We start from the raw sequence: 115,343 nt of genomic DNA, 5'->3' as shown, positions 1-115,343 counted from the left end.
TGGTAGAAATTTTCTCGAAAAATTTCTCATTAAACAAATGATTTTAAATCAATTACAGATTGATAGAAATCGACTTACCGATCAAACCCTCGACACCAATAATCTATCCATCGCGCATTTAGAAAAATCATTTGAAACGACTTTACTCGTGCCCCATCTTGGCGAAATTAAATTATACGGTACCTTAGACCGACTCGAAAGAGCTGGTAATCACTTTCACAATATCGATTACAAAACCGGATCGGCACCCAGTAACAAACATTTTGATCTCGAAAATATTGACTTTTTTGACAAGAAAAAGCGAATAAACGCCGGCAAGCCCCTTCAACTACTATGCTATCTGTTGATGGTAGCGGATTCTTTAGGTAAAAATGAAAGTTCCTATTCAGCCGCCCTTCATTTTATTAAATACAAAAAAGAGCAAGAGAAATTTTTGTTTAAAACAAAAACCAACAACTGGTATTCTTTTGACAATTTTGATAACTTTACCTTTAAAGCAGAAGATTTAGAGACCTACAGAAACATAGTCATTCGTTTGATTGAAGAAATGCTCGATATTCATACCATTGAAAATCAATATCTAAGCGAAATTAAAGAACTTAATAATTGATTTTAATTATCAAAATATAAGTTCAATTGAAATATATGATATTTTAAACCCGTTATTTTTGCACGAAAAAGAGAAAAAATGGCCGTAATTGTAACTAATGATCAGACATTCAAACAACTGATTTCAGAAAACGAAAAAGTAGTCGTCAAATACTATGCTGACTGGTGTGGCGCATGCAAGATGTTTGCCCCAAAATATCGCCGTGTAAGCGACGAGGAGCAGTACAAAGACATTGTATTCTTAGATGTAAATGCTGAAGAAAACCCCGATGCTCGCCATGCAGCCGGAGTAGATAATTTGCCTTTTTTAGCTATTTTTAAAAATGGACAGCTCATTGAGGGCAGTGCCTCTGGTAAAGAAGAATACTTGAGAAAACTCCTTGAAAAACTCCAACAGGCATGAAAATACCCGCCATTAAAAAGCTTTTACCTGTAGATATTGAAGCCCTTCGCAAAGCAGAGCAAGACCTCTATGAAGAGCGCACGCCTGAAGTTGCCATCGAAGGTGAAGACGAGGGCGAACAGCTCACCCACGTACTGGCCGCCATTTGGATCAAAGAGCAAATTCAGGCCGGAATGAGTGAAACCGAAGCCATAAGGGCCTATACGCAGCGCGTACGCAACTCCATCACATAACGCCAATGCCCGTGGTAAGGCACAGGTTTGGCGAGTTTTTGCCGCCGGGTGTTCGATGGATCTTTATGGGTACCTTTAATCCAGAAGCATCGTGCAACCCGGCGCACTTTTATTATAGCCGACCTCAGAACCACTTTTGGCGGCTATTACCGGAAGTTTTTGGAATGCCCTCGCTGAAAAATGCCTCGTATAAGGAAAAAATAGCCTTTTCGAGGCATAAGAAGGTTGGTTTTATCGATCTCATTCGCTCCGTTGAAGTACCTATCGGAAGCGAATGCACCTACGAAGATGCTTTTATCGACAACAAAGTGGCGGAATGGAACGATGTTTTTTCGCTACTTTCGAATATTAAAACAGTTGAACAAGTCTTATTTACACGTAAGAGTTTCAAGGACATACCAAACATCCGAAAGCGAATCGAAGAAGTTCATTCTTTTTGTGTTCAATCAGACATAAAATTTTCATTATTACCCACGCCAGCGAGAATTTATTCGGATAAAAAACTAAATATCTGGCAAAAAAATATATTAATGTAGCATCAAGAGAGTGAAAAAGTAATATTTTACACAGACTTTTGCATTACTTTAGCTACTCTATCAAGTCTTTTTTGCTAAATATAAATATAATATTTCGTAAAGTCTTTCAAATGCTATTTTCTGCGATGAATAAACTTTCTAAACTATATAAGTGTTTCTGAATGTGTAATTTAAAAATCATCGATAAACTTGAAAAGGAAGGGCTTTTTTCTAAATATAAGTTTGAACATATAAGTACATAAACTTTGTAAAATTAACAGAAAAAAATATTTGATCATTACCATTTCATCTGTTTTTTAAGTATGTATAAAAACCAAAAAAATAGATGATTTTCCAAAGAGATTTTCTACAGAATTCGAGAGAATCGAGTGGGGGATTTGTCTATAGATCACTGATAAACTTTCTCCTAAAAAGCCCTAAATAAATTGATCCGTAAAGATTATTCGGCTTTTTTCAATTCTACCGGTGGCCGGCATGACTCTCCTTCGCACAAATACAAGCGATCGACCTCAAGCGAAAAACGATTTTTTAAAACGTCAACCTCTGATGGATTTTGAGCGGAAATAACCATGCCGTCAGGTAGAAATTTTTGTCTGTACTCCAATGCTTTGGTATGTGCTGAAGGGCCCGTGATTACGTACATTTTCCATTCTGATGCGTGCATAAGGTACACATACCACCAGTGGTAGTATGCCTCCGGATGCTCAGTAGCACGCTGTTGCATTGCATTGAGCATAGCCAGCGACCGTTCGGTGTAGTCATGCTTGCCAAGTATATGACCCAGGAGCATCAGGTTTTCAGCCATAACTGCATTAGACGAAGGAATTACATTGTCCTCCGTTTCGACTGCTCTTTGAAAAAGCAAATTGTCATGTGCAGGAGTATTTGTAAAGAGTATTTTATCTCGCGTGTCATGAACTTCAAAAACTCGATCTAAACTTTTTTGAGCCCTTGTAAGGTATATTTCATCGCCGGTAGCCGCAAAAAGTCGAATGGAGGCTCTAATGATTTGAGACAAGTCATCGAGCAAGCAGCGCGATAGATATTGTCCATTTTTATAATAGTGAGCTTTATGATCGATGATTTTGTGGATAAAATTGGCCAAACGAATGGCTTTCTCAAGCCAATGTGTTTTACCGGTAGCTTCAAACACGGTAACCAAGGCACTTACAAGCATGAGATTCCATGAGGCAATTACTTTATCGTCTATACCCGGACGGGGTTTTTTAGCTCTTGTGCCTTTAGCCCTTTTCAAAAATTTGTCGAGGTTTAGTTTGGCTTCGTCCAAGCTCAAGTGATGCTTTTCAGCATACGATTCAAGCGGTTCTTTCTGATGCAACACATATTGTCCTTCCCACTGTTCGCCGGGATGCAGGGCATATACATCGCGCAGAAAATCAGCCGGTAAGCCTTCGAGCATCTTTTCTATTTCGCGCGTTGTAAAGGTGTAGGTTTTTCCTTCTTCACCCTCAGCGTCGGCATCGAGTGCCGCGTAATAACCACCATCGTTGCTTTTCATCTCGGCTTCAAGCCAATCAAATGTTTTTTGAAGGACATCTAAATAGGATTGATCGCCCGATTGTTTGAAGGCTTCGGCATAGAGCTCGATGAGCAGTGCGTTGTCGTAAAGCATTTTCTCAAAGTGCGGGATTTTCCACTCCGCATCGGTCGAATAGCGGTAAAAGCCGCCGACCGTTTGGTCAAAAATGCCTCGCCGAGCCATTTGTTGCAAAGTAAGATGCACAAATTCAACGGCTTTTTTATGCTCTACCCAAACGCCTAACCGAAGTATATCGAGCAACTGCGTGGGCATCATAAACTTCGGTGCACGTGAGGGGCCACCCGTTTCAAAATCGCGATGCTGCAGATATTTATCGAGTGCCTTTTTAATTTCAGAACGCTCGGGCTTATGAAACCCTTTAAAATCGGGTGTAGTGTGAAGAATACTAATTCCATGGCTGAGCTTATTGGCATAATCGTACAGCTGATTTGGATTATTCTTTTGTAATTCAGCTATTTGCTCTAGTGCGCTCATCCAACTTTTCTTGGGCAAATACGTCACACCCCATATGGGCCTCCCGTCAGGCAAGGCTACGATGTTTAGTGGCCAGCCTCCGCGGCCGGTCATCAGCTGCAGGGCGTCCATGTAAATTTGATCCACATCTGGATGCTCTTCGCGATCTACTTTTATAGAGATGTAGTATGTATTCATCAGGCGAGCTACCTCTCGGTCTTCAAAGCACTCGCGTTCCATTACATGACACCAGTGGCAGGCTGAGTAGCCTATACTGATCACCAATAATTTGTTGTGCCTTTTAGCTGCTTGAAAGGCTTCTTCTCCCCAAGGATACCAATCTACTGGATTGTGTGCATGCTGTAGTAAATAGGGGCTTGCTGCATTTATAAGGCGATTCATCATTTCTTGTATTTTCACGGCAAGGTAGCTTCATTAAACAATCCTACTGCAATAAGAGTGTGGTTTTCAATAATAGAAAAAAGTAATCGACTTTTTCACACTAATGCTAAAATGTAACACAATTCATCACAATCAGGGTAGGTTTTGGATTAAAAACTGAATATTTTTAAAAGCAATGAAAGTTTTTTAAAAAATTTCTGAAAACCTATTATTACTCATCAAGGATATCCATTTTCGTAACCATAATCAGAAAATGGTATTCAAGCGGCCTAATTTTTTGATGATCGTTCGTTTCTGAATTTTAAAAAAAAACGCAAGAGATTCTACGAATGACTTGCTGTATTCAATTCAAATTTTTGGCACTAACTTGTAGAGTATGCCATTAGATTCATCAGAAAAATAAATCCAGCCATCAGTGGATTCTACTACGTTGCGAATTCGCCCTTCACCCTGAAAATACCGCCATTCAGAGCTGAGCGTTGAACCTTGGAAGGATGTTTTGTTTAAATGCTGGCCAGCGAGAGCCCCGATTAAAAGATGACCTGACCACCCCGGATATCGGTTGGACGTTATAAAAGCCATTCCACACGGTGCTATGCTTGGTGTCCAGTAGTGAATTGGTTGCTCAGTACCCGGATAGCTGGGATCGGCAATTTTGCCTCCTCCATATTGTTGTCCATAAGTAGCAAGAGGCCACCCGTAATTCAATCCTTTTTTAATCACATTAATTTCATCACCTCCTTGCGGACCATGTTCATGTGCCCAAAGTTCACCAGTGATAGGGTTAATGGCCATTCCTTGTATGTTGCGATGACCATTTGTCCAGATTTCTGGCAAAAAGTCGGGATTAGTAACAAATGGATTATCGGAAGGCACACTGCCATCCTCTTGTAACCTTAAGATACAACCCATGTGATTTTTTGTGTTTTGTGACTGTTGCATATTACCACGGTCACCAAGACCCAGGTAAAAATGCCCCTTGCCGTCGAAAATCAATCTGCTGCCGAAATGCACTCCTGAGTTGCTTAGCATTTCAGCCACAAAAATTTCCTGAAAGTTTTTAAAAGACTTGTTTTCATAGATGGCTCTGCCCACTGCGGTAGTATAAAGCCCGCTGACCTGTTTTGTGTATGTGAAATATACTAATTTGTTTTGATTAAAAAATGGATGCAGACGTATATCCATTAAACCTCCTTGACCATAAACGACAGCATTTGGAACCTTGAAAAGCACCTCTTTTGAACCAGTATACACATTTCCTAGTATCACATCGCCACTTTTTTCAGCTATAAGCACCAAACTGTCGTTTATAAAGACCATTCCCCATGGGATATTCAGCCCCGTAATCACAGGGATTTTTTGCACCTCAAACGAGGGAATAGTGTCATTGTTAGGTTGTTTTTCCGAACTTATTTTTTCACAACCGAAAGAGGATACTGTAATAGAGATAAAGTATAAAAAGAATATTCTCATCACTCTTAAACAAAAGTAATACTCTTTTTTGTTTTTTCGAAATCTTGCTAAAGTGTATTAAATACACTTTCTTTGTGGCAAAGACTTGATTTAATGAAAAATACAATACTTATTGCCATTCTTTTTGGTACATCCTCTCTTTACGGACAGTTACGCACAGTAACCTTTCGCGTGGATATGAGCCAACAAACAGTATCTACTGCTGGCGTACACGTAGCAGGAAGTTTTCAAAATTGGAATCCTGCGACCTCTCAAATGACAGCTGTTGGCAATGGGGTGTACTCTTTTAGTGCACAAATAGCTCAAGGAACTGCCATTCAATACAAATTCATCAACGGAAACACGTGGGCAGGGGAGGAGCAGGTGCCATCAGCATGCGGAGTATCAAATGGATTTGGAGGATTCAATCGATCGCTTACAGTTACACAAGACACAGTGTTGCCTGTTGTTTGTTTTAGCTCCTGTACAACCTGCCAACCCTTGCCACCAACCAAGCTTGTGACCTTTCAGGTGAATATGTCGAATGTTGCCAACGTAAGTCAAATGGGAGTTCATATAGCAGGTAGCTTTCAAGGTTGGAATCCAGCCTCCACACCTATGATCAAAAGCGGAAGCATTTGGAGTTACACCGTGGCATTACCTGTAGGACAGACAGTACAATTCAAATTCATCAATGGAAATGCGTGGGGGCAAGATGAAACTGTACCAGCTGCTTGCGGTATGGGAAATCCAGTGAACCGATTCCTCACCGTGCCAAACAGCGATACGGTACTTCCTGCAGTTTGTTTCGGTACATGCAATACAAATTGCCCAGTAATCCCACCAACGCCCAAAAAAGCAGTGACTTTTCGCGTTGATATGAGCCAACAATCGGTAAGTTCTAATGGGGTACATGTAGCAGGAAATTTTCAAGGTTGGAATCCTGCCGGTTCGACCATGACTTTAGATACCGCTTCTGGTTTGTACGTGCGCTTAGATTCAGCCAGCATAGGAGATACAGTGTTTTACAAGTTCATAAACGGAAATGCTTGGGGACAGGACGAAACAGTACCTGCAGCCTGTGGATTAGGTATACCCTCGCCTAATCGTTGGTTTGTGATGCCTAATACCGATACCATTCTTCCAGTCGTATGTTTTGGCATGTGTGGGCCATGTCCGGTGCCTCAGCCGCGAAATGTCACCTTTAGAGTGGATATGAAAAATCAAACCATCTCACCCAATGGAGTTTATCTGGCCGGTAGTTTTAACAATTGGTCACCAAAGGCTACGCCAATGACAGCTAACGGTACTATTTATTCAGCCACTGTAGTAATTAATTCAGGTACGACAGTTCAGTATAAGTTTTTGAACGATTCTACTTTCACAGGTGCTGAGGCTGTGCCACCAGCCTGTGGTGTAAGCGATGGTTTTGGTGGCTACAACAGAGTCTTTAATGTCACAAACGATACAATACTTTCGGCTGTTTGCTTTTCGATGTGCGATACCTGTCCGGCACAGTTGCCTACTTCTAAGGTTACCATTTCAGTGCTCACCCAAGGAATTCAGGTATCGCCACAAGGTATGTACGTAGCCGGTACTTTCAACGGTTGGAATTTTACACAACACCAAATGAACCTAGTGAGCCCAAACAAGTACAGCATCACCTTAGATCTGCCAAAGGGCGAACAAGTTTTGTATCGATTTTCGACCACAAATAGCCCTGCCGGTCAAGAGCTTATCACCGGCTCTTGTGGATTTCTAGGTTCAAGAAATCTGACTGTTCCAACGGCAGACACCACACTGCCCGATGTGTGTTTTAATCGATGCGACTTGGTATGTACCTCCTTTTCTATTGACGAAACTGCCTATTCTTCTTTGAAGGCTGCCTATCGCAATAGAGTTCTTAGCATTTCAGGATTACCTGTAGGTGGTGTACCATCCAAACTAAAAATAATAGATGTATCAGGCAAATTGATTTATTCTGTTGATTTTCATTCTACCGGTACTTTCACCTCTCCCTTAGAGTTAATATCAGGAGTTTATTTTATTGTCTTACAAATAGATGGACAAATTAAAATCCTTAAACTTCCAGTGGCTTTTTATTGATTTTTAAAACAATATTCAAGAAAAACGGGGAGCAGTCGGTTCTCCGTTTTTTATGTATAAAAAAACATTAAATCCAATAATAAAACGCCAGTGTTAATAACTCAATTCACTTTACATACAGCGATATGACGATAGTTTTTAAACTTGAAAGTTGAGAAAAAAGGGCAAATCGATTCATTTAAATGTCTGAAAATCAAATTAAATATACCGAAGAGAACATCAAAACCCTCGAATGGAAGGAGCACATTCGCCTGCGGCCGGGTATGTATATCGGTAAGCTAGGTGATGGAAGCTCACCTGACGACGGGATCTACATCTTGCTAAAAGAAATCATCGATAACTCCATCGACGAATTTGTGATGGGAGCCGGCAAAACGATCGAAGTTACCATAAACGACCGCACAGTGACGGTGCGCGACTATGGCCGTGGCATTCCATTAGGCAAGACTGTGGATGTTGTAAGTAAGATTAACACCGGAGCTAAATACGACAGCCAAGCCTTTAAAAAATCCGTCGGTCTGAATGGCGTGGGTGCTAAAGCCGTGAATGCGCTTTCGTCGTTCTTTAAAGTGCAAAGCATTCGCGATGGAAAAACCAAGTGGGCTGAATTTGAGCGAGGTAACCTCAAATTTGAATCTCAAATCGAAGATACTACCCTCAGGCGAGGTACTCGCATCATTTTTACCCCAGATGATACCATTTTCAAAAACTTCAAGTTTGTAGATGAGTACGTTGAGCGCATGATGTGGAATTACGCCTACCTGAATGCCGGCCTCACCATCATCTACAACGGACAAACCATCCGAAGCGAAAACGGACTGAAAGACTTACTAACCCATACTATCGACTCGCCTATCTTACACGAAATCATTCACCTGAAAGGCGATGATATTGAAATAGCCATCACGCACAGCGAGCGTTCACAGTCAGAGATTTATCACTCTTTTGTTAATGGACAGCACACCACACAGGGGGGCACACACCAAGCTGCCCTTCGCGAAGCGATGATTAAAACCATTCGGGAGTTTTACAACAAAAATTTCGACACGGCCGATATCCGCCAATCGGTTATTGCCGCCATTTCGCTCAAAGTAATTGAGCCAGTCTTCGAATCTCAGACGAAAACCAAGCTCGGATCTACCGAAATGGGTCCCGGTATGCCAAGTATCAGAGCTTATGTGAACGACTTCGTTAAAAAAGAACTTGACAACTACTTGCACAGAAACCCGGAAGTGGCTGATGCCATCTTGCGAAAAATCGTTGCGGCTGAAAAAGAGCGCAAAGAACTGGCCGGTATCCAAAAATTAGCCCGCGAGCGCGCTAAAAAAGTCAGTTTGCACAACAAAAAGTTGCGCGATTGCCGCATTCACCTCACCGATGTAAAGGATGAGCGCTGCTTCGAATCCACCCTATTTATCACTGAGGGCGACTCAGCCTCCGGCAGCATTACCAAAGCGCGCGATGTAAATACTCAAGCTGTATTTTCCCTGAAAGGAAAACCTCTTAATTGTTATGGCCTCACCAAAAAAGTGGTGTACGAAAACGAAGAATTTAACTTACTTCAAGCCGCCCTCGATATCGAAGAGTCTATCGAAAACCTTCGCTACAACCGCGTAGTGATTGCCACCGATGCCGATGTAGATGGCATGCACATCCGTTTGCTGCTCATTACCTTCTTTTTGCAATTCTTCCCTGAGCTGGTTCGCGAAAATCACCTCTACATTTTGCAAACACCTCTTTTTAGAGTGCGAAACAGAAAAGAAACCATCTATTGCTACAGCGAAGAAGAAAAATTTGAAGCCCTTCGAAAGCTCGGCAACAAAGCTGAAATCACTCGATTTAAGGGTCTGGGTGAAATTAGTCCCGATGAATTCCGCCATTTTATAGGCAAAGACATCCGGCTAGAGCCGGTTCTTATTGGCAAAGACCAAACCATCGACGAAATTCTTGAGTTCTACATGGGCAAGAATACCCCAGCTCGACAAGAGTTTATTATTGGAAATCTAAAAATTGAAAAGGGCGAAAATCCTCTTGATTTGAACGACCATCAGTCCGTAGAACTCATCGAAGAACAGCTATGAAGCCATATCCGCGCATTGTGTACATGGGCACACCCTATTTTGCCGTGCCCGGTTTGAAGAAGTTAATCGAAAACAATTACAATGTGGTAACCGTAGTTACTACGCCCGACAAACCGGCCGGACGAGGCCTTAAAATGCAATCGAGTCCGGTAAAACAAGCGGCCATCGAATTAGGAATACCCGTTTTAGAGCCTTTTAGCTTAAAATCAGACGATTTTTTTGAAGCACTGAAATCGTATAATCCTGATATTCAAATAGTAGTAGCCTTTAAAAAGTTACCCGATCGCGTATGGCAACTACCACCGCTTGGCACATTTAATCTTCACGCTTCTTTACTACCGCAATACAGGGGGGCGGCACCGATCAACTGGGCCATCATCAACGGTGAACAGGAAACCGGCCTTACCACTTTTTTTATCAACGACAAAATTGACGAGGGAAACCTTTTACTCCAAACCAAAATACCCATCACACCTGACATGACGGCAGGCGAATTACACGATGCCATGCTTGAGCCCGGCGCTGAATTGATTCTCAAAACTTTAGAAGGAATTCTGAACAATTCCATTGTTCCAAAAAAACAAGAAATTCATGAAAATCTTAAAACAGCACCTAAGATTTTTAAGGAGAACTGCTTGATTGACTGGACAAAAGGAGTTTTAGAGGTTCATAATTTTATAAGAGGTCTGAGCCCAAATCCTGGAGCATACACAGTCTTAGAAATTCAAAATAAACCGATCATTTTAAAAATATTAAGAACAAAAATTCTCGGAAACTCCATTAAAATTCCTCCTAAAACACTACATGTCGAAAATAAAAAACAACTCATCGTAGGATGCGCAGACGGGGCTCTGAGCATTGAAAAACTTATGCCCGAAGGTAAAAAAGAAATGACAGCAAGTGAATTTTTAAATGGTGTATTGAATAAAACAAATCTGATAAAGATTAACAGTTAAACGTTAAAAATTTACCTCAATTTTTTTTCTTAATCTCTTGCATAATTTCATCTATCAGTTACTTTTGTCGTTGTAAAGAAAAAATTAACATAAAATTTACTCTCATGAACAAAACAGAATTCATCGATGCAGTAGCATCTAAGGCTGGAATGAGCAAGGTCAGCGCCAAAGCTGCAGTTGATGCTTTCATCAGTACTGTAAATGAGGCACTTAAGAATGGTGACAAAGTGATCCTCACTGGTTTTGGAACCTTTTCAGTGGCTGAAAGATCAGCGCGCGAAGGAAGAAATCCCTCAAATGGTCAGACCATTAGCATTCCTGCTAAGAAAGTTGCCAAGTTCAAGCCGGGAAAAGAGCTTGCTGATAGCATTGCATAACAATACTTACATCAGCAACTCTACTCTGAAAAGATTACGCCGGCCTACACGTGGCCGGTTTTTTATTCATCTTTTATACCCAGTCGCTCCATGATCTCTGGATTGATAAAGAGATAGGAGTGAAATTTCAAATCTTTTGAACTGAACAAGTAAACGTCATCTACACAAATTGGCAAATAACCAGTATCTTCTAAATCTTTGATGCAAAAACACTTGTCTTTTGTATTCCAAAGGATTACTCCTTTGCGCTCTATACCAGTATCAATGCGATACTCTACAATGTCGAGTTCGTACAGATGCTGGTTGTTTCGATCTTTTAACCCCGAATATTCATCAATTTGCTTGTAATACAGCTGATGGCCTGACCACCATAAGCCATTGCGCGAATAAAATTCATACGATTCGCTCATTACGCGCTTGTAGCCTACGATTTTATCATCAATTCTGAGCCGATAACGCTTTTCTCCGAACATGCAACTTTAACGGAAATTCAACTAAAATGTTTTTCATCAAAACTTAATAGCACAATGAATCACGCCACTAGGCGAGGGTGTTAGTAGAAAAGATTGATTAGAGCGCCTAATATGAAGATGAAGTTTTGGGATGAAGTAACCAATCGACCATCCCAAGGCAGCCCCTGTTATTACATCAGTCAGATGATGAACCCCGGAGTAATATCTCAAAAATCCAGAGGTAATCGCAGCGGCATATGTGCTATACATTAAAAAAGTAGCCAAGGAATTCTGCTGTTTATATACTTCCTGGCATGCGTGTACAAACCCTGCAGCTGCGAAAGCCATAGCCGTATGTCCCGAAGGAAAGGAATTTAAACTCTCGATGCCTCTATATCTTGAAATGTCGTATGCATTAGTGAACATTTCAGGTCTTGGTCTTCGCGTGAGAGTTTTCAGCGTTTGAACTACCAATAGGGTAGTGGAGTAGGTCTCAATGCCCATGACTGCCATTGTCGATAGTTGAGAGAATGATTTCGAATAAGGCGCTAACAAAACGGGTAAAGCAATAGTACTTAACATCGCGTAGTGGCTTGCGCGCTCAGTTGTGGTATTAAATGTTCGGAAAGTAATTCGATCGAGATAAAACAATCGTTCGCGGTCGAGTTGCAAAATTTCAGCGTCTGTGGGTACATTTAGATGAGCTTTTAAAGCTGTATTTGCTCCAATTAATGCAATATTTCCAGCTACAATTGAGACATCTATAGAATATGTCAGTCGAAAAGGAAAGTTTGAGGGTTGAGCGCAAACTGTAACAGTCAGCAAAAAGATCAACAAAACATAGAAGTTAAAACCTCTCATTTTCAAGCTGTTTAGCTGCCTCATCGAGTTTTTGGTACCATTCCTTCCCGTATTTTCTGATAATGGCACTTTTTAAGAAGACGTACACAGGCACTTTCAGTTGAGCACCTAATTCACAAGCCGGGCTACAAATTTCCCAGCGATGATAGTTCACCGCTTCAAATGTTTTGTATTTCGTAATTCGAATGGGGTATAAGTGACAAGAAATAGGCTTTTGGAAGGTAGTTGCCCCTGCTTTCCAAGCCAATTCAATACCGCACTTAGCTATTCCGTCAGCATCAAAAACGACGTAAGCGCACTCTTTACCTTCAACCAGAGGAGTAACTGGATCACCATCGCGCGGATCTTTCAACCAGGTGCCTTGCTCTTCAATAGCTCGTATGCCCTCAGGCCTCAAAAATGGCTTTATGTTTTCAAATTCTTTCTCGAGAATCCGAGTTTCTTCTTCCTCTAAAGGTGCGCCCGCATCGCCATGTACACAACAAGCACCTTTACAGCGCGCCAAATTGCACACAAATTCTTTGGCCATTACATCTTCGGCCACTACAGCGCCATCGATTTCTACCGCAAACACAAGCAAAAAATTGAGGTACAAAGTAACTATATAACTCTTCAGAAAAAAATTCCATCTTACCACTGTATAACTGGATTAAAACCAAAAAGACCTATTTACATCTTACTTTTGACGCAAATCAAAGCCTCAATAATCTACCTGCTCAAATGTGTGCTCATCACCACCACACCTTCACCATTGATATTCATACACATATATTACCCGAACATTTACCAGACTTCAAGAAAAAATTTGGCTACGGAGGTTTCATCTTTCTCGAGCATCACGCTCCATGCCGAGCCCGCATGATGCAAGATGGCCGATTCTTCCGCGAAATAGAAGACAACTGCTGGGATGCAAATACTCGCCTTCGCGAATGTGGTGTGCATCATGTAGATGTACAAGTACTGAGCACAGTACCAGTCATGTTTAGCTATTGGGCAAAGCCAGAGCACACCCTGTATATTTCCAAGTTCTTAAATGACCACATAGCCGAAGTGGTACATCGATATCCCAAGCGATTTATAGGGCTTGGAACCGTTCCGCTGCAAGATACAGAATTAGCAATCAGTGAATTAGAACGCTGTAAATCCATTGGTTTAGCTGGAGTTGAAATTGGCACACACGTAAACGATCTCAACCTCGATGCTCCACAGTTGTTTCCCTTCTTCGAGGCGTGTCAAGACCTTGGGATGGCAGTCTTTGTGCACCCTTGGGATATGATGGGCAAAGAAAAAATGCCTAAGTATTGGCTCCCTTGGCTTGTAGGTATGCCCGCCGAAAGTTCCTTGGCCATTTGTTCCTTGATTTTTGGAGGAGTCTTTGAGCGACTGCCGAATTTAAGGGTAGCTGTAGCACATGGCGGAGGGTCATTTGCTGCCACTTTTGGCAGAATCGCCCATGGATTTGATGTAAGACCCGATCTATGTGCCATCGACAATCCGTATCATCCAAGTAGATATCTAGGCAGATTTTGGGTAGATAGCCTCGTGCACGACATCAATATGCTCGATTTTATTATACGCATGTTTGGCGCTGATCGAGTGGCACTTGGCACAGATTATCCCTTTCCTCTAGGTGAGTTAACCCCAGGAGAATTAATCCATCAATACACTGATGACGAGGAACTAAAAGCAAAGTTGCTACATGGCGCAGCCCTTCAGTGGCTCAACATAGATAAATCACTCTTTTTGGCTGATTAAAAGCGTATCAAAATTTGATTCTTCTCAACTGCATCGCCTTGTTTCACTAAGATAGCAGACACTGTGCCCTCTGCTGAGGCTTTAATCACGTTTTCCATTTTCATAGCCTCAAGAGCGAGTAGGGGAGTACCTTTTGTAACTGCTTGTCCTTCAACGACCAAAATACGAGTAACAAGACCTGGCATAGGAGCTTTCAGCTCGCTGACTTTTGACGACGCGCCACCGCCGAGTCCCATCTGCTTCATGACGAGCTCCTGGTCGCTAGTTATATCAAATTCTACATCCTTACCATTGATTATAATTCTGGCTGATCCACTTTCAGGTATCTGAAAAGGTTTTAATACTTTGTACTTACGACCTTTGTAGTGCAGAATGTACTCATTTTCAGCTACTGATTTCAGCTCTATTTCATAAAGCTCACCATTTATTTCGCCTTTTAATCGGTTGTTTTTTCCCGGCTTTACGTCAAAAACCTGATCTGCGTATTTTATTTGCATAATCTGTAGAAATCAACAGCCAAAAGTAAACACAATATCCGTGATTCGATTTCTCTTTTTAGCTTTTTTAGTCTTTGTTGTAAATGGCAATTTAAGATTACAACAAATTGAAAATCAAAATATTGAAGTTAATATAAGTTTGGATTTCAACAATAATTCAGTTAAAATTTCCTACTTACTCTCTCCACCACCGGGCAATTACACTGCAGAATATTCAATAGAAACACCAACACAATCTATAAATAACTTTAAAAAATACCTTTTAAAACCACTGGACGAAACAGCATATCAATACGATGGAAAAAAACTCACTTTTAAACACACTGATAAGAAATTTTTAAAATATTACTTCGATGTAGAAATTCCACTGTCCTATCTACAGGATCATCTGATAGTAACAGATAGTAAAAATACATTAATATTTCATTTTAATGAACAAACTTTCAAGAAAATTATTCCCAAACCTCATGATAAAAATTACTTAATTTCTTTGTCTATATGCAGTGCAGTAAATTTTAAGGTTAATGGCTTAAAATTTTACAGCTTTGTCGATAAAAAATCGAATACTATGTGTATTTTTAAAACAAATTTATCTCCAGATGATATACAAAAAATAAATGTGGTATTTGAAAGACCAATCATTATAGCTTCTACCAGCGAGAATCAAGCGAAAAAACCAACACCTACTCCTGCTTCTTCAGCTGTTAGAAACCAACGTGTAGAACCGGATCTTCATCCTGAGGATACCAATAATCAACAGCAGACTATTGCAGCTAATCCATCACAACCTTCGATGAGTAGTGAAACAAAAATCACATCGAATACCTTTCAGCAACCTTCAAGTAAATTTCAGCCTTGTTATACGTTTTTAGCAGAAAATCACATTAAATGTCAATTTGATTCAACACTATATCCCGGTATTTATTATTTACCAAAAAATCCCTATTATTACCTAATGCCTCAAAAAATTTCAAATGAACAAAAGTGTATTCAAGCAGCCTTGATGCAATGTGATAACAGTACTGAAATTTTAGATGTTCTTAATGCCTTTGAAATAGTAAAAGAAATAATTGAAACATCAAATCAAAGCATTCATGCATTAAAGCTCCGAAATGTTGTTGATAATTATACAAAAAACAGTAATTATACAAACGATATTCGACTTTATTACATCCTACTATTCTACAATGTTTATTTCTATAATGGATTTGATGTTTTAAAAAATGTACTTGATGAATACAGTAAAATTTATGCTCAGAAAAAGATACACGAAATACTTCAAAGGAAAAAAATTCATACAGATATAAATCACCTTGTAATTAACAAAACTAATATGAAGAAACTTTATATATCCTACGAGATTAAATTTTCATCGAAATCAAATGTCATAAAGATTCAAATGAATGATGAAAACCTCATTGTTAAAAAAGGTACATTTCTCCAATGGATAGCTTATAACAAAGACCAAAAAATAGATACAATTATTACACCTACCACAGGTGAAAAAATCATGAATTTCGATATAACGACATCCTCAGAAATTCTCTTTTTGTATCCGCAATGGGAAGAATATCTAATGATCCCTACACACGAAATAAGGCCTGAATACCAGGCACTGCTCGAGCTCAATTATGGATATACTCCTTTAAATCGATACAGAGCCTTTCGCACCATGATTGCGACTGGCAATCCCAACCTACTCGCCACGGCAGTATCGCTTGCACTCGATGATTCTCTTCCGGAAATCCGAAACTTTGGATTTGAACGCCTCGACGAAGTACCCGATTATCAAATCCGAAAAGTAAATGACGGTATTTTAAAAGGAATTGCTCTAACCGACGCCTTTACACGGCCCATTGCCTATCGCAATGCCGAACGCTTCCAACTGCCGGTAAAAAGACCTGCTATCAGCAATCAAAAAGATCAAGATTTGTACTCAGATCTCTTGGTCATGAAGCAATTCGAAGGTCTCAAGGCCACAGAAATGGCATTGGAAAGTTTTATTGAGGGCAACACGGACCCTGGACTTATTTGGTTTTTAGCTGAAACAGGTGAAAGAGAAATTCTCGACCTCCTGCTTACCTTCGTGAGAGGCATACCATTTGATGAGGCTTTTAAAAGAATAAGTATTGTTTATCAGGCGCTTATATTTAACTTTAAACAAGAATCAAATCGTTTGGATTTAATGAATAAAGAATACATCTCACAGAAATTGTTCAATGCCGGTATGAAGGCGACAGAAGTTGAAATGTTGTGGAAAAATCTTGAAATTAACATCCAACTTTTTAAAGCATCTTTCACCAATTAAACGATGAACTTTTTGGTTTTTTGTAAATTGTTTAAATGTTTGTAATTCAAATATGGATCTTCTGGTTCGAATTAGCCAATTTTTATTAAGCCTCTCCATACTAATTATTTTGCATGAGTTAGGACACTTTATTCCAGCAAAGCTTTTTAAAACCCGTGTCGAAAAGTTTTATCTCTTTTTCAATCCTTGGTTTTCACTTTTTAAGAAAAAAATCGGAGAGACGGAATACGGCATAGGCTGGCTTCCGTTGGGCGGATATGTGAAAATTTCTGGAATGATCGATGAAAGTATGGACACCGAACAGATGAAACAACCGCCACAGCCCTACGAATTTCGCTCAAAACCAGCTTGGCAAAGGTTGATTATCATGGTAGGCGGTGTTACCGTGAATGTGCTATTAGCCATAGTCATCTACATGGGTATGCTAATGTACTACGGCGAAGAATACATCCCCACCCAAAATGTAAAATACGGAATCGTAACCGATAGCATTGGTACTGCCTTAGGATTTAAAAACGGAGATAAAATTCTATCCGTCAATGGAAAATATCCCGAGCGCTTTCATCAGATTCCTCTAGAAATTCTTCTTTCAGGCGGAGGATATGTGGAAGTAGAGCGCAGTGGAAAGCCTGTGCGAATCACTATCACAGAAGAAAAAATTTCAGACATTATAAAATCCAAAAGCACCCTCTTTGGCCTCCGATTTCCGTATTACGTCGGTGGATTTGTGGAAGACAGTGAAGCGAAAAAAGCCGGGCTACAAGAAGGTGATCAATTAGTGGGAATAAATGACCTACAACTGCAGTTTTTTGATCAGTATCTGGAGGAAATTCCCAAGCACAAAGGCGACACTGTAATCTTGCGAGTAAACAGAGCGAGCAACATTCTCTCCATCCCGGTCTATGTACCTGAGAGTGGAAAAATTGGCGTCTTTGCTCAGAATCCCTCGCAGTTTTTTGAAACCAAAGTGATTAAATATGGCTTTTTAGAAAGTATCGGTGCGGCCTTCTCGAAGGCTGCAACTATGCTAAGCGATTACATCCGCCAGTTTAAGATCATATTCAATCCCAAAACAGAAGCATACAAAGAAGTCGGCGGATTTATCATGATCGCCAAGCAGTTTGATACGACATGGAATTGGGAAAAGTTTTGGTCGTTCACTGCCTTTCTATCCATTATGCTGGCCTTTTTAAATATTCTGCCCATACCAGCACTCGACGGTGGCCATGTGGTATTTCTGCTCTGGGAAATTCTCACTGGCAAACCCGCTTCGCAAAAGGTTTTAGAATATGCTCAACTTGCAGGATTTTTCATACTTTTAGGACTTTTAATATTGGCTAATTCAAACGATATTATTAAACTCTTTTAGTTCCCAAATATCAATATATGCTTTGATTAAAATCATATCATACTATGAAAGAAGACTTTTTATTTGCCTTGTTTGCAAGTAGTGTGATGAAGGATAAAGAGCAGTTCATTAAAGAAAATTTCACAAAACTAATTCCCGAAGGTTCTCAAGTGCTTTTACAATATTTTATTACTTCTGGTGATTTAAAAATTTTTAAAGTAGGAGATGAAATTCTCAGAAGAGGTGAATCATCAGATAAATTTTACTGGTTGATCGAAGGTGGTGTAAAAAGCTACAGAAATGGAGAATTAATTCTTCATAAAAATGGCGACTTTTTAGGTATTTCTGCCGCCATACAAGATTTGCCAATATTGTATGATTATTCTTGTATTTCAGAAATTGCGATATTACTGGAATTATCAACTCAAAAATTAAAAGAGCTTCTAGTTAGTCAGCCACAAGCCGTTTTCCCAATAATGCAGGTAATTTTTAAGAAAGCAGAACTCACTGAACAGAATGGCGTTAAAATAATGCAAGCCGACTCTGAAGGTAGATTACTTCAAGTGCTTAAATATTTGATTACAAAATATGGTTTGAATGAAGACAACAGCATTCCTGTGGAATTAAACAGTGATGATCTTGCACTGCTCAGCGGTTCGTCGCGTACCTCTACGTACCGTTGGCTGAAAAACTTTGAAGAAAAGGGAATTATTAAAAGAAACGGAAACAAAATAAAACTTTTAAATCAAAAATTTTTTCAAAAAATGTTGATTTAAAAATCTCTTCGAATAATTATACATCTTTTTGGGGAATTTTGAATGAGAGGTGAAATACCTTTGCAGGTATGTTTTCTAGCGATTCATCTCATTACCTCAAAAGAGGGGTATCAGCCAGTAAATCCGATGTACACGAAGCTATTAAAAACGTAGATAAAGGCCTTTTTCCAAAAGCATTTTGTAAAATCATTCCTGATCTGCTTACTGGCGATTCAAATTATTGTCTTGCAATGCATGCAGACGGAGCCGGCACCAAATCATCGCTGGCCTATGCCTACTGGCGAGAAACAGGTGATCTAAATGTTTGGAAAGGGATCGCAATTGACGCCCTGGTGATGAACATCGACGACTTGCTCTGTATTGGATCCACTGGTCCGTATTTGATAAGCAGCACGATTGGCAGAAATAAACATCTGATACCGGGCGAAGTCATTAAAACCCTCATTGAGGCTAACATAGAGTTTTGTCAATTGTTGAGTGATTTCGGTATTGAAGCAGTTCTGACAGGAGGTGAAACAGCTGATGTCGGTGATCTGGTGCGAACCATAATAGTAGATTCTACTGTAATCACCCGTTTAAAACGCTCTGAAGTAATCGATAACTCCAATATTCAAATTGGTGATGTAATTGTAGGTCTTGCATCTTATGGAAAAACGAGTTATGAAACCATTTATAACTCAGGAATCGGTAGCAACGGCCTTACTGCTGCTCGTCACGATCTGTTTTCAAAAGAAATAGCATCTAAATATCCCGAAACATATGATTCCGGTTTAGACCCCTCAGTGGTATATACCGGACCCTACACACTTACGACGCCACTGCCTGGAACACCTTTAGATATGGGCAAAGCCATACTGAGCCCAACTCGCACCTATGCACCTGTGGTACAGCAAATATTAAAAGAATTGCGCAAAAGCATTCACGGCATGATACACTGCAGTGGAGGTGGACAAACCAAAGTATTGCATTTTGTAGAAAATGTGCACATCGTAAAAGACAATCTCCTCGAACTACCGCCTTTATTTGCAGAGCTACAGCGCGCATCCGGAACCCCTTGGCGCGAAATGTACACCATATATAATATGGGACATCGCATGGAAATCTACTGCGACCCTCAGGTAGCTGACAGAATTATCGAAATTTGCAAAGATTTTCAACTCGAAGCCCAGGTCATAGGTAGAGTAGAGGCCCCAGTTGAAGGTAAAAAGTTGACCATCAAAAGCAATTTCGGGATTTTTGAATATTAATTGCTAAAAGAAATGGATTCGCTGATTGAAAAAATTGAAGCGCTTGAACTAAAGTTTCAAGATGTTGCCGATCAAATAGTACAACCACACATTATAGCCGATCAAAAAAAATACGTTGCACTCAATCGAGAGTACAAAGAGCTGGAAGCCATTGTGGAAAAGGGCAAACAATTCAAAAATCTCTACAATTCTATTCAGGAGGCAAAGGAAATTCTAAAAACAGAGAAAGACCCCGAACTGCGCGAAATCGCACTGGCTGAAATAGAAGAGGGGGAACCTCGTCTTGAACAGCTGCGCGAAGAGATTCGACTACTTCTTTTGCCTAAAGATCCGGAGGACGCTCGCGGATGTACGATGGAAATTCGCGCCGGTACCGGTGGTGACGAGGCCGCCATTTTTGCTGGCGATCTGTTTCGTATGTATTCAAAGTATTGCGAAAAACGTGGCTGGAAGGTAGAAGTACTCGATTACAACGAAGGCACATCAGGAGGGTATAAAGAAATCATCTTCAAAGTAAATGGAGAAGGTGCGTATGGCGTATTAAAATATGAATCAGGAGTGCACCGAGTTCAACGCGTACCACAAACTGAAACGCAAGGCCGTATACATACCTCTGCAGCTACTGTGGCAGTACTGCCAGAAGCCGATGAAATTTCCTTCGAGCTCAATCCGGCAGACGTAGAAATGCAAACAGCCCGTTCAGGGGGTGCAGGAGGTCAGAACGTTAACAAGGTCGAAACCAAAGTGATGCTTACCCATAGGCCTACAGGTATAGTAGTTACCTGCCAGGTAGAGCGGTCGCAACACGCCAACCGCGAGCGTGCTATGCAGATGCTTCGCGACAAGCTCTTCGAAATCGAATACACCAAGCGAATGGAAGAAGTAGCCTCAAAGCGCAAAACAATGGTAAGTACTGGCGACCGATCGGCTAAAATTAGAACATACAATTATCCCCAAAGCCGGGTGACAGATCATCGAATTGGTCTCACAGTATATAATCTAGATGAAATCATGAACGGTGATCTGTTCAAATTTTCTGAAGAACTCGAATTGGCTGAAAATGCTGAGCGTTTGAAAGAAAGTGCTGAAGTATAACTTTATTGGTTATGTTTTCCAAAGAGTCACTCGACAACCTGATCCTGTCAAAGCGCACAGTACTGTGTGTGGGCCTCGATACAGATCCTGCAAAAATTCCGGCCCACATTACAGGAACGACAAAGCAAAAAGTGATGGAATTCAACACATCCATCATAAAAGCAACTCACAAATACTGCGTCGCCTACAAAATCAACGTAGCCTTTTATGAAGCCTTGGGTATGGAGGGTTGGCAAATTTTATTTCATACTGCAGAATACATTAAGTCCCATTATCCTCAGCACTTTCTGATAGCTGACGCTAAGCGTGGTGATATTGGTAACACAGCTGAACGCTACGCGAAAGCCTTTTATGACGAAATGCCTTTCGATGCAATTACACTCTCGCCCTACATGGGCATTGACACCGTGGCTCCCTTTATCCGACGCGGAAAATTTGCCATTGTGCTTGCTCTTACATCCAATACCGGTGCATCTGATTTTCAATTACAACCAATGGACGATGGCAAACCTTTATATCAAAAGGTAATTGAAAAATTTTCTGAAAAGTTTGGTCGAGATGAAATAATGTTTGTAACCGGTGCCACGCACAGCCCGATGCTTAAATCAGTAAGAAGCTTGGTGCCTGATTATTACCTATTGATACCCGGTGTGGGAGCACAAGGAGCTGACTATCTTACTACACTTAGTAACGCTTTGAATGCCTCGGGAGCCGGAGTCTTAATCAATTCAAGCCGCGAAATTTTATATGCCTCTTCTAACGATGACTTTGAAGAAGCCGCTGCAGCCGCTGCCTCCAAATATGAATTTTAAATTAGTTTCAGTTATTAATTATTGTTTTTACTTTTAAACTGTATCTATTTAAATAACAATACTTTAAATAAGCAGCTTAAAAATAGAATCATATATCACAAATTTTAGATGTAGCTACATTTCTTTGTGTTTAAAAAAAATTGTTTTTAAACAGAGAGATTTCCGTTTGAAAGTGAGAAATTTAACATAATCGTGTAAAAAAGAATTTATATACATTATTTGGAAACTTTGTAATTAAAAATATCTTTGTGGGGTAAATAATAAAAGTCATGATTACATACACACTCGGCTGGTTTTTATTTTTGATTGTTTTTTTAATGGGCTTTGGAATGCTCATTTTCCTTTCTTTGTTCATCGGATACTGGCTGACGCTCGTTTCTATTGAACAAATCAATCCGAAGCTCGCTCACAAGATCATCGGCCACAAAGAAAAAGAATAATCCTACATCGACATATTCAAATTAAGAAGAGGCCTACGTGCCTCTTTTTTGTTATATACTTATTGATTTAAATTTCAGTTTTTGTGATACCATTATTGGCTCTTAAGAGATATTCGAAACAGACGTTATCTATTAAATTCATTGTATCGAAAAATCAGCAAGAAGTTGACCGCATTCTACATGTCTTACTACATGAAATGGGATATAGATTTGTAACTGGTAATAAATGGGAAATCGCTGGACCATCAGCCTTTGGTCTATACCGTCTTAAGTGGATTCCTGAGAGGTATATGGATATAAATTTTTTCAAGAAAAGTGAAAATCAAACTGAAGTAGAACTTATCGTTTCGTATTACTCATTTAGGCGAAGATTTAAATGGAAAATAGACTCCATATTGATGAATGAATTACATATCATTAAAGATGTCTCGACACATAGCAAAGTAGATTCTAATATTCGTGATGAAGTATTTATTAGAAGTCTTGACGCCAGCAAAAACACTCACAACTATATCTTACTTTTTATTATCGTTATAACCTCCGCTTTACTCGTTGTTTTACTATTGAGCATACCCGGAAATATAAAGTGGATTTTTATTGGAATATTTTTATTTATTCAAGTTTTTTTGTTGTATTGGTTTCGCGCTCAAAATAAGGTATGAAATAAACAAAGAGAGTAAATGAAACCCAAAGATCTTCTAAGCGATTTTATTGAATACCTAAAACTGGAAAAAGGCTTATCACAGAATACTGAAAAGTCTTATAATACTGATATTCAAAAGTTTTTAGCATGGGCTGAAAAGGCAGATAAAGATGTTTTAACCATTACATTAAACGATTTAGAAACCTTCATTCGAGAATCTACTACAGGTTTAAAATCGCGTTCAATAGCTCGTCAAATATCTGCCATCCGACAATTCTACAAGTTCTTACAAATCGAAGAATACCTTCAAGAAAATCCAGCCGAATTACTCGAACTTCCTAAGCTGGAAAAATATCTGCCTAATGTATTGAGTATTGATGAAATCAATCAAATTATTGAGGCTATAGATGTTTCTACCGATGAGGGATTTAGAAATAAAGTAATCATAGAAGTACTCTATGCCACTGGCATACGAGTAAGCGAATTAGTATCGCTAAAATTAAGCGATATATATTATGAAGAACAAATGATAAAAGTGACAGGAAAAGGCAACAAACAACGCTTTGTTCCAATCCATCATAACGCTTTACATCTATTAAACATTTACATTAAAGAAATACGAAGCAAAGTCATACATGATAAAAAGAGTAAAAATTACGTTTTTTTAAATAGGAGAGGTGCACCTCTCACTCGTGTTATGGTATTCACTTTTATAAAAAAATACGCGAAAGATGCCGGTATTAAAAAGAAAATTTCACCCCACACCTTTCGACATAGTTTTGCTACTCATTTAGTAGAAGCAGGAGCTGATCTTAGAGCTGTTCAAGATTTACTTGGGCACGAGAGCATATTGACGACAGAAATATACACACATTTGAGTCAAAAACATCTGAGAGATATGATCAATATCTACCATCCCAGGTCACATAAAAAAGTTACTTTTCCCAAAAAAGACATTTAAATAATCAGATTTTTGACAGTATTTTTGTCAAAAAGTATTTTACATGGAGATTCTTGCCGCTAATATTCGCCTTTTGCGCAAGCGCAGACGGTTATCGCAAGAAGAATTGGCCTCAGCCGTTGGAATTACTCGATCTGCAATTAATTCCTATGAAAATAAATTGGCAGATCCACCTCTTCCGGTCTTAGTGCGATTGGCTGAATTTTTTAAAGTCAGCATTGACCGATTGGTACGACAAGACTTGTCTAAACTGCGCGAATCAGAGCTTTGTGAAATTGAGCGCGGAATTGATCTGGATGTATTAGGCCGAAGGCTTCGCATCTTGACCACCGCAATAGATACAAACAGCGATACCCTCACCGAATTAGTTCCTGAAAAGGCAAAAGCGGGCTATACAACTGGATACTCTGACCCTGAGTTTATCAAAGAACTGCCTATAATTCAGCTTCCCTTCTTGTCAAAAAACCGAAAATTTAGAGCTTTTACCATTTCAGGCGACAGTATGCCACCTGTAGGCAATGGAGATATTGTAATCGGCGAGTATGTCGATGATTGGCTGAATATGAAATCGAACCTTCCTTACGTACTTGTGACGAGAAATGAGGGAATTGTTTTCAAAATCGTGAAAAATCTACTGAATGAATCGGGCAATTTCCTTTTGATTTCTACTAATGTAGCTTACAGTCCCTATTACATTTTGGCTGAGGAAGTACTTGAAATCTGGAAGTTTCGCTATTTTATCAGTTCAGAATTAGCTACTACTGAACCCTCCAAAGAGGCTATTGCTAAATCGCTCAGAACAATACAAGAGGACTTGTCGAGCATCAAGCGACATTTACATGTTCCCTGATTTTCAAAATATTTCCGGTTTGAAATTAAAACTATTGGAAGCTGTGGCAGTTTGCTGCAGCTTGTTGTACACCTGGCTATTGGCTGATGGCAATATGGCCTGCTGGTGGTTTGCCATAGTAGGGTCAATAATTTACGTATTTATCACTTTTTCAATGGGTTTAATAGCCGAGGCAGTGCTTCATTTCTTTTATTTGCTCATGGCTTTTTATGGACTGTTTAATCGCGGCAGTTGGGTAGAGGAGGGGGTACACTCTTCGCTATCAGCTGCTACACATGCATTATCTATAGCCCTTTTGGGAATACTTACCTGGATTTCAGGTAACTTGCTCCATAAAATAAAAGGTGCAGCAGTCACTTACCTTGATTCCTTTACTACCTTGTTTAGCTTTTGGGCTACCTGGTTGATGGTAAATTTTTATCCGGAAAATTGGTTATATTGGATCGGTATAGATGCAGCTTCAGTGGTCTTGTACCTCAGTAGAAGGTTGTATTTGTCTGCCTTACTCTTTTTCTTCTACACCTTGCTAGCTATCAGAGGCTGGCTGCTCTGGACCTAGGATTATTTTAATTTTTTCTTCTTTAAAGTTTCTTCTATTCCACTCAGCATGTCGTTTACTGAGTTTTCCCAGCTGTGGCTGTGGGCAAAGGCTATTCTGCGTGCTTTTAGATCATTATCGTCTTTTTCTAAAAGGGCCTTTTCGATCAACGTTAAATATTCCTCAGCCGTAGTAGCTAAGTGCACATAGCCATCAAAAGCCTCCATCGCCTCGGTGCGTGTAGCCACAGTAGGTTTACCCATTGCGAGGTACTCGTCGATTTTGCGCGGATAGTTGCCGATGGTCATTGGATTGATTTCTTGTGGGTTAATGGCCACATCGAAGAAGTATAAATACCTGGGCAGTTCTTCTGGCTTTCGCGGACCGAGGAAGTGAACATTTGGCATCTGATGTAGAGGCGAGGCTTTAAAGTGCTCATCTTCAGGACCTACAAATACAAATTGCCAATTAGGTCGATCTTTAGCGATTTTTTCCAAGAGAGCAAGGTCGAGTCTCAGCTTGAGCAGTGCGCCTATATAGCCGATGATCGGTCTCTGAATGTGCTGCATTTCGACAGGCTTTTCGTACGATTTCTCCGGGTCAAAGAGGTCGAGTTCACAGCCTTGACCGATGTAGTAGCTGTTTGGATTGTACTTGGCGCAGTAATTTTTCAGATAAATGCTATTAGCAGCGGCCATATCGCTCTTTGCAATAAGAAGGGGCTCTATGCGCGTGCCGTGCTTTTTGAAGTAATCGATTGAAATCAGATTGTCGCGTGAGTAATAAATGCTAAAAACAGGATTCAAAAGTTCTTTCATGTAAAAACTGCGAAACATATCGCTGTCATTAAAGAGGATAAAGTCTTTGAATCCAACGTGTTTCAGAGCAAATTGTACTTCTTTGGCCTGTCGGCGGTTATTTATCTTGTTAAAGAAGTCAAACAATGCTCCATCGGGCAGCCAATTGATGCTTTCGAGTACGACCCGAGGCGTAAACGTAATGAGTCGATTATTAATGTTTTCAAAAGGTTTGATCTTCCCCTTCAGCACGCTTTTGCGATACTCGATGTGCTTGCGGTCGTTCGGAGAGTTTCTCAGTATTGTAAATCTGTCTAAAGGAATATTTACATACAGAACATTAAAGTTTTTACTCAATTCGAGCGCAATGTTTTTGCAATTACTGCCAATAGGAGTATCCCATGGCTGCTGACCGAAAATCACAAAATTTTGTGAGGGTAGGCGAAGAGACATTTTTACAAAAGAATTAATTCATCACAAACATATTTATCAATAGCTAAAGCTAATTATGACTTTCATGAGTTTTTTTAGCTTAATAAAGTGAAAATCTTTATTGAATAACATTTTCAAGCTCCTCGGTATAATTTGCTTTTAAGAATTCTTGATTTTTATCATTTTTTAAATGCAGAATATCAGAGAATTTTAACAAAAAATTTCAAGGTTATGATACTCGGCATTTCCTATCCCATTCCTCAATCGTTAGTAAAGTTGTATTACCGATGTGAGCCTCTTGAAAATTTTGTATTCAAGTATCCTGAGATACAACATCTTTGTGCTTTTCACAATGTGAAAGAACTTTATTTGATCGGATCAGCTGCAAGAGGACAGTTTAAAGAAGGTGATGACTTGGATTTTTTAATTGACTTCTTGACAGATGAACATCTAGAGCGCAATGAAAAATTCGTTTCTTTTAAAACAAGTCTTATGGAAATTTTAAATCAAGATATCGATCTATACGATGTAAAATATTTAACAGAAGACTTGATCAAAAAAGGAGATACTACAAGTATATTGTTGTACCAAAAGAATTAATAGTCAAAAAAATAATTTTCTGGGAATCCGAGTAAAAAAACACTTCTCCTTCCTCTCGTAAATGCAGTATAGAGCCAGCGCAAATACTCTAGTTCTATTGATTGTTCTGAAGGTAAAAAAGGCTTTTCTACGAATACAGTATCCCACTGGCCGCCCTGAGCTTTGTGTACTGTAATTGCGTACGAAAATTTTACTTGAATTGCGTTGGCATAATCATTTTCTGATACTATTTTTTTGTAATATTTACGAGCTGAATCTGCGTATTTTTCTTCTGAAATGTTTTTTAGTAAGAGTGCATATTCCTCGTAACTCATAGAGGCTGACTCGCTGTATAAAGTATGTAAAAGCAAAATGGCATCAAAAGGCGGTTGGTCATCGATATCAGGCATGCGAGCGCGCACTTTTGCAAATCGAAATCCGTACTTTTCTTCAATTTTATAAACTCTCAATATTTCAAGAATGTCGCCATTAGCCAAAAACCCGGCAGGTGAATTTTCATCTAACCAAAAATAATTGTTTTTTACTACCATAAGTCGGTCGCCGGCATCTAACTCTGACTCTTTGAAAAGTATTCTCTGCCTAATCTGCGCGTTATACATATTCGCCCGCTTGTTTGAGCGAACGAGAATTACGCTGTTATCCAAGTTTTTTGCACTAAAGGCATCAGATAAATATTCGAAAATCTCAGCCTTATCTTTTAGATCTCTGAAATCTATTCCACGATGGAATGGGGGTAAGTATAGCGTTTCGGAATTCATGGAATCCCTCAATCTTGTAGCATTAAGCAAAATTTTCGAGCTGTCTTTTTGACGCACTACTTCGTTGAGTTGGGCTGAATAGGTGTTTACAAAAAAGTAGTTTTTCAGCAGTTCTTCGTTTAGAGCCGGGCTTTCAGATTGTTTTACGGGTGGTAACTGTGCATGGTCGCCAATCAAAATCAATTTATTGCGCTGTCCGGTAAAGACGTATTCAATGAGATCTTCGAGCAGACTTATTTCCGAATCTTCTGATTGCAAACCAAGCATGGAAGCTTCGTCTATTAAATATAAAGTATCGTTGTTTTGATTGATTTTCAGTCTGAATATGAATTTCCCTGACTTAGACGAAGTGTAATAAATGTGCCTATGGATGGTAGAGGCAGGTAAGGATGCATATTGACTCATTACTTTAGCAGCTCTACCGGTAGGTGCCAACAGAAAAAATCGAATTCGCTTCGGAAGGCACTTAACTAGGGCCGTAATCAGAGAGGTCTTACCAGTACCAGCTGAGCCTCTTAATATGAATATCTGCGCATTTGAATCTGAAAGGAAATCAATAAGTTTTTGAGCAGCAACTTTTTGGTCGAGTGTTGGTTCATTATTGAGTACTTTAAAAATATTGTCAATATTAATCATAGTTTAACAGAGCCTCCCTTGCCAGAATTTGATTTTTTGAATTTTGGTGTAGCTTTGTGCAAAGTTTTTCAAAAAGCTATTATGAATCCAAAAGTAAAATTCGCAGTAAACCTCCTTCTGGTAATAGGTTCTGTATTTTTTGCCTACAAGATTTATGCTTCCATTCGCAAACCCATTGAATTTAATGAAATTAGAAAAAAGAGATACGAAAAAATAATTGATAGACTCAATTTGTTGCGCGATTTGCAAATCGAATACCGAAAAGTTAACGGTTCTTATGCAAACGATTTCGATGCCCTTCTCGCTTTTGCTGATACTGGCAAAATCGCTATCGAAGAGCGCAAGGATTCCTCTTTTATGAGATACGACAAAGTTTATCAAACCGATGTAGTCGTAGATACAGTTATTATTCGTGTTTTAGGATACCGCAGCGTTCGCGAAGCTCTATTAGATGGAAAAGGTATTAAAGATGTGAACGAATTGCGTTATATTCCATTTACCGATAGAAAAGAATTCAAAATAGCTGCTTCCTCTGTCGAAAGAAATGGGATAGTGCTTCCTACATTTGAGGTATCAGCCGCTGATACCGTTATTTTTGAAGATCTGAAAGAAGAGTATGGACAATTTATTTCAAAAGAAAAAGCTCTGATACTTGGCAGTCTTACTGAGCCTATAGTAAGTGGAAACTGGTAATATAAACTTAACTTAAACATGTAAAAAGTCGTTGGAAATAGCATCAGGTTTACAGATTCTTCAAGAAACAGATTCTTTAAAAGTCCAGGAGCTTTTTTCAACACATCCAGCATTGCAAATGTCCATCAGAATAAAACCTGATGGCATTTCTTTTTTAACGGTATCACATTCGCAGCGAAAAGTTCTTTATTATAGAAATTTCGCCGTTGACAATACTCCTGTAAAGATAAAATTGCTCGAAAAAGCTATTTTAAACGAACAGCCTTATTTGCTATATGCAGAGGCAATAAAATGGTCGTTTTATGCAGAGCAATTCACAATAGTTCCTGAAAGTTTGTATGATGCTAAACTGAATTATTACTATCTGAATTACACATGTGATGTAAAAGAAAATGAACTAATTGCAGCTGTATATTCAGATGTAGTTAAGGCATATTTTGTCTTTGGAATCGACAATCAATTGAATGAATTTATTACTAAATACAGCCCTACAAGATTTAAGCTGGCAAACGTAACGGTAGCTGATAGACTTTTGAGAATGCAAGAAATTACAGGACTAGGGGTATATGTAGATCTGTTAAAAGATGGATTTTTTATACTGATTGGCAATAAAGGAAGATTGATGCTTTACAATTTTTTTAAAAAGGAAACTCCAGAAGATGTTGCCTATCACGTCCTATTTTGTATGGAACAATTTGGATTGAATCCAGAAAAAATTCCAGTGTATTTAAGTGGATACGTTTCTGAAGGAGATCCAAATCACAAAATACTGTCGAAATTCATCAAAAACTGTGAATTTTCAGCATTGCCAAAAGGTGTGGATTTTCATCCACTAGCCGGTGACAAAAGTTTACATCATATAGCCTTTACCCAAATTATTGAACTTCTATGATATGCGAATCATCAGCGGAAAATTTAAATCAAAACGCATCATTGCTCCTGCACATCTGCCGGTAAGACCTACTACAGATATGGCAAAGGAATCGCTCTTCAATATTTTGGCTAATCACTTTTATTTTGAAGACGTTAAAGCCCTTGATTTATTTTCTGGAACAGGAAATATTACGTATGAATTGGCCTCCAGAGGGTGTAACGATATTACATCCGTAGATATCAATGGCCTATGTACAAAATTCATTTATGAAACGACACAAAAACTGGGATTTAAAAACGTAAAAGTAGTTCATCAAAATGCCTTAGAATTTTTGTCAAAAGCTTATCAAAAATATGATTTGATTTTTGCCGATCCGCCTTTTGAGTTTGAACATTATGAAGAAATCATTGAAAAAGTTTTTAATCGAAACCTGTTGACAAACGATGGCATGTTAATAATTGAGCATTCTGAACGCAAAGACTTTGTGAATTCTCCCTATTTTTACGACCATCGCAAATACGGAAGTGTTCATTTCTCATTTTTTAAATCTGACGAAGTAGAAGACGATGATGAAAAGAAAGCAAGTAATTATTTTATGGTTGATAATCAATTTTTTATCGGCTAATTATACAAATGCTCAAGAGCGAGTAAACACATCGAAGTTTCGTCGCATTGAAGAGTGGAATACGCCCAATGCGTATCGAACTGCTTCTGGTGCTCCTGGATTTAAGTATTTCCAACAGAGGGCTGATTACAAAATTTCCATCGTTTTAGACGACAAAACACAATCAATCGCGGGCGAAGAAGAAATCACGTATCACAACCTTTCACCTGATGTCCTAACGCACTTGTGGATACAACTCGACCAAAACATAAGCCGCGAAAACAGCACAGCCCGCCTCATCTCGAAAATGCGCATGAAAGACACCATCAGCGTAGAAGAAATGTCGTATTATTTCCCTGATTTTAAAGGTGGCTTCACCATTTCAGAAGTGGTGGACAAATCAGGCAGCAATGAAAAGTACTTCGTGAACGGCACCATGATGCGCCTTGATTTAAAAAGACCTTTAAAACCAGGGAAAAAGTACACATTCAAAATCAAATGGTCTTATTCGATCAACGATCGTTTGAAATACGGAGGCCGCTCAGGCTACGAATACTTTCCAGCTGATGACAATTATCTGTACACCATTGCTCAATTCTTTCCCCGAATGGCTGTGTACAACGACGACCGCGGTTGGCAAACGCAACAATTCCTCGGTCAGGGAGAGTTTACATTGCCGTTTGGTGATTTCGATGTGCGCATTACTGTTCCGGCCGACTTTGTGGTGGGTGCCACAGGTGAACTGCAAAATGCTTCTCAAGTACTTACAAAAGAGCAACTTAAGCGATTTAGTGAGGCCAAGCGCACTTTTGATAAACCTGTGTTTATTGTAACACCTAAAGAAGCTTTAGAAAACGAGAAATCGCGCTCTACAAGTACTAAAACCTGGCACTTCAGAGCTAAGAATGTGCGCGACTTTGCCTTTGCGGCCAGCCGCAAGTTTATCTGGGACGCGATGGCGGTAAAGTTGGGCTCGACTACTCCGCTGGCCATGTCATTTTATCCTAAAGAAGGAAATCCGCTTTGGGAAGAATATTCAACTCGAGTGGTGGCTCACACACTAAAGGTTTATTCGAAGTACACTTTCGACTACCCCTATCCTGTGGCCATATCGGTACACACCGATCGCATTGGAATGGAATATCCGATGATTTGCTTCAATGGTGGTCGGCCGAGACCTGACGGCACGTACAGTAAAGCCACCAAATACGGCATGATCAGCGTGATCATTCACGAAGTTGGGCACAATTGGTTCCCGATGATCGTAAACAGCGATGAGCGCCAATGGACTTGGATGGACGAAGGACTTAATACGTATTTGCAATATCTTGCAGAACAAGAGTGGGAAGAAAATTACCCATCAAGGCGAGGCGCTGCGCGCAACATAGTGGATTACATGAAAAGCGACCCATCGACCTTAGTGCCCATCATGACGCAGTCAGAGTCGATTCTTCAATTCGGAAACAACGCCTACGGAAAACCTGCTACTGGCCTTAATATACTGCGTGAGACCATCCTGGGAAGAGAACTCTTTGACCATGCTTTTCGCCAATACGCAAACCGCTGGAAATTCAAACACCCGACACCTGAAGATTTCTTCCGCACCATTGAAGATGCTGTAGGTCAAGATCTTGCCTGGTTTTGGAGAGGATGGTTTTACACTACTGATGCTTGCGACCAAAACTTAAAATCGGTCAAGCTTTACGTACCACAGATCGTGCACAGAAAAGAAAATGCGTTTGAAAAAATTGAATCCTTTGAAAATCTGCCTGATGAAGTTAAAAATCGATTGAGCCAAAACGAAAAAGACTTGATGCAGACGCCTTACTTTCTTGAGATATCGGTAGAAAACAAGGGTGGTCTCATCATGCCTGTAATTGTAAAATTTACCTTCGAAGACAACACCTCTCATATCGTTAGACTACCAGCTGAAGTTTGGCTAAAAAATGAGAAAGAATTTTCCAAAGTTTTTCCACTTGACAAAAAACCTGTACATGTAATATTAGATCCTGATCTTGAAACAGCTGATATCGATATATCAAACAATCAGGTAGATATTTCCCGTTCGAATACCTTCTATATTTTTACCTTTAAAAATCAGGCTCAGTGAAAAGCAATAAAATTTTCTTCAGTGTACTTTCACTCGCGCTGATTGGATGTACTGTAAAACAAAAAACAACCTCTCACACTGACGAGCTGCGCTTCGAATGGACTGAGCAAGCGACAGCTAAAACACCGACTAAACCATTAGATAAAACGCTAAACGAAACCCCTGAGCCAGCTCCCATAAAAATCTCCGCTCGGCAATTTGAAAATGCTGACGACAAGGCAAAAGCGATTACGGATTTCACATTGCAATGGGAAGGTACGCCTCATCGAATCGGTGGTATGAGTCGCGAGGGTATCGACTGCAGTGGTTTTACGGTTCTGATGTACAAAGAGTTGTTTGATCACAAATTCACCTCCCGTCGTTCAGCAGATCTGTTTACTGAGGTCGATCCCGTGCCTAGAAAAGACCTTAAACCTGGCGACCTCGTATTTTTCAAAATTTACGGACGTCGAATCGATCACGTAGGCGTTTACATAGGCGATGGCGTTTTTGCTCATGCTTCTGTGCGAAAGGGCGTAATTTTTTCGCGACTAACCGAGCCGTATTACGACCAACGCTTTTATATGGGAGGCAGGGTAAAACAACCATCGAAAAACGAAAGCTCCTCAATCCAGTAATGCCATGAATTTTTTTAAAAAAATCTTTGGAAAAGAAGAGAAACAAACCCTCGATAGAGGACTTGAAAAAACCCGAAACTCCTTTCTCCATAACCTAGGCAAGGCCATCGCTGGTCGCTCTACTATAGACGATGAAGTTTTAGATGAGCTTGAAGAAATACTTTTAACAGCTGATGTAGGAGTACAAACTACTTTAAAGATTATAGAGCGCATTCAAAACCGCGTAGCAAAAGACAAATATCTGGGGGCGAATGAATTAAATCGTATCTTACAAGAGGAAATTGCAGGCTTATTGGCTGAGAAAGAAGATGCTCAGCAGAGTGAAATACCCGAAGGCATTAAGCCTTATGTAATTCTTGTAGTAGGTGTAAATGGAGTAGGTAAAACCACAACCATAGGAAAATTAGCTTCTCGATACAAAAAAATGGGCAAGGAAGTAGTGCTTGGTGCCGGCGACACCTTTAGAGCTGCTGCTGTCGATCAACTCGTTACTTGGGGCGAAAGAGCTGGTGTGCCTGTGATCAAGCAACAGATGGGCAGCGACCCAGCTTCAGTGGCATACGATACCGTGCAATCAGCCATTTCAAGAGGGGCCGATGTGGCCATCATCGATACAGCCGGACGACTGCACAACAAAACGCATCTGATGAACGAGCTGGCCAAAATTCGGCGAGTCATTCAAAAACTCATTCCTGAGGCTCCGCACGAAGTTATGCTCGTGATTGATGCTTCCACTGGTCAAAATGCCTTTGAGCAAGCAAAACAATTCAGCCAAGCCACACAAGTCACTTCATTAATTGTCACTAAATTAGACGGAACTGCGAAAGGAGGTGTTGTAATAGGCGTAAGCGATCAACTCAATATTCCCGTGCGATACATAGGAGTAGGGGAGGGCATTGATCACCTTCAGCCTTTTGATAAAATGGCTTTCGTAGAGAGCTTTTTTGGAAAGTGAAATCAAGACGCACCCAATGAATCCATCGGTGCTGATATGTGTGCTCAATTGGGGCTACGGACATGCAGCCAGATGTACCATCATAGCACGGCAATTACTCAGCAGCGGCCATAAGATTTACCTGGCCTCCGATGGCGACGCCCTAAAATTTTTACAAAAACACCTCCCAGAGTGCACGTTCATTCCTTTGCCTGAGTACAAAATACGCTATTCAAAATCAGGTAAATGGTTGATTCTTAAAATGATCTTCACGTTTTTAAAAATGATTCCCACTTTCGTGAAAGAGTGGATGGTCATTCAAAGAGCAGTTGAGCGATATAAGCCCGATGTATTAATCTCAGATACGAGACCCTATTGCCACAGTTCAAAAGTTCCAACTATTTATATTACCAATCAGGTCGAAATCAGGCCCTTTACACTCGGATTCATTCATCGCTTACAAATAAAAAGGTTTGACCAAGTGTGGATACCCGCCATAGAAGGCGACCCTATTGGCGGATTTACCACAAAAGTTTTTGGAAATCTGAAAAAAAAGACGCATTACATCGGATATATACCAAATTATCAGGATTTTACGATTGAAAAAAAAGTCAAAAAGTACTACATAGCTGCCATACTTAGCGGTCCAGAACCCGCCCGAACAAAAATGGAAAGTCTTGTAATACAAGCTTTTAAAAAAATTGACAAACCCACCGTGCTCGTTAGGGGAGTGGCTGGGGGTAGCTCAATGCCTTACTATGAGTCACATACGTTGATATTCGACTTTTTACCATTGGAAGGTGTGGCCGAAATGCTCTCTGAGTCTGAAATCTATGTAGGCAGAAGTGGCTTTAGTGGCATTAGCATGATGGTAGGGCTTGATATAAAAGCAATAGTAGTTCCTACAAATGGCCAACCTGAACAAGAGGCAAATGCGCATCACATGGCGCTAAATCGCTTGGCAATAGCACAGGAGGAAGAAAATTTTAACTTAGCTAAAGCTTTACAAGAATTAAAAAACATTCACGCTCTCAACTTCATAAAAAACAAACGTTTAGAAATTTCAGAACTTTTAAAAACTTTAGTGCCATCAAAAAGATCATAGCTATAGACGCCGGACTGAAACGCTGTGGTATAGCAGAGACCGATGTACTGCAAATGATTGCCTCACCGCGGGAAACGGTAGAAACAAGTCAAATAGAAAAATTTCTAGAAAAATTCCTTCAACAAGAACCAGTGGAAGCCGTCGTTTTAGGCTATCCAGCCAAATCTGACGGAAACGTCAACGAAGATGTGGAGGGAATTTATCAAAAAATTATACGTTTTATTCAGAGAAAATTTCCATCTGTGGCCATACATCGCATCGATGAACGCTTTACTTCGAAGTTGGCCCAAAGAGCTCTTGTTGAGTCTGGAATGAAAAAGAAAGACCGTCAAAAAAAAGAAATTCTCGATCAAGTAAGTGCAGCCATAATTCTACAGGATTTTTTAGAAACGAGAAGGTAAATCAGAAAATTTGCGCAATGTCCATCCTTTTAGGGTATTGTTTCCAGGACGAGTTTAGGACATAAAGCATCGAAATTAAGGATGTCAAAAAACTTTATTTAACATAATATAAATTATGTTTTAAATTTATTTTTCTAAAAATGTTGGTCGTATCACTGCGTAGCCGTTATTTGTAAACTGATTTTGAATACTTTTTTATTATGAAAACTGGTAAGGTTAAATTTTACAATGAGACAAAAGGTTATGGTTTCATTGTTGCCGACGATCAATCAGGCGAAATCTTTGTTCACGCCACCGGACTGAATGAAAAAATCAGTCAAGACGACCGCGTGCAATACGAAGTTGAATCCAATCGTCGGGGTCCGCAGGCTGTCAATGTAACAAAAATCTCCCAATAGATCTGATTTTCTGTTCATTGAGGTTACAAAAGCCGCCTTTTAAGAAAGGCGGTTTTTTTATTTTTGGAATGTAATTTGATTTAGGTCACACATATTTATGATATTTGGTACTAATCAAAATAAACGTTGTTTGCCATGAAAGAAAATTTTCAATCTATTGATAAAGATCTAATTACAAATCTAAAATTTCCAAAATCAGATGTTTTGACTGACGATGTACAAAAGAAATTAAGAAAATTGAACCTTGAAAAAGCACTGATGCTTGGCAATACAGAAAAAACAAAATTCAATATTTATTTCGAAGATGAATCTAACAAGTTTAAAGTAGAGACCACCATTTGGGGGTTAACGGAAGAAAGAGTCATTTTAAAAAAAGGCGTTACTCTGCCGATTAGACGCATACACCATCTCGATTAATTATTTTTTATACAACAGTCGAATATCTTTTTGTCAATTCGTTTTCTTAAAGCAATGTGTTAGGAGCCGTTGGTCTATTTTCGCCTAAAATAATTGCAAATGACGGCTCCCGGTGACAAAAAGCTCTTTCTGCTTGACGCTTACGCCTTAATATTCAGATCTTATTTTGCTTTTGCAAAAAATCCTCGTGTTACGAGCACTGGGATGGATACATCGGCCATTTTTGGCTTTATCACTACTCTGCTCGATTTAATTCAATCTGAAAAGCCATCGCACTTAGCCGTAGTATTCGATACTGATGCGCCTACTCAACGCCACATCGATTTTACAGAATACAAGGCTCATCGCGATGAAACGCCAGAAGCGATAAAAATTGCTGTTCCATATATTAAAAGGATTTTGGAAGCCATGCACATTCCCGTTTTGGGCGTAGATGGTTACGAGGCCGACGATGTGATCGGTACACTGGCTCAGAAAGCTGAAAAAGAGGGTTATACCGTCTACATGGTGACGCCTGACAAAGATTTTGGGCAGCTTGTAACAGATAATATTTTGATTTACAGACCCGGACGAATGGGCAATCCGAATGAAGTTTGGGGTGTAAAAGAAGTGTGTGAAAAATTTGATATTGAACGCGTAGAGCAGGTTATTGACATGCTTGGCATGATGGGCGATGCCGTGGATAACATACCAGGCATACCTGGCGTTGGCGAAAAAACGGCCGCCAAACTGCTCAAAGAATACGGAACTCTCGAAAATGTGCTCGAAAATGCTTCATCCATCAAAGGAAAGCTCGGTGAGAAAATCGCTGCTGCCAAAGAGCAAGCCTTGCTGAGCAAGCGATTGGCTACCATTTTGACGGATGCTCCCATAGAATTCGACGAAAAGCGCTTTCAGCTAGATCCACCAGATTTGAATGCGGTGGAAGAAGTGTTCAAAGAGCTGGAATTCAGAACCTTGACAAGGAGATTTAAAGAGCTCTATGGTGTTAAATCTGCTGATGATATGCCAGGCAGCAACTCCCCCACTTCGTCTAGTGAACCCATACAGCTCAATCTCTTTGATCAGATCGATGCCACAGCATCTAACCCCCTCGGGCGAAAAACTATTCGCGATACTGATCATTTATACACGCTGATTTCAGACATTCAAGGATTTAAACAGCTTTTAAAAGTACTTGAAAACCACGCAGAAATCTGCATCGACACCGAAACTACTTCGCTCGATGTGCTCGACGCTCAGCTCATTGGCATTGCGATCAGCTATAGAGCTCACACAGGTTACTATATTCAACTTCCAGAAAAAGAAGATGAAATAAAAAACTGGCTAACCTTATTTGAGCCTTTATTTGGAGATACTTCAAAAACCTGGATCGCTCAGAATTGGAAATACGATTATGCCGTATTAAAAAAGTACGGTATTCATTTGCCTGTTAAGGTTTTTGACACTATGCTGGCGCATTATGTTATCAATCCGGATGCACGGCACAACATGGATGTTCTCTCAGAAAATTATCTCAATTATGCACCCATTTCAATTGAGTCACTCATCGGAAAAAAAGGTGCCGGACAGGGAAATATGAAGGATGTGGACATTCATCTTGTAGCCGAATATTCAGCCGAAGATGCCGATATCACTTTTCAGTTGGCTCAGGTGTTTAAACCCATGTTAACTGAGCGAGGTGGGGAAAAAGTTTTTTACAATGTTGAAGTACCGCTGGTGCCTGTATTGGCCGATATGGAAATGATTGGGGTCAAAATTGATATAACCAACCTAAAAAATCAAAGCAAAGACATTGAGGAAGAAATCGGGCAAATCGAAAATGAAATAACCTCATTGGCCGGCGAAAAATTTAACATTGCTTCGCCCAAACAGTTAGGTGAAATTCTTTTTGAAAAACTAAAAGTAGGAGGCTCAAAACCAAAAAAAACCAAAACCGGCCAATATGCCACGGGTGAAGATGTCCTTCAATCACTTGCTAAAGAGCACCCGATTGTGCCTCTCATCTTAGAGTACCGCCAACTGACGAAACTAAAAAACACCTATATCGACACACTCCCCCAAATGATTCACCCAAAAACGGGTCGAATACACACAAGCTTTAACCAAGCTGTAGCTGCTACCGGGCGACTGAGCAGTAACAATCCCAACCTGCAGAACATTCCCATACGCACCGAGCGCGGTCGAAAAATCAGAGAAGCCTTTATAGCAGAAGATGGGTATAAAATTCTATCGGCCGACTACTCACAGATCGAACTACGCATCATTGCGGCTATCAGTGGAGATGAAGCAATGATTCAAGCTTTTCGAAATGGCGAAGACATTCACGCTGCTACAGCAGCCAAAGTATTCGGCGTTCCTCTCGAAAAAGTGACAAAAGAGATGCGTTCGAATGCAAAAACAGTTAACTTCGGAATCATTTATGGCGTTAGTGCATTTGGACTTAGCCAACAAAGTACGTTGACAAGGCAGGAGGCTTCTGCAGTGATAGAGGCTTATTTTAAAACTTACCCCGGTATCAAAGCATACATGGAAAATCAAGTAAAAAAGGCACGAGAAACAGGCTATGTAGAAACCATACTCGGCCGACGCCGGTATTTGCCAGATATCGAGAGCCGCAATCAGGTAGTGCGCGGTCAGGCAGAACGCATTGCCATAAACGCGCCCATACAGGGCAGTGCTGCAGATATTATAAAGCTTGCCATGATCGATATCCACCGCTTCCTTGTAGAAAAGGCTTACAAAACACGCATGCTACTGCAAGTGCACGACGAATTGGTGTTTGAGATTCACCAGGATGAGCTCCATCTGCGCGAAGAGATCAAACGCCGTATGGAAAACGCCTGGCATTTTGCAGTGCCATTAGTAGCAGATACAGGTATAGGCGATAATTGGCTTCAAGCACATTAACCAAATTCCCATGAAAATACACCGAATTTTAATCAGTGTGCTCCTGGCTTTAGGGGCAATGACTTCTTATGCTCAAAGAGCTACCAGAGTTACAGTTTCAGGATTCGTCTCCGAAAAGCGCTCGGCTGAGCGCATGGTAGGCGTAAATGTGTATGTGCCAAAACTTAAAATTGGAACCATAACAAACAACTACGGGTACTACTCGCTGAGCTTACCTCGCGGTAAGCATACGCTTGTCTTCTCTATGCTAGGTTTTGCAACACAGCAATTTGAAATTGACCTTAAGCGAGATACCATCATCAACGTTGAAATTCAAGAAGAAATTGCTGAGCTTGAGGAGGTAGTTATAATAGCAGATAAAAAGCAAGCTGAAAATGTTCAGATGAGTTCCATCGATCTGCCTCTTAAGACCGTTAAGAAGATTCCAATGCTCTTTGGAGAAACGGATTTGCTCCGCGCCATTCAATATTTGCCTGGAGTTCAAAGCGGAAACGAAGGCTTTACAGGTATTTATGTACGCGGTGGCAGCCCTGATCAAAACCTTATTTTACTCGATGGTGTACCAGTGTACAATGCATCACACCTTTTTGGGTTTTTCTCTGTTTTTAACAGCGATGCCATAAAGAGTGTGCAGCTCTACAAAGGGGGATTTCCAGCCCGATTTGCCGGAAGACTCAGTTCGGTTATCGACATTACGATGAAAGAGGGCAACATGCGGAAATTTGGCGGTGAGGGTTCAGTAGGCCTTATTGCTTCTCGACTTACTGTTGAAGGGCCAATCATCAAAGACAAAGCTTCATTCATCTTCAGTGGGCGTCGTACCTATCTCGATGTACTTTCTCAACCCTTGATTTCAGTTCAAACCGATGATGCAACTGGTGGCTATTACTTCGGTGATTTTAATGGGAAGATCAACTATGTAATTAATTCAAAAAATCGGCTCTATTTGAGCTATTATGGGGGTATCGACAAGTTTTTTTTCCGGGATAGATCCAATTTCGGAACACATACTGAAACGGTGGAAGGCGGTCTGCAATGGGGCAACAATACCGGTTCACTACGCTGGAATCACCTATTTAACAACAAAATGTTTGTAAACACCACTTTTAACTACACTCGATACAGATTCACTACTTACCTCTCTCAAACGCACAGTACAGATCCCTCACAAAACCTATTGGCTCGATTTTTTTCTTACATCCAGGATTTTTCTCTTCGCTCTGATTGGGAGTATGCCCTGAATCCTAACCACTATCTGCGCTTTGGTGTGAGCAGCATTTTGCACGATTTCAGACCTGGTGCCTTACAAGTAAAAGACAATCAGGCCAATATTGACAGTTTGGTAGACTTTTCGAAACGCATTCAATCTGTAGAAAATGGTTTGTATGTAGAAGACGAAATTTCATTAAATAACCGAACAAAAGTCAACATAGGGCTTCATTATGCCCAAAATTTTGTAAAAGGGGTCACCTATCAAGGCCTCCAACCCCGCCTCAGCGGCCGGTACATGCTCAGCGACAAAACGTCTTTAAAAGCATCGTATGTACTAATGCAGCAGTTCATCCATTTGCTCAGCAATACTGGTATAGGACTACCTACTGACCTTTGGGTACCGGCCACCGATAAAGTAAAACCTCAAATCGCTCATCAAGGCGCAGTGGGAGCAACTTACAGCATGAACAGTACGTACGAATTTTCGGCAGAGGCTTATTACAAACACATGAGCAATCTGATCGAATATAAAAACGGAGCCAGCTACTACTCTACCGTCGATTGGCAATCGCAAGTACATACCGGCGGACGTGGTTGGAGTTACGGACTTGAACTTTTTGCTGAAAAAAAGCTGGGAAATACCACCGGCTGGATAGGCTACACCTTAAGCTGGAGCTGGCGACAATTTAAGGAGCTGAATAACGGACTCCCCTACCCTTTTCGATTTGATCGCCGTCACGATATCTCTATCGTGTTAAACCACAAATTCAGCGAACGTTTTGACATTGGCTTTACCTGGGTATATGGCACCGGCATCGCTACCAACATTCCAATGGGCCAATTTGCTACTTTGCCCATAGATTTTTGGAGTGGCTACAGCCCGGTGTACATCAATCCCGATCAACTGACGGCAGTCTTCTATTTCGGACCTCGCAACAGCTTCCGTATGCCAGCCTATCATAGAGCTGACATAGGTTTTAATTTTCATAAAAAATTGACTATCGGAATCGAGCGCACCTGGAACATAAGCCTCTACAACCTCTACAGTCGCAGGAATCCATTCTTCATCTACATCGATTATTACAACAACAATAATCCCGACAGAGGTGTGTACAAATTGGTCAGCCTTTTCCCGATTATACCTTCTGTTAGTTACAACCTAAAATTTTAAAATGCCATGAAAAAAAATTTGATTGCAATACTGGCTTTGACCACTCTATTCAGTTGCGAAACTATCATCGATTTAGATATTGATTTCGATGAAACACAAATGGCCGTGAATGCCGTTTTCTGCGATCAGCGTGTACCAGGAGACAGCTCTGTGATTGTGTGGGTAAGCGATGTGCTGCACCCTCTGTCTAAACGCAGAATTAACAAATACCTTACCGACGGGACAACTGTGGCCTTGTTTGAAAATGGACAATTTGTAGAAAATCTTCAAAAAGTAGAACAAATTCGCATTGATTTTGACTGGGTTACGGGAAGGACAGATACTCTACTTTCAGGGTACTTTAAATCGACAAGACCTCTGATACCGGGAAATACGTACAAAGTGGTAGCAAATCATCCTGGCAAAAAGGAAGTTTCGCATACCTACACACATGTTCCTAGAGTAATTCCGACTTCTGTAAAACTGACCAATCCTTCAACCGGAGAAGTAACCATAACCTTTAACAATCCTGAAGGCATTCAGACATATCTCATATCCATCACAGCCAAAAGCCAAAATCCGGCCACCTGGGAGTGGGTTGAGTTCTCTTGTCTCGATCCAAACTTTCAGGCCTACTCGTTTTCAGGTTTCGATCCATTTGAACCAGATTCTTCAGGCTTTTACACCCGATTTGGATTTTATGTCGACAACTCTTCTCAAGCCATTCAAAACCAAACGATTAAACTTAATATCAGAAACTTTGATTCCTCCTTGCTTCAAAAAATTCAGATCGAATTTGGAGTTGTCTCTGAAAGTTTTCCACGCTATGTGGCTTCCTATTTCGCCTACTACTTTTCTGAAGATTCCTTCTTCTCCACACCAGAGCCTATTTTTGGCAATTCCTCAAATGGAATAGGAGTTTCCATAGGATTAAGTACCGGCAAATTCAATATTCAACCTTAAAATGAATCGTGTAGAAGACATTTATAAAGCCTACCTTCAGTGCGATAGCGTGAGCTTCGACAGCCGGAAGCTTTCCGGAAAGTCGCTTTTTGTGGCCCTAAAGGGCACAAAAACAGATGGAAACGCTTTTGTCAAACAAGCCTTAGATACCGGCGCTCTTTATGCTATTGCTGACGATCCAACTCTTGAGGGCACCGACCGTGTCTTTGTAGTAGATGATGCTCTTACCGCACTACAAGATTTAGCTCGCCATCACCGTCGCCAACTTACTATTCCGGTCATCGGCCTTACAGGTAGTAACGGCAAGACTACTTCCAAGGAACTCTTCCGTTCCGTGTTTGCCACACGTTATAATGCGTATGCCACTCGTGGCAATTACAACAACCACATTGGCGTGCCGGTATCGGTGCTTGAAATCAAGCCTGATCATCAGATCGCCGTGATTGAAATGGGCGCGAATCACCAAAAGGAAATCGAATTTCTTTGTACTATTTCAATGCCCGATTACGTCTATATCACTAACTACGGATTGGCACATCTAGAAGGTTTTGGAGGTGTAGAAGGCATCATCAAAGGCAAGAGTGAAATCTACGAATATGCCCGACAAAACGGTAAAACCGCCCTTGTAAACATTGACGACGCCAAGCAAGTCGAAAAATCGGTCGGCATTAGTCGCATCATCACCTTTGGCACCAGCGACAGGGCTGATTATCAAATCACACTCAACGCGACAAAGCCTTTTGTATCTGTTAAATTCCGCGACCACATCATAGAGAGCCGTCTAAGCGGTGGATACAACTTTAGCAATATTGCAGCGGCCATAGCTCTCGGAGCACACTTTGGGCTATCGATTGATGAAATCGCTCAAGGCATTGCTGCATATACACCTGACAACAACCGCTCTCAACTCGTGAATACCAGAAAGGCCCGCATCATCTGCGATGCCTACAACGCAAACCCCAGCAGTATGGAGGGAGCAGTTAGCAATCTGGCAGAGTTTGATGGGGTGCGTGTCGCCATACTTGGCGATATGTACGAACTTGGCGATTACACCGACGAAGCACACCAATACATCGCCGATCTCTGTGAAAAACTCAGAATAGAAGAAGTGTATCTAATAGGCGAATATTTTGGAAGGGTAAAAACTGATAAGTGGAAAAAATTGTCTACTACTGAAGAAGCCGTTGAGTTTTTTAAATCCTACGATCCCAATGATAAAACCATTTTGGTAAAAGCTTCGCGATCAATGGCTTTGGAGCGATTGTATCCTATTTTAGGAATTGAAGCATAAACTGATTTTTAGGGATAAAACAAAAGCCGAAAATGAATTTTTAAAATTTTCGGCTTTATGTTATACTTTCATCAAGTAAGCAGCCTCACAAGAGGCAATTCCAGTTTTCTAAACTGTACCTTTGCACGTTAACTTGTATGAACATTACAGTAGAACTCGACGGCCGTCGCCTTGACCTGGCCAATATGCTCGAAATCAGCCTGCCAATCGATTTTTCGATGTCAAAAGAAAGGGCCTGGTACATCGGTCCACCACGTCGCGAACCAGTGCGACTCGGCGACTGGGTAGGCTCTACACGTGAAGGCGGCAGCGTCAACTTTTACAACCTCACCATCAACCCCCACGCCCACGGCACCCATATCGAAACAGCCGGTCATATCGACCACACATATACTGTTTCTCCGTCAGTAGGCCTCTTATTTTTCAAAGCCTTTTTGTATACTGCCTCTGCTGGCGAATCCGGCGCTCTCTCCTTCTCAGAGCTATGGCCTTCCATACCCTCTGATGTACAGGCCATTGTCATTCGCACTTTGCCAAATACCCACGATAAAGCTCACAAGAGCTATTCAAACACACATCCGCCGTACATTATGGCTGCCGATGCCGAGCGATTGGCCAGGAAGGGTATTTTCATTCTGCTCATCGACCTCCCCTCCGTAGACCCGGAGAGAGACAATGGAGCCCTCGCTGCCCATCGCAGCTTTTGGGAGCACCAATTGCCCCATAGCCCAAAGCCCGCTCTTATCGGCGAATTTCTCTACATTCCCCATACTGTGCCCGATGGGCCATACGCCCTACATATTCAGCATCCGGCTATGAACACCGATGCAGTGCCGGCGCGTATATTCCTCATTCCCTATTTGTAAAATGTTGTTTGAAAAATGGTATTACTAAACGTTGTAAAAAAGAAAAAACAAGACATACACATTCATGTCCTTCCCAATGGGCTTACTATAGTACATCGATACACAAAGTCGCCTATTGCATATTGTGGACTGCTCATTAAAGCAGGCACACGCGATGAACTGCCACACGAAGGAGGCCTGGCACACTTTACAGAGCACATGCTCTTCAAAGGTACAACACGTCATACAGCTCGCTACATCCTCTCAAAGCTCGACGACAGAGGTGGTGAACTGAATGCATACACCTCTCGAGAAAATACAATCCTTCATGCAACCTGTTTTCGCCAACACGCCAGGGAAGCCATTGAATTGCTTTTTGAAATTGCATTTGAATCCACCTTTCCCGAACGCGAAATCCGAAAAGAAGCTGAGGTCATTCGCGACGAAATTTTGTCGTACAAAGACTCTCCTTCTGATGCCTTGCTCGATGAATTCGATGAGTTGCTCACGGGGGGTCATCCTATCGGGAGAAACATTCTTGGAACCCTTGAAAGTGTGAGTTCTTTCCGGCGTGAACATTTTATTGGTTTTACCTCTGAGCTTTACCGTCCCGAGCGTATTCTGCTCTTTTTCAGCGGACAGATCAAACCAGAATCCATCGCACAATGGGCTGAATCCATCACAGCTGGATATCAGCCAAAAGGCCCTGCTCGCGAACGCAGCGAGGCGCCTACCTTCCACCATTTTAACATCGTTCGTCAGCATCTCAATCATCAGTGCAATGCAGCTTTGGGCATATTGACTCCTGGTGTACACCATGCTGACTACCCTACCCTTGCATTATTAAATCACATGCTTGGCGGACCGGGGTTGAACAACATATTGATCCTCAACATCCGTGAAAAATTTGGCCTCACTTATGAGCTAGAATCCTTCTTCAATGTGTACTCTGATTGCGGGTTTTTAGGAATCTACTTCGGCACCGATAAGGAGTCGCTGAAAAAAGTGCTGAAACTCATTCATCAAGAGTTACAAAAACTCATCGATACCCCACTGACCGAGCGTCGACTCATGAAGGCCAAAGTGCAATTTATGGGTCATTACCTCATACAGCAGGAACATGCCCTCAATCAAATAATTAATGCAGCCCGCTCCTGGGAGCTCTTCCAAAAAATTGAAGACACTTCCCAAATCTGGGAAAAAATCAGCGGCATCACCCCTCACCATATCCAGGAAATAGTTAGCAAATACCTCAATCCTGACGGTCTATCCACGCTTATCTTTGAATCGGTATGAATCCGAACCTCAATCCCGATAAAAATCGCCTCGCACCTGAAGAAATTGAAATCGAGCGAAAACTTCGCCCGGCCACATTTGACGATTTTGCCGGCCAGGAATCTGTGGTCGAAAACCTCAAAGTCTTCGTTGCTGCTGCCAATCAGCGTGGGGAAGCACTCGATCACGTCCTGCTGCACGGCCCTCCGGGCTTAGGTAAAACCACCCTGGCCAATATCATCGCCAATGAATTGAAAGTCAATATAAAAGTTACTTCTGGCCCGGTACTCGACAAGCCTGGCGACCTGGCCGGACTGCTCACCGGACTCGAAGAGCGCGATGTACTCTTCATCGACGAGATTCACCGCCTCTCCCCCGTTGTCGAAGAGTATCTCTATTCGGCTATGGAAGACTTCAAAATCGACATCATGATCGACTCCGGACCGGCAGCCCGCAGCATTCAGATTCAGATTCATCCCTTTACCCTTATTGGTGCTACTACCCGCAGCGGCCTGCTCACCAGTCCGCTTCGCGCCCGCTTCGGTATCAATGCCCGCTTGCAGTACTACACCACCGAGCTACTCTCGTCCATCGTCGAGCGGAGCGCACACATTCTCGGTGTGCCCATCCATCCCGATGCCGCCGTCGAAATCGCACGTCGCTCCCGTGGCACACCCCGCATCGCCAATGCCCTCTTGCGACGCGTACGCGACTTTGCCCAGATCAAAGGCGACGGCACCATCACCCTCGACATCACCCGCTTTGCCCTCACCGCTCTCCAGGTCGATGAAAATGGCCTCGACGAAATGGACAATCGCATTCTTACCGCCATTGTCGAGAAGTTCAACGGCGGGCCCGTCGGCATCAATACCCTAGCCACTGCTGTGGGCGAGCAGGCCGGCACCATCGAAGAAGTCTATGAGCCCTACCTCATTCAAGAAGGTTTCATTGCTCGTACGAGCCGAGGTCGCGTGGCTATGGATAAGGCCTACCGGCATCTGGGAAAGAAGCCTCCTGGCAGTAGCCTCCCCCTACTCTTCGATATCGAAGACTGAATAAGAAAAATTTTTCTTTTTTCTTTTTTTGGGCGTGCCCCCGGCAAAACGCTGATAGCGCTTTCGCCGGGGTCGGGCTACTTTGGGGTCCGCTTCGCTCCCGTGCTTCGGCTCAGCATCGCTTCGCCTTCGCACCGCGCTGCTGCGCGCCCGCCGTATCCCTCACGCGGCAGCAGCTTTCAGCCGCTAAAAATTTTACTACTGCTGAAACCCCTACTAAGTCAATAAATAGTCAACGTTATTTTGGCATCAACATTGACTAAAGTTTATCTTTTACCTTTAATTCTTAACCTACTTAATTACCGATACAGCCGTATCTCTCCTCTTCGAACGGGCATGGGATTGCCGTGGCGGTCAGTGTGGCGGATTACATACAAGTAAACCCCGTCGGGCACCGGACGACCCCGGTGTGTGCCATCCCAACACTGGCTCACGTCGTCGCTCTGGTACACCAATTCTCCCCAGCGGCTGAAGATCTGTATCTGATAGCTGCTCAGATTGTCGCCCACTACCTGAAAGCAGTCATTACGCCCGTCGCCGTTGGGTGTGAAAGCATTCGGTATGTACAGGGTGGTGAAGGCCTGCTCCTTGTCCCAGCAGAAACGGGTATATAGCGTAAAGGTATCGGTGTGGGCAAAGCACTCGTTGTACGTATAGGCCGTGTAGGTACCAGGCTCTTGTACCGTGATGGCATAGGCCGTATCGCCGGTGCTCCACACCGTAGTGATGCCCGGCATGCCGGCGGGTACTTGCACGGCCAACTGTGCTGACAGCCCCTCGCAGATGGTATCGGGGTGCGGCAAGGCTGTAGTGACAAAGTCGCTGATAAAGCCGACATGGATGGTGTCACTCCAGGCTGTAAACTCCCCGTCGATGGTCACCCGCACCCAGTAGCTGCCCGGCTGGGTGACGGTGATGGTAGGGGTGGTATCGCCTGTGCTCCACAGATAGCTGCGGGTCTCGTTTTCTAAGGCGTAGAGGCTGTCGATTACCGTAGGAGTGAGCACTAAAGAGTCGCCGTCGCACAGCACCGTATCAGCCGGTAGATGCACGCTGAAGACCGTATCGCTGCATCGGAAAAAATGTACGTCGTCGATGTAAAATATGGAAGCGAAACTTATTGGTATTTGATTTATTCCACATCGAATCAATACTAAAGCACCTGTAGAATCAACAATGGAACTGAAGTTATCATTTATGTTCGGCTCTAACCAACCTAAATAGAGCATAGTATAGTTACCGTTTGTTATGGTCGTTTTAAAGGAAATCTTCTTCCATTCTGCAGACTGATTTATGGAAGCCGAATCGTTGATCAACACTACATGGCCAATCGAGGGGAGATCAGCATTGGTGTAATTGACATTGGGGCCAAAGGGCTGATACAACGAATCCTCTTTCAAAAAGATGCCAATACTTTTAAATCGAAAGGTATTTCTGCTGTCGGCACGAGCATAAAAAAAACCGCAATAATCACCTGTTTTGACTGTGTCTTTTAATTTATTACCAATTAAATCAACCCATATGTCTTTATGAAGTGTGGTGCAAATTCCACTAGCTGTAACCGGATAAAAATTTTGGAGAACAAAAAATGCAAGATGGGTAATTCCGCCTCTTGACTGTGGTATAGGTATATTGTTGGAAGTATGTAATAACAAATTTGGATAGGTAGTATTATGTACATAAGTTTTGCCATTGCGCATGACGGTTGAATAATAAGATCTTCCATGATGTCTAAAATCATTATTAAGATACCAATTATTAACCCACGAACCACTATGAGATTGTTTTAAGGACAATCTAATATAAGGACAATCATATGAGTAGTTGCACGGTTGACTCCACTCTTCAAAAGAAGGATTCTGTATCAGATTTTGTGCATTTGCACAACCATAAATGCTTAACAATAGAAGTAGAACATACTTTCTCATCAGCATTGATTTTTGAAAGCCGGATAAAGGATTTCACTCGGCTTTTTTTATTTATTGTTTTACAACTTTATACACATTTTGATGGCCACCTTGATGCACAGAAAGCATATAAATACCTGCCGGCAACTCATGCAGGTCAAGTGTAACCTGTTCGCTTAAGCTCATCTGATTTTTTTGAATCACTAACTGACCGTGTAGAGTGTATAAGACTATATCTACCAGGTGAAGACCATTGCCTTGAATATTCAGTAGGTCTGTAAAAGGATTTGGATAAAGCTGTATTTCAGGCGTAGGTATTTCTGCAGCATCAAGCGGGCGATACGCTGGGGCTGAAATGCAGGAGTATATTGTAGCTGTATTAATTGAATTTATAATATTGGGATTTGGACTTGGATCATAATCAATCCCTTGACTAATGTTCCAATAATAATTTGGAACTGGACTTGGGTTTGATAAAAACCCATTTATTTTATTCTGCACTATATTGTTTATCCACCTATTGTTGGCCGTTTGGCCGGGGGAGCCGATGTTTATCTGGTGGAAGTAGTTAGTTTTTGCTTGATGGTCATACGGCTTTGTTTTCATGGCCTATAAGACTTTTACCTTAGCCAGTATGCAGTGAGCTGGTGAGCTGATGCCGGAGTAGTAGTTGTTTTCATAATGATGGGAGTTTTACATTCAGCTAGTCAAATCTAAACGAAATTTTAAAATGGCAAAATTTTTTTAACAGTTTCTGTGAAAAATTTCAGGGTAAGTAGGTGTAAATGTGTGCAAAATGTGTTTTTCTAAAGCTTTTTTATACTGACTCCCCGGCCCCACTACCGACGAAAGCTCAGGGGAGATTTGTTGGGATCTGTGGATCTATTTCCATTGGATTTATTTGGGGGGGGGAGTTATTGCCTGCAGGACTCGCTAATGGGTGTTGAAGGGGTGTGGGTTTTGGATAGGTTTAATGTTTACGACTATGTGAATGCGCTGCCGCACGGGCGTTCCTTTTTGTCTTGACACAAAAAGGAACCAAAAAGGTCAAGCCTGAAATCCTTTTCGCCACGACAGCTACGGCCGGTATTCTTTGCAGCGAAGCCGGAATGTCGGCCGGCTGACGTGTGTGTACCTCATAGCCAGTGTTTCTGGCAGCCTCGCCGGCTTCTTCCCTTGCCCCACAGCGGGGAATGCCTGCCTTGTGTCGTAGGGCGAAAATGTTTTAAGGGCTTTTTTCTACTTACCACCTCCATCTGCCTACCGACGAAAGCTCAGTGGAGATTTGTCGGGATCTGCGGCTCTATTTCCATTGGATTTATTAGGGGGGAATTATTGCCTGCAGGACTCACTAATGGGTGTTAAAGGGGTGTGGGTTTTCGTTAGGTTTATCGTTTTGGACTATGTGAATGCGCTGCCGCGCGGGCGTTCCTTTTTGTCTTGACACAAAAAGGAACCAAAAAGGTCAAGCCTGAAATCCTTTTCGCCACGACAGCTACGGCCGGCATTCTTTGCAGCGAAGCCGGAATGTCGGCCGGCAGACGTATGTGTACCTGATAGCTAGTGTTTATGGCGGCCTCGCCGGCTTCTTTCTTTGCCCCACAGCGGGGAATGCCTGCCTTGTGTCGCAGGGCGAAAATGTTTTAAGGGCTTTTTTCTACTTACCACCTCCATCTGCCTACCGACGAAAGCTCAGGGGAGATTTGTCGGGATCTGCGGCTCTATTTCCATTGGATTTATTAGGGGGGAATTATTGCCTGCAGGACTCGCTAATGGGTGTTGAAGGGGTGTGGGTTTTCGTTAGGTTTATCGTTTTGGACTATATGAATGCGCTGCCGCGCGGGCGTTCCTTTTTGTCTTGACACAAAAAGGAACCAAAAAGGTCAAGCCTGAAATCCTTTTCGCCACGACAGCTACGGCCGGCATTCTTTGCAGCGAAGCCGGAATGTCGGCCGGCAGACGTATGTGTACCTGATAGTTGGTGTTTATGGCGGCCTCGCCGGCTTCTTCCCTTGCCCCACAGCAGGGAATGCCTGCCTTGTGTCGTAGGGCGAAAATGTTTTAAGGGCTTTTTTCTACTTACCACCTCCATCTGCCTACCGACGAAAGCTCAGAGGAGATTTGTCGGGATCTGTGGATCTCTGTTGCCTTTGGCAACAAAGAGGGATTTGGGGTGAGTAAAAATTTATCGGCAAAAATTCGCAGCATAATCTGCACAAATCAGTCTTTCAATAACTGGTTTTAGTAAAAGTAATTAAAAGCGGCCGAAGGCTGCTGCCGCGTGAGGTGCCTGGAGGGTGACGGCGAAGCCGGCAGTGCGTAGCGCAGCGTAGCACCGAGCGAAGAGCGAGCCAGGAAGGGACCGACCCCGGCAAGGTGCTTGCGAGCACCTTCGCCGGGGGCACGCCCAAACTCAAAAAATAAAAAAATTCTAAAGCTACATTTCGGAGCTTTTGTTAAAGGTTTTCGTCTATATTTGCGGCCATGATGCAGCGCGTACACATCCATCTTCATCATCACCACGCTTCCCACCACCGGGCAAGCCGAGGATGTGTAGTGCATCATCCCTATCAGTAAGCACGATAATATCCGTATAATTTTCAGGGCTTGCCAACCGGTAAGCCCTTTTTGTTTTTAAATCCCTTGAAAAGTATGACCAAATTGAAAATTGCTCTACAGAAATCGGGTCGCCTGAGCGACAAGTCGGCTGAGCTCCTTCGAGAAGCCGGCATTCACTTCCCAAACGACGGCAGCAAGCTGCGTACGGAGGCATCGAACTTTCCGCTGGAAATCTACCTGCTGCGCGACGACGACATTCCGCAGTACGTGGCCGATGGAGTGGCCGATGTGGGTATTGTGGGCCTGAATGTGGTGGCTGAAAAGGATAAAAATCTCAAAGTGGCCGAACGGCTGGGCTTTGGTAAGTGTCGCCTGTCGATCGCAGTACCTAAAAATGAGCCTTTTAGTGGCATTGCCGATCTAAATGGTAAGCGCATTGCTACCAGCTATTCGCGCATTGTGAGCCGCTACCTGAAAGAGCAGGGAATTTCGGCCGAAATTCACGAAATCAGCGGCTCAGTAGAGATTGCACCGGGTATTGGATTGGCGGATGCCATTTGCGACCTTGTTAGCACCGGCAGCACATTGCTTACCAATGGCCTTCGCGAAGTAGTCACAGTGATGCACTCTGAGGCCGTACTGGTAGCTCGACCTGACCTAAGCCGTGAAAAGGCTGAATTGCTCGACAAGCTGGTCTTCCGCCTACAAGCTGTGCGCAAGGCGCGAAACCACAAATACATCTTGCTCAATGCACCCAACGAACGCATACCCGAAATTGCCCGGGTGCTGCCGGGCATGAAAAGCCCTACCATACTGCCTTTGGCTACCGAAGGCTGGAGCTCGCTGCACTCGGTAGTGGAAGAAGACACCTTCTGGGAAGTGATCGAGCAGCTCAAAGCCCTTGGCGCTCAAGGTATATTGGTGGTTCCGATTGAAAAGATGATTGTGTAACCTACATGAATTTCAGCTTAATGATGAAGATTTACCGAAATCCCGAATTCAGTCAGTGGTCAGAATTGTTGCACCGGCCGGCAGCCGATACCCGAGCCTTGGAATCGGCAGTGCTGCCCATACTCGAAGCTGTAAAGCTGCGGGGAGATGCTGCTTTGAGAGAATATACTGCCCGGTTTGACGGAGTGGCGCTCACGGATTTCAGCGTGTCAGAATCCGAATTTCAAGCCGCTGAAGAATCCTGCCCTAAAGACCTCAAAAAGGCCATTCGGCTGGCTCAGAAAAACATCGAAACCTTTCATCGTTCGCAAATTGAAAAACACGAAGAAGTCGAAACCCTGCCCGGTGTGCGCTGTTGGCGTCGGTCGGTACCCATTGAGCGGGTAGGCTTGTATGTGCCGGGTGGTTCGGCTCCACTCTACTCTACACTCCTGATGCTCGGGGTGCCGGCGCGCATCGCTGGTTGTAGCGAAATTGTGGTCTGTACCCCTCCGCAGCCAGATGGCACGGTACATCCGGCCATTCTATTTACCGCCAAAACACTGGGACTTAGCAAAGTATTTAAGGTGGGTGGCGCTCAAGCCATCGCTGCCATGGCCTATGGCACAGAGAGCATACCGGCCGTGTACAAAATCTTCGGCCCTGGCAATGCGTATGTGACCGCAGCCAAGCAGCTTGTGGCGCGTGACGGAGTGGCCATCGATCTGCCGGCAGGCCCATCAGAAGTAGCTGTGATCTGCGATGCTACCGCACAGCCAGCCTTTGTGGCGGCCGATCTGCTCTCTCAGGCTGAGCACGGCACCGATTCACAGGTATTGCTTATCACCTGGGACGAAAACACCCTAAAGGCCGTGATGCGCGAAGTCGAGCGTCAGCTCACTGACTTGCCAAGACGTGATATAGCACAGAAAGCCCTTGAAAACAGCAAGGCTATCCTTGTCAACACTCCTGATGAAGCTTTACAACTCTCCAACGCCTATGCTCCGGAGCACCTCATTATTGCCTGTGCCGATGCCAGAGCGCTGGCGCAGCGCGTCACCAATGCCGGCTCCGTCTTCATAGGTCACTACTCGTGCGAAAGCGCCGGCGACTATGCCTCGGGCACCAATCACACCCTGCCTACCGGGGGCTATGCCCGTGCATACAGCGGGGTATCGCTCGACAGTTTTGTGAAGAAAATCACCTTTCAACACCTGTCGCCCGATGGCCTTCGCCGGCTCGGCCCGGTCATCGAAACCATGGCCGAAGCCGAAAACCTGTCTGCACACCGTAGAGCTGTATCCATTCGCCTGAATTACCTGAAAACCAACACCATCGACCGATGACTTTCGACCTCGATGCTCTTTTGCGGCCCAACATCCGCCAACTAAAGCCCTATACCTCCGCTCGCGACGAGTTTCAAGGCAGAGCGCGTATATACCTCGATGCCAACGAAAATCCCTTCGACGACTCCCCCTTTCACCGCTATCCCGATCCCCATCATACTGATTTAAGACAAAAAATTTCTTCGCTCATTGACCTGCCAGCGGATCATATCTTTCTCGGCAGTGGCAGCGACGAAGCCATCGACCTGCTCATCCGAGCCTTCTGCACACCGGGTGAGCACTCCATCCTGACCTGTCCGCCCACCTATGGCATGTACGAAGTGCAAGCCAACATTCACGATGTTGGCATACAGCAGGTCTTACTCACCCCTGAATTTCAGCTCGATGAGCCGGCCATTCTTCAGGCATTGCGGCCCTTCACACGCATCATCTTCCTTTGCTCGCCTAACAATCCTACGGGTAATCTGCTAAGCCGAACTTCCATCAAACGACTGCTCGAGGCCTTTCACGGAATTGTAGTAGTCGACGAAGCCTATGTTGACTTTGCCGACCAGCCCGGACTCACCGACTTGCTCACCACCCAGCCCAATCTGGTCCTCCTGCGCACTTTCTCCAAAGCCTGGGGACTTGCCGGACTGCGCGTCGGGATGGCGTTGGCCAATCCATCAATCATCAACGTGCTTTATCGCATCAAGTTGCCCTACAACCTCAGCCAGGCCGCCCAGTCATACCTCTACACTGCCCTCGACAGTCACAAGGCCATAAATCAGCGCATTAACCTCATCCGCACCGAGCGTCGTCGCGTAGCCCAACAGCTCAGCAGCTTGCCGAACGTGCTACAAGTTTACCCCTCCGACGCCAACTTCCTGCTCGTGCGCTTCATCGACCCCCAGTCCACCTATCGCCACTTGCTCAGCAACGGCATCGTAGTGCGCGATCGCAGCCGCCAGCCCCTCTGCGAAGGGTGCCTTCGCATCACCATTGGCACCCCTGCCGAAAACGACCAACTCCTCCAAGCCCTTGCCGAAATATGAATGAGCGCAGTAATTTTTTGAATGTTGATTTGGGCTTGTCCAGACAAGGGTTAGAAGAGAGCTTTCATTTGGGCGTGTCCTTCGCAGCATGCCCTTTCGGGCAGCTGCTCAGGCCGGGCTATCCGCTCATATTCGCCTTGCGGGTGGGGGCGGCACCACCGACTTGGCTTATCCTAGCGGCAGTAGCCGACTTCATCTGGGCATGTCCAGACATATCAGCTCCAGCTGATATCGTCTGGGCTGCGTTGTCTGCCCTTCGGGCCAGCCAGCCTCGCCCAGGTGCCGCAATTCCCCACCCGCTGCGGCTCATATCCGCTTCTATCCCTCACGCGAAAAGATGTGCCGGCCTTGCCACATCATTGAAATGTTCAAACACATATTCCACCCATTGACCTAACCGTAAAATTTTAGAAAACATGACCACACCTCATAGCATCACTCCCTTAACGAGCCATACCAAAAAGAAACTGCTCTTCATCGACCGCGACGGCACCCTTATACACGAGCCCCCCGAAACCTATCAGGTCGATAGCATCGATAAGCTCTCCTTTTTGCCTGGCGTATTCGAATACCTCGGCAAAATCGCCCGACAGCTCGACTACGACCTCGTGATGGTCACCAATCAAGACGGCCTTGGCACACCCGGCTATCCGGAAGAAGTTTTCTGGCCCATTCAAGAGCTCATCCTCCGTCTGCTGGCCGGCGAAGGCATTGCCTTTCGCGAAGTGTGCATCGACCGCTCATTTGCCCACGAGGGCAAGCCCACCCGCAAGCCCGGCACTGGCATGCTCACTCACTATATGCAGGGCGATTACGACCTCGCCAATTCATGGGTAATTGGCGACCGTGCTGCCGATGTATTGCTGGCGCGCAATCTCGGTAGCCGAAGCATCTACCTCACCTCTCCCCTACACGCCTTGCCGCCCGATGTGGTACCTGACCACATCGTCGCCCATTGGCGCGAAGTGTATCAATTCCTCTTCCGACTGAACCGCACAGTAAGCCACCGACGCACCACAAGCGAAACAGACGTTGAGATTCGCCTTCAACTCGATGGAAGCGGACAATCTGATATTCACACAGGTCTAGGCTTCTTTGACCACATGCTTGAGCAGCTGGCGCGTCATGGCAGTCTCGACCTCTACCTGCGCGCCAATGGCGACTTGCACATCGACGAGCATCACACCATAGAAGATGTCGCTATCGCCATGGGCGAAGCTTTCTCAATGGCTTTGGCCGATAAACGCGGAATAGAGCGCTACGGCTATGCCTTGCCGATGGACGATTGTCAGGCTTTTGTTACTGTAGATTTCGGCGGACGCCCTTGGCTGGTGTGGGAAGCTACCTTTACTCGAGAAAAGATCGGCGATATGCCTACCGAAATGTTTTCACACTTCTTCAAGTCCTTTGCAGATGCTGCCCGCGCCAACGTGCACATACAAGCTCAGGGCACCAACGAACACCATAAAATTGAAGCCATTTTCAAAGCTTTTGCCCGTGCCGTGCGAATGGCGATTCGTCGCGACCCAGACCACCTCATCCTGCCTACTACTAAAGGAATTCTGTAACCCCCTGCCTTTTATGAAAGTAGCCATCGTAAAATACAACGCCGGCAATACCCACTCCGTAGCCATCGCCCTTAGGCGACTGGGAGTTGAAGTACTGATTACTGATGAGGCTAGTCTGATTCGCTCAGCTCATCGCGTCATTTTTCCCGGTGTGGGAGAAGCCTCCTCGGCTATGGCATACTTGCGAGAGCGTGGACTCGACGAAGTATTGAAGACCCTCACACAGCCCGTACTTGGCATTTGTCTCGGCCTTCAGCTGCTCTGCACCTACTCAGATGAGGGCGACACCAATTGCCTTGGCATTTTTCCGGCACAAGTTAAGCGCTTCAACGGTGTACTAAAGGTTCCCCACATCGGTTGGAACACTCTACAAGCCGAGCAGTCGTCGCCTTTATTTCAAGACGTGCCATCTAACAGCTATGTCTATTACGTGCACTCGTATTATGCTGAGGTGTGTCCATTCACCATTGGCACGACGGAATATGGGCAAGACTTTTCGGCCGCATTGGCACGCGACAACTTTTTTGCCCTCCAGTTTCATCCCGAAAAATCAGGTCCCATCGGCCAGGCTATTTTATACAACTTTTTGAATATCAAATATTGAAAACTCATGCACACCGAATTTGAAATCATACCAGCCATCGATCTCATCGGCGGCAAGTGTGTCAGACTCACGCAAGGAGATTTTTCTTCCGCAAAGGAATATTCAGCAAATCCGCTGGAGGTAGCTCTTCGATTTCAGGATGCTGGATTGCGCAGGCTTCATATGGTAGATCTCGATGGTGCTCGCATGGGTGCAGTTGCTCATCTGAACGTTTTGGAAGCTATCGCAACCCACACAGACTTGGTCATCGACTATGGCGGTGGCATTTCGTCGCTTGAGACCCTTCAATCTGTCTTCAACGCCGGCGCGCGCTATGTATCCATTGGTTCCATGGCTGTTCGCCGACCCGATGTAATGGAAAAATGGATCCAAAATGTAGGAGCTGAACGCTTCTTCCTAGGCGCAGATGTGGTGCATGGATTCCTTGCTATTGGCGGATGGAAGGAGGTATCCGAAGTGCATATTCAAGAATTTATCAGCCATTGGACATCGAAATCCATACACTACTTCTTCAGTACCGATGTGGGACGCGACGGTATGCTCAGCGGTCCTTCCATTGAGCTGTACAAAACGCTGCTATCTAATCATCCGGGTATTCGATTGGTGGCCAGCGGTGGCGTGCGTTCTGTAAGAGATTTAGAGACACTCAAGGCCTTAGGCTGTTCGGGTGCCATCATTGGCAAGGCCTTGTACGAAGGCCATCTTTCGCTCAAAGATTAAAAAAGATTCCTTGCATAACTCCATCAAAAAATGCTCGCAAAACGCATCATACCCTGCCTCGACATCAAAGATGGCCGCACCGTAAAAGGCACCAACTTTGTCAACCTCCGGGATGCCGGTGATCCGGTACAGTTAGCAGCCCTGTACGCCCGGCAAGGGGCAGACGAACTCGTTTTTCTCGACATTACAGCTACAGTTGAAGGGCGAAAGACCCTTATCGCCCTCGTGACACACATAGCTGAAGTGCTCGATATTCCCTTTACAGTGGGGGGTGGCGTAAGGACGGTAGCTGACGTGGAGGCACTGCTTTCTGCCGGCGCCGACAAAGTTTCAATCAACAGTGCTGCTGTACGCCGACCCGAATTGATCGACGCATTGGCCAAAAATTTCGGAAGTCAATGCGTGGTTCTGGCCATTGATGCGCGTCGTGTGGGCGAAAAGTGGTGCGTTCATCTCGACGGTGGCCGCACACCTACCAGCCATTCTGCCCTGGATTGGGCTAAAGAAGCCGTAGATCGCGGGGCCGGCGAGATTTTGCTTACCTCTATGAACCACGACGGCACTCGATCCGGATTCGCCTTAGAACTAACGGCATCTATTTCTCAGGCTGTTCCAGTGCCCGTAATCGCCAGCGGTGGCGCCGGCCGCAAAGAACACTTTGCCGATGTATTTACACTTGGTAAGGCGGATGCTGCTCTGGCTGCCGGCATCTTTCACTTTGGCGAACTCTCGATTCCTGAACTCAAACAGTTTTTGCTCACTAGAAACATACCAGTACGACAGATATGAGAAATCCCGAATTCACAAAAAATCCCGACGGACTCTTGCCTTGCATTGTTCAGCACTTCAAAACCCGCCAGGTGCTGATGCTGGGATATATGAACCGCAATGCTTACGAAAAAACCCTTACCGAAGGTCTGGTAACCTTCTACTCACGCTCGAAACAGCGCTTGTGGACAAAAGGTGAATCCAGCGGCAACTATTTGACAGTAAAAGAAGTTCTCATCGATTGCGATGGTGATACAATCCTAATCGTCGCACAACCATCCGGGCCGGTATGCCATACCGGCAGCGATACTTGTTTTGGTGAAGAAGTTCTGACGAATTCAGGATTTCTCACCGAACTGGAATCAATTATAACTCACAGAAAAAATACACCAGCCGAAGGCTCGTACACCGCCAGCTTATTTCAAAAAGGCATCAATGCCATAGCGCAAAAAGTAGGCGAAGAAGCCGTCGAACTCATCATCGAAGCCAAAGACACTGACGACCAAAAATTTCTGAACGAAGCCGCCGACCTGCTCTTTCATTATCTGGTCTTACTGCAGGCTAAAGGTTTTACATTGATGGATGTGGAGAAATTGTTGGAAGCAAGACACGGAAAATAAAAACTTTTGAATCTAAAATGGACAACGTTTTTTAGGCATTGATAATGACAAAGCTTTAACCATTTACTTTTAACCCTTAATCAATAATATAGCCCGCAGAACTCAGATAGATGTAAAAAGAGGTTTGGGATGAATTCTTACTACCTTTTGAAAATCTAAATTTTTAACTCATAAAACCTTTTGTATCAGGTGCTTTTGAAGTGGGCTAATCATTGCATCATATGACCAAAAACTCTTTATCCCGCAAAACCGTATTAAATATATTTGCATGTTTTGTATTATTTAAACTCGTTCTAAAAAATGAATAAATTTTTAAGACTGCTGTTGCTCTTGCCAACACTCGCATTTGGTCAAGAAAACTATGTACACAAATGTGGCACAAACTACATGTTTGGACAAATGCTGTTGCAAAATCCGGCCTTAAAAGCTGAAATTGAGAAGTCTGATCGCGAACTCGCCCAAGGAGCCATCGAATACGGAAAACAAGTTGGGCGCACTCAAAACAACGTTTTTATCATTCCCGTCGTCTTCCACGTAATTTATGACGATGCGGTCAGCAATATCTCTCGCGAACAGATCATGGATGCGATTCGCGTGCTGAACGAAGACTTCAGACGTCGAAATGCTGATACAGGCAATACACGACAAATATTTAAAGATAGGGCAGCTGATATTGAAATCGAATTTCGCCTTGCCAGCATCGACCCCTTTGGCAACTGTACCGATGGTATCAACCGCATTTTTAGCACCCTTACAAACAATGCCAACGACAATGTGAAAAACCTTAGCATGTGGAGTAACCGACGGTATTTAAACATCTGGGTAGTAAAAAACATCCAACTACCCAATCAACCTTCACAAGGCACCGTACTCGGATACGCCTACCGACCATTTCCTAACCAACAGGGTATTTCTGACGGCATTGTGATACGCCATGATCGGGTAGGCACCATTGGTACATCTAATTCCATGGGTCGCACACTCACCCATGAAGTTGGTCACTTCCTAGGCCTTAAACACCCCTTCGACGGAGGCTGCAATACCGGCGACGACATCGCCGATACGCCTCCAGTAGCCAATGAGAGCTTTGGTTGCAACTTCCAAAAAAACTCATGTTCGAACGATGTACCCGATCTACCAGACATGATCGAAAACTACATGGACTACGCCAACGACAACTGTATGAATATTTTTACCACAGGCCAGAGAAACTACATGCGCAATGTGCTCCAATCTTTTGCTCATCGCGCTGAATTGGTAAGTCAAACCAATCTACAGCGCGTCGGCCTTGTCAATAATACCCAATGCCCTCCCGTTGCTCTTGGATTTGCAAATCGTCGCGTAGCATGCGTAGGCGATACTTTGCAGTTTATGGACATCAGTTTCGGTGGCCCTGCCAACACAAGGTCATGGACCTTTACAGGTGGTACCCCTGCGACATCTACCGAAGCCAACCCGAAAATCATTTTCACACAACCAGGCCTTCACAAGGTAGAGTTGACCTTAACCAACCCTGCTGGTTCAAGCACCTTTAAAAATTACACCTATATTTCGATTCGGCCTAAGCCTGCAAACTTCGGCAATTTCTTAAAAGAAGATTTCTCCATCACCTGGCTTCCTAGCTTCAATTGGTTTGTCGAAGACATACACAATGTTGGCAGTAGTTGGACAACAGTAATGAACGCCGGTTACAACGATAGTCGATCAGCCAGGGTTCTAAATTTTGATTCACTGTCAGGTACTGTGCACAACTTAATTTCTCCAACGGTTGACGTGCGATTTTCCACTAGTCTGTCTATGCGGTTCCGTTACGCATATGCCCGTCGTCAACTCTCAAATACCGATGCACTTCGCTTTTACATATCCCTTAATTGTGGCAGAACATGGATTCTGCGAAGAGCCGTACTTGGCGCTCAGCTCGTAACCGCGCCCGACATGCCTACAGGCAGCTTTGTTCCAGCCAACAATTCGGAATGGAAGGAAGTAACGGTGCCTTTGGGCATTTATGCCAATAATCCAAACGACATCATGTTTAAGTGGGAATTTACCTCAGGAGGTGGTAACAACATTTATCTGGACGATATCAATTTAGACGTTACCATTGGCACCGATGAGTTTTCAGATACTGATGAAATTACACTTTATCCAAATCCTGCAAAAAGAGGCTCCATTGTGCTTTTCCAATCGCCGGTTCAGTTAGGCGAATACGTGAGGTTGATTTCATTGACAGGCCAAACGGTAGCTGAATTCCAAAATCTTAAAAATCAAACGGTTCAAGAAATTCGCTTACCAGAGCACATTCAATCAGGTGTTTATCTGTTAGTTACTGGTTCAGGAATTTCTAAAAAACTTGTAGTACAGTGATCTCAGCTAAAATCATCACCATTGGTGATGAGCTTCTCATCGGTCAAGTAATCGATACCAACTCTGCTTGGCTTGCAGAGAAACTCAACGAACTCGGAGTAGAAGTAAAACAACGTACGGCGGTAGGCGACGACAGAGAAATGATTTTTCATGCGCTTGATACCCTACTGCCCGATACCCGCCTGGTCATATTAACCGGGGGATTGGGACCTACACGCGACGACATCACCAAGAAAACTCTGGCCGAATATTTCGGAATGGAACTCACCTTTCATGAAGAAACGCTTAGGCACATTACTGAAATTTTTAATCGTCTTGGTAGAGAAGTCAACGAATTAAACGCCTCTCAAGCCTGGTTGCCCTCGGGATGCATTCCACTTAAAAACTGGTATGGAACAGCTCCCGGAATGCAGTTTGAACGCAATGGCGTTCATTACTTCTCGCTACCTGGAGTGCCTTACGAAATGAAAGCCCTCTTCGAGAACTACATCCGTCCTTTTGTAGCTGAGAAATTACTTCCCGATACACAGATTTTGCACGCTGTATTTCACACCCAAGGCATTCCTGAAAGCATTTTGGCAAAGCGCATTGAAGCATGGGAGCTGCAATTGCCTCCCCAAATTAAGCTCGCTTATTTGCCCTCTGCCGGCGCCGTACGTCTTCGGCTAACGGCTCGGGGTTCGAAAAATGAGCCCCTCGAAGAACTTTTAAAAGCTGAAGGTGAAAAACTCAAACAGCTTTTAGGCGTCGATTTGTATGCTGAGGGCGATGAGCCTCTCGAAAAAGTGATAGGCCAACTACTTAAATCATCAGGTAAAACACTTGCTTTAGCTGAAAGCTGCACTGGAGGTTATATCGCCCACCTTATTACAAGTGTTCCCGGAAGTTCGGCTTACTTCATGGGTGGAATTGTGTCTTACGACTATGTAGCTAAAGAAGTAACCCTTGGTGTGCATCACAGCGACATCCTTCAGTATGGAGCTGTGAGCAGTCAGGTCGTACTTCAAATGGCTGAAGGTGCCAAAAGAGTTTTTGGTACTGACTACGCGCTTAGCGCTTCAGGTATTGCCGGACCAGATGGGGGCACAGATGAGAAACCCGTAGGCACCGTGTGGATTGGAATCAGCACGCCCCACCAAACACGAGCTTATCTCTATCGCTTTGGAAACGACCGCATGCGAAACATTCGCAAAACAGCCCTTGCTGCGCTTGATCTGCTGCGAAGGGCACTCACAGGCGCAAGTCTTGACGACATTAAATCGCCTGACTTAAAAGAAATTGTCGTTCAAAACGCCACTCATCAAAACGCATAAAACGAAAAACCGGATTGCATAAGCTTATAAGGGCTAATTGCAATCCGGTCATTTCACTTAGAAGGGTGATTAAATCGCCTTTTCTATTCTACCCATCACGGTGAACTCATCAAAATCAAGATGTTCACCTTCATTTAATTCAACAAACTCAATAGCATCGGCCAAAGTTTCGCCTTTTATGTAGTCGCTCATTGCATCCACAGCCTCTCTGAGCGAATCATGGGGCTGTAGATAGAGTCGAATGCGGTCGGTCACTTGCAGGCCGCTGTCTTTGCGAAGGTTTTGAACGCGGTTTACTAAGTCGCGGGCCAGACCTTCGCGGTATAATTCGGGTGTAATGGTAATATCGAGCGCCACCGTGAGTCCGCGCTCCACCGCTACCAGCCAGCCGGGAATGTCGTCGGTGTAAATTTCAACTTCATCAGCTGCAATCTCCACATCACCAGAGCTTAAAGGAAGTGTGATTTTGCCGTGCTGTTCCAGTGTGTTTATTTGGTCGGCTGTAAAGTTCGAAATCACATGCGCAGCTTCTTTCATCGCCTTGCCGAGTCGGGCACCGAGTTTTTTGTAATCGGGACGAGCGCGTTTTACGATCTGACCGGTGTCTTCGCGAAGGATTTCGATTTCCTTCACATTCACTTCGGCTTTGATCACATCTGCCACTCGTGCGATGCGTTCGGCCAATTCGGGCTGTAGGGCGGGTATCATGATTTTTTGAAGGGGCTGTCGTACGCGAATTTTCTGTCGCTTGCGCAGCGAGAGCACCATGCTGCACACCTGTTGGGCCAAATGAGTTTGCTCTTCGAGTTCCGGCAAAATCAGCTTTTCATTTGCTGTAGGCCAAGGAGCTAAGTGTACTGAATCGTAAGATTCTAATTTGGTTACGCCATTCAGGTCGCGATATAGGCGCTCGGCAAAGAAGGGCGAAATGGGCGCCATTAATTTGGCCACGGTAATCAGGCATTCGTACAGCGTCTGATAAGCTGCCACTTTATCAGGGCCGTATTCCCCTTTCCAAAAACGGCGACGCGACAGGCGTACATACCAGTTGCTCAGGTCTTCGGTTACAAAGTATTGGATTGCTCTGCCCGCTAGTGTTGGCTCGTAATCGTCCATCCATGCAGAGCATTTTTGAATCAAGGTGTGCAATTCCGACAAAATCCAGCGATCGAGCTCTGTGCGCTCTTCCATAGGCACCGGCGGTTCCGCATGGCGGAAGCCATCTACATTGGCATAAAGAGCAAAGAAGCTATAGGTGTTGTAAAGGGTTCCAAAAAATTTGCGCTGTACCTCGATGAGTCCTTCAAAATCAAACTTCAGATTGTCCCACGGCTGGGCGTTGGTGATCATATACCACCGCAGGGCGTCGGAACCATACTTTTCGATGGTATCAAAGGGGTCCACGGCATTGCCCAAGCGCTTCGACATCTTCTGACCGTTTTTGTCGAGCACCAAACCGTTGGAAATCACCGTTTTGTACGCAATGGAATTGAAAACCAGTGTGCTGATGGCGTGCAGGGTGTAAAACCATCCGCGGGTCTGATCCACTCCTTCGGCGATAAAATCAGCCGGATAGGGCAATTTGCTCAAATCCTCACCCGTAGCAAAGGGAAAGTGATACTGCGCAAAGGGCATGGCACCTGAATCAAACCACACATCGATGAGGTCGCTTTCGCGGTACATAGGTTTGCCTGCCGAAGATGCCAGTACAATTCGGTCGATATAGGGTTTGTGCAGGTCAAACTTTTCATAATTCTCACGACTGGTGTCACCCGGAACAAAATCTTTCAAAGGATTTTCACTCATTATTCCAAGCGCCACTGATCGTTCAATTTCTGTTTTTAATTCAGCCAATGAACCTATGCACTTTTCCTCGCTGCCATCCTCAGTGCGCCAGATGGGCAAAGGAATCCCCCAGAAACGCGAACGGCTTAGGTTCCAGTCGTTGATGTTTTCGAGCCAATTGCCAAAGCGGCCGGTACCGGTAGCTTCGGGCTTCCATCGGATACGGCGGTTGTTTTCTACCAGCTGGTCTTTGACAGCCGTCACACGTATAAACCAGCTGTCCAGAGGATAATAGAGCACAGGTTTGTCCGTGCGCCAGCAGTGGGGATAGCTGTGCTCGTATTTCTCGATTTTGAATGCTTTGCCTTCCATTTTGAGTTTCAAGGCAATTCGCTCATCTACTGACAAGTAGTGTTTCAGGTCGGCTATAATGGGTCTGAGCAATTCTCTCTGGCGCTCGTATTCTTTCTGTAGTTCTTCTTCAGTGTAATATTCCGCTTTTACATACTCACCTGCGAGACCAAATTGTGGATCGTGCACGTGCTTGGTAAAACGTCCCTGCAAATCCACTAAGGGCGTTGGGTGGCCTTCATCATCTAAAACTAGCATGGGAGGTACACCCCATTGCTTGGCCACGCGGGCATCATCGGCACCAAAAGTTGGAGCTGTATGCACCACTCCTGTACCGTCTTCAGTCGTCACAAAGTCGCCGGTGATAACTAGGAAAGCCTTATCTGCATCCTGATACGGCAGGGCATAAGGCAATAACTGATGATAGCGAAGGCCTTGTAAAGCTGAGCCTTTGCACGTGGCAGTGATTCGATAAGGAATTTTTGCCTTGGCATCGCCGGTGTAGGCATCTAACTCCCCTGGATTGAGTACTTCGGTAAATTGTTTTCCGAAGTTCAAGGCAATCAGTTCTTTGGCGAGTATTATACGCTGACGCTGGCGAGTGTAAGGATTAAAAGTTTCCACCAAAGCATATTCAATCTCAGGACCTACGGTGAGGGCAGTATTTGATGGCAGGGTCCAGGGAGTTGTCGTCCAGGCAAGAATGCCATCGCCATCTTTCAAAGGCAATCCAAATGCGGCCTCAAATCGCTTTTTGGTATGTTCATCGTCAGTGCGAAGGGCAAAAACGGCAACCACCGAAGTGTCCTTCACATCGCGATAGCAGCCGGGCTGATTCAGCTCGTGTGATGAAAGTCCTGTTCCCGCTTTGGGCGAATAGGGCTGTATGGTGTAGCCTTTGTATAAAAGTCCTTTCTCATAAATTTTCTTGAGCAGCCACCACACAGATTCGATATAGGTATTTTCGTAGGTGATGTAAGGGTTTTTTAAATCTACCCAATAGCCCACCAGTTCGGTCAGTTCATTCCATGCGTCAGTGTATTTCATCACTTCGCGACGGCAGGCAGCATTGTATTCTTCTACCGAAATTTTTTTTCCAATGTCTTCTTTAGTGATGCCCAGAGTTTTTTCCACACTTAGCTCGATGGGCAGGCCGTGCGTATCCCAACCGGCTTTGCGGATTACTTTGTAGCCGCGTTGGGTTTTATAGCGGCAGAAGAGGTCTTTGATGGTGCGGGCCATTACGTGGTGAATACCCGGCATACCGTTAGCACTCGGCGGACCTTCGTAAAAGACAAATTCCTGCGAGCCCTCGCGCTCTTCCACACTTCGTTCAAAAGCTCTGATATGCTTCCAGTAAGCGATGATTTCCTTGTGTACCTCGGGCAAGTTCAGCTGCCCGTATTCTCTGAATTTTTCTGACATTTTTCTGTTCTATCCGACAAAAACGGCTGCGAAAATACCAATGAATAGCCGAAGCATCAGGAGATGCTGATATGGATTTTAAAAAACAATTGCAAATTATAGAACCGTTCCTTCTGAAGTTGAATTCCTTACGATGACGAATTTTATTGTAACATAAAGAATCCTTATACCTCAGTTTTAAAAACCTTAAGCTCAATGGTTACTAGCTGAAGAGGTGAGGAAATTATCAAGCTCATATTGAGCTACAAAAGTTTTTTATGCACTCTTACCGAACAATATTGATTGTACCGTATTCCTGTTTTCGGTAGCGATTACCGCCGATTTCGTATTCGTAGATGATTCGGTAGGGATAATTGCCCTGAGGAAGTTTTTCGCCTCGGAATGTGCCATCCCATTCGAAGTCGGCCGTAAAAGTCTGAAAGACTAATTCACCCCAGCGGTTAAAGATCATCATTTCGAAATACGTGATAAATTCACTCACAGCTACTTTAAATCGGTCATTTCGGCGGTCATCGTTGGGCGAGAAGGCATTGGGAACAAAGATCACTGGAAAGCAATTGTTTGTGATCAGAATGCTATCGGTGTAGATACAGCCCAAAGCATCGCGTACGGTCACTTTGTACAGCCCTCTTTCTGATACAGTTATAGTAGGGGTGGTATCACCTGTATTCCATTCATACGACTGAAAGAAGCCCGGATTCAGGGTTATTGACTGGCCTTCGCATAGATTCGTGTCGCGTGGCAATAAGTCGCCTGCCGGGGGCAGACTGGAGATGATAAAGAGGATGGTGCTGTCGCAGCCCTGTGATGATACCAGCTCCACGGTGTAAGTCCCGGGTTGATTTACTTGCTGGCCATCGGGCAGGGTGATTGTTTGCCCTTCGCACAGTGAGGCCGTTAGTACTACATTGTGAGTCGGAAATACTGTAATGGTATCATAAGAGGTAATTTGGCAATTCGAGGTAAGCTGGAGGGTATATTGAATAGCATGTTTGCCGGGTCCAGCGACTGAAGGGTAAAATTGATTGTTGGAAACACCCGGACCACTGTATGTTCCTCCGGAAGGGAAGGCATTGTTTAGCGCAAAGGAAGAATCATTCTGACAACTTGTGGGGAAGGGCGTCCAGGTAATTGCTGTGGAAGGCACATCGTAGTAAGTAGCCGTATCGGTTGTGACGTTGCAACCGTTGTGTTGTACCACAGCATAGTAATCTCCTGCTTGTGTCACCGGCAAAATTGGCTGGTTATTTCCTGATACAGGTGTACCGTTGTAGTACCAAACTACATTTCCTCCAACATAGTTTGAGATGGTAATGGTATCTGAATCACCTGTGCATAGCGTATCTATATTTTGATTAAGTGTAAGAATTCCATTGGTCAGTACTGTGATAGTGTCGCAGTAATGGATAGAAGCATAAGCCGGATTCTGAATGCGAACACGAATTAAATATTTGCCCATAGGTAGCGAAGGGGGAATCTGACAAGACAGTACAGGGCTCCCGGTGGTAAAATTGGCAATCTGACCAACAGTAGTAGCATTAGCAAAGGAATAAGTAGTATCGGACAGCTCAGCAAATACGGTGGTAGGCGTACCTACACCGCCTCCTGTAAAGGCTACAGTAAAAATTTCAGACGGACAAAGATTTACCTTGCTGACAGCCCGGATTTCAGCATGCAGCGGTGTAGCAAAAAATTTACCCAGAATACCGCTAAATACCCCCTGACTGTTTCCGTAGAATCCGAAAATACCCAGATTAGTGTGGATACCTTGTGTTGTACCACCTATGTAAACGGCGTTGTTAAAACCAAATACAACGGAGGCCACCTGCTGCTCTACTTGGGGGCCTCCATAGTAACTCACCCATGTGCGAGCACCGGTAGTGGTAAATCGACCTACAATCAAATCGCTTGAACCACTGCGTGTAGTTGAATATGCACCGAGGGTAGCCAAATTCATATCGACGGTATGTCCACCGAAGAATACATTGCCGGCAAGGTCTGTTGCAAGACTTAATATGCGCGTGGCACTCGTGCCACCGTAGTAAGTGCCCCAGTTACGCGTAACTCCGTTAGTATCAAACTGAACAATAAATCCACTAAAAGTAGTGGTGATGGAAGGATATGTAGGCAAAAAACTTCCCGGTGTGGCTATGCCTGATGTACTTGCCGTGACACCTCCCAGATATAGCAAATTGTTTCTTACAGCTATGGAATTTATCTGATCTGCATCATTCCCACCGTAATACGAAGAATATATTCTCTGTCCATTTGGAGTAAATTTAGCAAAAAAACCGTCTGTATTTCCGTTATAGAAGGTCTGATAAGCCCCTGGCGAGGCTATATTGGCTGAAGACTGCGTACGTCCACCTATGTAAAAATTGCCTGAGGCATCAAATTCGGCGGAAGAGATTTCATCCAATAGTGTACCTCCGAAATAAGAACCATACAGACGTGTACCACTGCTGTCAAACATGGCGAAAAAGCCGTCATTGATTGTTATATTGGAATGGGTTGGTTTAAAACTTCCGGGTGTGGCTATGTTGTTGTTTGAAAGAGTGCTACCAAATAAAAGCACACGTGTACCAGTAAAATTTACAGCAACGCCCACTCCTGATTCTAATGCTGTACCTCCATAATAAGTGCTCCAAATACGAAGACCGTCTGCATTGAACTTAACCAAATAGCCATCTGTAACACCTGACAGGGCACTTTGATGGGCCCCGGCAGTGGAAATGCCATTGGTGGAAGTTGTGCTGCCGGCGATGTAAATATTGTTTAGGGGATCTGTAGCCACACTCGAAGCGCCATCATTGCCATTGCCTCCATAGTAGGTAGCCCAAAGTCTACGGCCACATCGGTCAAATTTTACCAAAAATGCGTCATTAGGACCTCCGCCATAAGTAGCCTGATGTGAGCCGGGAGTAGCAATATCTGTTGATGAACTGGTAGAGCCCACGGCGAGCACATTTCTCAGCGAGTCAATCGTAATAGCAAATAGATTATCAGATAGCGGGCCTCTGTAATAAGTACTCCACACAATCTGCGGATCGATTCGCAGGGACTGCTGTGACTGAGCAAACAACTTTTCATTTCTACCCAAAGACAGCCGCACAGCCCTTCCTTGTTTTACAAATCTGCAAGCCAGCTTACTTCCGTCAGGCATTACGATATACGGAGTTTCGTCGGTGATGTAAAGAAATGGAGACTTAGCTGTGTAAATACCGTCTTGATTGATACTAACACTCAGATCGCTGCTGAATTCCATTTGAATCTTTGAGACATCGGCTCCCGGTTGTACCAAAAATTCGTAGCGCAAGCCCGCCTCGCCGGCAAACATCTCGAGGTCTATTCCCGGGTACAGACCACAGACCCGCACTTTTCTCACACTGTACACAGGCCGGCCATCGTCATGTACGGTATAATGTCGTTCGAAGTACTCTCCATTCCCTTCGTCTTCGATTGTTGCATTGGGATTAGCACCTCGAAAGGTCATCGATGAGGTCATCTTTTGCCCCACGGTATCGCTGGCATAGTACCACTTCCACTGCCTGGCTGTGATTGCCATTAAAGCCCCATTCCCGCGAACGAAATAGGTCGTTTCAGGTTGTTTTTCACCTCTTTTATATTGACCTTCATCTCTTAAAATAAAAAACTCACTCTGAAAAAGATTTTCTTGACCTTTTAAAAAATTGGAACAAATAACAAAAAAGAAAGCTGGGAGGATCAGAGATCGAAATGCATTCGAAAACGACCTGATATTCATATTATTAGATTGTAAAAATGACGTATACAAAGGTATTGTAAACAAGTTCTGGTATCATTTTAAATGTGAAAAAAATAAAAAAATCGAACGAAAGCTATCCAATGCAATTTTTGTGTATGTACTACTACTCAAAATTGATTTTAGCCGACTGAAAACGCCTTCATCCATCCTTGGTTATCAGTGAGGGCAAATGAGCTCTGTTCTCCCGTTTTTAGATTTTTAAGTGTAAATGATCGCTTGCTTCGTTCGTCTTCACCAATTATCGCCACAAAGGGAATAGCCGTTTTATTCGCATACTCTAGCGACTTTTTAAGCTTTGTAGCAATTGGATAGAGCTCTGTTGAAATTTCTGCCTTTCGAAAAGCATAGGCTACTTCGGCTGCAAAGGGCATATCCTCTTCCGAAAGCCCTGTGACCATCACACAAGCTTTGGAAACCTGAGCAAATCCTGTTAGTCCCCTTTCTTCTAATGCCAAAAGAATGCGATCCAAGCCAAAGGAAATACCTACGCCGGGAATTCCCTCCACACCAAAGATTCCGGTTAGGTTGTCGTAACGACCACCTCCACCAATAGAACCTACGGCTACCCCTTCAGCCACCACTTCAAAAATGCACCCTGTGTAATAATCAAGACCTCTTGCCAAAGTTGGGTCAAAGAGTAATGGAGCATCTGGATTAAGACTTTTTACCTTTTCTAATACAAAACGCACTTCTTCAAGCCCTTCATTTTCTGCTCCTAAGTGTTTTTCCACCTTTAGCAGATCAACCTTTTCATCAAAAATCCAGCTACTGAGGGAACCAATACCGCTGGCGTCAAATCCCGCTTTAAGCCATTCATCTACTACCGACTGTCGGCCAATTTTGTCGAGTTTATCGAGTATTGTGATGAAAATTCCAAACTTCTCCCCTGCTCCGGCTTTTAGGGCTACAGAGTTCAGCAACTTTCGACTATTGAGTCGAATGCGCACAGGCAACTTCAACTTTTCAAAAACCTCCGCATAAATCAGAGCTAATTCAACCTCTTGCCAAAGGCTTGTGCTGCCTACCACGTCAGCATCGCACTGATAAAATTCTCGGTATCTACCCTTCTGCGGACGATCAGCCCTCCAAACGGGCTGTATCTGGTAGCGCTTAAAGGGCAGCGCAATAGCATGCCTGTTCATTGCCACAAACCTCGCAAAGGGCACAGTGAGGTCGTAACGGAGAGCTTTTTCACAAATCAACCCTGCCAATGTGTTGCTCTCAGCCGTCTGCCAAACGTCAGCTGGAACTTCTTTTTTAAAATCTCCCGAATTTAAGATTCTGAAAATCAATCGATCACCTTCATCACCATACTTTCCGGTCAAGGTATCAAGTCGCTCCATTGCCGGGGTTTCCAAAGGCTGAAAAGCATATTTCTCGAAAACTTCTTTTATAACGGAAATTACATAACTGCGCTTATACATCATGTCAGGGCTCAGATCTCTGGTGCCCTGTACTAATGCCGGCTTCACTTTACTCATTCAGCTACTTTTTCGGCTTTATATCCTTTGTTTTGAAGAATTTCGATGGCTTTATCCGCATGTTCAGAATCAACTGTCAATATTTTTGGATTGGTGTTGAGATCGACGCTCCAATTTTCTGCGCCAAATTCCTTTGTCAAATCTTCCGCTACTTTATCCACACAGCCTTGGCACTTCAAGGTGGTTTTATATTGCACTTTCATAGATTTAAATCTTTTACAGTTTGCGAAAGTATAAAGGATGTACATACAGCTTTGTAAAAGGTAATGTAAAAAAAATAAGTACACTAAAGTTAAATTCTGATTTTCAATTGCTTATTCACTTTTGAGCATCAAGAAACTCACTTTCCAAAAACGATTATGCTTGCAACTTCCTAAGTTTGCACAAAAATGAGAATGCCAATAGTTGCCCCTTCCTTACTTTCTGCTGATTTTACAAGATTGGCCGATGAAGCCAAGATGCTCAACACGTCTGAAGCTGATTGGTTTCATCTCGATGTAATGGATGGGATTTTCGTTCCCAATCTCACTTTTGGAATGCCGATCATATCACAATTGCGCAAACTTTCCACCAAAACTTTTGATGTGCATTTAATGATTGTTCAGCCAGAGCGCTATATTGAGGAGTTTAAAAAAGCAGGAGCTGACATTCTTACAGTACACTACGAGGCCTCAACACACCTTCATCGCACACTTCATGCAATAAGACAAGCCGGAATGAAAGCTGGTGTAGCGCTGAATCCGCACACACCCGTTCAGTTACTTGAAGATGTAATAGAGGATATTGATCTGGTCTGCCTGATGAGTGTAAATCCCGGTTTTGGCGGACAAAAATTTATAGAAAATACATACAAAAAAGTTCTGAAATTGGTAGATATGAGAAATGATTCTCAAACAAACTTTCTGATAGAAATCGATGGAGGTGTAAATCAACTGAATGCCGCCAAGCTTACAGATGCCGGAGCTGATGTGCTGGTGGCTGGTAATTTTATATTTTCATCAAACAATCCAATTGAAACTATTAAAAGTTTGAAATATTGCCGATGAGTTTTGAAAAGCCCCTTTTCTTATGGATGCTTTTATTGGTTTCGATACCCATTATAATCCATTTATTTCGCTTCAGAAAGTATAAAAAAATTGTTTTTACTCAAACGTTTTTTTTAGAACAGACACAAGCTCAACAAAAGAGGATTAAAAACTTAAAGCATTTATTGATTCTTGCCTCAAGAATCATAGGTTTATCAGCATTGGTACTGGGATTTTCACTGCCCTATTTCAGTGAAAATTCACTTAAAGATTCACGAAATAAAGATGTTGAAAATATTTTGATTTACGTAGATAATCATCCAGGCTTCTTCTTAAAAAACGATGACAAGAGTAGATTACTTTATTTGCGAAATTCTTTAAGGAGTACAATTAACAATTTAAGATCTTTTAAAAAGTTGACTATTCTGACGAATAACAACGCAACAGAAACTTTTTATCGAAAAGAAGAGGCCCTGAGATATGTTGATCAGTTAGAGCCATTTCCTCTCATCCCCTCATGGAAAGATATTGCTAATAGTATTGAAAAAACGATAAAAAATGAACAAATACCTCCAGCTATATTTCTCTTAAGTGATTATTTGAAGCGAGGTGATAATTTAAACGAATTGTCTCAATTATGCATTCCAATTAAGTTGGATGGTATGGACACAAAAAATTTAGAAATTATTGATTCTGTCTGGTCAGTTCCGGGAACAGATATAATCGAAGCTGCGATTGACCAGCCTGCTTCGTACATATTAGGAAACAGCAAAAAGGTATTATTTACCCTCTCACCAGAGAAGGAGAACTCAAAAAGGCTTTCGTTCTCATTCCCTAAATCGGAAGAAAATACTTTCGGATTTCTAGAGTCAGAATCACATCAAAATTCCATCTTTCGATTTTATTTCACACATCCTCTCCAAAAGCCTAAAAAAATACTTGTAATTGCAGAAAATAAAGGTTTATCAGAGGCTCTTAAAACCAAATTTACCACTGCTCATACTGCTGAAGTTACTTTCAAAACTATTGGGGAAATAAAATCAGAAATTCTAAAAGAATTTCAATTAGTTGTTTTATTAAACATAAAAGAAATTCCGGATCCGTTAGCTGCTTCACTTCAAATCTTTTTGAAAGAAAACGGACGATTACTTTTATGTCCAAATGATGAAGTAGATGTTCCTTCATACAATAGATTTTTACAGCGATTTGATGCTTACATACAACCCTATGAAAAAAATTTTATACAAGCTGATAAGTTGAATTACAACGATTTACTTTTCTTTAATGTATTTGTACAAGAAATTGACTTGCCCGACTTACCCTTTCTTAATAAATATTTTTTACTAAAAGGTACTAGTATTAGCCCAATTCTCTACACATTAGATGGAACAACACTATTAGGAAAAATTACCTCAAATGGTGAATTTTACATATTCACTGGTTCTATAGGTCCAGAAAATTCAAATGTGATTTATCACACAATTTTCAATCCTTTGATATACAACTTTATCCATCGAAATACACATCAAAGTTCAATGTATTATATTGCTGGAAGTGATTACTCTTTTCAATACACTATTTCTGAGTCAAACAGAGACGAGCCTATAAAAATACTTTCTCCATCAGGCAAAGAAATTATACCATACCAAAAACGTAAAGGTAACGAAATTCAATTGTTTTTTGGAAGAGACGTAATTGAAAATGGCATGTACAGTGTACAATATCTCAATAAGGAATTAGATAAATTAGCCTTTAATTTTGATCTTAGAAAACTGAAGAATGAATGCTACAGCGATATAGAAATAGACAACATATTCGCAAATAAATCATGGGTAAAAATGTCGATATCAGAAGATTTTTTAACTTCATCAAAAATAGACTTATTTCGTTCTGATCTTTGGTATTTCTTTGCTCTTACGGCATTGTTATTTTTTATAGGAGAGTTGTTATTAATTCGATTTTTAAAATGAAAAAAATACTTGAAAAAGCTATTACTTCAGTTCGCAATTTTATACCTGGTCATCCTCTGTATAAAAAACAGTGTGACATCTTAATTAATAGAAATGAAATAAAAATTTTGCCTTCAGGAAGTAAAATTGACGAAAACATTCAGAAAATTAAAGGAAGTCATCTTACTTTATTACCAGGATTAATAGAACTTCATTCAGAAATCAATCAACCCGGACGCGAAGACCGAGAAGACATCCTTCAAACACTCCATTTAGCTGTTCTTGGAGGATTTACACATCTGGCGGGAATGCCATCTTCACAACCTGTAGTTGACAGCAGACAGCTCGTCGAATTTCAGCAAAAAATAGCAGCTCAAGCCGTAAACAATCTTCTCTCAATAGGTGCCATTTCCAAAAATTTAGAAGGTAAGGAACTAGCTGAAATGTTTGACATGAAATCAGCTAGTGCACTGGCCTTTTCAGACTACAAAAACCGCATCAGAAATACCAAACTTCTGCTACTTGCCATGCAATACGCTCGTCAGTTGAATACATCGCTCATGCTCACACCTGGCGACAGCGATTTGCTACGATATGGCATGGTTCACGAAGGCGTAGTTTCTACAAGACTTGGATTGAAAGGATTGCCTACCATCGCCGAGTCAATCGGACTAAAAAGAGACCTCGATTTGGTGCGCTACACTGGTTGTCGTGTACATTTTCAATCCATATCTACTAAAGAAAGCATTCACCTAATTCGCCAAGCAAAATCTGAGGGATTACCCGTAACAGCTGATGTCAACTTTTATCATTTGCTTTTGACAGATGAATCGCTCGAAAATTTTGATTCGAATTACAAAACTGATCCTCCGCTGAGAGATGAAAAAACTCGACAAGCGCTCGTAGAGGCAATAATAGATGGAACTATAGATGCTATAGCCGCCGACCATCAACCTCGTACATATGAAGAAAAAGTATGCGAATTTGACAAAGCCTCTTATGGAATGTTTACCTTGCCTTTTTTACTTCCAACCTTAATAGAGTCTAACATATTTTCATTAGAACTTTTAATCGAAAAACTACATACAAACCCAGCAAAAATTTTAGGTTTAAATAATAAAAACAAAGAAAGTTTTATATTGGTGAACTTGGAACAAGAATTTGTATGGAAAAAGGAAGATTTTAAAGATTTTCCAAGTACAAATTCACCATTTTTCAACAAAAAAATCAAGGGAAAAATCAAATATTTGATTTCGAAAAATCAATGCGTAGAAATCTCTTAAGTTTCCTCTGGTTCTTTTTGACGGGTAATGTTCTGTTTGCGCAGAACAGCACTATTTGTGTACCCGTTGATCCACGTTGGGCGCCAAGAGAGCGCACCATCGATATGCATCATCTTCGACTCGAGGTCGAATTTGAACCAGCAAAAGGTCGGGTAATTGGTAAATCGACTCTAACTTTTTCGCCACTTTTTAGGCCGAATGAAAGCATCTGGATCGATGCCATTCGATTCTCCATCAGTTTGTTGACATTAAATGGGCAAAAAGTTCGCTACACGCTGAGCGATTCCGGCGTAGCAATTTTCCCTCAAAAGCTCTTTCGAGATAAGGTAAACATTCTGGAAATCAATTATTCAGCTTATCCTGAAAAAGGCCTTTATTTTACCGGCTGGGACGACCCCACCGGAAAAGGCAGGAAACAAATTTGGACGCAAGGCCAAGGAATCGACCATAGGCACTGGATACCTTATTACGACGAACAGCACGACAAGCTCACTACGGAAATAATAGTGCATTTTGATAAGCAATATCGCACAATCTCTAATGGAAAGCTTCTGAGTGTGGACACCCTAGGTGATAAAATACGCTGGCACTACCTGCAAGATCGGCCACATGCCGGCTATCTGATTATGCTTGCCATAGGCGATTACCTGCCTCATAAAACTGTGCTGAAATACGATAATGGCGAAATCGAGTTTGAAGAGTTCACCTATCCAGATATTCCAACCTCAGCCGCATCTACTTACCGGTACAGCCATTTGTTTATGACCCATTTTCAGAAGTTGCTCAAAGTGTACTACCCGTGGCCGGGTCCTTATCGACAGGTGCCTGTGGTTGACTTCATCTATGGGGCTATGGAAAATACTGGAGCGGTAATTTTTGGAGAAAATCTCATCAGTGAACCTTCAACGGAAAGTTATAAAAACTATCACTTCGTGAATGCCCACGAAATGGCCCATCAGTGGTTTGGAAATCTCATAACCGCATGGAGTGCCCGGCATCACTGGCTTCACGAAAGCTTCGCAACGTATTTTGATTTGCTTTCCACTCTCTGGACAGATGGCGATTTTGCATTTTCGTCAAAAGTGCGACAAGCCATAACGCGCGTAAAGTTTCAAGAAGCAGAAAACAATTTGCCATTAGCTCATTCTGAGGCAGGTACGGCTCGCCACTACCAAAAAGGGGGAGTTGTGCTGCACATGCTTCGCCAATTGGTAGGTGATGAAGCCTTTTATGAGTCTCTGCGTGTGTTTTTAGAAAGACATCGCTTTCGGAATGTACACTCCGAAGATCTTTTGTATGCCTTTCACGAGGTTACCGGACGCAACTTACAGTGGTTTTGGGATCAATGGATTTATGGATCAGGCATGCCTAAAATCTCACTTATTTGGAAGGAAGAAATCGATAAAAAATCTAAAAGACTCGTACTTCATTTTTCTCAGGAAAATATATATAAACCCGATAGTACGAAAACTTTTCGATTGTATTTTGATATCGAAATTAAAACAACCAAAAGATCGTATAAAATTCCGGTTGAAATTCGAACAAAAAGAGATACTTTTTATATCCCATTACAAATCGATGAAAGTGCGTTAATGGTCAATCCCGATCCTGGAAAAATTCAATTAATCGAGTGGACTGAAATTTTTGATCCCAATCAAAATATCGTAAAATATGCTCAGCTGCCCTACGATCGATTCTTTGCCTATACATTAACTTCAAAAGGTTTTTCTACTGCTGATCTCAACTTACTTGTAAACGAAGAAAATCCGATTGTTTTAGAACATTGGATTAACGCTTTTGGCAGAAATATTACTCGCCCGGAAATGTGGAATTTTTTCAGAAAATTTCAGGACGATCGAGTAAAAATTGCCCTTTTGCGCTTTACAGATGTGACTTTTTGGAAGGGTAGAACTGAAAATGAACTGCTCGATTTTGCTAACACAGATAATCCATTGTTAAAGGCTTTGGTATATGTGCGATTAATAAATAGTAGACCTGAAAAAATAAACATCTACAAAGAAAGCATTAATGTTCCTAAATCGTTTACAACACAAAATGAACGACTGCAAATGGCTATTGCAGAAGCGAATTTGCTCAAAAATCAATCGTCGTATGAAGCAGTGTTTGAATTTGCAGAAACTACTTATATGGGCTCTGTACGTGCACAAGCTATCAACTATTTAGGTAGAGTGAATTACAAAAGTGAAAAACTGGTAAAGCTGTGTGTACACGCTTTAGGACACTACGATAAAAATTTAGCTCAATCGGCCTTGCAATATCTTAGAAATATCACAGAAAAAAGCGAAAGAAAATGGATTGAAGAAGAAGTAAAAAAATTCAAAAAAGTTTGGCCGGAATGGAAAGTAAAAAAAGCAGAAAGGTTGTTAGAAATCCAATGAAATTGCTTCCATATTTGAATCGAAAAAAGAATGTAACTAACTTAATGCGATCTTTTGAAGTTTAAATACATTTGTAAAAAAAAGCATTGAAAAAAAAGTACGCCTTTGTAGTATGCTTATTGTCTCTACAGCAAGTACGTGTAGCAGCTCAGAGCAAGCAAGAATCGCCGAAAGGAGAATTGCACGGTAATTTTCAAACAGATGTTCAGTACTACTTCAGAGACAAGGCCATAGACCCAACCGGTGAATTTTTTCCCAGAGAACGATTGTTAGCCGCTGGTTTTGCGAACTTTATTTACACACAGGGCAACTTTTCCGCAGGATTGCGATACGAAAATTATCAAAACAACCTTCTGGGACTCCCTGAGGGCTACCGAGGTGAAGGCATTCCCTTTCGATTTATCCGATTCGAGAAAGATGGCTTAGACGTCACTGTTGGAAATTACTATGAACAGTTTGGCAGCGGCATGATTTTCAGATCGTTTGAAGAGCGCGGCTTAGGACTTGACAATGCCATGGATGGCTTGCGCTTGCGCTACAAACCTGCAAAGGGCTTTTACTTAAAGGGCGTAATAGGTCGCCAAAGGTTGTATTTTACTAAAGCTGAAGGCATTGTAAGGGGCATGGATGCTGAAATTAATTTGAACGAAGCGCTGCCCGGAATGGAAAACTCCGCCTGGTTGGTTTCGCTAGGAGCTTCATTTGTGAGCAAATTTCAAAGAGCTGCTGATCCAGTGCTCAATTTGCCGGAAAATGTAGGAGCATCAGGCGGTAGATTTACCTTGCAGCGCGGTGGATTTGGATGGAATACCGAGTTTGTTTGGAAAATCAACGATCCTTCGTTTGACAATGGATTCATCTATCGTCACGGCAGCGGCTTTTTATCGACCCTTACCTATGCCACAAAAGGTTTAAGTATTATGGCCACCGTTAAACGAATTGAAAACATGAGTTTTCGTTCTGACCGAAACGCTTCGCTCATTGATGCTCAAATCAACTTCTTGCCACCTACTACCAAACTACACACTTATACCTTACCTGCCTTGTATCCAAATGCGGTTCAGCCCAACGGAGAAATGGGTTTTCAAATTGACCTTTCTTATACCTTTAAAAAAGGAACTGCACTCGGTGGAAAATATGGAACCACAATAGCCATCAACTATTCAGATATTTCGTCTATCGACCGCCAATTTTTGGGGAAGCGACCTATCTACAGTACTGTAAATCCGGGAGAGATAATTGACTGCACATGGACGGGTACTAAGGGTTTTGTTTCAAATCCCTTTCAAAGAGGTTCCATTACTTATTTTAAAGATTTAAACATCGAAATACGAAAGACTATTAATCGCAGCCTTAAGACCACCTTTACTTACTACAACTTTGTGTATAACCAAGAAGTCTTAGAAAAAGGTGTAACTGACGCCGAAATCATCCAGCGCGGTTATCAGAAGCTGGTATTTATTCATGCTTTTGTACTTGAAACACTCTATAAAATTCGGCCGGGACACAGCATACGCACAGAACTACAAGGCATGTTTACCCGCCAAGACAGAGGCGATTGGCTGATGGCACTGGCCGAATACAGCGTGTCGCCTCATTGGTTTGTAGCCTTGCAAAATTCTTGGAACTACGGAAATCCAAATCCGGCAGAGCGCCTGCATTATACTTTAGGATCCGTCGGCTACACGCTTAATACAACTCGCTTTCAGCTCAACTACGGAAGGCAAATGCGAGGCATATTCTGTGTAGGAGGCATCTGTCGGGTAGTTCCGCCAAGTAATGGTATTACCCTGACAGTGACGTCCAACTTTTAAAAATTTTCAGTTTTATATCGATCTTCAATTTTTGAATATAAGAAAATTAGCAGGTTTTTAGGACTGAAAGCATTTAAAATCACAAACATTTACTATTCGTCAGCCGTCATATTTAGGCTGTAAATCAAGATGAGTGTTATCTAATGGATTTAATGAATAAAAATATTTCTGCACTTCAACAGGCTATTGAACCCTTACGAAAGGAAATTATTCATCATCCCGCGTATTCGTCCATTCAGACTTTAGACGATTTGCGCACCTTTATGGAGTACCATGTTTTTGCAGTTTGGGATTTTATGTCACTGCTCAAGGCACTTCAAAACCAGTTGACCTGTACCTCAGTACCTTGGCTACCTATCGGCGATGCGAACACACGCTTCCTAATCAATGAAATAGTTGTGGGCGAAGAAAGCGACATCGACTTGGATGGCGTGCGAAAAAGCCACTTCGAGATGTATCTGGATGCCATGCAACAAGCTGGTGCCGATGTAAGCACCATTTATCGATTTATCGAGTTATTAAAAAAGGGCTATAACGCAGAAGAAGCGCTTGCGCATTCTGAGGTACCTTCCGAAGCAGCTGAATTTGTGCGATATACATTTGAGATTATCCGAAGTGGTAAGATTCATGTGCTTTCTGCAGTGTTCACCTTTGGCAGAGAAGATTTAATACCTGATATGTTTCTTTCGATTATTCAAGAGTTACAAAAGAAATTTCCTGAAGAAGTTTCCCGCTTCCAGTACTACATCGATCGGCACATCGAAGTAGATGGTGGACATCACAGCCATTTAGCACTGGAAATGACCTCACAGTTGTGTGGAGATGAACAGGTAAAATGGCAAGAGGCACAAGATGCAGTGGTAAAAGCGCTAGAAATGAGAAAAAAACTTTGGGACGGAGTTTATCGATGTATTATTAATGAAAAAGTGATAGACTTAAAAGTTTGATTATCTCAAGTTTAAATTGTTTTTGTTGATACAAGTGATGAGTATGATTTTAATAACCTCATTTTTATGTGATTAAATTTTGTAACCTTTCTCTTTCTGAATAGTTTCACACAAGAAGATCGCAATCTGTTTACATCTAATGAGGTTAAAATGTCTGTATACGAAAGTGTTAACTAAGATCTCGAGCGAGTTTCATTTGCCTTTGAGAAAAGGATAATTTGGAACTACTTAGGGAAATATGGTCGTGTATTTAGGCCCAAATGAGAGCTGAAATATTTTAAAATCTTTAAGAATCAAATTTTTAGTTTTGCAATCCTTTTTTCGAAAACCGTTTAAAATTCAACTAATCATTGTTTAACGCAGAAAAATTCGATTATCTTTACAGATATATACGCTGAAGAAAATGAGCAACACATCTTTAGTAGAGAACCTGAAAAAGTTCTTTGGATTCAATACCTTTAAGGGAAATCAGGAGGCAGTAATCAAGAGTTTATTGGAAGGAAACGACACCTTTGTAATCATGCCTACCGGCGGTGGTAAGTCGCTGTGCTACCAATTACCGGCCTTAATGAGCGAAGGCACTGCTATCATTGTTTCGCCACTGATCGCCCTGATGAAGAACCAAGTGGACTCAATGCGGGGATTTTCTACCGAAAATGGGGTGGCACATGTGCTCAACTCTTCGCTTACAAAAAAGGAGATCCAGCAAGTAAAAGACGACATTACAGCGGGCATCACTAAAATGCTTTATGTGGCGCCTGAAAGTCTCACAAAAGACGAGAATATCGAATTTCTAAAGACAGTAAAAATAAGTTTTTACGCCATCGACGAAGCGCACTGTATTTCGGAATGGGGCCACGATTTCAGACCTGAATACCGCAACCTGCGCTCAATCATGAACAAAATCGGAAAGCGCCCCATCATCGCCCTTACCGCTACTGCTACTCCCAAAGTACAGAGCGATATTCAAAAAAACCTTGGGATGGAAAATGCAGCAGTGTTCAAATCATCTTTTAACCGCGAAAATCTTTATTACGAGATTCGTCCTAAGGTTAATACAGAAAAAGAGATCATCAAATTCATTAAGAATAATCCAGGCAAAAGCGGCATCATATACTGTATGAGCCGCAAAAAGGTAGAAGAACTCGCCCAAACACTGCAAGTGAATGGCATTAAAGCACTGCCCTACCATGCCGGCCTAGATAGCAATACGCGCGCTAAGCACCAAGATGCCTTCTTGATGGAAGAGGTAGATGTAATCGTGGCTACCATTGCCTTTGGTATGGGCATCGACAAGCCCGATGTACGCTTCGTGATCCATTACGACATGCCAAAGTCATTGGAGAGCTACTACCAAGAAACTGGGCGTGCGGGTCGCGATGGAGGCGAAGGAAACTGTATTGCTTTCTACGCCTACCAAGACCTCGAAAAGATGGAAAAGCTTATGGCTGGCAAACCAGTTGCCGAGTTGGAAATCGGCAAACAGCTCATCGCAGAGACCATTGCTTACGCCGAAACCTCAGGTTGCCGTCGCAGATACTTACTCAAGTACTTCGGAGAAGAATTTCCGGAGGAAAAGTGCAGCAATATGTGCGACAACTGCCGCAATCCGAAGGAAAAATTCGACGCTCAGGAAGACGTGAAGCTGGTGCTTGAAACGGTCGTTTCAGGCCAAAACCGTTTCAAAGCTCCTCAAATAGTTGCCATTCTCAAAGGTCAGCTCAATCAACAGCTTCGGTCATATAAAGTAGAAGAATACGAACAATTTAACGAAGGTGCCGACAAGAGCGAACACTATTGGAACAGCGTAATTCGCCAATGCATTGTCAACGGACTACTCGAAAAAGAAATCGAAACTTACGGCATTCTCAAAATAACGCCAGAAGGCAAAAAGTTTATTGAATATCCTCAGCCCTTCTTAATGGCTGAAGATACCAACTTCGAAGGCATTACTGACGACGACGATGACGTAATACTCGGCGGCAAAAGTGCTACTGCCTTTGACGAAGTACTCTTTAAAATGCTTAAAGAACTCACGAAAAGCGAAGCGAAGAAGAAAGGTGTGCCCCCGTATGCTGTCTTTCAGGAAAGTACACTAAACGAAATGGCGCTCCACTACCCCACTACCCTCGAAGAACTTAAGAATATACCCGGGGTAGGCGAAGGAAAAGCTAAGAAATTTGGACAACCTTTCGTTGACCTGATTGCTAAGTATGTAAAAGAAAACGATATCGAAAAACCCGATGACTTCGTCGTGAAGTCAGTGGTCAACAAATCGAGCCTCAAAGTATTTATCATTCAATCGACAGACCGCAAAGTGGCCCTCGACGACATTGCCAAAGCAAAAGGGCTGACTATGGAAGAGCTGCTCGATGAAATCGAGGGCATCGTAAACTCTGGAACCCGCATTAACATCAACTATTACCTCGACCAAAAACTCGACGAAGACCAAATCGAGGAGATCTTTGACTACTTTATGGAAGCTGAAACCGACTCGATCGAAGAGGCTTATAAAGAATTCGATGGAGAATACACTGAAGAGGAGCTTCGCATGGTGCGCATCAAGTTTATGAGCGAAGTTGCAAACTAATAACCTGGCCTTAACCAGCCAACCAACTAAGTTTAAGCCCTCACACTCTGATCAAAAGGTTTTTGAAAGGTGTAAGGGCTTACGTATTTAAATGCGAAGATAAAAGGTTTACGAAGTTTGTAAGATGCTGTTCTTCAAGTATTTACTAAGTTTAAATTCTTCAATTTTTGAATGTATCTACTCCGAAAAATAGCAAAAAAACCCGACTTTTGAGAGTCGGGCTTTGTATGTATAGTATTTAGTAACGATTAAAGAATCATCTTCATCGGGTCTTCGATCAGTGATTTAAAGGTCTGCAAAAATGCAGCCCCTGTAGCGCCATCTACTACTCGATGATCGCAGCTCAGGGTTACTTTCATCACGTGACCTACCTTGATTTCGCCATTTTTCACTACAGGAACTTGCTTAATACCCCCTACAGCCATAATACAGGCATCTGGTGGATTGATGATGGCGGTGAATTCGTCAATGCCAAACATTCCGAGGTTGGAAATTGTGAAAGTATTGCCCTCCCAGTCAGAAGGTTGCAGTTTTTTATCTTTGGCTTTTTGAGCAAATTCTTTTATTTGAGCAGCAATGGTGCTGAGACCTTTTTGGTCGGCGTGGCGAATAACAGGTACTAGCAAACCTTCTTCTACAGCTACTGCTACACCGATATTGATATCGTGGTTGAAGCGGATGCGATCTCCGAGCCAAGAAGAGTTAATTTTTGGATGCTTCTTAAGAGCAAGAGCAGTTGCCTTGATTACAAGGTCGTTATACGAAATTTTAATGTCAGAAATTTCGTTGAGCATTTTGCGCACCTCAACGGCCTTGTCCATGTCAATTTCAATAGTGAGGTAGAAGTGCGGTGCGCTGAACTTGCTCTCTGCCAGTCGGCGTGCGATGGTTTTGCGCATTTGTGAAACCGGCTCTTCGGTATATGCTACACTTGCTGCAGACGGTACTGAAGGAGCTTCTTGAACGGCAGGACGCACCACTTCTTCTTTCACAGGCTTTTCGATCACTGCGCCATGCTTGAAGTTTTCAATATCTCTTTTTACGATGCGTCCACCCTCACCAGTGCCTTTTACTTGGGTGATGTCTATGCCTTTTTCCTTAGCCAATCGGCGTGCAAGGGGCGAAATTTTTATTCTTCGTCCATCGGTCTCTACCTCTTCAGTAACATCGTCGGCTTCAACCTTTTGCTCAGCAGGTTTTTCTTCTTTAGGCAGTTCAGCTTTGGTTGATGTTTGGTTTGCTGCACCTCCGCCGATGAGAGATGAAATATCCTCCCCTTCTTGGCCAAGAATTGCCAAGATGCTGTCAACTGGAGCAGTGCCACCCTCTTCTACACCGATGTAGAGGAGTACGCCTTCTTGAAAGGATTCAAATTCCATCGTGGCCTTATCGGTTTCAATTTCGGCCAGTATATCCCCTTCTTTTACTTTATCTCCTACTTTTTTGTGCCATTTGGCTACGGTACCTTCCGTCATGGTATCGCTGAGCCTTGGCATGGTAACTATTTCAGCCATCAGTAGTTTTTATTGAATGGTTATGAATGGATAGTCTTTTTGAACATACACATCTTCATAGAGCTGTTCGGGCTCCGGATAAGGGCTTTTCTCCGCAAATTCTACACACTCGTTTACAAGATCCTTTACCCGTTCGTCAATGGCTTGTATTTCTGCTTCAGTAGCCCAGTTGTTTTCTTTAATTACGTTGAGCACTTGGGTAATTGGGTCTATTTTCATGTACTCCGCCACCTCTTCTTTGGTGCGATAGTGCTGGGCGTCACTCATGGAGTGCCCCTTGTAGCGATAGGTTTTTATTTCGATAAACGAAGGTCCTTTGCCAGCGCGCGCATTATCCACAGCCTCCCATACGCCTTCGTACACATCTACGGGGTTCATGCCGTTTACCTGCCAGCAGGGCATTTCGTAGCCGAGACCGAGTTTCCAGATTTCGGTGTGATTGGCTGAGCGCTCTACTGAGGTACCCATTGCATAGCCATTGTTTTCGACGATGAAAACAACCGGTAAGCTCCACATCATGGCCATGTTCAGAGTTTCATGCAGCGAACCCTGGCGCACAGCTCCATCGCCCATAAAGGTGAGTGTAACATGTGGACGACCCAGATATTTATCGGCAAAGGCAATACCTGCCCCGAGCGGAATCTGTCCACCCACAATGCCATGACCGCCAAAGAAGTTGTGCTCTTTCGAAAACATGTGCATCGATCCGCCGTTGCCCTTGCTGCATCCTGTCTTTTTTCCAAGCAATTCGGCCATCACCGTGCGGGGATCTACTCCCATACCGATTGGTTGTACGTGATTGCGATAACCCGTAATCATACGGTCACCTGGCTCCATGGCGTACAAGCATCCGGCCAGTACTGCCTCCTGACCGTTGTATAAATGTAAAAAACCTCTGATTTTCTGCTGTATGTAGAGTGCTGCCGCTTTGTCTTCAAATTTCCTCCAAAACAGCATATCTTCATACCATTTAAGGTATGTTTCCTTAGTAATAGGTTTTTTGGGCATATCAAGTACTTTAACCGGGCAAAAATAGATAGCTAAGCCATAAATCCATGTCAAATTTTCAAGGAAAAGGCGAAAAAAAGGTGTACTTTTTACACTTTTGAATTTACTGATTCAATCTCTTATATTCTGAGCAATTTGGCCTAATAATTTTTCGGCAAGAGCTAGATTCTCAAACGTATGCGAGCTGAATTCTTCTGGCCAAACCACTGATTCTAGCGCAGGGGCCAGGTCGCATTGGAGGTTTACAAAGGCCTGATCGTTTTGCACCTGTACATTAAATGGCCCTAACCATCTGGCTAAGCCAGTCTTCCCTAAATGGTAATCAATAAAGCCATTGAGCTGGCCTGAAGGAATTCTGGAAGTATCGGCAAGAGCCTCAATGCGTGTGAAGAGGTAGCCGCTTTCCCATGTCCAGTACATGGATGGAAACTGCGGTGCAAGCGGATCACCGGCGTTTTCTACCATCGGGGGCTGTACCGTGGTGTTTGTCAATGAATCAACACCGTAGAGCAGATACATCTTCCACTTGCCCTCAGGCAGAAGTACTTTACCTAAATCGTATTCAGATGTATTCTCTCGAATCAGGATGCGCTGTATTGCAGGAAAAACGGTATCTCCTGCGTCGCTGATGAGAAAGATATTGGTAAAAATATGTCTTATAAATTGGAAGCGAAACTGACGTCCATCGGTGAGTGTTGCATTTTGATTTAATCGGATGTTTTCCTGGCCTATTTTGTGGATAAATCGGATTGAAAGATTTTTTTCAATCGGATTTGGAGAAGGTTGAGGTATTTCTGCCTTTTTACAGGATTGCACAATAAGTGCTATCGATAAAATCAAAAATCTCCAATTGAACATCTTCAGGTTACTCAACGTCAAAAGATTTTTTAAATAGACTTTCAATGGAATTAAAATGTTTTTCAGGATCTAAAAATACACTGATTTTCAATATCAATTTTTTCGCTAACATAAAAATGCATTTGAGCAAAACGACATCGGTAGGTCACTGCTTGCCATTGTAAGTAATCGAACGGAAGATTTTTTACATCTTTGTTAAATATTTCGTAACATTTATGCGAATTGTTAACCTTACTCTCCTGTTTGCCTCATTAGTTACGTGTAATCTTTATGGCCAATGGCGTGAAATCACCTTTAAAATAAGTGATCGCCAGGGACCAGTACCAGGAGCAACAGTAAGAATTTTTGATGATTCTAAAAATCAGGTACTGAACGGTGGACAAACAGACGAATTAGGCATATTGAGTTTTCAAATTAATATCTCAACGGCAAAGTTTGCTGAGGTTCGAATGTTGGGTTACCGCACAGAATGGGTCGTTCTAAATGGCAAAACCCTTTACCTGGTAAATCTGCGGGAGGAAAGTTACTCGCTGCCAAGTGTGGTAATTACAGCCTCAAAATCAGAACAGCGCATCGAAGAAACAACTGTTTCACTTACCGTAATTCGCCCGAACCTGGTGGAAAATAAAAATCCAACAGATGTACAACAAACTATGAATCAAGTACCAGGAGTGAATGTAAACGATGGCCAAGCAAACATACGCTCGGGAAGTGGCTGGAGTTATGGCGCAGGTACGCGTGTACTTCTGCTGCTCGACAATCTACCCCTCATATCGCCTGATGCCAATCAGGTACAATGGACCATTGTACCCTTCGAATCACTCGAGCAAATGGAGGTGATAAAAGGAGCTTCTTCAGCACTTTATGGTTCTAGTGCTTTGAATGGTGTAATAAATGTTCGCACGCGGAGCGATTATCAAAAAAGGAGCTGGGTCAATATGTTTACGGGCTTTTATCCTGCGGCTCCACGTCCAGAACTTACCTGGTGGAACGGCCTGCAATCGCTAGGTGGTGTACAGATGAGTTTTCAAAACCGAAAAGAAAATCCCAATGACGACAACAATTGGTTTGGCTACTTGTTAAGTGGACTAGGCCAGTGGGATGAAGGATACCAATGGCGCTCGCCCGACAACAGAAGCAGACTCTATTTCAAAACACATTGGAATAAAAGCAAGTCACTTCAATATGGGTTGAATGGCAACATATCCTACAGAAAAAGTGCTTCGCCTCTTATCTGGAATGGGGAAAATCAGGCATTAATTGCTCAGGACAGCAGTATCACCGTTGCCCAGGGATTTACATATCACATCGATCCCTGGCTGACATATAATCAGTTTCGCCAAACTGGAGTATTACGGCATGAAATCAACGGCCGATTTTTAGCTATCGACAATAATTCCCGGGATGATTCTACAGTTTTTGACAATGCGAGTCAGTCATATCTTGCCCAATATCAATTACAATGGCTTTCTTATTCGGGACTAAAAATTACAAGTGGCATTTTTGGACTGTGGTCAGAAAGTAATAGTGAGCTCTTCGTAGGACGACATACCAGCAGAAATCTGGCAGCTTATTTTCAAACGGATTATAAATGGCAAAACCTTAGCCTTAGCGCAGGTGCCCGTTACGAATCTTTTAAGCTCGACAACAGGGCACAAGGCAAACCCGTGTTGCGTTTTGGTGCAAACTACAAAGTAGCACCATACACCAATGTGTATGCATCGTGGGGTCAAGGGTTTAGATTCCCCTCTATGGCTGAAGCTTTTACCAAAACCAATGTCGGAACGGTAAACATTTTTCCAAATACACAACTGAATCCTGAAATAGGCAACACCTATGAAATTGGTGTCAAGCAGCTCCTTGCCTTAGGTCAGCAACTAAAGATGCAGGCAGAGCTGGCTTTGTTTCGAATGGATTTTGACGATATGATCGAATTCACTTTCAGCCGCTGGGACACAGTAGGAGGAACCTCACAATTGCAGCGGCAATTAGGTTTCAAATCGGTAAATGTAGGCGCTGTGCGTATCCAGGGAATAGAGCTTACTTTTACAGGTCTATATCAGTCGGGCGTTCACAAACTTGAGTTCCTAGCAGGCTATGCCTACAGCGACCCGCGTGTTCGCTATCCTGATAGACCGTTTATTTTTAATGATGTCACCGGCCAATATCTTACCTATCAAAATCTAAGTACCGACGACAGTACAGGAACGCTCAAATACAGATACAGACACTTGCTTAAAACCGATCTCCAATGGTCGCATCACAAAGGCTATAGGGCAGGTGTTTCGCTGCGTTACAACGATTACATGAGAAATTTAGATCGCGTATTTTATCAGGTCATACCAGGTGTGCAGTCTGTTCATCAAAGACTTAACAGAGGAGATCTTGTGATCGACCTGCGCATCGGTTACAAATGGCCATCGGGCGCTATGGCAAACTTGATTATCGATAACGCTCTAAATAGGGAGATCATGGTTCGCCCTGCTTTCTTGGCACCACCTATGCGAATTATGCTGCAGTATCAGGTATCCTTTAATTAAAAGATCCTTTTGAAAAACAAAACTGTTTAAGCTATCTTTTGTAATTCTAAACCTTCTTTTTTGTCGTGAGGCATTCGAATTTTAACCACTACCGATGAAAGAAGAGTAATACCTCCAATAGCAAAAATGGCGATATGCACTCCAAAAAGATCTGCGATGCTGCCTGACAAAATCGCGCCGAAGGCATACCCCAAATCGCGCCATAGCCTAAATGTGCCAATACTCTCAGCCCTCTGTATCGGACTCGTAGCCATAGATATGGCTGTGAGGAAAGTAGGATAAACCAGAGCAGTACCTAAACCTAAAACTGCAGCCAATGTCAACAAAATAAAAAAGTTATTCGTCGAAGGAAGTAAGGCAATAGCAATTCCTTGTAATAACATCCCCCAAAAGATCATTTCTTTCTTGGAGAAATGGTCTGCCATTTTTCCGGTAAACAGTTGGCCGATACCCCATGTAGTGGGATAAGCAGCTGTAATCCATCCCACCTGTTTCGCATCAAAATCCAAAGAAAAGAGCAACATCGGTAAAAGCCCCCAAATCATACCGTCATTTAAATTATTTACAAGACCAGCTTGAGTTACGGAGCTTAAGGTTTTATTAGTAAAAGAGGTTTCGATGAAAACGTTTTGAAGAACTTTGCTCGAGGTAGTTTCTGTTTCTTTTTCTGCAAATTTTTTTGTATCTCTTATCCAAAAAAGAGTAGTAAAAAATCCGGCTATCGAAATACCAATGCCGATGTAAAATGGATACGGCCACAAGCCATAATGTGCGGCCACATACCCTGTAAAAAAAGCCACTACACCTACTGCAAAATAGCCGGCGAATTCATTCAAACCCATGGCGAGACCTCTGTTTTTTTCACCTACCAGATCAATCTTCATCACCACTGTACTACTCCATGTAAGACCTTGACTGATCCCCAACAATACATTAGACACTATAACCCAAGACCATGATGTGGCATATATCAATAAAAAAGGTATGGGAATAGCTAATAGCCAACCAAAAAGTAAAAGATTTCTCCGGCCAAACACATTAGACAGCCGACCAGTGTAGTAATTCGTTATGGCTTTCGTGAATCCAAAAACTGTGATAAAGGACAAGATCGCAGAAGCTGAGGCAATTCCAAATTGTGCTTCAGCAAATTCGGGTATTATGGTTCGTTCTAAGCCTACCATGCCCCCTACGAGGGCATTTATGAGCACAAGTAGTGTAAATTGTTTCCAGTTTTCCTTTAATCCTAGCTGAATGGAATCGTGCATGTGAATTTTTTACAAAAGTACCCCGCTTGATAAAGGAACATTTGTTACAAAAATCACGAGACAAGCTGGCTGATTCTTTAATGAACAAATGTGGAAATACTTTTAATCATTTAATAATAACATAATCCTCTGTAAAGAAGTGATAGAATTAATTAACCGTGATGGCTAAAATCATTGAGTTGCTCTTTTTTAAAAAATTAGGCGCTAAAAGTATTAAAAGTATCCTTCGCGCTTTCGCACTTCCATACTGTAGGCCGTTTGGCGATCATCATGCCGATGGCCGCGTTCGCTGGTTAGGGTGGATTCCAGTTCTCGAATTATGTCTTCGACGGTTGTAGCCTTCGATTCGATGCCGCCCGTGATGGTTATATCGCCAAGTGTGCGAAAGCGAATCGATCGAGTAGTAGGTGTTTCATCCGGACGAAGAGCAATGTAAGGAGAAATCTGCACCCATGCACCGTTGCGAAAGATTACCTCTCGGGGTTTGGCAAAATAGAGCGATGGCACTGGGAGGTTGTGCTCGCGGATGTAGTACCATACGTCGAGCTCCGTCCAATTGCTGAGCGGAAAGATTCGAAAGTGTTCTCCCTCAGCAATCGAAAGATGAGCCAGAGTTCCAAGTTCAGTGCGTTGATTTTCAGGGCGCCAGCTCCCGGAAACATCGCGATGCGAAAAAATGCGCTCTTTAGCCCTTGCACGGTCTTCATCGCGTCGACCTCCGCCCAACAAAGCATCGACATTATGGGTGCGAACGTAGTCTAACAGCACAGCTGATTGAATGCGGTTGCGGTTTTTGTCAGGTCCTTCAGGCTCAGTCACGAGGCCTCGATCAATGGCTTTTTGTACATCGGCAACTTCGAGTGTGTAGCCAAAATGCCGTACAAACCAATCTCGGTACTCCATGGCTTCAGGAAAATTGTGACCCGTATCTACTTGTAAAAGTTTAAAGGGAGGTGGCGCAGGATAAAAAGCTTTGTAGGCTATATGACTAAGAGTAATTGAATCTTTTCCCCCTGAGAAAAGAATCATAGCATTCTTAAAATGCCTTGCAGTGATGTAGAGAATTTCAACAGCTTCATCTACGAGCTGTAGTAAGTAGTCAGATGCGCGAGTGGTCATTTACCGCTTTTTAACTTTTAAACTGATCCCAAGAGTAAAGGTAGAAACCAGCTCTTGTTGTGGAGTGCCGTATTGGGTAAAGGCATCAACGATAACATCTCGCGTTACACGACTTCCCGTGCTTAAACTTTCTGCCACTTGCAGCCTAATGGCTTCACCCTGTGTACAAACAAAATACACATCGCTTTCCGGACGTTTTAAAAAATTGGCTTTAAAGTCCTTAAACACCAATCCGGAGTCCAGATTTAATTCATGGCACAAGGCGTAACCGAGATATCCTGCAGCCAGATCAGCCCCTACTGCCTGTGCTCCGAAATACATGGAGCCGTAGTGATTTTTTGTAAAAAAGTACAGCGGAAGCCGTACAACGATTTTCTCATTTGTCATTTCGAGCAAACGTGGACGACAAATTCCGATCAGAGGTATTTTAAAGCGACCAAGAAGCCAAAGTTTAAAGCGGTAAGTTCTTAGATTCATAAGCGAAAAGTCTAAGGTTCATAGGGTTCGATGTGAATGAGTACATCAGAGATGTTTGGCAAGTGATGCATCAGCGTATCTTTTAATCGGTGTGCTAACTCGTGACCCGCTTTTACAGTTATGTTTCCATCGACGATGGCATGCAAATCTACGTAGTAAGTGAAGCCAGTCTTTCGTATGTAGCACTTCTCGGTATCGATTATGCCTTCCACGGTTTTTGAAATACGGCGGATGTCTTCTTCCAACTCGTGATGAATGTGTTCATCCAACGCTTCGCTGAGAGCTGGACGAAGAATTTTATAAGCATTATACAAAATAAACAGTGCAGCAATCATAGCTGCGATTTCGTCAGCCACCACAAATACACCGCCCAGAAGCACAGCAATACTTACGCCTGAAAGAGTGGCGAGTGAGGTAATAGCATCGGCACGGTGATGCCATGCCTCAGCCCTACCCGCGGTACTGTGCATACGATCTGAAGCGCGATGAATAATCCTAAAAGCCAATTCTTTGGCGAGAATTATAGCTGCAATAACAGGTATGGTCCACCACTCGGGCGACTCTTGAGGCTTGCGGATGTTAATAACACTTTGGTAAAAGATGATTAAAGAAGAAACGATGAGAAACAAAACAACGACAAAAGCGATGAGTGGCTCTGCTCTACCATGTCCATAGGGATGATTCTCGTCAGCAGGTCGGCTGGCATATCGTGCTCCTAACCAAACAATACCCGAAGCCACCACATCAGATGCTGACTCGATGGCATCGGCCAACAAAGCAAAGGAATTTCCTAAAATGCCAAAAGTGAGTTTAGCAAGAATGATAAAGCAATTGAAAACAAATGACTTGCGCAGTAAAGATTCGATGGGATGCGTAGCTTTCAAGTTAAGCAAGTGAATTAGCGCGCAAGTATAACTTCGAAATAGCCTTTTTCGGCTACGATAGGCACATCGTTCCACCACACGCGAGCTATTGATCGCACGATCATCTCACGATTGGTATTGCGATCCATCATTCGATATTCGGCGAATTCAAAACGCACTTTTTGCAGGGCGATTCCGGGAAATTGAAGAGTGTAATCGACATTTTCTCGCAATTTTGAGGTATTTTCTAACAGAAAAGCTCCGTACTTCTTAGAAATCCGAAATTCTACTGAAGTACCCTCGGGATCTTGCCAACGAATATCAGCCCAAGGAAAGTGCCCTACATAATTGGTGTCGAGCAAATCGTTTCTTAAGTTATCTTTAACCGAAAGCGTAAAAAGCATCGATTCGCGCAATTCAGGCTCTTTAGTACAAGAAATCGCCAGGAAAAGCAACGGCAAAGTCATCCAAATTCGATACTTCATTTTTCAGCCGGTTTTATGACAAAAATAGCAATTCATTGTCTTAATTGATTAAAATGTACGAATTGAAGCAGCTAAAGATTACCTCGCTTCCGGCATTTACAAATTTTTCACAAGATTTTTTTTTTTTTTTTTTTTTTACCGTGAAAGCCGTTTAACGCACAAATAGTGGCGCATGGATGATAGAAAAAATTTTTTTTAAAATTTCATCTTTTTGATTAGCAACAACATAGAAATTTTATCATACTTTTGTTAGTAAATTTTTGAATCTAAAAAAAACCAAGATGCTAAAATACAGTGTCTTCAATGTGAAATCCATAAACACAGCAGAAATCAATCTTCGCTCTGAACTTCCAGAGCGGTGGCAAAACGAACTGAAACAAGGCGGTTGGTTACGAATCTTCCTTCCCAAAGCGCTTAAAGGCGCGCAACTATCTCTTCCGGCCGGCCTAGAAGTACTCTACAAAACTGCTAAAATCAATGGCAGTCTCGGCTGGCGGGTAAACCTCGGCGCTGGTGCAGGATTTTTCGCGGGCAGTATGCCATTTGAAACCGCTGAACAAGTCTATGGCGCTCCTGATGCTGTAGTGGCGGGCAGCGGATCCGCTACAGGCAAAGCGTCAAGGCAGCCTTTTGGGTGGAAAGTTTCAGGAGCTTGGACCTTCTGCACCGGAGCACTGTCGGCCACAGCTTTTACAGTAAATGCAAAATTGCCTAAAGGCGAGGTGCGCACTTTTATCCTGCATCCCGATCAGATCTCTGTGGTAAAAAACTGGCCCTACTGGGCATTAAAAGCTACTGAGACTTATGCCATCGAGGCAAAAGACGCCCTAGTGCCCTACGAATACAGTTTTACCATTGGCCAATACAACAATTTTCCGGATTACAGCTTATATGATTTGGATTTTATGCTCTTTGCGCGCTTTTGCATGTCAGCTTCCCTCTTGGGAATGGCGGCTGGTTTTTTGGAAGAATACAAGAAAGCAGAGATAAAGGACAGTGAGTTCGGGGTAGCTTTCGCAGCAGAGAAAGACTTTGAACTGTACCATTCAATTTTTAAGAGCGAGCTGTGGAACCTTGCCAGTGAAGCGAAAAAAGTGGAAAAACCTTCTGATCAGAAATCTTTGAATTCTTCCCTCCAGAAATTGATCAAAAGATTGAAACCATTAATGGAAATAAAATCGCTGGAAATGATGCAAACCATCGGACTTGAAGCGATGAACGAAACCCTGGAGCTCCATCAGAAATGGAAAGATTTTTTACTGGCAGGTCAGCATTTTTTATATAAATAAACTTACAATTTTACAACAACTCATTGGCAAGGTTGGCCAATTCGGAGCGCTCGCCCTTTTCAAGGGCTATGTGTGAAAAGAGTTTCTGGCCGCGCAGTTTGTGAATCATATAGGAGAGCCCGTTTGATTGCTCGTCGAGATAGGGGGTATCAATTTGGAAGATATCACCGGTAAAAACGATTTTAGTGTTTTCGCCAGCACGTGTTATGATGGTCTTCACTTCATGAGGGGTAAGATTTTGGGCTTCATCTACGATGAAAAAGATATTTGACAAGCTTCGGCCACGTATGTAGGCCAAAGGGGTGATGACAATTTTTTCATTTTCCAACATTTCGTCAATTGCTTTAGCTTCCTTGTCCTTTTCATCCCATTGATTTTTGATAAATTTAAGGTTGTCCCAAAGGGGCTGCATATAGGGATTGATTTTGGCCTTCATATCGCCGGGCAGATAGCCAATATCTTTATTGCTCAAGGGCACAATGGGGCGAGCTAGGTAAATCTGCTTGAAGTCGCGCCTTTGCTCCAGTGCAGCGGCCAAAGCTAGCAGGGTTTTACCAGTGCCGGCTACTCCGGAGATAGCCACGAGTTTAATTTCCTTATTCAGCAATGCATGAATGGCAAAGGCCTGTTCGGCATTGCGTGGCTTGATGCCATAGGCTGTGTGTTTTGGCACATGCTCGAGGTGTGAGGTAAAGCCGTTGAAATAGGCCAGTGCAGTATTACGGCTGGAGCGCAGGATGAAAAATTGATTGATTTCAGGCTTGAAGAGCTTTCGGCGTTTTTGAATTTTTTCCAGTTCGACGCTACCTATCTGATAGAGCGCATCGATGATCTCAGGCACAAAGCCATCGACTTCAGCCTTACCGGTGTAGAGATTTTCGAGGTCTTTGATTTTGCCGGTTTCGTAGTCTTCGGCTTCTACTCCCAGGGCTTTGGCTTTCAGGCGAAGGTTGATGTCTTTCGTCACGAGGATCACTCGGCGTTTAGGTTCTTCCTTTTTCAGATTAATGCAGGCATTGAGGATTTGGTGGTCCATTTTATTGCCCATATACACGCGTGTGGCATCTACCTCTCCACCTACGGCATTCATGATGACTTTGAAGTTACCCTTTTTGCCGCCGTTGAGCGAAATCCATTCAGTCAGGCTTTTGTCTTTGGCCTTGCGATCGAGAAAGCGGATAAATTCCCGGGCTTCGTAGTTTTTAGTATCGTTTCCCTTTTTGAATTCGTCCAATTCCTCTAATACAGTAATTGGAATTGCCACATCGTGTTCCTGGAAATTTTGAATGGAATTGTGGTCGTACAGGATTACGGAGGTGTCGAGTACAAAGATTTTCTTTTTAGAGGCAGAAAGTTTCTTTGTGACAAATTTGGCAGTTTCAGCCATTGAGTTTTTGCATTTGTGTATAGCTAAAATATTTTTAATCCTCAATGAATATTTCTTTCTTATTAGCTTGTTTTAAACAAATTATTCACAAATGGACAAAACTGACTTTGGTAATGAATATAGGTGACCACATTTAGTTTTTTTATAAAAAGTTTCAATCATTTTTGCATACAAAATTCTTGTAAATGTTCAATAAATTTTTGTACAGTCTGCTCATAGCAATTTCTGTTATTCCTGGTGTGAAAGGACAAAGTGATTTTCCTTATGAACTTTCTTTAAAGCCTCTTGTGATCCAGAATCTGCCAGGATTACATTCCTATAGTTATGGTCAGCACCAAGGAACTTGGCTCATCATCGGTGGGAGAAAAGACGGTCTTCATGCTCGTCAGCCATTTAATGCATTCCCGGCTTCGATGAACAATACGGATATTTACGTAATTGACCCCGTAGCCAAGCAATTTTGGACAGCTTCGGTCAATAGCCTCCCAACCGGAATCCGCGAGCAGTTTCAATCGACAAATATGAATTTTCATCAAGAGGGCGATACGCTGTACATCATCGGTGGATATGCCTTTTCGGCCTCAGCCAATGGGCATATTACTTTTCCTTACCTTTCCACCGTACGTGTATCAGAGGTAATTAATGCCATTAAAAACAACCAATCCATCGGCTCATTTATCAAACAAATACAAGACACGCTGTTTGCTGTAACGGGCGGACATCTGAAGATGATTGACAATGTGTTTTACCTGGTAGGTGGTCACAGATTCGACGGGCGCTACAATCCGATGAACAATCCGACCTTTACTCAAAGGTACACCAATCAAATTCGAAAATTTACAGTTAACAACTCCGGGTCCCAGCTGAGTTTTGGAAACGTTACTGCGATCACCGATCCAATACATCTGCATCGCAGAGATTATAATCTGGTGCCTCAGATCTATCCTAACGGTAAGCAAGGTCTGATGATCAGTTCGGGGGTTTTTCAGGTTAATGCTGATTTGCCTTATCTGTATCCGGTAGATATTTTTGATTCGGGATACTTTCCACAGCCGAATTTTAATCAATACCTGAGCAATTACCACAGTGCCGTGTTGCCCCTTTACGACAGTGTGAATAATCGCATGCACACCATCTTCTTCGGGGGTATGAGCCAATACTACTACCAAAATGGCCAGCTTATACAAGACAATCAAGTGCCCTTTGTACGAACCATCAGTCGGGTGACGCGCGATGCCAACGGTCAACTGACTGAGTATAAACTGCCTGTAGAAATGCCGTCTCTGAAAGGTTCATCTGCCGAGTTTATTCTGAATCATGCCGTTCCACACTATACGAATGAAGTGGTGAAACTTCATCAAATCACTCAAGACAGTGTTCTGGTGGGCTACATCTATGGAGGCATCCAGAGTACGGCATTAAATCCTTTTTCAAACAATCAAACCAACCTGACCTCAGCCGACCCCGGGATTTACGAAGTATGGCTGAAAAAAACTCAAACCATCGGACAGAGAGAAGAGAAATTATCAGGTGAGAATCCTTATCAGATCGAAGTGTATCCCAATCCATTTAAAAAAGACTTTACCTTTACGTTTAAAGCAGAGCGACCTGTAGACTTTCGATACTACATTACCAACTCAAAGGGACAAATCCTGCTGAGCTCCGACAAACTGCACAGCTATGAGGGTAAAAATGACATTGAAGTAAAAGGTCTCAGCACTACCAGCAAGGAAGAACTGCTGCTGACAGTCGTTTTTGAAAACAGGTATTACGTCGTTCGTAAACTTCTAAAAAAGTAATCCTAAACGATTAGATCACCACGAGCCGGCCGAACATGCCGGCTTTTGTATTTGTTAGCTAAGCGTTTTTTTGGAATTACGATGATACTTCGACTTATTCTCGGCGATCAGCTCAACATACAGCACAGTTGGTTTACAGAAGTCCGTTCAGATGTGGTGTACACCCTGATGGAAGTGCGGTCAGAAACCGATTATGTAGCACATCACATTCAGAAGATAGCCGCTATTTTTCTAGCTATGAGAGCCTTTGCCGAAAAACTTGGAAGTAAAGGGCATAAGGTCGAATATTTCACCCTCGATCATCCTCAGAATCAGCAATCTTTCTTAAAAAATATTATACAGCTGTGCAATAAATACCCCATTAAGCAGGTGGAATATCAAGAACCCGACGAATATCGGGTAGATAAAATGTTGGCCGAGCTAAAAAATGCGCTGGGAATACCGGTGAAAATGGTGAGCTCAGAGCACTTTCTCGCCGATCGAAACAGTCTTGCGGAAGTTTTCGCCGGCAAAAAAATGCATCTCCTTGAGACCTACTACAGGCATTTCAGAAAGAAATACAACATCTTACTCGATCACAACGGCCAACCCATTGGCGGTCGCTGGAATTACGATGCTGAAAACCGCCAGGCCTATCCAAAAAATCACGTGCCACCCGCTCCTCTACTCTTTCATCACAAAGCCGATGAAATTGTCGAACTTGTTAAAAAACTAGGGATTACAACCATCGGCCACATTCCGGGTAATGAAATACACTACCCCATCAACCGGCAGGAAGCACTGGAGCTGCTGGAGTATTTTGCCAAAAACTTATTAGCGTGGTTTGGCACCTTTCAAGACGCCATGCACACGCACTACGCCACAGGTTACCACTCACGCCTGTCGTTTGCTCTGAACATCAAAATCTTACACCCACTCGAAGTTATTAGTCGCTGTGTGGATGAGTGGGAAAGCCGGCCTGACGAAATAAGCCTGTCACAAATAGAAGGATTTGTGCGTCAAATACTTGGATGGCGTGAATACATGCGTGCCATTTACTGGGCCAGAATGCCGGAATATGCTATGCTCAACTTCTTCAATCATACCCGACCATTGCCCTCATGGTATTGGACCGGAAAAACGCGTATGAACTGCCTCCGTCACGCCATAGGCCAGAGTCTGTCAATGGCCTATGCCCACCACATTCAGCGACTTATGGTCACAGGCAATTTTGCTCTGCTGGCCGGCTGCCACCCGGATGAAGTAGATCGTTGGTATTTAGGTATTTACATCGACGCCTTTGAGTGGGTAGAAATAACCAACACCCGCGGAATGAGCCAGTTTGCAGACGGGGGCATCGTTGGAACTAAGCCGTATGTATCATCGGCCAACTACATCAGAAAGATGAGCAACTACTGCGATGGCTGCTACTACAACCCCAAGATGCGCTATGGAGAGCGTGCCTGTCCTTTTAACAGCCTCTTTTGGCACTTTTACAGTCGAAATCGATCCCTGCTCGAAAAAAATCCGCGCATTGGCATGATGTATCAAACATGGGACAAAATGGAAGAATCTGAAAAGAACAAAATTCTAAATCAAGCGGAAAGTTATTTGCATATGATGAATGAACTTTAGTCCTCTCTACTTACGAGATTTGTCTCAAGTTTGACGTTCATTCACAGTAGTAAATCATACATTTGTTAAGAATCTCTCAAAGATGCGCCGTATTTCTCTTCACACCGTTTTTCTGCCTTTCCTATTTCTATCCCTTCATTTAGAATCATTTAGTCAAAAATCAGAGCAAGTCTTAGTGCCCTCTGCAAGCTTTGATGCTTCCGCCACGCGTGAGTATTTCAGCGGCACATTTGCCACAGGATTAGTCAGTTACCGCGACTTTGCCACTTCACCACTTTTCTACACAGGGCCGGGCCTATTATTGACCACCAGCAACCATAGTCGCTCAGCCACCCGAGAGCAGATACTCGACCTTCGTTTTGGTCTTTTTACGGCATTTGGCCAGGCACCTGAGAGCACTGTGCTCAGTTCCATCAGCACTGCTACCTACACTAGTATGCAGGTGTATTATCATTATTTATTCGGAAGTAATAAGTATTCAAGTGACATGTGGAATTTCAAGGTTGGTCCTTCCCTTGTCATTACACAAAATATTCGGCTTAATCCGGGATTGTTCAACAACGCATTAGGTCTGGAAAACATTTCGAATTTGATGGCCACAGGATTGGTAACACGAGATATGACACGTAAACGGGAACGACAGCTGAATTTTTATTTATTTAAAGTCAAATTGAAGGAGCGACGCAGGGAACTGCGCGTTCAAATGAATGCAGGATTGCTGAATTTCAACTTCAGACCGGGCTATGCCTATGCCTATGATGCTGAAATCATCGGTACTGAAACCCACCCGCTCCAATGGATTTTTGCCAACTATAAATGGTCGATGAACGGATGGAGGCTACAGACTCACATCGAATGGCTTTGGTATCTGCATAATGGCAACGCCTTTTCGCTTTTCTATGATTGGGACGCACTGCATGCTCCGGGCCGTCATGAAGCCTTTCAGATGGCTACGCATAGCGCTGGATTTACCTATTACTTCGAACGTAAAATTCGCAGAAAAGAATGAAAAATTATTTCGCTTTACTAACCTCGATTTTTGTTTTATCGGGTTGTGAAAAAGTACTTTTTGAAAAAGACCGCGCATCAGCCGATCCATTAGTCAATTTCGACTACCTGTGGAATGAAGTGGACAAAAAATATTCGTATTTTGAATTAAAAAACATCGATTGGAATGCTGTTCGTGATACTTTAAGACCGAAGCTAAGTAGCCAATCTTCTGAATTTGAACTCTTTGAGATTTTAGCTACCATGCTCAACGCACTTCGCGACGACCACACCAATCTGGTGGCGCCCTTTAATGTTTCTCGATTCAATATCGAATTGCGCTCGCCGGCCAACTACAATGCACGCACAGTACAGCAATACTATGTGCCAAACGGCTGGGTAACCGGTCCTTTTTTTCATGATTTCCTAGCCGGCGGACAGGTGGGATATATCCGGTATTCGAGCTTTATGAGCAGCTTTTCGGGTCAACAACTCGATTTTGTGCTTAACCGCTACAAGGACACAAAAGGGATCATCCTTGACCTTCGATCAAACGGAGGGGGATCTGTTTTCAATGTGCCGCTCTTGCTAAGTCGATTTACCAATGAGCGAGTTTTGGCAGGTTATACCATTACGAGAAATGGTCCGGGACACTCTGACTTCAGCAAAAGAGAAAGTTTTTATATCACCCCCGATGGCTCTGTACGCTATCTCAAACCAGTGATGGTGCTGATCGACAAAGGTTCATACAGTGCTACTACTTTTTTTGCCGTTCTCAGCCTTGCCTTGCCTAATCTTACGCTGATAGGCGACACCACCGGCGGAGGTGGTGGGTTGCCAAACGGAGGTCAGCTTCCCAATGGTTGGCGCTATCGCTTTTCTGTAAGCCAGTTGCTCGACTTACAAGGCAATAATTACGCGGAAGACGGTGTACCCCCGCAAATTCCGGCTTCGTTTGACTGGAGCGACCTCACTCGCGATGAAATCATCGAGCGGGCACTCCAGGAACTTCTTTGATTTTCAGATAATTGTATTTATATTTTACAAAAAAGGTGTCTTCACCACCACAGCTTTTAGCTGCTTGCCGCGAATATCAATGTAGATTTCGCTACCGGGTGCGGATGAGTCAGGAGCTACATAACCTAAACCGATGGCCTTGTTGAGAGAAGGCGATTGGGTACCAGAGGTGACTTTACCTATCACTGCTCCTTGATCGTTGAGTATCGGATAGTCATGGCGTGGAATGCCGCGATCGATCATTTCGAATCCAACGAGTTTTCGCTTGGGCCCTTCCTCCTTTACTTTTTTTACGATATCGCTGGCGGTAAATGCTTTGGTGAATTTTGTAATCCATCCAAGCCCGGCTTCGATGGGATTGGTAGTGTCATCGATATCGTTGCCGTATAGGCAGAAGGCTTTTTCGAGGCGCAGGGTATCGCGTGCACCCAATCCACAAGGCTTTATTCCAAATGGCTTGCCGGCTTCGAGCACGGCTTTCCAAAGAGTTTCCGCAGCCTCATTGGGCACATAGAGCTCAAAGCCTCCGGCTCCGGTATAGCCTGTGGCAGAAATCAGTACATGATCGATGCCTGCAAAGCGGCCATACTGAAAGGTGTAATAACCCATATCCGATAGCTTAACATCGGTGAGCGACTGCATGGCTTCAGCGGCTTTAGGGCCTTGAACAGCTAAAAGTGAGGTTTGATCTGATATATCTGTAAGTCGTGCGTCGAAACGATTTTTGGACTGTATCCACTGGAAGTCTTTTTCGATGTTTGAAGCATTAACTACGAGCATGTAGCGATTTTCGGCGAGCATGTACACGAGCAGGTCGTCCACAATTCCGCCTTGCTCATTGGTCATGCAGCTGTACTGTACCTTGCCTGGGAAGAGTTTTGAGGCGTCGTTGGTAGTGACAGATTGAATCAAATCAAGAGCTTCAGGACCTTCGACCAAAAATTCGCCCATGTGCGATACGTCGAAAACACCGAGAGCCTGGCGTACGGCGTGGTGCTCTGCGATAAGACCTTCGTATTGTACAGGCATTTCAAAACCGGCAAAAGGCACCATTTTAGCACCCATGGCCCGGTGTATATGGGTGAGAGCAGTTTGTTTCATTAAAGTTGATTTTTGGGAACAAAGCTACATGAATGTAACAGCTACTTTCACATGATTTTAAAAATTTTCGATTCGAGTTGTAAAGTCGGTTAATAGGTTAGCAGCCGACAGGCTGCTGCCGCGTGAGGTGCCTGTAGGGTGCCGGCAGAGCCGGCAGTGCCGAGCGAAGTGAGGCACCGAGCGAACAGCGAGCCCGGAAGGGACCGACCCGAACGACAGAGCGAAGCGAAGGAAGTGAGGGGCACGCCCCCCAAAAAATAAAAAAAAAGCTGCCTGCTTAAGACAGCTGATTGGGTGAAAATGCGAGTAAAAAATTATTTGTTTTTTTGATCTGGAGCTGAATTAGCCGCCATATATACTACCCATGCACCTCTTAGTTCATTGAGGTTGAAATCGTATGCCCGGTCATCGGGGTAGCGCTTGCGAATCTCGTCCATAGTCGCGGGTGCAATGTCGCCACGTTCGCGAACACCGTGGCAATTGAGGCACAGAGGTTTCATAATGATGGGTTCAAAGTGGCGGATGTAGCCGTCGAAGAGGTCGATGGTCTGCGCCGGTGGAATTTGACCCTTGGCAGATAGCTCGGCCATGTGCTGGAGTACGGCCGTTTCGATGGAGTCGGGTTTATTGGCCGGATTGCGGTACTTGAGGGCTACCCGGCGTATCATCACACCAAAGTGTTTCGATAGACTGTCGGTCACGGGATATGCGCGTTCATTACAATAGGTGACCGCTTTTGCAGGATCACCGCCTTCGAGGCCTTTCTGCAGCTCTGCGAGCAGTGCGCTTTGCGCTACGGAAACGATTTTCTGCGCATCAATCCGCGCCTGCCCTGTGAATTGGCTTTGGGTTTCTTCTGATGCATCACTGGCGTTCTGTCCGCACTTGTAAAAGAGGATAAATGACAGAAGCACAAGGAATACAGCGTACTTTTTCATCGATTTTTATAATTATTGTACCCTCCAGTTAAATTTCCGATGTAAGTAAAGCCAGCTTTTTTCAATGCCTCTACACTGGCTGAGCTACGGCGACCACTTGCGCAGTAAACCAGCACTGTATCTTTTTTAGGCAGGTTTTTCAATTGATTTTCAAAATCGGAAGCATAATAATCGACGTTAAGGGCTCCTTCAACGTGCCCGGCGGCAAATTCATCAGGTGTCCGCACATCGAGCACAAGTACATTTGGACTCTGACGCCATGTATCGAAAGTAGTGGCATCGATATCGGTGTGGGTGGACGTAGAGGAATTATTCGAACAAGCTATTAACAGAAAGAACAATCCTGAGGATGCCAGTCTTTTGATTTTCATAACTTTATTTTTTGAAAACCAAATATACTGCTATCACGATTAAAACGAATGCGACCAAATGGTTTGGTCGAAGTTGTTCTGTTTTAAAAAAAACCAACGCGAAGATCAAGAATACAGTTATAGAAATGACCTCCTGAATGACTTTGAGCTGTAGAAGGGTAAATGGCCCACCGTTACCTTTGAAGCCAATGCGATTTGCCGGTACCTGAAAGAAGTATTCAAACAGGGCTATACCCCAGCTAATAAGCACAATAGCCACAATACCGGCATTTTCAAACCATTTCCACTCTTTAAATTTCAAATGACCATACCAGGCCAGCGTCATAAAGGTGTTGCTCATTACCAGGAGCACGATACTCAAGATACCTTTCATTTTATTCTTCTGAAAAATATTTACGGCGAATGTACATGAGACGTTGGATAATATGGCTGTGATTACAATTGGCAGCCATTCCGATGCATATTTGTACGATGATAGAAAAAACTTGGTTTTTACAGAAATCGGAGCATTAACTTATTCACAATAAAAAGATGGGTAAAAACGCTGAAGCTAAAACCAATACCAAAAAATCGGCCGGAAATAAGACACAGAGTGGCACATTTTCTTTTTTAATCTGGACAGTTTTCTCTTGTGGGTTGTTTTTTCTCTATTTCGATAAGATTCTGCCCGATCCGGCACAACTGCCCAGACAAATCGCCATCGGACTCTTAACAGTACTTCTTGGATTCTATTTTTTTCAGAGGTTTAAAAATCAAACTTTCGAGATTCACTATGCAGGTATAGCACTTTTTGGGTGGTGGATTACAATGGCATTTCTGATTCCCAATGCTTTGGTAGAGGTTGATGCACGGGTTGAATTCATACGTCACGGTCTGTCAGTTGCATATTTTCTGATACTCTTCAATCTCCTAAGGCGCAAAAGTATCGATGAACGCCATCTCACTACTTTGTATTCTGCAGCGGCTGTCATTATATCGTTAGTGGCACTGTTTCAGATCTTGTTATTGCTTAAGAAAGAAGATATTCTACAGCAGATGTACAGCGTTCAGTCTGTCATTGGTCACAAGAATCTGGTTTCAGGGGCATTATTGATTGTACTGCCATGGATGTATTATGTGCTGAGGTATTCTGATTTTGGATATAGAGTATTGGGTTTAGCCGGCTTTTGGATGTCTTTGGTTGTGATAGGATTGTTGAGGACGCGCGCTGCCTGGGTAGGTCTTTTTCTCTCATTACTATTACTGTTGCCTTCAGCCATTCGTTGGCTCAGAAATAGCCGGCAACTAGAGCTTACTTACAAGCGCATCATACCTTTTTCGCTAGCTTTCTTTACGCTGGTTGGCAGTATTTACATTTCGCGCCATCAAATAATTGACCCTACTAACTTAAACCATCGGCTAAAGTTTTGGAAAAATTCCCTTGAAATGTTTAAAGAAAATCCGTTAGGGGTGGGTGCAGGGAACTGGCAATTTTGGTTTCCTAAATACGGTGTTGAGGGCATGAATACGTCAGTAATGGACGGTGAAACAGTGTTGCCTCAGCCGCACAACGACTTTTTGTGGGTGCTGACAGAAAGCGGAATTTTTGGTTTTCTCTTTTTTAGTGCATTTTGGATACTTGTACTAGCCACGGCTTATTCCGTAAAAAAGAGTTCACAAGAGCATCTGGTAAAACGCCAAATGCTCATTTCCTTGCTCAGTATTGTGGGATATTTAGGATTTAGCTTTTTTGACTTTCCATTAGAGAGACCTGAAATTCAATTACTAATACTTTCTACAGCAGCATTTGTACTTTCAAAATCGCATAAGGGTATAATCAGATTACCATCGTGGACATCGCTTATTTTTGTAGGGATTGGATTAGCAAGCTCCTATTCAGCCTATCAAAAATTAAAAAGCGAGAAAATAAGTGTAAAAGTGCTCGAAGCCAATGCCCGACAAGATGCACGACGCATAATTCCTCTGGCTGAAAGTGCTATTAGCGACTACTTTGTGGTGGATCGTGTGGGAAATACAATGTACTATTACATGGGATTAGGCTATATGGCATTTCAAAACTGGCCGATGATGAAAGAGATGTACGAAAAAGCCCTTGGGCTTACACCCTATCACTTTATCAGCATGAACCAGATGGGCAACTACTACAAAGCCCAAAATGACTTGCTGATGGCACGTGAGTGGTACATCAAAGCATTGAAAATCGCACCCCGCTACACAGCAGCTTTGCTCAACAAAGCAGAAGTCGAACACAAACTCGGCTACCACAACGACGCCCTCAATACGCTAAATCTCGTTTACGAACCCAAATGGGAAATGCCTCAATACCAAGCTAAAATCCACAAAATCATCAAATACAGCTTGAGAGCCATAGCTGCCAGTGGCGAGTATCCGCGCGGCTTGATCCCCTTCTTCCAAAATACCCCTCCACACACTCTAGAAAACGATCAACTATTGGTACAGCACTACATCAATTTCTTGAACCAGCGCAAAGCACAACTTCAGAAACGAAACGCCAATACAGCCCATTAAAACTATGACGGTAAAGGATTTTATTCAATTTGAATTATTTACCATCGGCACCATTCACTTCCGGGTGATCAACCTGGTGGTGTTTGTGCTGATCTACCTAATTATCAGATTATCACTTTATTTCCTAAAACTCTATTTCCGGAAGCTCGTCCATCAAAACCGCCTTGAGTCGGGTAAAGCACACGCACTCTACCAGATACTAGTGTACCTAATTTATGTAATCGGTATAGTGCTGGCGATTGAAACTACAGGCGCCAAAATCACGGTGCTTATTGCCGGCTCCACTGCCATTTTGGTAGGCATTGGCTTAGGCCTTCAAGACTTTTTCAAAGACATCGTCGCCGGTCTCATTCTCCTTTTTGAACGGGCCATTGCCGTTGGGGATGTTATTGAAGTAAATGGCTTGGTATGCAAAGTGCAAGAAATCGGACTAAGAGCTACGATCGTAAATACCCTTGACGATATCGCCGTTGTGATTCCTAATACTAAGCTCACAAATTTTCCAATCATCAACTGGAGCCATAATCAAATTCCAACACGTTTTAACATAACTGTTACAGCCGATTACGGCTCTGATGCCGCTTTGATCCAAAAATTGTTGTTAGAGGCTGCAGCCAGTCATCCAGACGTGCTTGATGAGCCTCATCCGCGGGTAATGCTCAATGACTTTGGCCCTCGCGGATTGGTTTTCGATCTTTTTATATACAGCAATAACCTCTTTGGAATTCCAATGGTCAAAAGCCAAATACGCTTTGAAATCGATAAACTTTTCAGACAACACAACCTTAGATTCGCCATTCCTCAAAACGACGTTTACCTCCACCCCCATACCACAAAGCCATGAACTTAGCAGTCATCGACCTCGGAACCAATACGTTCAACCTGTTGATTTTCGAAGAATCAACTGGAAAAATTATCTACAATGACAAAATTGCCGTAAAACTTGGTAAAGGCGGTCTCAGCGAGCGCAAAATTCAACCAGAGGCTTATCAGCGAGGTCTTGATGCCATGCAGCAGCATCTCGCCACATGCCAGGCCCACAATGTAGCCAAGGTGTACGCCTTTGCCACCTCAGCTGTACGTAGCAGTACCAACGGACCACAGTTTGCTGCCGATATTGAGCGATTAACCGGTGTACACATAAACATCATCGATGGCACTACTGAGGCGAGCATCATCTACGAAGGCGTAAAAAACTCCATTTCAGACCTAAAAAAAGAGAAATTTTTGGTGATGGACATTGGCGGTGGAAGTACAGAATTTATCATAGGCAACAGCCAGAAAATGCTTTGGAAACAGAGTTACGCCATCGGAGGCAGCCGATTGATTGAAACCTTCAAACCTCATGATCCACCTATTGCAGATGAACTCGGCGCCATACGTCAATATGTGCGCGATGAACTCGAAGACCTTTTCTCTGCCTGCGACGTGCATCACCCTGAGATTTTGATAGGCTCCTCCGGCTCTTTCGACACTTTTGCCGATATGATCGTCAAGCTTCAAAACCAAAACATTAAACCCAATAATGGTTTTGAATTTCCGAGAAATATTCTGTTAGAATTGCTTAACTCCTTATTATTAAGCAATCAAGAACAACGGCTTCAAATGCCAGGCATGGAACCTTTTAGAGCCGATACCATTCACATGTCGGCCCTCCAGCTCGAAATTGTCCTGCATTCCATCCCTTCTCTCAAAAAAATTCTGCTCTCCACTTTTGCCCTCAAGGAAGGCATTATGTTCCAAATCCTAAACAACCAGTGTACATGGCAAGAATCCTCATTGTAGAAGACGAACGCGCCATCCGCAAAGTACTGCGCGACATATTGCTGAATGAAAACAAATCCTATCAAATAGATGAAGCCGAGAATGGCCAGCAAGCCATCGATATGGCTGGCGACAACTTTTACGACCTACTCCTCTGCGACATCAAGATGCCTGGAAAAGACGGGGTGGAAGTACTCCGCTACTACCGCGAACATTCGCCCGACACGCAAGTAGTAATGATCTCAGGCCACGGAGATATGGACACAGCCATCGAGTGCATAAAAGCCGGTGCCTATGATTACCTCTCTAAACCGCCCGACCTCAACCGCCTGCTCAACACGGTGCGCAATGCCCTCGACCGTAAAAACCTCATCGTCGAAAACAAAATCCTCAAGAAAAAAGTAAACCGCCAGTACCAAATGGTGGGCGAAAGTCCAGCCCTACAGGTCGTAAGAGAAATGATTGATAAAATTGCACCAACCGACGCTCGCGTGCTCATCACCGGATCAAACGGTACCGGCAAAGAACTCGTTGCTCGTCAAATCCACGAAAAGTCAAACCGAAGCTCGGGACCATTTGTCGAAGTCAACTGCGCAGCCATACCTTCTGAACTCATTGAAAGCGAACTTTTTGGACACAAAAAGGGTGCCTTCACTTCTGCTGTTAAGGACCGCAAAGGCAAGTTTGAGCTCGCTGATGGCGGCACACTCTTTCTCGACGAAATCGGCGATATGAGTCTCTCCGCTCAAGCCAAGGTATTGCGCGCCCTGCAAGAAAACAAAATCACCCCAGTAGGTGGCGATAAAGACATCAACGTTGACGTACGCGTAATAGCTGCCACCAATAAAAACCTGCAAGAGGAAATCGCAAAAGGCAATTTCCGCGAAGACCTCTACCACCGACTTTCGGTCATCATCATCCGAATGCCCACCCTTGCTGAGCGCAAAGAAGACATCCCGCTCCTGATCGACTACTTCACCAGAAAAATCAGCGAAGAGCAAGGACTTCCTCCAAAAAAATTTGCTCCCGACGCCATTGCACACCTACAAGGGCTGCCCTGGACAGGAAACATACGCGAACTGCGCAACGTCGTTGAGCGCCTAATGATTCTCGGCAGCAATCCCGTTACCCTCGACGAAGCCCGTAGGTACGTCTAAATTTTTTGTATTTTTTCCTTTGTCAAAATTTGACCATCATTCAAATTCGGTTACCGACGTAGGTAAAATTTAAAAAAGGTAGAAAAAAACCTATTGGTAGAACACAATCACCACAAAAACATTAAACTCCACTCATCAGCACAATGGCTGTCACGGCCAAGAAAATGGATAATCGTTTTGCAGTAGTAATTTTTTCCTTGAAAATCAGCACAGATACCAAAGCCGAAAGTATTACAATGCCCATATTGTTTATTGGAAAAGCCCTTGATCCGTCCATTCCAGGCAATTGTAAAGCTCGCACCAGAAAGTAAATTGACCCATAATTGGGTATGCCCAGAGCAATCCCACCGATGAAAGACCTCATATCCATCAAGGTATCACCTTTGAGTATTCGCCTTCCTATCAGCGTGGCTGCACCAAATACAAAAGCACTTCCAAAACATAAAGCTGAAAAAAGTGCTGACGTTTCTTCTGTAAGATGGACCTGCTGCACGTATTTAAGTAAGGCATCGAGTATCCCACTGCCTATAAACAATACAATAGGCATAAAACCTATTTGAACCCTTCCATTACTTCCTGAAGTGTTAACAACACTGAGCAAAAGCGCTGGAAAGGCCAACAAAATCCCTACTCCATTTAAAATACTTAACCGTTCCTGAAAATATACCAGAGAAAACACTACAGGTATTGCCAATGACATCTTCACAGCCACCGACACCACTGCTACACCATACTCTTGCGTTACCTTCGCCATCAGTCCAAAGAGCGTGATGAACAAAAACCCTATCAAAATCACATACGGCCAAAAGTCTAACCTACTGTTTTTTAAGACACTTCCTGAATCAACCATAAGGCCCAGCGCGAGCGCAACCAAATAATTGACCACAATCGCCTTAAATGTATTGACATTAAATCTTGGAAAAATATTGAAAATCAAAAATATAAGTACTGAACAAACAATGCTTAACACAAACCAAACCACTTCTCTCTTTTTTTGAGCCGCAAAGAAAATTCATCCCTCGAGTTGCGCGATTCTCTTTTCGATTTCTTTAAGCAGCATCTGAGCATTCAGACTGCTCACATAGCATTTTTCTCCGTTTTTAAAGCGTATATGCACACCCTTATACCCTTGTAGGCTGTACACAATTCCTAATTCCTCTGACCATCTAACTCCTTTATTTGCATATGGGTACTCCGCAACTTCAACTTTTTCAATTTCATCCCATTTGTGAGATTCTCGATTAAATGGAAAGTAGTGTATGATTATCCCCTTATCTTCTATCTTGATTGTCAACCGAATGAACCAAAAAAAGAGTAAGGCTCCGAATATCATCATCGAAAAAACCAAAGCTTCAACCTCGATTTTTCCCTCTTTAATCAAAGGAACTAAAAATCCTTCATAAAACATCCATAGACTCATCAGCAATAGCAATACGAATAAAAGGTAGGCGTACCACTGGCGAAATCTCTGAACCTCAATATATGTATTTTTTGTGCGCTCGTCTGTCAAGATTTTTCAAATATTTGATAGCAAGGTATTAATACACTTAGTTCCTTCGCTTACCCTTTGAACCACACTCAACTTATATTTGACTAAAAAAGATTATCAATTGATTACTAATCATTTTCAAGTCCCTTGCTCACATACCCATACCTTTGATAAGCCTTTTCTTTAAGGCAAAAGAAGATCACATAAAAAGTAAAATCACATCCGATGATAGTACTTAACATTGCACTTACTAATGTGCATATTTGAATGATCGATTTTAGACCTTTTAAAGCCATTCGCCCTACGCGCGACAAGGCATATTTAGTGGCCACACGCTCATACGTTTCTTACAGCGAACAAGCATTGATCGATAAACTCAACAACAATCCTTACACTTTTTTACACGTCATTAATCCTGAAGAAGCCAGAGTTCATAACATTCAAGGCACTGAAAAGTATAAACTGGTTCGAAAAACATTTAAAAACTTTTATCGCGATGGTATCTTTATTGCTGATGAACGACCAGCATTTTACCTCTATCGCCAATCCACCCCTCTACATGTATTTACTGGCCTTATCGGTGCTGTGAGTGTATTCGATTACAATGAAGGCCGCATCAAAATTCACGAGCACACCCTCACCCGTCGCGAAGAGATGTTTGCCGACTATCTATACCACACTGGCTTCAATGCCGAACCAGTACTGATGATGTACCCTTGGAAAATGAAACTTCACCAAGTATTTGAACGCTACCTACTGATGCGACCAGAATACGAGTTCACCTCTACCGACAAAGTCTTACACGAATTGTGGGTGATCGACGATGCCAATAGTTTAGAGACCATCCGAGCTGCATTTTCAGAGATTGAGGCCGTTTACATAGCTGATGGTCACCACCGTTCAGCCTCTTCAGCTCTGCTATATAAGCGCTTACTAAGCGAAGGAACAGCCTCCAATGAGTCAGGCTATTTTATGGCTATGATGCTTCCTGAAACAGAGTTAGTCATAGATTCCTTTTTCCGTTTGCTCGAAAATTCTTCAGCCGAAGAACAAAAAAAGATTGAGGAATTTATCCACTCGAGTTGTCAAGAGATTACTTCAAGCCAACCTGTAAAATCAGGAGAAATTTCCATATTTAATGGAATTGAATGGAAAACTTTTAAAATTCCAACGGAGTGGTTTGTGGGTAAGGATGCGGCTAAACAGTTAGATGCCAGCGTCTTATTCGATCATATTTTACATCCCATAGCAGGCATCGCTGATGCTAAAGAAAGCGAACGTCTGCACTACATGCCCACCCCCGAGGGACGAAAAAAGGCCGAAAATTGGGCTAAAGAACACCCATATTCTTTAATATTTGAATTAGCTCCAATCAACGTTGAAACCATTAAGAAGATAGCAGACCTACAACTTGTAATGCCACCAAAGAGCACCTACATCTTGCCCAAATTGCGCAGTGGTCTGACCATTTACGACCTCAACATTCACTGACGTTCAAAAAGTGCCGATAAGGCCTTCCAAAGGTCATCATCTTCGCGGCTCAGCTCTATGCCAAACTCTTTCAGCAATTGTTCCTTTTCGTTTTTTAATTGCAAAAACCACCTCCGAGCGCTTTCAGCTTCAGGTATTCGAATCTGATGGTTGAGATTTTTTAAAAATTGGTCAATGCGCGTAAAGCGCTTTTGAGTATTTTTTGTAGCCCAAGTATTTACAAAATATTCAAAAACAATATCTATTGCCTTTTTAGTCGGATGGGCCATGTCGTCTTCGTAGTACTCGTAGTTGCGCAGTACATCTGTTATGATTTCGTAAGAAGGAAAATAAAAGACCTGTTTATGCCTATCGACCACAGAATGTACTGCAGCCAATAAATGAGCTTTGCTTCGAGTGTTTTGCACCACTCCATCGCGTAGATGTTTTACCGGACTAACTGTCAGTACGATAGATGCGCGACTATTCTTCTGAGAAATTAGCGCTATTGATTCCTCCAAAACACGCTCTACATCACTAGGAGCAAGCAATCTTTTCTCAAAAATACCCGAAGGCATCTTATGACAATTGGCTACTGGCAACTGTTCATTCTTTAACACATAGTAATATGCTGTACCCAGTGTAATGACGATCAAACCAGCTTCTAATACGCTTTTTTTCAATACATTACTCGCGTGCTGAATTTTTTCTTTCAAAGCCTCTTTCGAAACAGCATAGAATGCGCTGTGATGCAACCAGGACAAATAAATTCCGTCGCGCTCAAAAAAGGTATCTTCCTCCTCTGCAGAGAAGGCTTGTTTTAAATGTTTTAAAAGACTATTTGGGTCAAAAGCTATTCCCAGCGGATTAACTACAGCGGGATGATAAAGGCGCTGAAGTCGGGCTCCTATGTTCTCAGAAAAACAAGAACCCAATAGCACAACAGTATCGTCAGCTTCAAGCAGCCTTTCAGCTGTCTCTACTTTAGGAAACCCAAGAATGCGATGCTGAAAGGTCATTTTAAATGTTGATCCACTTCATCAGCAGATTGTAGCGCTGCATCAAATCAACTGCACTTTTAGTTTGAGCAAAAACCGCCCGAATATCGTAATTGTAGCGCTCGAAGGTCTGAAGAATTCCGTCCAGATTTTCTTTGTTGAGCTTTATCGTCAGCAAAATCCTATTGCTGCCTGGAATTTCCGTGATGTAAAGCGCCACAATGCGCGCATCACCACTTTCAGCAATTTGGGCAATTTGGCTAAGGTGATAATCGGCTGAAGCTAATTCAAGCACCACAGCTCCGCCCGGAATTTTGAACGAAATCGCTTGTGCAAAGGCATATAACAGTTCAGATGCCTGAATGCTACCGAGATACAAACCATTGCGGTCTAATACAGCTAAAACGTCGCATTTAAAAACCCCAAAAGCGCTTATTACTTCTAACTCATGACTATCTACCTGCACATAAGCCGGTCGAAACAGCTCTGGGGTCAAACTACTTAAACTCTGTAAATCGTCTAATTGATTTTCAAGGTCTTCAAGCCTTACAACACCCAGAAATTCTCCATCCTGAAGTACCGGTAATGACTGTGTGCCATGATGTAGCATCTCCTCTATGGCATGTGCCAGTGTATCAGAGCTATTCAGAGGATTTATACTCAATGATATGTAATTTTCTGCTACCATGGCTTGACAAACATAGGTGCAATTTGATAAAAAGCATTTATGCCTGATTTCAATAGCTTAAAAATTCGCTTGAAGACAAGATAATCTTCTTTTAAAAAGCAAAAAGAAGGTGTCCAAAAAGTAAAGGACGCCTTCTTTTTTATTTTGATAAAACCCTTAATTGAAGTAAATTAGAGCCATCATAGACATTTTAAGTGAGGCGAGTAGTCTTTAAACAGCAA

Annotated in this window: 99 protein-coding genes (1 of these 99 running past the window's edge); 66 read left to right on the top strand and 33 right to left on the bottom strand. The window is 42.9% G+C overall.

Annotated elements, in window-relative coordinates; all coding sequences use genetic code 11:
- From EIP89_RS03930 to EIP89_RS03915, 4 genes are all read left to right on the top strand, one after another.
- Window positions 1-610: the end of a PD-(D/E)XK nuclease family protein gene (locus EIP89_RS03930; protein ID WP_124397353.1), read on the top strand. 2,210 nt of this gene lie to the left of the window's left edge; only the last 610 of its 2,820 coding nucleotides appear in the window; the start codon falls outside the window, past its left edge; its stop codon occupies window positions 608-610.
- A gap of 78 nt (window positions 611-688) precedes the next feature.
- On the top strand, window positions 689-1,012 hold the full coding sequence (locus EIP89_RS03925) for a thioredoxin family protein (RefSeq protein WP_124397352.1): 324 nt from the start codon (window positions 689-691) through the stop codon (window positions 1,010-1,012).
- Entirely contained in the window at window positions 1,009-1,245 is a 237-nt protein-coding gene (locus EIP89_RS03920; RefSeq protein ID WP_124397351.1) for a DUF6952 family protein, read from the top strand. Before EIP89_RS03925 ends, EIP89_RS03920 begins: the two co-directional genes overlap by 4 nt.
- Window positions 1,246-1,256: 11 nt before the next feature.
- Window positions 1,257-1,781 (top strand): uracil-DNA glycosylase family protein, encoded by a 525-nt coding sequence (locus tag EIP89_RS03915; protein ID WP_218019319.1) that lies wholly within the window; start codon window positions 1,257-1,259, stop codon window positions 1,779-1,781.
- A gap of 439 nt (window positions 1,782-2,220) precedes the next feature.
- On the opposite strand, the gene EIP89_RS03910 is transcribed toward EIP89_RS03915, so the two are convergent.
- Window positions 2,221-4,200, bottom strand: coding sequence for a thioredoxin domain-containing protein (locus EIP89_RS03910; protein ID WP_124397349.1), 1,980 nt, complete (start codon window positions 4,198-4,200; stop codon window positions 2,221-2,223).
- A 345-nt stretch (window positions 4,201-4,545) separates the two neighbouring features.
- On the bottom strand, window positions 4,546-5,670 hold the full coding sequence (locus EIP89_RS03905) for a PQQ-dependent sugar dehydrogenase (protein ID WP_124397348.1): 1,125 nt from the start codon (window positions 5,668-5,670) through the stop codon (window positions 4,546-4,548).
- A gap of 93 nt (window positions 5,671-5,763) precedes the next feature.
- On the opposite strand from EIP89_RS03905, the gene EIP89_RS03900 reads away from it, so the two are divergent.
- The 4 genes from EIP89_RS03900 to EIP89_RS03885 all read left to right on the top strand — a co-directional run bounded on the left by EIP89_RS03900 (window position 5,764) and on the right by EIP89_RS03885 (window position 11,169).
- Window positions 5,764-7,755: a hypothetical protein gene (locus EIP89_RS03900; protein ID WP_124397347.1), complete on the top strand. Its 1,992-nt coding sequence runs from the start codon at window positions 5,764-5,766 to the stop codon at window positions 7,753-7,755.
- A 182-nt stretch (window positions 7,756-7,937) separates the two neighbouring features.
- Window positions 7,938-9,836, top strand: coding sequence for a DNA topoisomerase IV subunit B (locus EIP89_RS03895; RefSeq protein WP_124397346.1), 1,899 nt, complete (start codon window positions 7,938-7,940; stop codon window positions 9,834-9,836).
- The gene (gene fmt, locus EIP89_RS03890; protein WP_124397345.1) at window positions 9,833-10,792 is read left to right on the top strand and encodes a methionyl-tRNA formyltransferase; all 960 of its coding nucleotides are present in this window, start codon (window positions 9,833-9,835) and stop codon (window positions 10,790-10,792) included. Before EIP89_RS03895 ends, fmt begins: the two co-directional genes overlap by 4 nt.
- 104 nt (window positions 10,793-10,896) lie before the next feature.
- Complete coding sequence (locus tag EIP89_RS03885; RefSeq protein WP_124397344.1) at window positions 10,897-11,169, top strand: HU family DNA-binding protein; 273 nt, start codon at window positions 10,897-10,899, stop codon at window positions 11,167-11,169.
- A gap of 62 nt (window positions 11,170-11,231) precedes the next feature.
- Here the strand turns inward: EIP89_RS03885 and EIP89_RS03880 are convergent, their stop codons facing one another.
- Genes EIP89_RS03880 through EIP89_RS03870 form a run of 3 tightly spaced genes read right to left on the bottom strand, consistent with a single transcriptional unit; the run spans window position 11,232 to window position 13,056 of the window.
- Entirely contained in the window at window positions 11,232-11,642 is a 411-nt protein-coding gene (locus EIP89_RS03880) for a YopX family protein (protein WP_124397343.1), read from the bottom strand.
- 36 nt (window positions 11,643-11,678) lie between these two features.
- Window positions 11,679-12,482 carry a phosphatase PAP2 family protein gene (locus tag EIP89_RS03875; protein ID WP_160160512.1) on the bottom strand — a complete coding sequence of 268 codons (804 nt, stop codon included), beginning with the start codon at window positions 12,480-12,482 and terminating at the stop codon, window positions 11,679-11,681.
- Window positions 12,469-13,056 carry a DUF3109 family protein gene (locus EIP89_RS03870; protein WP_262607401.1) on the bottom strand — a complete coding sequence of 196 codons (588 nt, stop codon included), beginning with the start codon at window positions 13,054-13,056 and terminating at the stop codon, window positions 12,469-12,471. The genes EIP89_RS03875 and EIP89_RS03870 overlap by 14 nt, the downstream gene beginning before the upstream one ends.
- Before the next feature lie 146 nt (window positions 13,057-13,202).
- Between EIP89_RS03870 and EIP89_RS03865 the strand changes: the two genes are divergently transcribed.
- Window positions 13,203-14,237 carry an amidohydrolase family protein gene (locus EIP89_RS03865; RefSeq protein ID WP_124397341.1) on the top strand — a complete coding sequence of 345 codons (1,035 nt, stop codon included), beginning with the start codon at window positions 13,203-13,205 and terminating at the stop codon, window positions 14,235-14,237.
- On the opposite strand, the gene EIP89_RS03860 is transcribed toward EIP89_RS03865, so the two are convergent.
- Window positions 14,234-14,734: an acyl-CoA carboxylase biotin carboxyl carrier protein subunit gene (locus tag EIP89_RS03860; RefSeq protein ID WP_124397340.1), complete on the bottom strand. Its 501-nt coding sequence runs from the start codon at window positions 14,732-14,734 to the stop codon at window positions 14,234-14,236. The genes EIP89_RS03865 and EIP89_RS03860 overlap by 4 nt on opposite strands.
- Window positions 14,735-14,774: 40 nt before the next feature.
- Here EIP89_RS03860 and EIP89_RS03855 point away from each other — a divergent pair, with 40 nt between their 5' ends.
- The 11 genes from EIP89_RS03855 (at window position 14,775) to pnuC (ending at window position 25,773) form a co-directional block, all read left to right on the top strand.
- Complete coding sequence (locus EIP89_RS03855; RefSeq protein ID WP_124397339.1) at window positions 14,775-17,042, top strand: hypothetical protein; 2,268 nt, start codon at window positions 14,775-14,777, stop codon at window positions 17,040-17,042.
- 52 nt (window positions 17,043-17,094) lie between these two features.
- Window positions 17,095-18,411, top strand: a complete 1,317-nt coding sequence (gene rseP / locus EIP89_RS03850; RefSeq protein WP_124397338.1) for an RIP metalloprotease RseP — start codon at window positions 17,095-17,097, stop codon at window positions 18,409-18,411.
- Window positions 18,412-18,455: 44 nt separating this feature from the next.
- Window positions 18,456-19,166 (top strand): Crp/Fnr family transcriptional regulator, encoded by a 711-nt coding sequence (locus tag EIP89_RS03845; RefSeq protein WP_124397337.1) that lies wholly within the window; start codon window positions 18,456-18,458, stop codon window positions 19,164-19,166.
- 68 nt (window positions 19,167-19,234) lie between these two features.
- Complete coding sequence (locus EIP89_RS03840) at window positions 19,235-20,413, top strand: AIR synthase-related protein (protein ID WP_124397336.1); 1,179 nt, start codon at window positions 19,235-19,237, stop codon at window positions 20,411-20,413.
- A gap of 21 nt (window positions 20,414-20,434) precedes the next feature.
- Window positions 20,435-21,508 carry a peptide chain release factor 1 gene (gene prfA / locus EIP89_RS03835; protein WP_218019321.1) on the top strand — a complete coding sequence of 358 codons (1,074 nt, stop codon included), beginning with the start codon at window positions 20,435-20,437 and terminating at the stop codon, window positions 21,506-21,508.
- A gap of 11 nt (window positions 21,509-21,519) precedes the next feature.
- The gene (gene pyrF / locus EIP89_RS03830; protein WP_124397334.1) at window positions 21,520-22,320 is read left to right on the top strand and encodes an orotidine-5'-phosphate decarboxylase; all 801 of its coding nucleotides are present in this window, start codon (window positions 21,520-21,522) and stop codon (window positions 22,318-22,320) included.
- Between the two features lie 269 nt (window positions 22,321-22,589).
- The gene (locus EIP89_RS11455; protein WP_160160511.1) at window positions 22,590-22,760 is read left to right on the top strand and encodes a hypothetical protein; all 171 of its coding nucleotides are present in this window, start codon (window positions 22,590-22,592) and stop codon (window positions 22,758-22,760) included.
- Window positions 22,761-22,843: 83 nt separating this feature from the next.
- Window positions 22,844-23,422: a hypothetical protein gene (locus EIP89_RS03825; protein ID WP_124397333.1), complete on the top strand. Its 579-nt coding sequence runs from the start codon at window positions 22,844-22,846 to the stop codon at window positions 23,420-23,422.
- 18 nt (window positions 23,423-23,440) lie between these two features.
- Window positions 23,441-24,364 carry a site-specific tyrosine recombinase XerD gene (xerD, locus tag EIP89_RS03820; protein WP_124397332.1) on the top strand — a complete coding sequence of 308 codons (924 nt, stop codon included), beginning with the start codon at window positions 23,441-23,443 and terminating at the stop codon, window positions 24,362-24,364.
- 43 nt (window positions 24,365-24,407) lie between these two features.
- The gene (locus EIP89_RS03815; protein ID WP_124397331.1) at window positions 24,408-25,214 is read left to right on the top strand and encodes an XRE family transcriptional regulator; all 807 of its coding nucleotides are present in this window, start codon (window positions 24,408-24,410) and stop codon (window positions 25,212-25,214) included.
- Between the two features lie 19 nt (window positions 25,215-25,233).
- Window positions 25,234-25,773, top strand: a complete 540-nt coding sequence (gene pnuC, locus EIP89_RS03810) for a nicotinamide riboside transporter PnuC (protein ID WP_218019318.1) — start codon at window positions 25,234-25,236, stop codon at window positions 25,771-25,773.
- 2 nt (window positions 25,774-25,775) lie between these two features.
- Here the strand turns inward: pnuC and EIP89_RS03805 are convergent, their stop codons facing one another.
- Window positions 25,776-27,002, bottom strand: coding sequence for a glycosyltransferase (locus tag EIP89_RS03805; RefSeq protein WP_124397329.1), 1,227 nt, complete (start codon window positions 27,000-27,002; stop codon window positions 25,776-25,778).
- Between the two features lie 210 nt (window positions 27,003-27,212).
- Here EIP89_RS03805 and EIP89_RS03800 point away from each other — a divergent pair, with 210 nt between their 5' ends.
- A complete protein-coding gene (locus tag EIP89_RS03800) occupies window positions 27,213-27,581 on the top strand; it encodes a nucleotidyltransferase family protein (protein WP_124397328.1) in 369 nt (122 codons plus the stop codon).
- Here the strand turns inward: EIP89_RS03800 and EIP89_RS03795 are convergent.
- Complete coding sequence (locus EIP89_RS03795; protein WP_124397327.1) at window positions 27,578-28,975, bottom strand: ATP-dependent DNA helicase; 1,398 nt, start codon at window positions 28,973-28,975, stop codon at window positions 27,578-27,580. The two genes, EIP89_RS03800 and EIP89_RS03795, sit on opposite strands and share 4 nt — an antisense overlap.
- Before the next feature lie 81 nt (window positions 28,976-29,056).
- Between EIP89_RS03795 and EIP89_RS03790 the strand changes: the two genes are divergently transcribed.
- From EIP89_RS03790 to ruvB, 17 genes are all read left to right on the top strand, one after another.
- Window positions 29,057-29,668, top strand: coding sequence for a hypothetical protein (locus EIP89_RS03790; RefSeq protein ID WP_124397326.1), 612 nt, complete (start codon window positions 29,057-29,059; stop codon window positions 29,666-29,668).
- 118 nt (window positions 29,669-29,786) lie between these two features.
- Complete coding sequence (locus tag EIP89_RS03785; RefSeq protein ID WP_124397325.1) at window positions 29,787-30,560, top strand: DUF3822 family protein; 774 nt, start codon at window positions 29,787-29,789, stop codon at window positions 30,558-30,560.
- Window position 30,561: 1 nt separating this feature from the next.
- Complete coding sequence (rsmD, locus tag EIP89_RS03780) at window positions 30,562-31,167, top strand: 16S rRNA (guanine(966)-N(2))-methyltransferase RsmD (RefSeq protein WP_124397376.1); 606 nt, start codon at window positions 30,562-30,564, stop codon at window positions 31,165-31,167.
- Complete coding sequence (locus EIP89_RS03775) at window positions 31,109-33,256, top strand: M1 family metallopeptidase (RefSeq protein ID WP_124397324.1); 2,148 nt, start codon at window positions 31,109-31,111, stop codon at window positions 33,254-33,256. The genes rsmD and EIP89_RS03775 overlap by 59 nt, the downstream gene beginning before the upstream one ends.
- On the top strand, window positions 33,253-33,873 hold the full coding sequence (locus tag EIP89_RS03770; RefSeq protein ID WP_124397323.1) for a C40 family peptidase: 621 nt from the start codon (window positions 33,253-33,255) through the stop codon (window positions 33,871-33,873). Before EIP89_RS03775 ends, EIP89_RS03770 begins: the two co-directional genes overlap by 4 nt.
- Window positions 33,874-33,877: 4 nt before the next feature.
- The gene (ftsY, locus tag EIP89_RS03765) at window positions 33,878-34,828 is read left to right on the top strand and encodes a signal recognition particle-docking protein FtsY (protein WP_124397322.1); all 951 of its coding nucleotides are present in this window, start codon (window positions 33,878-33,880) and stop codon (window positions 34,826-34,828) included.
- A 16-nt stretch (window positions 34,829-34,844) separates the two neighbouring features.
- Window positions 34,845-35,912: a glycosyltransferase family protein gene (locus EIP89_RS03760; protein WP_124397321.1), complete on the top strand. Its 1,068-nt coding sequence runs from the start codon at window positions 34,845-34,847 to the stop codon at window positions 35,910-35,912.
- Window positions 35,897-36,313, top strand: coding sequence for a Holliday junction resolvase RuvX (gene ruvX, locus EIP89_RS03755; RefSeq protein WP_124397320.1), 417 nt, complete (start codon window positions 35,897-35,899; stop codon window positions 36,311-36,313). The genes EIP89_RS03760 and ruvX overlap by 16 nt, the downstream gene beginning before the upstream one ends.
- A gap of 200 nt (window positions 36,314-36,513) precedes the next feature.
- Entirely contained in the window at window positions 36,514-36,711 is a 198-nt protein-coding gene (locus EIP89_RS03750) for a cold-shock protein (RefSeq protein WP_124397319.1), read from the top strand.
- Window positions 36,712-36,846: 135 nt separating this feature from the next.
- Window positions 36,847-37,128, top strand: a complete 282-nt coding sequence (locus tag EIP89_RS03745) for a hypothetical protein (RefSeq protein WP_124397318.1) — start codon at window positions 36,847-36,849, stop codon at window positions 37,126-37,128.
- Window positions 37,129-37,227: 99 nt separating this feature from the next.
- Window positions 37,228-40,038: a DNA polymerase I gene (polA, locus tag EIP89_RS03740; RefSeq protein WP_124397317.1), complete on the top strand. Its 2,811-nt coding sequence runs from the start codon at window positions 37,228-37,230 to the stop codon at window positions 40,036-40,038.
- Window positions 40,039-40,048: 10 nt separating this feature from the next.
- Window positions 40,049-42,421 (top strand): TonB-dependent receptor, encoded by a 2,373-nt coding sequence (locus tag EIP89_RS03735; RefSeq protein WP_124397316.1) that lies wholly within the window; start codon window positions 40,049-40,051, stop codon window positions 42,419-42,421.
- Window positions 42,422-42,427: 6 nt separating this feature from the next.
- A complete protein-coding gene (locus EIP89_RS03730) occupies window positions 42,428-43,363 on the top strand; it encodes a DUF4249 domain-containing protein (protein WP_124397315.1) in 936 nt (311 codons plus the stop codon).
- 1 nt (window position 43,364) lies between these two features.
- Window positions 43,365-44,654, top strand: a complete 1,290-nt coding sequence (locus EIP89_RS03725) for a UDP-N-acetylmuramoyl-tripeptide--D-alanyl-D-alanine ligase (protein WP_124397314.1) — start codon at window positions 43,365-43,367, stop codon at window positions 44,652-44,654.
- A gap of 137 nt (window positions 44,655-44,791) precedes the next feature.
- On the top strand, window positions 44,792-45,520 hold the full coding sequence (locus tag EIP89_RS03720; RefSeq protein ID WP_124397313.1) for a cyclase family protein: 729 nt from the start codon (window positions 44,792-44,794) through the stop codon (window positions 45,518-45,520).
- Between the two features lie 15 nt (window positions 45,521-45,535).
- On the top strand, window positions 45,536-46,795 hold the full coding sequence (locus tag EIP89_RS03715) for a M16 family metallopeptidase (RefSeq protein WP_124397312.1): 1,260 nt from the start codon (window positions 45,536-45,538) through the stop codon (window positions 46,793-46,795).
- Window positions 46,792-47,829: a Holliday junction branch migration DNA helicase RuvB gene (gene ruvB / locus EIP89_RS03710; protein WP_124397311.1), complete on the top strand. Its 1,038-nt coding sequence runs from the start codon at window positions 46,792-46,794 to the stop codon at window positions 47,827-47,829. Before EIP89_RS03715 ends, ruvB begins: the two co-directional genes overlap by 4 nt.
- Before the next feature lie 299 nt (window positions 47,830-48,128).
- Here the strand turns inward: ruvB and EIP89_RS03705 are convergent, their stop codons facing one another.
- The 3 genes from EIP89_RS03705 to EIP89_RS03695 all read right to left on the bottom strand — a co-directional run bounded on the left by EIP89_RS03705 (window position 48,129) and on the right by EIP89_RS03695 (window position 52,271).
- Window positions 48,129-49,757 carry a T9SS type B sorting domain-containing protein gene (locus EIP89_RS03705; RefSeq protein WP_160160509.1) on the bottom strand — a complete coding sequence of 543 codons (1,629 nt, stop codon included), beginning with the start codon at window positions 49,755-49,757 and terminating at the stop codon, window positions 48,129-48,131.
- 51 nt (window positions 49,758-49,808) lie between these two features.
- On the bottom strand, window positions 49,809-50,342 hold the full coding sequence (locus tag EIP89_RS03700; protein WP_124397309.1) for a T9SS type A sorting domain-containing protein: 534 nt from the start codon (window positions 50,340-50,342) through the stop codon (window positions 49,809-49,811).
- 1,635 nt (window positions 50,343-51,977) lie between these two features.
- Window positions 51,978-52,271, bottom strand: coding sequence for a hypothetical protein (locus EIP89_RS03695; RefSeq protein ID WP_124397308.1), 294 nt, complete (start codon window positions 52,269-52,271; stop codon window positions 51,978-51,980).
- Between the two features lie 117 nt (window positions 52,272-52,388).
- Between EIP89_RS03695 and hisG the strand changes: the two genes are divergently transcribed.
- The 3 genes from hisG to hisC are packed head-to-tail and all read left to right on the top strand — an operon-like array spanning window position 52,389 to window position 55,605.
- A complete protein-coding gene (gene hisG, locus EIP89_RS03690) occupies window positions 52,389-53,246 on the top strand; it encodes an ATP phosphoribosyltransferase (RefSeq protein ID WP_124397307.1) in 858 nt (285 codons plus the stop codon).
- 20 nt (window positions 53,247-53,266) lie between these two features.
- Entirely contained in the window at window positions 53,267-54,571 is a 1,305-nt protein-coding gene (gene hisD, locus EIP89_RS03685; RefSeq protein ID WP_218019317.1) for a histidinol dehydrogenase, read from the top strand.
- On the top strand, window positions 54,568-55,605 hold the full coding sequence (gene hisC / locus EIP89_RS03680) for a histidinol-phosphate transaminase (protein ID WP_124397306.1): 1,038 nt from the start codon (window positions 54,568-54,570) through the stop codon (window positions 55,603-55,605). The genes hisD and hisC overlap by 4 nt, the downstream gene beginning before the upstream one ends.
- Before the next feature lie 118 nt (window positions 55,606-55,723).
- Here the strand turns inward: hisC and EIP89_RS03675 are convergent, their stop codons facing one another.
- Window positions 55,724-55,915 carry a hypothetical protein gene (locus EIP89_RS03675; protein ID WP_124397305.1) on the bottom strand — a complete coding sequence of 64 codons (192 nt, stop codon included), beginning with the start codon at window positions 55,913-55,915 and terminating at the stop codon, window positions 55,724-55,726.
- A 106-nt stretch (window positions 55,916-56,021) separates the two neighbouring features.
- Here EIP89_RS03675 and hisB point away from each other — a divergent pair, with 106 nt between their 5' ends.
- The 7 genes from hisB to EIP89_RS03640 all read left to right on the top strand — a co-directional run bounded on the left by hisB (window position 56,022) and on the right by EIP89_RS03640 (window position 63,562).
- On the top strand, window positions 56,022-57,173 hold the full coding sequence (gene hisB / locus EIP89_RS03670) for a bifunctional histidinol-phosphatase/imidazoleglycerol-phosphate dehydratase HisB (protein ID WP_124397304.1): 1,152 nt from the start codon (window positions 56,022-56,024) through the stop codon (window positions 57,171-57,173).
- A gap of 13 nt (window positions 57,174-57,186) precedes the next feature.
- Window positions 57,187-57,777, top strand: a complete 591-nt coding sequence (hisH, locus tag EIP89_RS03665) for an imidazole glycerol phosphate synthase subunit HisH (RefSeq protein ID WP_124397303.1) — start codon at window positions 57,187-57,189, stop codon at window positions 57,775-57,777.
- Between the two features lie 6 nt (window positions 57,778-57,783).
- On the top strand, window positions 57,784-58,497 hold the full coding sequence (locus tag EIP89_RS03660) for a 1-(5-phosphoribosyl)-5-[(5-phosphoribosylamino)methylideneamino]imidazole-4-carboxamide isomerase (RefSeq protein ID WP_124397302.1): 714 nt from the start codon (window positions 57,784-57,786) through the stop codon (window positions 58,495-58,497).
- 30 nt (window positions 58,498-58,527) lie between these two features.
- Complete coding sequence (hisF, locus tag EIP89_RS03655) at window positions 58,528-59,286, top strand: imidazole glycerol phosphate synthase subunit HisF (protein ID WP_124397301.1); 759 nt, start codon at window positions 58,528-58,530, stop codon at window positions 59,284-59,286.
- Window positions 59,283-59,885, top strand: a complete 603-nt coding sequence (gene hisIE / locus EIP89_RS03650; protein WP_124397300.1) for a bifunctional phosphoribosyl-AMP cyclohydrolase/phosphoribosyl-ATP diphosphatase HisIE — start codon at window positions 59,283-59,285, stop codon at window positions 59,883-59,885. Before hisF ends, hisIE begins: the two co-directional genes overlap by 4 nt.
- A 300-nt stretch (window positions 59,886-60,185) precedes the next feature.
- Window positions 60,186-62,249 (top strand): M43 family zinc metalloprotease, encoded by a 2,064-nt coding sequence (locus EIP89_RS03645; protein WP_124397299.1) that lies wholly within the window; start codon window positions 60,186-60,188, stop codon window positions 62,247-62,249.
- The gene (locus EIP89_RS03640; protein ID WP_124397298.1) at window positions 62,246-63,562 is read left to right on the top strand and encodes a competence/damage-inducible protein A; all 1,317 of its coding nucleotides are present in this window, start codon (window positions 62,246-62,248) and stop codon (window positions 63,560-63,562) included. The genes EIP89_RS03645 and EIP89_RS03640 overlap by 4 nt, the downstream gene beginning before the upstream one ends.
- A 69-nt stretch (window positions 63,563-63,631) precedes the next feature.
- Here the strand turns inward: EIP89_RS03640 and ileS are convergent, their stop codons facing one another.
- From ileS to EIP89_RS03620, 4 genes are all read right to left on the bottom strand, one after another.
- A complete protein-coding gene (gene ileS / locus EIP89_RS03635) occupies window positions 63,632-67,123 on the bottom strand; it encodes an isoleucine--tRNA ligase (RefSeq protein ID WP_124397297.1) in 3,492 nt (1,163 codons plus the stop codon).
- A gap of 265 nt (window positions 67,124-67,388) precedes the next feature.
- Complete coding sequence (locus tag EIP89_RS03630; protein WP_160160508.1) at window positions 67,389-70,688, bottom strand: DUF7948 domain-containing protein; 3,300 nt, start codon at window positions 70,686-70,688, stop codon at window positions 67,389-67,391.
- A 338-nt stretch (window positions 70,689-71,026) separates the two neighbouring features.
- Window positions 71,027-72,379, bottom strand: a complete 1,353-nt coding sequence (gene hisS / locus EIP89_RS03625) for a histidine--tRNA ligase (protein ID WP_174706044.1) — start codon at window positions 72,377-72,379, stop codon at window positions 71,027-71,029.
- 5 nt (window positions 72,380-72,384) lie between these two features.
- Window positions 72,385-72,591: a heavy-metal-associated domain-containing protein gene (locus EIP89_RS03620; protein ID WP_124397294.1), complete on the bottom strand. Its 207-nt coding sequence runs from the start codon at window positions 72,589-72,591 to the stop codon at window positions 72,385-72,387.
- A 186-nt stretch (window positions 72,592-72,777) separates the two neighbouring features.
- Between EIP89_RS03620 and rpe the strand changes: the two genes are divergently transcribed.
- The 7 genes from rpe to recQ all read left to right on the top strand — a co-directional run bounded on the left by rpe (window position 72,778) and on the right by recQ (window position 84,395).
- Window positions 72,778-73,434: a ribulose-phosphate 3-epimerase gene (gene rpe, locus EIP89_RS03615; protein ID WP_124397293.1), complete on the top strand. Its 657-nt coding sequence runs from the start codon at window positions 72,778-72,780 to the stop codon at window positions 73,432-73,434.
- Window positions 73,431-75,383 (top strand): BatA domain-containing protein, encoded by a 1,953-nt coding sequence (locus EIP89_RS03610; protein ID WP_124397292.1) that lies wholly within the window; start codon window positions 73,431-73,433, stop codon window positions 75,381-75,383. Before rpe ends, EIP89_RS03610 begins: the two co-directional genes overlap by 4 nt.
- Window positions 75,380-76,645 carry a dihydroorotase gene (locus EIP89_RS03605; RefSeq protein WP_124397291.1) on the top strand — a complete coding sequence of 422 codons (1,266 nt, stop codon included), beginning with the start codon at window positions 75,380-75,382 and terminating at the stop codon, window positions 76,643-76,645. Before EIP89_RS03610 ends, EIP89_RS03605 begins: the two co-directional genes overlap by 4 nt.
- A complete protein-coding gene (locus EIP89_RS03600; protein WP_124397290.1) occupies window positions 76,627-79,044 on the top strand; it encodes a M1 family metallopeptidase in 2,418 nt (805 codons plus the stop codon). The genes EIP89_RS03605 and EIP89_RS03600 overlap by 19 nt, the downstream gene beginning before the upstream one ends.
- Window positions 79,045-79,130: 86 nt before the next feature.
- Window positions 79,131-80,858, top strand: coding sequence for a DUF6029 family protein (locus tag EIP89_RS03595; RefSeq protein WP_124397289.1), 1,728 nt, complete (start codon window positions 79,131-79,133; stop codon window positions 80,856-80,858).
- Window positions 80,859-81,010: 152 nt separating this feature from the next.
- Entirely contained in the window at window positions 81,011-81,805 is a 795-nt protein-coding gene (locus EIP89_RS03590; RefSeq protein ID WP_124397288.1) for a DUF3050 domain-containing protein, read from the top strand.
- Window positions 81,806-82,208: 403 nt separating this feature from the next.
- Entirely contained in the window at window positions 82,209-84,395 is a 2,187-nt protein-coding gene (recQ, locus tag EIP89_RS03585; RefSeq protein ID WP_124397287.1) for a DNA helicase RecQ, read from the top strand.
- Window positions 84,396-84,643: 248 nt separating this feature from the next.
- Here recQ and EIP89_RS03580 read toward each other — a convergent pair whose 3' ends face one another.
- The 3 genes from EIP89_RS03580 to EIP89_RS03570 all read right to left on the bottom strand — a co-directional run bounded on the left by EIP89_RS03580 (window position 84,644) and on the right by EIP89_RS03570 (window position 87,790).
- Window positions 84,644-85,909, bottom strand: a complete 1,266-nt coding sequence (locus EIP89_RS03580) for a pyruvate dehydrogenase complex dihydrolipoamide acetyltransferase (RefSeq protein ID WP_124397286.1) — start codon at window positions 85,907-85,909, stop codon at window positions 84,644-84,646.
- Between the two features lie 9 nt (window positions 85,910-85,918).
- A complete protein-coding gene (pdhA, locus tag EIP89_RS03575; RefSeq protein ID WP_124397374.1) occupies window positions 85,919-86,917 on the bottom strand; it encodes a pyruvate dehydrogenase (acetyl-transferring) E1 component subunit alpha in 999 nt (332 codons plus the stop codon).
- A 111-nt stretch (window positions 86,918-87,028) separates the two neighbouring features.
- Complete coding sequence (locus EIP89_RS03570) at window positions 87,029-87,790, bottom strand: MbnP family protein (protein ID WP_124397285.1); 762 nt, start codon at window positions 87,788-87,790, stop codon at window positions 87,029-87,031.
- 200 nt (window positions 87,791-87,990) lie between these two features.
- On the opposite strand from EIP89_RS03570, the gene EIP89_RS03565 reads away from it, so the two are divergent.
- Entirely contained in the window at window positions 87,991-90,315 is a 2,325-nt protein-coding gene (locus EIP89_RS03565; RefSeq protein ID WP_124397284.1) for a TonB-dependent receptor domain-containing protein, read from the top strand.
- 26 nt (window positions 90,316-90,341) lie between these two features.
- Here EIP89_RS03565 and EIP89_RS03560 read toward each other — a convergent pair whose 3' ends face one another.
- From EIP89_RS03560 to EIP89_RS03540, 5 genes are all read right to left on the bottom strand, one after another.
- Complete coding sequence (locus EIP89_RS03560; protein ID WP_124397283.1) at window positions 90,342-91,580, bottom strand: MFS transporter; 1,239 nt, start codon at window positions 91,578-91,580, stop codon at window positions 90,342-90,344.
- 213 nt (window positions 91,581-91,793) lie between these two features.
- On the bottom strand, window positions 91,794-92,699 hold the full coding sequence (gene cysD / locus EIP89_RS03555) for a sulfate adenylyltransferase subunit CysD (protein ID WP_124397282.1): 906 nt from the start codon (window positions 92,697-92,699) through the stop codon (window positions 91,794-91,796).
- On the bottom strand, window positions 92,700-93,176 hold the full coding sequence (locus tag EIP89_RS03550; protein ID WP_124397281.1) for a PaaI family thioesterase: 477 nt from the start codon (window positions 93,174-93,176) through the stop codon (window positions 92,700-92,702).
- A gap of 11 nt (window positions 93,177-93,187) precedes the next feature.
- A complete protein-coding gene (locus EIP89_RS03545; protein ID WP_160160507.1) occupies window positions 93,188-94,060 on the bottom strand; it encodes a cation diffusion facilitator family transporter in 873 nt (290 codons plus the stop codon).
- Between the two features lie 14 nt (window positions 94,061-94,074).
- Complete coding sequence (locus tag EIP89_RS03540) at window positions 94,075-94,524, bottom strand: hypothetical protein (RefSeq protein WP_124397279.1); 450 nt, start codon at window positions 94,522-94,524, stop codon at window positions 94,075-94,077.
- Window positions 94,525-94,805: 281 nt separating this feature from the next.
- Here EIP89_RS03540 and EIP89_RS03535 point away from each other — a divergent pair, with 281 nt between their 5' ends.
- On the top strand, window positions 94,806-95,813 hold the full coding sequence (locus EIP89_RS03535; protein WP_124397278.1) for an acyl-CoA dehydrogenase family protein: 1,008 nt from the start codon (window positions 94,806-94,808) through the stop codon (window positions 95,811-95,813).
- Window positions 95,814-95,823: 10 nt separating this feature from the next.
- Here the strand turns inward: EIP89_RS03535 and EIP89_RS03530 are convergent, their stop codons facing one another.
- Window positions 95,824-97,200: a PhoH family protein gene (locus EIP89_RS03530; RefSeq protein ID WP_124397277.1), complete on the bottom strand. Its 1,377-nt coding sequence runs from the start codon at window positions 97,198-97,200 to the stop codon at window positions 95,824-95,826.
- Window positions 97,201-97,385: 185 nt separating this feature from the next.
- Between EIP89_RS03530 and EIP89_RS03525 the strand changes: the two genes are divergently transcribed.
- The 4 genes from EIP89_RS03525 to EIP89_RS03510 all read left to right on the top strand — a co-directional run bounded on the left by EIP89_RS03525 (window position 97,386) and on the right by EIP89_RS03510 (window position 102,617).
- Entirely contained in the window at window positions 97,386-98,999 is a 1,614-nt protein-coding gene (locus EIP89_RS03525; RefSeq protein WP_245966093.1) for a T9SS type A sorting domain-containing protein, read from the top strand.
- An 81-nt stretch (window positions 99,000-99,080) separates the two neighbouring features.
- Window positions 99,081-100,613, top strand: coding sequence for a cryptochrome/photolyase family protein (locus EIP89_RS03520; protein WP_124397276.1), 1,533 nt, complete (start codon window positions 99,081-99,083; stop codon window positions 100,611-100,613).
- An 82-nt stretch (window positions 100,614-100,695) separates the two neighbouring features.
- Window positions 100,696-101,622 carry a hypothetical protein gene (locus tag EIP89_RS03515; protein WP_124397275.1) on the top strand — a complete coding sequence of 309 codons (927 nt, stop codon included), beginning with the start codon at window positions 100,696-100,698 and terminating at the stop codon, window positions 101,620-101,622.
- A complete protein-coding gene (locus EIP89_RS03510; protein ID WP_124397274.1) occupies window positions 101,619-102,617 on the top strand; it encodes a S41 family peptidase in 999 nt (332 codons plus the stop codon). Before EIP89_RS03515 ends, EIP89_RS03510 begins: the two co-directional genes overlap by 4 nt.
- 24 nt (window positions 102,618-102,641) lie before the next feature.
- Here the strand turns inward: EIP89_RS03510 and gcvT are convergent, their stop codons facing one another.
- The 4 genes from gcvT to EIP89_RS03490 form a co-directional block, all read right to left on the bottom strand.
- Complete coding sequence (gcvT, locus tag EIP89_RS03505) at window positions 102,642-103,718, bottom strand: glycine cleavage system aminomethyltransferase GcvT (RefSeq protein WP_124397273.1); 1,077 nt, start codon at window positions 103,716-103,718, stop codon at window positions 102,642-102,644.
- Window positions 103,719-104,032: 314 nt separating this feature from the next.
- Entirely contained in the window at window positions 104,033-104,656 is a 624-nt protein-coding gene (locus tag EIP89_RS03500; protein ID WP_124397272.1) for a Tll0287-like domain-containing protein, read from the bottom strand.
- Window positions 104,653-105,027, bottom strand: coding sequence for a rhodanese-like domain-containing protein (locus EIP89_RS03495; RefSeq protein ID WP_124397271.1), 375 nt, complete (start codon window positions 105,025-105,027; stop codon window positions 104,653-104,655). Before EIP89_RS03495 ends, EIP89_RS03500 begins: the two co-directional genes overlap by 4 nt.
- 4 nt (window positions 105,028-105,031) lie before the next feature.
- On the bottom strand, window positions 105,032-105,379 hold the full coding sequence (locus EIP89_RS03490) for a DMT family protein (RefSeq protein WP_245966094.1): 348 nt from the start codon (window positions 105,377-105,379) through the stop codon (window positions 105,032-105,034).
- A 179-nt stretch (window positions 105,380-105,558) separates the two neighbouring features.
- On the opposite strand from EIP89_RS03490, the gene EIP89_RS03485 reads away from it, so the two are divergent.
- Genes EIP89_RS03485 through EIP89_RS03470 form a run of 4 tightly spaced genes read left to right on the top strand, consistent with a single transcriptional unit; the run spans window position 105,559 to window position 110,477 of the window.
- The gene (locus EIP89_RS03485; RefSeq protein WP_124397269.1) at window positions 105,559-107,556 is read left to right on the top strand and encodes an O-antigen ligase family protein; all 1,998 of its coding nucleotides are present in this window, start codon (window positions 105,559-105,561) and stop codon (window positions 107,554-107,556) included.
- A 4-nt stretch (window positions 107,557-107,560) separates the two neighbouring features.
- Window positions 107,561-108,400 (top strand): mechanosensitive ion channel family protein, encoded by an 840-nt coding sequence (locus tag EIP89_RS03480; RefSeq protein ID WP_124397268.1) that lies wholly within the window; start codon window positions 107,561-107,563, stop codon window positions 108,398-108,400.
- A complete protein-coding gene (locus tag EIP89_RS03475; protein ID WP_124397267.1) occupies window positions 108,397-109,341 on the top strand; it encodes a Ppx/GppA phosphatase family protein in 945 nt (314 codons plus the stop codon). The genes EIP89_RS03480 and EIP89_RS03475 overlap by 4 nt, the downstream gene beginning before the upstream one ends.
- Window positions 109,320-110,477, top strand: a complete 1,158-nt coding sequence (locus EIP89_RS03470; protein WP_124397266.1) for a sigma-54-dependent transcriptional regulator — start codon at window positions 109,320-109,322, stop codon at window positions 110,475-110,477. Before EIP89_RS03475 ends, EIP89_RS03470 begins: the two co-directional genes overlap by 22 nt.
- Window positions 110,478-110,598: 121 nt before the next feature.
- Here the strand turns inward: EIP89_RS03470 and EIP89_RS03465 are convergent, their stop codons facing one another.
- Both EIP89_RS03465 and EIP89_RS03460 read right to left on the bottom strand, forming a co-directional pair.
- Complete coding sequence (locus EIP89_RS03465; protein ID WP_443098077.1) at window positions 110,599-111,459, bottom strand: DMT family transporter; 861 nt, start codon at window positions 111,457-111,459, stop codon at window positions 110,599-110,601.
- A 30-nt stretch (window positions 111,460-111,489) separates the two neighbouring features.
- Window positions 111,490-111,987 (bottom strand): hypothetical protein, encoded by a 498-nt coding sequence (locus tag EIP89_RS03460; RefSeq protein ID WP_124397264.1) that lies wholly within the window; start codon window positions 111,985-111,987, stop codon window positions 111,490-111,492.
- Between the two features lie 246 nt (window positions 111,988-112,233).
- Here EIP89_RS03460 and EIP89_RS03455 point away from each other — a divergent pair, with 246 nt between their 5' ends.
- The gene (locus EIP89_RS03455; RefSeq protein ID WP_124397263.1) at window positions 112,234-113,457 is read left to right on the top strand and encodes a DUF1015 domain-containing protein; all 1,224 of its coding nucleotides are present in this window, start codon (window positions 112,234-112,236) and stop codon (window positions 113,455-113,457) included.
- Here the strand turns inward: EIP89_RS03455 and EIP89_RS03450 are convergent.
- Both EIP89_RS03450 and EIP89_RS03445 read right to left on the bottom strand, forming a co-directional pair.
- Complete coding sequence (locus EIP89_RS03450) at window positions 113,451-114,455, bottom strand: GSCFA domain-containing protein (RefSeq protein WP_124397262.1); 1,005 nt, start codon at window positions 114,453-114,455, stop codon at window positions 113,451-113,453. The two genes, EIP89_RS03455 and EIP89_RS03450, sit on opposite strands and share 7 nt — an antisense overlap.
- Window position 114,456: 1 nt before the next feature.
- The gene (locus EIP89_RS03445) at window positions 114,457-115,098 is read right to left on the bottom strand and encodes a CBS domain-containing protein (protein ID WP_160160506.1); all 642 of its coding nucleotides are present in this window, start codon (window positions 115,096-115,098) and stop codon (window positions 114,457-114,459) included.
- Window positions 115,099-115,343: the final 245 nt, after the last annotated feature.

Source organism: Thermaurantimonas aggregans, from assembly GCF_003851885.1.
Taxonomy (GTDB): Bacteria; Bacteroidota; Bacteroidia; order Flavobacteriales; family Schleiferiaceae; genus Thermaurantimonas; species Thermaurantimonas aggregans.
This window is presented reverse-complemented; position numbering and strand designations above follow the sequence as displayed.

Coding starts and splice junctions, on each gene's coding strand:
- hisD (WP_218019317.1), top strand. CDS start 53,267: ATGATGAAGATTTACCGAAATCCCGAATTCAGTCAGTGGTCAGAATTG.
- EIP89_RS03845 (WP_124397337.1), top strand. CDS start 18,456: ATGAAAGAAGACTTTTTATTTGCCTTGTTTGCAAGTAGTGTGATGAAG.
- pyrF (WP_124397334.1), top strand. CDS start 21,520: ATGTTTTCCAAAGAGTCACTCGACAACCTGATCCTGTCAAAGCGCACA.
- EIP89_RS03745 (WP_124397318.1), top strand. CDS start 36,847: ATGAAAGAAAATTTTCAATCTATTGATAAAGATCTAATTACAAATCTA.
- EIP89_RS03730 (WP_124397315.1), top strand. CDS start 42,428: ATGAAAAAAAATTTGATTGCAATACTGGCTTTGACCACTCTATTCAGT.
- polA (WP_124397317.1), top strand. CDS start 37,228: ATGACGGCTCCCGGTGACAAAAAGCTCTTTCTGCTTGACGCTTACGCC.
- hisC (WP_124397306.1), top strand. CDS start 54,568: ATGACTTTCGACCTCGATGCTCTTTTGCGGCCCAACATCCGCCAACTA.
- EIP89_RS03600 (WP_124397290.1), top strand. CDS start 76,627: ATGCGTAGAAATCTCTTAAGTTTCCTCTGGTTCTTTTTGACGGGTAAT.
- EIP89_RS03725 (WP_124397314.1), top strand. CDS start 43,365: ATGAATCGTGTAGAAGACATTTATAAAGCCTACCTTCAGTGCGATAGC.
- EIP89_RS03540 (WP_124397279.1), bottom strand. CDS start 94,524: ATGAAGTATCGAATTTGGATGACTTTGCCGTTGCTTTTCCTGGCGATT.
- EIP89_RS03840 (WP_124397336.1), top strand. CDS start 19,235: ATGTTTTCTAGCGATTCATCTCATTACCTCAAAAGAGGGGTATCAGCC.
- xerD (WP_124397332.1), top strand. CDS start 23,441: ATGAAACCCAAAGATCTTCTAAGCGATTTTATTGAATACCTAAAACTG.
- EIP89_RS03535 (WP_124397278.1), top strand. CDS start 94,806: ATGCTAAAATACAGTGTCTTCAATGTGAAATCCATAAACACAGCAGAA.
- ruvB (WP_124397311.1), top strand. CDS start 46,792: ATGAATCCGAACCTCAATCCCGATAAAAATCGCCTCGCACCTGAAGAA.
- EIP89_RS03660 (WP_124397302.1), top strand. CDS start 57,784: ATGCACACCGAATTTGAAATCATACCAGCCATCGATCTCATCGGCGGC.
- EIP89_RS03905 (WP_124397348.1), bottom strand. CDS start 5,670: ATGAGAATATTCTTTTTATACTTTATCTCTATTACAGTATCCTCTTTC.
- rseP (WP_124397338.1), top strand. CDS start 17,095: ATGGATCTTCTGGTTCGAATTAGCCAATTTTTATTAAGCCTCTCCATA.
- EIP89_RS03550 (WP_124397281.1), bottom strand. CDS start 93,176: ATGAATCTAAGAACTTACCGCTTTAAACTTTGGCTTCTTGGTCGCTTT.
- EIP89_RS03795 (WP_124397327.1), bottom strand. CDS start 28,975: ATGATTAATATTGACAATATTTTTAAAGTACTCAATAATGAACCAACA.
- EIP89_RS03485 (WP_124397269.1), top strand. CDS start 105,559: ATGGGTAAAAACGCTGAAGCTAAAACCAATACCAAAAAATCGGCCGGA.
- pdhA (WP_124397374.1), bottom strand. CDS start 86,917: ATGCCCAAAAAACCTATTACTAAGGAAACATACCTTAAATGGTATGAA.
- EIP89_RS03630 (WP_160160508.1), bottom strand. CDS start 70,688: ATGGCAATCACAGCCAGGCAGTGGAAGTGGTACTATGCCAGCGATACC.
- EIP89_RS03885 (WP_124397344.1), top strand. CDS start 10,897: ATGAACAAAACAGAATTCATCGATGCAGTAGCATCTAAGGCTGGAATG.
- EIP89_RS03720 (WP_124397313.1), top strand. CDS start 44,792: ATGAACATTACAGTAGAACTCGACGGCCGTCGCCTTGACCTGGCCAAT.
- EIP89_RS03610 (WP_124397292.1), top strand. CDS start 73,431: ATGAGTTTTGAAAAGCCCCTTTTCTTATGGATGCTTTTATTGGTTTCG.
- EIP89_RS03530 (WP_124397277.1), bottom strand. CDS start 97,200: ATGGCTGAAACTGCCAAATTTGTCACAAAGAAACTTTCTGCCTCTAAA.
- EIP89_RS03785 (WP_124397325.1), top strand. CDS start 29,787: ATGTCCATCAGAATAAAACCTGATGGCATTTCTTTTTTAACGGTATCA.
- EIP89_RS03605 (WP_124397291.1), top strand. CDS start 75,380: ATGAAAAAAATACTTGAAAAAGCTATTACTTCAGTTCGCAATTTTATA.
- EIP89_RS03620 (WP_124397294.1), bottom strand. CDS start 72,591: ATGAAAGTGCAATATAAAACCACCTTGAAGTGCCAAGGCTGTGTGGAT.
- EIP89_RS03520 (WP_124397276.1), top strand. CDS start 99,081: ATGATACTTCGACTTATTCTCGGCGATCAGCTCAACATACAGCACAGT.
- EIP89_RS03895 (WP_124397346.1), top strand. CDS start 7,938: ATGTCTGAAAATCAAATTAAATATACCGAAGAGAACATCAAAACCCTC.
- EIP89_RS03750 (WP_124397319.1), top strand. CDS start 36,514: ATGAAAACTGGTAAGGTTAAATTTTACAATGAGACAAAAGGTTATGGT.
- EIP89_RS03865 (WP_124397341.1), top strand. CDS start 13,203: ATGTGTGCTCATCACCACCACACCTTCACCATTGATATTCATACACAT.
- EIP89_RS03450 (WP_124397262.1), bottom strand. CDS start 114,455: ATGACCTTTCAGCATCGCATTCTTGGGTTTCCTAAAGTAGAGACAGCT.
- EIP89_RS03920 (WP_124397351.1), top strand. CDS start 1,009: ATGAAAATACCCGCCATTAAAAAGCTTTTACCTGTAGATATTGAAGCC.
- fmt (WP_124397345.1), top strand. CDS start 9,833: ATGAAGCCATATCCGCGCATTGTGTACATGGGCACACCCTATTTTGCC.
- EIP89_RS03580 (WP_124397286.1), bottom strand. CDS start 85,909: ATGGCTGAAATAGTTACCATGCCAAGGCTCAGCGATACCATGACGGAA.
- EIP89_RS03760 (WP_124397321.1), top strand. CDS start 34,845: ATGAATCCATCGGTGCTGATATGTGTGCTCAATTGGGGCTACGGACAT.
- EIP89_RS03500 (WP_124397272.1), bottom strand. CDS start 104,656: ATGAAAAAGTACGCTGTATTCCTTGTGCTTCTGTCATTTATCCTCTTT.
- hisF (WP_124397301.1), top strand. CDS start 58,528: ATGCTCGCAAAACGCATCATACCCTGCCTCGACATCAAAGATGGCCGC.
- EIP89_RS03475 (WP_124397267.1), top strand. CDS start 108,397: ATGAACTTAGCAGTCATCGACCTCGGAACCAATACGTTCAACCTGTTG.
- EIP89_RS03675 (WP_124397305.1), bottom strand. CDS start 55,915: ATGAGCCGCAGCGGGTGGGGAATTGCGGCACCTGGGCGAGGCTGGCTG.
- EIP89_RS03560 (WP_124397283.1), bottom strand. CDS start 91,580: ATGCACGATTCCATTCAGCTAGGATTAAAGGAAAACTGGAAACAATTT.
- EIP89_RS03515 (WP_124397275.1), top strand. CDS start 100,696: ATGCGCCGTATTTCTCTTCACACCGTTTTTCTGCCTTTCCTATTTCTA.
- EIP89_RS03860 (WP_124397340.1), bottom strand. CDS start 14,734: ATGCAAATAAAATACGCAGATCAGGTTTTTGACGTAAAGCCGGGAAAA.
- EIP89_RS03900 (WP_124397347.1), top strand. CDS start 5,764: ATGAAAAATACAATACTTATTGCCATTCTTTTTGGTACATCCTCTCTT.
- EIP89_RS11455 (WP_160160511.1), top strand. CDS start 22,590: ATGATTACATACACACTCGGCTGGTTTTTATTTTTGATTGTTTTTTTA.
- EIP89_RS03565 (WP_124397284.1), top strand. CDS start 87,991: ATGCGAATTGTTAACCTTACTCTCCTGTTTGCCTCATTAGTTACGTGT.
- EIP89_RS03705 (WP_160160509.1), bottom strand. CDS start 49,757: ATGAGAAAGTATGTTCTACTTCTATTGTTAAGCATTTATGGTTGTGCA.
- gcvT (WP_124397273.1), bottom strand. CDS start 103,718: ATGAAACAAACTGCTCTCACCCATATACACCGGGCCATGGGTGCTAAA.
- EIP89_RS03480 (WP_124397268.1), top strand. CDS start 107,561: ATGACGGTAAAGGATTTTATTCAATTTGAATTATTTACCATCGGCACC.
- hisH (WP_124397303.1), top strand. CDS start 57,187: ATGAAAGTAGCCATCGTAAAATACAACGCCGGCAATACCCACTCCGTA.
- EIP89_RS03525 (WP_245966093.1), top strand. CDS start 97,386: ATGTTCAATAAATTTTTGTACAGTCTGCTCATAGCAATTTCTGTTATT.
- EIP89_RS03715 (WP_124397312.1), top strand. CDS start 45,536: ATGGTATTACTAAACGTTGTAAAAAAGAAAAAACAAGACATACACATT.
- cysD (WP_124397282.1), bottom strand. CDS start 92,699: ATGACCACTCGCGCATCTGACTACTTACTACAGCTCGTAGATGAAGCT.
- ftsY (WP_124397322.1), top strand. CDS start 33,878: ATGAATTTTTTTAAAAAAATCTTTGGAAAAGAAGAGAAACAAACCCTC.
- rpe (WP_124397293.1), top strand. CDS start 72,778: ATGAGAATGCCAATAGTTGCCCCTTCCTTACTTTCTGCTGATTTTACA.
- EIP89_RS03455 (WP_124397263.1), top strand. CDS start 112,234: ATGATCGATTTTAGACCTTTTAAAGCCATTCGCCCTACGCGCGACAAG.
- EIP89_RS03495 (WP_124397271.1), bottom strand. CDS start 105,027: ATGAAAATCAAAAGACTGGCATCCTCAGGATTGTTCTTTCTGTTAATA.
- EIP89_RS03800 (WP_124397328.1), top strand. CDS start 27,213: ATGATACTCGGCATTTCCTATCCCATTCCTCAATCGTTAGTAAAGTTG.
- EIP89_RS03880 (WP_124397343.1), bottom strand. CDS start 11,642: ATGTTCGGAGAAAAGCGTTATCGGCTCAGAATTGATGATAAAATCGTA.
- EIP89_RS03910 (WP_124397349.1), bottom strand. CDS start 4,200: ATGATGAATCGCCTTATAAATGCAGCAAGCCCCTATTTACTACAGCAT.
- hisB (WP_124397304.1), top strand. CDS start 56,022: ATGACCACACCTCATAGCATCACTCCCTTAACGAGCCATACCAAAAAG.
- EIP89_RS03925 (WP_124397352.1), top strand. CDS start 689: ATGGCCGTAATTGTAACTAATGATCAGACATTCAAACAACTGATTTCA.
- EIP89_RS03775 (WP_124397324.1), top strand. CDS start 31,109: ATGATGAAAAGAAAGCAAGTAATTATTTTATGGTTGATAATCAATTTT.
- EIP89_RS03815 (WP_124397331.1), top strand. CDS start 24,408: ATGGAGATTCTTGCCGCTAATATTCGCCTTTTGCGCAAGCGCAGACGG.
- EIP89_RS03590 (WP_124397288.1), top strand. CDS start 81,011: ATGAATAAAAATATTTCTGCACTTCAACAGGCTATTGAACCCTTACGA.
- recQ (WP_124397287.1), top strand. CDS start 82,209: ATGAGCAACACATCTTTAGTAGAGAACCTGAAAAAGTTCTTTGGATTC.
- rsmD (WP_124397376.1), top strand. CDS start 30,562: ATGCGAATCATCAGCGGAAAATTTAAATCAAAACGCATCATTGCTCCT.
- EIP89_RS03510 (WP_124397274.1), top strand. CDS start 101,619: ATGAAAAATTATTTCGCTTTACTAACCTCGATTTTTGTTTTATCGGGT.
- EIP89_RS03470 (WP_124397266.1), top strand. CDS start 109,320: ATGGCAAGAATCCTCATTGTAGAAGACGAACGCGCCATCCGCAAAGTA.
- EIP89_RS03735 (WP_124397316.1), top strand. CDS start 40,049: ATGAAAATACACCGAATTTTAATCAGTGTGCTCCTGGCTTTAGGGGCA.
- EIP89_RS03700 (WP_124397309.1), bottom strand. CDS start 50,342: ATGAAAACAAAGCCGTATGACCATCAAGCAAAAACTAACTACTTCCAC.
- EIP89_RS03805 (WP_124397329.1), bottom strand. CDS start 27,002: ATGTCTCTTCGCCTACCCTCACAAAATTTTGTGATTTTCGGTCAGCAG.
- EIP89_RS03645 (WP_124397299.1), top strand. CDS start 60,186: ATGAATAAATTTTTAAGACTGCTGTTGCTCTTGCCAACACTCGCATTT.
- ileS (WP_124397297.1), bottom strand. CDS start 67,123: ATGTCAGAAAAATTCAGAGAATACGGGCAGCTGAACTTGCCCGAGGTA.
- hisG (WP_124397307.1), top strand. CDS start 52,389: ATGACCAAATTGAAAATTGCTCTACAGAAATCGGGTCGCCTGAGCGAC.
- hisIE (WP_124397300.1), top strand. CDS start 59,283: ATGAGAAATCCCGAATTCACAAAAAATCCCGACGGACTCTTGCCTTGC.
- EIP89_RS03875 (WP_160160512.1), bottom strand. CDS start 12,482: ATGAGAGGTTTTAACTTCTATGTTTTGTTGATCTTTTTGCTGACTGTT.
- EIP89_RS03790 (WP_124397326.1), top strand. CDS start 29,057: ATGAATCCAAAAGTAAAATTCGCAGTAAACCTCCTTCTGGTAATAGGT.